General features: G+C 72.4%; 91 protein-coding genes, 11 tRNA genes, 1 other RNA gene, 6 pseudogenes and 1 riboswitch (1 of these 110 only partly in view). Of the genes and pseudogenes, 62 read left to right on the forward strand and 47 right to left on the reverse strand.

Translation table 11 applies throughout. The features are described 5' to 3' along the window. The 5 genes from ACFW6P_RS03585 to ACFW6P_RS03605 form a co-directional block, all read right to left on the reverse strand. Positions 1-116 carry the 5' portion of a hypothetical protein gene (locus tag ACFW6P_RS03585; RefSeq protein WP_386348955.1) on the reverse strand. The gene continues 61 nt to the left of window position 1, outside the view, so only the first 116 of its 177 coding nucleotides appear in the window; its start codon is at positions 114-116; the stop codon falls past the left edge of the window. 122 nt (positions 117-238) lie between these two features. Next, positions 239-323, reverse strand: a tRNA-Ser gene (locus tag ACFW6P_RS03590). Between the two features lie 45 nt (positions 324-368). Next, positions 369-800, reverse strand: a complete 432-nt coding sequence (gene tadA, locus ACFW6P_RS03595; protein WP_386348953.1) for a tRNA adenosine(34) deaminase TadA — start codon at positions 798-800, stop codon at positions 369-371. Positions 801-856: 56 nt separating this feature from the next. Further along, complete coding sequence (locus ACFW6P_RS03600; RefSeq protein WP_386348950.1) at positions 857-1,393, reverse strand: hypothetical protein; 537 nt, start codon at positions 1,391-1,393, stop codon at positions 857-859. Between the two features lie 276 nt (positions 1,394-1,669). Beyond that, a complete protein-coding gene (locus tag ACFW6P_RS03605) occupies positions 1,670-1,951 on the reverse strand; it encodes a hypothetical protein (protein WP_386349349.1) in 282 nt (93 codons plus the stop codon). Positions 1,952-2,082: 131 nt separating this feature from the next. On the opposite strand from ACFW6P_RS03605, the gene upp reads away from it, so the two are divergent. Then, entirely contained in the window at positions 2,083-2,718 is a 636-nt protein-coding gene (upp, locus tag ACFW6P_RS03610) for a uracil phosphoribosyltransferase (protein ID WP_386348947.1), read from the forward strand. A 350-nt stretch (positions 2,719-3,068) separates the two neighbouring features. Here the strand turns inward: upp and ACFW6P_RS03615 are convergent, their stop codons facing one another. From ACFW6P_RS03615 to ACFW6P_RS03630, 4 genes are all read right to left on the reverse strand, one after another. Continuing rightward, on the reverse strand, positions 3,069-3,683 hold the full coding sequence (locus ACFW6P_RS03615) for a LytR C-terminal domain-containing protein (RefSeq protein WP_386349346.1): 615 nt from the start codon (positions 3,681-3,683) through the stop codon (positions 3,069-3,071). Between the two features lie 121 nt (positions 3,684-3,804). Further along, positions 3,805-4,101, reverse strand: coding sequence for a type II toxin-antitoxin system VapB family antitoxin (locus ACFW6P_RS03620; protein ID WP_003986294.1), 297 nt, complete (start codon positions 4,099-4,101; stop codon positions 3,805-3,807). Positions 4,102-4,618: 517 nt separating this feature from the next. Then, complete coding sequence (locus ACFW6P_RS03625) at positions 4,619-4,975, reverse strand: hypothetical protein (RefSeq protein WP_386348942.1); 357 nt, start codon at positions 4,973-4,975, stop codon at positions 4,619-4,621. A 610-nt stretch (positions 4,976-5,585) separates the two neighbouring features. After that, a complete protein-coding gene (locus ACFW6P_RS03630) occupies positions 5,586-6,179 on the reverse strand; it encodes an HhH-GPD-type base excision DNA repair protein (RefSeq protein WP_386422882.1) in 594 nt (197 codons plus the stop codon). 389 nt (positions 6,180-6,568) lie between these two features. Between ACFW6P_RS03630 and ACFW6P_RS03635 the strand changes: the two genes are divergently transcribed. From ACFW6P_RS03635 to ACFW6P_RS03650, 4 genes and pseudogenes are all read left to right on the forward strand, one after another. Next, positions 6,569-8,893 carry a penicillin acylase family protein gene (locus tag ACFW6P_RS03635; RefSeq protein ID WP_386422822.1) on the forward strand — a complete coding sequence of 775 codons (2,325 nt, stop codon included), beginning with the start codon at positions 6,569-6,571 and terminating at the stop codon, positions 8,891-8,893. Continuing rightward, complete coding sequence (locus ACFW6P_RS03640; protein ID WP_386348934.1) at positions 8,886-9,494, forward strand: GNAT family N-acetyltransferase; 609 nt, start codon at positions 8,886-8,888, stop codon at positions 9,492-9,494. The genes ACFW6P_RS03635 and ACFW6P_RS03640 overlap by 8 nt, the downstream gene beginning before the upstream one ends. Beyond that, positions 9,491-9,984: pseudogene (locus ACFW6P_RS03645) on the forward strand (cupin domain-containing protein). The gene ACFW6P_RS03640 and the pseudogene ACFW6P_RS03645 overlap by 4 nt, the downstream one beginning before the upstream one ends. Positions 9,985-10,185: 201 nt before the next feature. Continuing rightward, a complete protein-coding gene (locus ACFW6P_RS03650; RefSeq protein ID WP_386422884.1) occupies positions 10,186-12,153 on the forward strand; it encodes a copper resistance protein CopC in 1,968 nt (655 codons plus the stop codon). Here ACFW6P_RS03650 and ACFW6P_RS03655 read toward each other — a convergent pair. Further along, entirely contained in the window at positions 12,150-12,905 is a 756-nt protein-coding gene (locus ACFW6P_RS03655) for a DUF72 domain-containing protein (protein WP_386422824.1), read from the reverse strand. The genes ACFW6P_RS03650 and ACFW6P_RS03655 overlap by 4 nt on opposite strands. Positions 12,906-13,172: 267 nt before the next feature. Here ACFW6P_RS03655 and ACFW6P_RS03660 point away from each other — a divergent pair, with 267 nt between their 5' ends. Next, positions 13,173-15,650, forward strand: a complete 2,478-nt coding sequence (locus ACFW6P_RS03660) for a SpoIIE family protein phosphatase (RefSeq protein WP_386422826.1) — start codon at positions 13,173-13,175, stop codon at positions 15,648-15,650. A gap of 106 nt (positions 15,651-15,756) precedes the next feature. Here ACFW6P_RS03660 and ACFW6P_RS03665 read toward each other — a convergent pair. The 3 genes and pseudogenes from ACFW6P_RS03665 to ACFW6P_RS03675 all read right to left on the reverse strand — a co-directional run. After that, positions 15,757-15,891 (reverse strand): annotated as a pseudogene (locus tag ACFW6P_RS03665) (FAD-dependent oxidoreductase); the annotation flags it as partial. A gap of 67 nt (positions 15,892-15,958) precedes the next feature. Next, positions 15,959-17,062 carry an ACR3 family arsenite efflux transporter gene (gene arsB / locus ACFW6P_RS03670; protein WP_386422827.1) on the reverse strand — a complete coding sequence of 368 codons (1,104 nt, stop codon included), beginning with the start codon at positions 17,060-17,062 and terminating at the stop codon, positions 15,959-15,961. Further along, on the reverse strand, positions 17,059-17,367 hold the full coding sequence (locus ACFW6P_RS03675) for an ArsR/SmtB family transcription factor (protein WP_386348921.1): 309 nt from the start codon (positions 17,365-17,367) through the stop codon (positions 17,059-17,061). The genes arsB and ACFW6P_RS03675 overlap by 4 nt, the downstream gene beginning before the upstream one ends. A gap of 220 nt (positions 17,368-17,587) precedes the next feature. Between ACFW6P_RS03675 and ACFW6P_RS03680 the strand changes: the two genes are divergently transcribed. Continuing rightward, positions 17,588-18,010 (forward strand): arsenate reductase ArsC, encoded by a 423-nt coding sequence (locus ACFW6P_RS03680; protein ID WP_386348917.1) that lies wholly within the window; start codon positions 17,588-17,590, stop codon positions 18,008-18,010. A 602-nt stretch (positions 18,011-18,612) separates the two neighbouring features. Then, complete coding sequence (locus ACFW6P_RS03685) at positions 18,613-19,317, forward strand: restriction endonuclease (protein WP_386348914.1); 705 nt, start codon at positions 18,613-18,615, stop codon at positions 19,315-19,317. A gap of 187 nt (positions 19,318-19,504) precedes the next feature. Here the strand turns inward: ACFW6P_RS03685 and ACFW6P_RS03690 are convergent. Next, positions 19,505-19,592, reverse strand: a tRNA-Ser gene (locus ACFW6P_RS03690). Positions 19,593-19,664: 72 nt separating this feature from the next. Here ACFW6P_RS03690 and ffs point away from each other — a divergent pair. The 6 genes from ffs to ACFW6P_RS03720 all read left to right on the forward strand — a co-directional run bounded on the left by ffs (position 19,665) and on the right by ACFW6P_RS03720 (position 28,879). Further along, positions 19,665-19,761, forward strand: an RNA gene (gene ffs, locus ACFW6P_RS03695) — signal recognition particle sRNA small type. Between the two features lie 59 nt (positions 19,762-19,820). Then, complete coding sequence (locus ACFW6P_RS03700; protein WP_386422829.1) at positions 19,821-22,322, forward strand: DNA polymerase III subunit gamma and tau; 2,502 nt, start codon at positions 19,821-19,823, stop codon at positions 22,320-22,322. 129 nt (positions 22,323-22,451) lie between these two features. Next, positions 22,452-23,711 (forward strand): phosphoribosylamine--glycine ligase, encoded by a 1,260-nt coding sequence (gene purD, locus ACFW6P_RS03705; RefSeq protein ID WP_386348883.1) that lies wholly within the window; start codon positions 22,452-22,454, stop codon positions 23,709-23,711. A 340-nt stretch (positions 23,712-24,051) separates the two neighbouring features. Next, positions 24,052-26,022 carry a hypothetical protein gene (locus tag ACFW6P_RS03710; RefSeq protein WP_386422886.1) on the forward strand — a complete coding sequence of 657 codons (1,971 nt, stop codon included), beginning with the start codon at positions 24,052-24,054 and terminating at the stop codon, positions 26,020-26,022. 364 nt (positions 26,023-26,386) lie between these two features. Further along, positions 26,387-27,859: a N,N-dimethylformamidase beta subunit family domain-containing protein gene (locus ACFW6P_RS03715; protein ID WP_386422831.1), complete on the forward strand. Its 1,473-nt coding sequence runs from the start codon at positions 26,387-26,389 to the stop codon at positions 27,857-27,859. A 120-nt stretch (positions 27,860-27,979) separates the two neighbouring features. Then, positions 27,980-28,879, forward strand: coding sequence for a phosphoribosylaminoimidazolesuccinocarboxamide synthase (locus ACFW6P_RS03720; protein ID WP_386348877.1), 900 nt, complete (start codon positions 27,980-27,982; stop codon positions 28,877-28,879). A gap of 67 nt (positions 28,880-28,946) precedes the next feature. Here ACFW6P_RS03720 and ACFW6P_RS03725 read toward each other — a convergent pair. The 8 genes from ACFW6P_RS03725 to ACFW6P_RS03760 all read right to left on the reverse strand — a co-directional run bounded on the left by ACFW6P_RS03725 (position 28,947) and on the right by ACFW6P_RS03760 (position 33,550). Continuing rightward, positions 28,947-29,022 (reverse strand) — tRNA-Gly (locus tag ACFW6P_RS03725). 22 nt (positions 29,023-29,044) lie between these two features. Then, the gene (locus ACFW6P_RS03730) at positions 29,045-29,665 is read right to left on the reverse strand and encodes a response regulator (RefSeq protein WP_386348874.1); all 621 of its coding nucleotides are present in this window, start codon (positions 29,663-29,665) and stop codon (positions 29,045-29,047) included. Next, positions 29,662-30,957: a sensor histidine kinase gene (locus tag ACFW6P_RS03735; protein WP_386348871.1), complete on the reverse strand. Its 1,296-nt coding sequence runs from the start codon at positions 30,955-30,957 to the stop codon at positions 29,662-29,664. Before ACFW6P_RS03735 ends, ACFW6P_RS03730 begins: the two co-directional genes overlap by 4 nt. Positions 30,958-30,980: 23 nt before the next feature. Further along, positions 30,981-31,781: an ABC transporter permease gene (locus ACFW6P_RS03740; RefSeq protein ID WP_386348868.1), complete on the reverse strand. Its 801-nt coding sequence runs from the start codon at positions 31,779-31,781 to the stop codon at positions 30,981-30,983. Beyond that, on the reverse strand, positions 31,778-32,743 hold the full coding sequence (locus tag ACFW6P_RS03745; protein ID WP_386348866.1) for an ABC transporter ATP-binding protein: 966 nt from the start codon (positions 32,741-32,743) through the stop codon (positions 31,778-31,780). The genes ACFW6P_RS03740 and ACFW6P_RS03745 overlap by 4 nt, the downstream gene beginning before the upstream one ends. A gap of 131 nt (positions 32,744-32,874) precedes the next feature. Further along, positions 32,875-32,947: transfer RNA gene (locus ACFW6P_RS03750), tRNA-Gly, on the reverse strand. Positions 32,948-33,027: 80 nt separating this feature from the next. Continuing rightward, positions 33,028-33,099: transfer RNA gene (locus tag ACFW6P_RS03755), tRNA-Gly, on the reverse strand. A gap of 133 nt (positions 33,100-33,232) precedes the next feature. Beyond that, positions 33,233-33,550 carry an Lsr2 family protein gene (locus ACFW6P_RS03760; RefSeq protein WP_386348863.1) on the reverse strand — a complete coding sequence of 106 codons (318 nt, stop codon included), beginning with the start codon at positions 33,548-33,550 and terminating at the stop codon, positions 33,233-33,235. A gap of 322 nt (positions 33,551-33,872) precedes the next feature. On the opposite strand from ACFW6P_RS03760, the gene purS reads away from it, so the two are divergent. The 9 genes and pseudogenes from purS (at position 33,873) to purM (ending at position 42,901) form a co-directional block, all read left to right on the forward strand. Next, entirely contained in the window at positions 33,873-34,136 is a 264-nt protein-coding gene (gene purS / locus ACFW6P_RS03765; RefSeq protein ID WP_030251612.1) for a phosphoribosylformylglycinamidine synthase subunit PurS, read from the forward strand. Further along, entirely contained in the window at positions 34,133-34,813 is a 681-nt protein-coding gene (gene purQ, locus ACFW6P_RS03770; RefSeq protein ID WP_386348859.1) for a phosphoribosylformylglycinamidine synthase subunit PurQ, read from the forward strand. Before purS ends, purQ begins: the two co-directional genes overlap by 4 nt. Beyond that, a complete protein-coding gene (gene purL / locus ACFW6P_RS03775; protein WP_386348856.1) occupies positions 34,810-37,068 on the forward strand; it encodes a phosphoribosylformylglycinamidine synthase subunit PurL in 2,259 nt (752 codons plus the stop codon). The genes purQ and purL overlap by 4 nt, the downstream gene beginning before the upstream one ends. Before the next feature lie 118 nt (positions 37,069-37,186). Beyond that, positions 37,187-37,691: pseudogene (locus ACFW6P_RS03780) on the forward strand (ArsR/SmtB family transcription factor); the annotation flags it as partial. 23 nt (positions 37,692-37,714) lie between these two features. Beyond that, positions 37,715-38,545 (forward strand): peptidoglycan DD-metalloendopeptidase family protein, encoded by an 831-nt coding sequence (locus ACFW6P_RS03785; RefSeq protein WP_386422832.1) that lies wholly within the window; start codon positions 37,715-37,717, stop codon positions 38,543-38,545. A gap of 10 nt (positions 38,546-38,555) precedes the next feature. After that, complete coding sequence (locus ACFW6P_RS03790; protein WP_386422834.1) at positions 38,556-39,353, forward strand: sterol carrier family protein; 798 nt, start codon at positions 38,556-38,558, stop codon at positions 39,351-39,353. Positions 39,354-39,410: 57 nt separating this feature from the next. After that, positions 39,411-40,184, forward strand: coding sequence for an META domain-containing protein (locus tag ACFW6P_RS03795; RefSeq protein ID WP_386422835.1), 774 nt, complete (start codon positions 39,411-39,413; stop codon positions 40,182-40,184). A gap of 63 nt (positions 40,185-40,247) precedes the next feature. Continuing rightward, complete coding sequence (gene purF, locus ACFW6P_RS03800; protein WP_386348844.1) at positions 40,248-41,777, forward strand: amidophosphoribosyltransferase; 1,530 nt, start codon at positions 40,248-40,250, stop codon at positions 41,775-41,777. Positions 41,778-41,821: 44 nt separating this feature from the next. Then, positions 41,822-42,901, forward strand: a complete 1,080-nt coding sequence (purM, locus tag ACFW6P_RS03805) for a phosphoribosylformylglycinamidine cyclo-ligase (RefSeq protein WP_386422836.1) — start codon at positions 41,822-41,824, stop codon at positions 42,899-42,901. Positions 42,902-42,985: 84 nt separating this feature from the next. Here purM and ACFW6P_RS03810 read toward each other — a convergent pair whose 3' ends face one another. Both ACFW6P_RS03810 and ACFW6P_RS03815 read right to left on the reverse strand, forming a co-directional pair. Further along, positions 42,986-43,237: a DUF3073 domain-containing protein gene (locus tag ACFW6P_RS03810; RefSeq protein ID WP_386348838.1), complete on the reverse strand. Its 252-nt coding sequence runs from the start codon at positions 43,235-43,237 to the stop codon at positions 42,986-42,988. Positions 43,238-43,542: 305 nt separating this feature from the next. Beyond that, positions 43,543-44,649: a Leu/Phe/Val dehydrogenase gene (locus ACFW6P_RS03815; protein WP_386348836.1), complete on the reverse strand. Its 1,107-nt coding sequence runs from the start codon at positions 44,647-44,649 to the stop codon at positions 43,543-43,545. Between the two features lie 221 nt (positions 44,650-44,870). Between ACFW6P_RS03815 and ACFW6P_RS03820 the strand changes: the two genes are divergently transcribed. Beyond that, complete coding sequence (locus ACFW6P_RS03820; protein ID WP_386348833.1) at positions 44,871-45,716, forward strand: hypothetical protein; 846 nt, start codon at positions 44,871-44,873, stop codon at positions 45,714-45,716. Between the two features lie 600 nt (positions 45,717-46,316). Then, positions 46,317-46,523, forward strand: coding sequence for a developmental transcriptional regulator BldC (gene bldC / locus ACFW6P_RS03825; RefSeq protein ID WP_003949541.1), 207 nt, complete (start codon positions 46,317-46,319; stop codon positions 46,521-46,523). Positions 46,524-46,985: 462 nt separating this feature from the next. On the opposite strand, the gene ACFW6P_RS03830 is transcribed toward bldC, so the two are convergent. From ACFW6P_RS03830 to ACFW6P_RS03850, 5 genes are all read right to left on the reverse strand, one after another. Continuing rightward, positions 46,986-47,186, reverse strand: a complete 201-nt coding sequence (locus ACFW6P_RS03830) for a DUF6274 family protein (protein ID WP_386348830.1) — start codon at positions 47,184-47,186, stop codon at positions 46,986-46,988. A 276-nt stretch (positions 47,187-47,462) separates the two neighbouring features. Beyond that, positions 47,463-47,537, reverse strand: a tRNA-Asp gene (locus ACFW6P_RS03835). A gap of 93 nt (positions 47,538-47,630) precedes the next feature. Beyond that, positions 47,631-51,575 carry an ATP-dependent RNA helicase HrpA gene (hrpA, locus tag ACFW6P_RS03840; protein WP_386422837.1) on the reverse strand — a complete coding sequence of 1,315 codons (3,945 nt, stop codon included), beginning with the start codon at positions 51,573-51,575 and terminating at the stop codon, positions 47,631-47,633. Between the two features lie 301 nt (positions 51,576-51,876). Next, on the reverse strand, positions 51,877-52,446 hold the full coding sequence (locus ACFW6P_RS03845; RefSeq protein ID WP_386422839.1) for a GNAT family N-acetyltransferase: 570 nt from the start codon (positions 52,444-52,446) through the stop codon (positions 51,877-51,879). Next, positions 52,443-53,210 (reverse strand): GntR family transcriptional regulator, encoded by a 768-nt coding sequence (locus ACFW6P_RS03850; protein WP_386422841.1) that lies wholly within the window; start codon positions 53,208-53,210, stop codon positions 52,443-52,445. Before ACFW6P_RS03850 ends, ACFW6P_RS03845 begins: the two co-directional genes overlap by 4 nt. A gap of 398 nt (positions 53,211-53,608) precedes the next feature. Between ACFW6P_RS03850 and ACFW6P_RS03855 the strand changes: the two genes are divergently transcribed. From ACFW6P_RS03855 to xerC, 17 genes are all read left to right on the forward strand, one after another. Continuing rightward, positions 53,609-53,788 (forward strand): hypothetical protein, encoded by a 180-nt coding sequence (locus ACFW6P_RS03855; RefSeq protein ID WP_386422843.1) that lies wholly within the window; start codon positions 53,609-53,611, stop codon positions 53,786-53,788. A gap of 99 nt (positions 53,789-53,887) precedes the next feature. Then, positions 53,888-54,157 (forward strand): DUF6284 family protein, encoded by a 270-nt coding sequence (locus ACFW6P_RS03860; protein WP_386422845.1) that lies wholly within the window; start codon positions 53,888-53,890, stop codon positions 54,155-54,157. Beyond that, positions 54,154-54,600: a Pycsar system effector family protein gene (locus ACFW6P_RS03865; RefSeq protein WP_386422846.1), complete on the forward strand. Its 447-nt coding sequence runs from the start codon at positions 54,154-54,156 to the stop codon at positions 54,598-54,600. Before ACFW6P_RS03860 ends, ACFW6P_RS03865 begins: the two co-directional genes overlap by 4 nt. Before the next feature lie 56 nt (positions 54,601-54,656). Beyond that, positions 54,657-55,718, forward strand: coding sequence for a conjugal transfer protein (locus ACFW6P_RS03870; protein WP_386422887.1), 1,062 nt, complete (start codon positions 54,657-54,659; stop codon positions 55,716-55,718). Then, positions 55,718-56,065: an RRQRL motif-containing zinc-binding protein gene (locus ACFW6P_RS03875; protein WP_386422848.1), complete on the forward strand. Its 348-nt coding sequence runs from the start codon at positions 55,718-55,720 to the stop codon at positions 56,063-56,065. Before ACFW6P_RS03870 ends, ACFW6P_RS03875 begins: the two co-directional genes overlap by 1 nt. 1 nt (position 56,066) lies before the next feature. Next, positions 56,067-56,384, forward strand: a complete 318-nt coding sequence (locus ACFW6P_RS03880; RefSeq protein WP_386422850.1) for a hypothetical protein — start codon at positions 56,067-56,069, stop codon at positions 56,382-56,384. Between the two features lie 2 nt (positions 56,385-56,386). After that, positions 56,387-56,557 (forward strand): pRL2-8, encoded by a 171-nt coding sequence (locus tag ACFW6P_RS03885; protein ID WP_386422852.1) that lies wholly within the window; start codon positions 56,387-56,389, stop codon positions 56,555-56,557. Between the two features lie 2 nt (positions 56,558-56,559). Next, a complete protein-coding gene (locus ACFW6P_RS03890; protein WP_386422854.1) occupies positions 56,560-56,754 on the forward strand; it encodes a hypothetical protein in 195 nt (64 codons plus the stop codon). 85 nt (positions 56,755-56,839) lie between these two features. Then, positions 56,840-58,969 carry an FtsK/SpoIIIE domain-containing protein gene (locus ACFW6P_RS03895; protein WP_386422856.1) on the forward strand — a complete coding sequence of 710 codons (2,130 nt, stop codon included), beginning with the start codon at positions 56,840-56,842 and terminating at the stop codon, positions 58,967-58,969. A gap of 203 nt (positions 58,970-59,172) precedes the next feature. Beyond that, entirely contained in the window at positions 59,173-59,637 is a 465-nt protein-coding gene (locus tag ACFW6P_RS03900) for a hypothetical protein (RefSeq protein WP_386422858.1), read from the forward strand. A gap of 21 nt (positions 59,638-59,658) precedes the next feature. Then, positions 59,659-60,084 carry an NUDIX domain-containing protein gene (locus ACFW6P_RS03905; protein WP_386422860.1) on the forward strand — a complete coding sequence of 142 codons (426 nt, stop codon included), beginning with the start codon at positions 59,659-59,661 and terminating at the stop codon, positions 60,082-60,084. A 90-nt stretch (positions 60,085-60,174) separates the two neighbouring features. Then, the gene (locus tag ACFW6P_RS03910) at positions 60,175-61,038 is read left to right on the forward strand and encodes a hypothetical protein (RefSeq protein ID WP_386422861.1); all 864 of its coding nucleotides are present in this window, start codon (positions 60,175-60,177) and stop codon (positions 61,036-61,038) included. Further along, positions 61,035-61,955, forward strand: coding sequence for a bifunctional DNA primase/polymerase (locus ACFW6P_RS03915; RefSeq protein WP_386422863.1), 921 nt, complete (start codon positions 61,035-61,037; stop codon positions 61,953-61,955). Before ACFW6P_RS03910 ends, ACFW6P_RS03915 begins: the two co-directional genes overlap by 4 nt. Further along, entirely contained in the window at positions 61,952-62,308 is a 357-nt protein-coding gene (locus ACFW6P_RS03920; protein WP_386422864.1) for a hypothetical protein, read from the forward strand. Before ACFW6P_RS03915 ends, ACFW6P_RS03920 begins: the two co-directional genes overlap by 4 nt. After that, positions 62,305-63,450, forward strand: a complete 1,146-nt coding sequence (locus ACFW6P_RS03925; RefSeq protein ID WP_386422866.1) for a DUF3631 domain-containing protein — start codon at positions 62,305-62,307, stop codon at positions 63,448-63,450. The genes ACFW6P_RS03920 and ACFW6P_RS03925 overlap by 4 nt, the downstream gene beginning before the upstream one ends. A 179-nt stretch (positions 63,451-63,629) precedes the next feature. After that, positions 63,630-63,827: a helix-turn-helix domain-containing protein gene (locus tag ACFW6P_RS03930; RefSeq protein WP_190052674.1), complete on the forward strand. Its 198-nt coding sequence runs from the start codon at positions 63,630-63,632 to the stop codon at positions 63,825-63,827. After that, positions 63,827-65,029, forward strand: a complete 1,203-nt coding sequence (gene xerC / locus ACFW6P_RS03935) for a tyrosine recombinase XerC (protein ID WP_386422868.1) — start codon at positions 63,827-63,829, stop codon at positions 65,027-65,029. The genes ACFW6P_RS03930 and xerC overlap by 1 nt, the downstream gene beginning before the upstream one ends. 91 nt (positions 65,030-65,120) lie before the next feature. Here the strand turns inward: xerC and ACFW6P_RS03940 are convergent. From ACFW6P_RS03940 to ACFW6P_RS03955, 4 genes are all read right to left on the reverse strand, one after another. After that, a tRNA-Phe gene (locus tag ACFW6P_RS03940) sits at positions 65,121-65,194 on the reverse strand. 24 nt (positions 65,195-65,218) lie between these two features. Then, a tRNA-Asp gene (locus tag ACFW6P_RS03945) sits at positions 65,219-65,293 on the reverse strand. A gap of 35 nt (positions 65,294-65,328) precedes the next feature. Then, positions 65,329-65,401: transfer RNA gene (locus tag ACFW6P_RS03950), tRNA-Glu, on the reverse strand. 80 nt (positions 65,402-65,481) lie between these two features. Continuing rightward, positions 65,482-67,101: a metallophosphoesterase gene (locus ACFW6P_RS03955; RefSeq protein ID WP_386422869.1), complete on the reverse strand. Its 1,620-nt coding sequence runs from the start codon at positions 67,099-67,101 to the stop codon at positions 65,482-65,484. Positions 67,102-67,184: 83 nt separating this feature from the next. Here ACFW6P_RS03955 and ACFW6P_RS03960 point away from each other — a divergent pair, with 83 nt between their 5' ends. From ACFW6P_RS03960 to ACFW6P_RS03975, 4 genes are all read left to right on the forward strand, one after another. Continuing rightward, a complete protein-coding gene (locus ACFW6P_RS03960; protein WP_386349337.1) occupies positions 67,185-67,535 on the forward strand; it encodes a metallopeptidase family protein in 351 nt (116 codons plus the stop codon). Between the two features lie 87 nt (positions 67,536-67,622). Further along, positions 67,623-68,165 carry a hypothetical protein gene (locus ACFW6P_RS03965; protein ID WP_386348823.1) on the forward strand — a complete coding sequence of 181 codons (543 nt, stop codon included), beginning with the start codon at positions 67,623-67,625 and terminating at the stop codon, positions 68,163-68,165. Between the two features lie 316 nt (positions 68,166-68,481). Further along, entirely contained in the window at positions 68,482-70,707 is a 2,226-nt protein-coding gene (locus tag ACFW6P_RS03970) for a DEAD/DEAH box helicase (protein WP_386348821.1), read from the forward strand. Between the two features lie 208 nt (positions 70,708-70,915). After that, positions 70,916-70,988, forward strand: a tRNA-Lys gene (locus ACFW6P_RS03975). 266 nt (positions 70,989-71,254) lie between these two features. Here the strand turns inward: ACFW6P_RS03975 and ACFW6P_RS03980 are convergent. Together ACFW6P_RS03980 and ACFW6P_RS03985 are read right to left on the reverse strand one after the other, a co-directional pair. Then, positions 71,255-71,560: pseudogene (locus ACFW6P_RS03980) on the reverse strand (tyrosine-type recombinase/integrase); the annotation flags it as partial. Further along, positions 71,482-71,790 carry a tyrosine-type recombinase/integrase gene (locus ACFW6P_RS03985; protein WP_386422889.1) on the reverse strand — a complete coding sequence of 103 codons (309 nt, stop codon included), beginning with the start codon at positions 71,788-71,790 and terminating at the stop codon, positions 71,482-71,484. The gene ACFW6P_RS03985 and the pseudogene ACFW6P_RS03980, both read right to left, overlap by 79 nt. A 455-nt stretch (positions 71,791-72,245) precedes the next feature. Here ACFW6P_RS03985 and ACFW6P_RS03990 point away from each other — a divergent pair, with 455 nt between their 5' ends. The 3 genes from ACFW6P_RS03990 to ACFW6P_RS04000 are packed head-to-tail and all read left to right on the forward strand — an operon-like array spanning position 72,246 to position 73,914. Next, a complete protein-coding gene (locus ACFW6P_RS03990; RefSeq protein ID WP_386348818.1) occupies positions 72,246-72,389 on the forward strand; it encodes a hypothetical protein in 144 nt (47 codons plus the stop codon). Then, the gene (locus tag ACFW6P_RS03995) at positions 72,386-73,765 is read left to right on the forward strand and encodes an AAA family ATPase (protein WP_386422871.1); all 1,380 of its coding nucleotides are present in this window, start codon (positions 72,386-72,388) and stop codon (positions 73,763-73,765) included. The genes ACFW6P_RS03990 and ACFW6P_RS03995 overlap by 4 nt, the downstream gene beginning before the upstream one ends. Next, a complete protein-coding gene (locus ACFW6P_RS04000) occupies positions 73,729-73,914 on the forward strand; it encodes a hypothetical protein (protein ID WP_386422872.1) in 186 nt (61 codons plus the stop codon). The genes ACFW6P_RS03995 and ACFW6P_RS04000 overlap by 37 nt, the downstream gene beginning before the upstream one ends. 1,113 nt (positions 73,915-75,027) lie before the next feature. On the opposite strand, the gene ACFW6P_RS04005 is transcribed toward ACFW6P_RS04000, so the two are convergent. Together ACFW6P_RS04005 and ACFW6P_RS04010 are read right to left on the reverse strand one after the other, a co-directional pair. Further along, positions 75,028-75,876 carry an RNA polymerase sigma factor SigF gene (locus ACFW6P_RS04005; RefSeq protein ID WP_386422891.1) on the reverse strand — a complete coding sequence of 283 codons (849 nt, stop codon included), beginning with the start codon at positions 75,874-75,876 and terminating at the stop codon, positions 75,028-75,030. A 343-nt stretch (positions 75,877-76,219) separates the two neighbouring features. After that, on the reverse strand, positions 76,220-76,714 hold the full coding sequence (locus tag ACFW6P_RS04010; protein WP_386348813.1) for a MarR family transcriptional regulator: 495 nt from the start codon (positions 76,712-76,714) through the stop codon (positions 76,220-76,222). 254 nt (positions 76,715-76,968) lie between these two features. Here ACFW6P_RS04010 and ACFW6P_RS04015 point away from each other — a divergent pair, with 254 nt between their 5' ends. From ACFW6P_RS04015 to ACFW6P_RS04035, 5 genes are all read left to right on the forward strand, one after another. Then, on the forward strand, positions 76,969-78,138 hold the full coding sequence (locus ACFW6P_RS04015) for a PP2C family protein-serine/threonine phosphatase (RefSeq protein WP_386349329.1): 1,170 nt from the start codon (positions 76,969-76,971) through the stop codon (positions 78,136-78,138). Positions 78,139-78,275: 137 nt separating this feature from the next. After that, the gene (locus tag ACFW6P_RS04020; protein ID WP_386422874.1) at positions 78,276-79,193 is read left to right on the forward strand and encodes an STAS domain-containing protein; all 918 of its coding nucleotides are present in this window, start codon (positions 78,276-78,278) and stop codon (positions 79,191-79,193) included. A 113-nt stretch (positions 79,194-79,306) separates the two neighbouring features. After that, positions 79,307-79,666 (forward strand): STAS domain-containing protein, encoded by a 360-nt coding sequence (locus tag ACFW6P_RS04025; RefSeq protein ID WP_386349326.1) that lies wholly within the window; start codon positions 79,307-79,309, stop codon positions 79,664-79,666. Beyond that, the gene (locus ACFW6P_RS04030) at positions 79,666-80,109 is read left to right on the forward strand and encodes an anti-sigma regulatory factor (protein WP_386348807.1); all 444 of its coding nucleotides are present in this window, start codon (positions 79,666-79,668) and stop codon (positions 80,107-80,109) included. Before ACFW6P_RS04025 ends, ACFW6P_RS04030 begins: the two co-directional genes overlap by 1 nt. After that, complete coding sequence (locus ACFW6P_RS04035; RefSeq protein ID WP_386348804.1) at positions 80,109-81,161, forward strand: SpoIIE family protein phosphatase; 1,053 nt, start codon at positions 80,109-80,111, stop codon at positions 81,159-81,161. Before ACFW6P_RS04030 ends, ACFW6P_RS04035 begins: the two co-directional genes overlap by 1 nt. Before the next feature lie 362 nt (positions 81,162-81,523). Here the strand turns inward: ACFW6P_RS04035 and ACFW6P_RS04040 are convergent, their stop codons facing one another. The 3 genes and pseudogenes from ACFW6P_RS04040 to ACFW6P_RS04050 all read right to left on the reverse strand — a co-directional run bounded on the left by ACFW6P_RS04040 (position 81,524) and on the right by ACFW6P_RS04050 (position 83,662). Beyond that, positions 81,524-82,030 carry a MarR family winged helix-turn-helix transcriptional regulator gene (locus ACFW6P_RS04040; RefSeq protein ID WP_386422876.1) on the reverse strand — a complete coding sequence of 169 codons (507 nt, stop codon included), beginning with the start codon at positions 82,028-82,030 and terminating at the stop codon, positions 81,524-81,526. A gap of 96 nt (positions 82,031-82,126) precedes the next feature. Further along, a pseudogene (gene ribA, locus ACFW6P_RS04045) lies at positions 82,127-82,764 on the reverse strand (GTP cyclohydrolase II). Positions 82,765-83,146: 382 nt separating this feature from the next. Beyond that, complete coding sequence (locus tag ACFW6P_RS04050; protein WP_386422877.1) at positions 83,147-83,662, reverse strand: MarR family winged helix-turn-helix transcriptional regulator; 516 nt, start codon at positions 83,660-83,662, stop codon at positions 83,147-83,149. A 76-nt stretch (positions 83,663-83,738) separates the two neighbouring features. On the opposite strand from ACFW6P_RS04050, the gene ACFW6P_RS04055 reads away from it, so the two are divergent. From ACFW6P_RS04055 to ACFW6P_RS04070, 4 genes are all read left to right on the forward strand, one after another. Beyond that, the gene (locus ACFW6P_RS04055; RefSeq protein WP_386422879.1) at positions 83,739-84,869 is read left to right on the forward strand and encodes a dihydrofolate reductase family protein; all 1,131 of its coding nucleotides are present in this window, start codon (positions 83,739-83,741) and stop codon (positions 84,867-84,869) included. Between the two features lie 67 nt (positions 84,870-84,936). Continuing rightward, positions 84,937-85,010, forward strand: a tRNA-Met gene (locus ACFW6P_RS04060). Positions 85,011-85,309: 299 nt separating this feature from the next. Beyond that, positions 85,310-85,466: riboswitch (cyclic di-AMP (ydaO/yuaA leader) on the forward strand. A gap of 11 nt (positions 85,467-85,477) precedes the next feature. Continuing rightward, positions 85,478-86,515, forward strand: a complete 1,038-nt coding sequence (locus tag ACFW6P_RS04065) for a M23 family metallopeptidase (RefSeq protein ID WP_386422881.1) — start codon at positions 85,478-85,480, stop codon at positions 86,513-86,515. Between the two features lie 114 nt (positions 86,516-86,629). Further along, the gene (locus ACFW6P_RS04070; protein ID WP_386348793.1) at positions 86,630-86,803 is read left to right on the forward strand and encodes a hypothetical protein; all 174 of its coding nucleotides are present in this window, start codon (positions 86,630-86,632) and stop codon (positions 86,801-86,803) included. A 4-nt stretch (positions 86,804-86,807) separates the two neighbouring features. On the opposite strand, the gene ACFW6P_RS04075 is transcribed toward ACFW6P_RS04070, so the two are convergent. The 4 genes and pseudogenes from ACFW6P_RS04075 to ACFW6P_RS04090 form a co-directional block, all read right to left on the reverse strand. Continuing rightward, the gene (locus tag ACFW6P_RS04075) at positions 86,808-88,142 is read right to left on the reverse strand and encodes a PrsW family intramembrane metalloprotease (RefSeq protein ID WP_386348790.1); all 1,335 of its coding nucleotides are present in this window, start codon (positions 88,140-88,142) and stop codon (positions 86,808-86,810) included. Between the two features lie 65 nt (positions 88,143-88,207). Beyond that, positions 88,208-89,050 carry a tRNA (guanosine(46)-N7)-methyltransferase TrmB gene (gene trmB, locus ACFW6P_RS04080; RefSeq protein ID WP_386348787.1) on the reverse strand — a complete coding sequence of 281 codons (843 nt, stop codon included), beginning with the start codon at positions 89,048-89,050 and terminating at the stop codon, positions 88,208-88,210. A gap of 253 nt (positions 89,051-89,303) precedes the next feature. After that, positions 89,304-90,508 (reverse strand): annotated as a pseudogene (gene lhgO, locus ACFW6P_RS04085) (L-2-hydroxyglutarate oxidase). An 80-nt stretch (positions 90,509-90,588) separates the two neighbouring features. Further along, complete coding sequence (locus ACFW6P_RS04090) at positions 90,589-92,013, reverse strand: MFS transporter (protein WP_386348782.1); 1,425 nt, start codon at positions 92,011-92,013, stop codon at positions 90,589-90,591. Positions 92,014-92,950: 937 nt separating this feature from the next. On the opposite strand from ACFW6P_RS04090, the gene ACFW6P_RS04095 reads away from it, so the two are divergent. Beyond that, positions 92,951-95,065 (forward strand): asparagine synthase-related protein, encoded by a 2,115-nt coding sequence (locus ACFW6P_RS04095; protein ID WP_386348779.1) that lies wholly within the window; start codon positions 92,951-92,953, stop codon positions 95,063-95,065. Between the two features lie 350 nt (positions 95,066-95,415). Here ACFW6P_RS04095 and ACFW6P_RS04100 read toward each other — a convergent pair whose 3' ends face one another. Together ACFW6P_RS04100 and ACFW6P_RS04105 are read right to left on the reverse strand one after the other, a co-directional pair. After that, positions 95,416-96,117, reverse strand: coding sequence for an RNA polymerase sigma factor (locus ACFW6P_RS04100; RefSeq protein ID WP_386348776.1), 702 nt, complete (start codon positions 96,115-96,117; stop codon positions 95,416-95,418). 573 nt (positions 96,118-96,690) lie between these two features. Beyond that, on the reverse strand, positions 96,691-97,455 hold the full coding sequence (locus ACFW6P_RS04105; RefSeq protein ID WP_386348773.1) for a TetR/AcrR family transcriptional regulator: 765 nt from the start codon (positions 97,453-97,455) through the stop codon (positions 96,691-96,693). Between the two features lie 370 nt (positions 97,456-97,825). On the opposite strand from ACFW6P_RS04105, the gene ACFW6P_RS04110 reads away from it, so the two are divergent. Continuing rightward, positions 97,826-99,205 carry an NAD(P)/FAD-dependent oxidoreductase gene (locus ACFW6P_RS04110; protein ID WP_386348770.1) on the forward strand — a complete coding sequence of 460 codons (1,380 nt, stop codon included), beginning with the start codon at positions 97,826-97,828 and terminating at the stop codon, positions 99,203-99,205. 173 nt (positions 99,206-99,378) lie between these two features. After that, on the forward strand, positions 99,379-101,046 hold the full coding sequence (locus ACFW6P_RS04115) for a SpoIIE family protein phosphatase (RefSeq protein WP_386348767.1): 1,668 nt from the start codon (positions 99,379-99,381) through the stop codon (positions 101,044-101,046). Positions 101,047-101,061: 15 nt separating this feature from the next. Here ACFW6P_RS04115 and ACFW6P_RS04120 read toward each other — a convergent pair whose 3' ends face one another. Beyond that, positions 101,062-102,327, reverse strand: coding sequence for an MFS transporter (locus tag ACFW6P_RS04120; RefSeq protein WP_386349323.1), 1,266 nt, complete (start codon positions 102,325-102,327; stop codon positions 101,062-101,064). Between the two features lie 122 nt (positions 102,328-102,449). Between ACFW6P_RS04120 and ACFW6P_RS04125 the strand changes: the two genes are divergently transcribed. Further along, positions 102,450-102,998 (forward strand): MarR family winged helix-turn-helix transcriptional regulator, encoded by a 549-nt coding sequence (locus ACFW6P_RS04125; protein WP_386348764.1) that lies wholly within the window; start codon positions 102,450-102,452, stop codon positions 102,996-102,998. Positions 102,999-103,580 lie beyond the last annotated feature (582 nt).

A 103,580-nucleotide genomic window follows, 5' to 3' on the forward strand; every position in this document is an offset into this window, starting at 1 on the left:
ATGCCCTGGAAACCTATCTGCACGTAGCCGGTGGCCTTGTCCGGGTCCGTGATGATCACATACAGCGCGAAGACCACAAGGACGTAGACGGCGACCTTCTTCGCGTTCACCGCCATCGCGGCCTCCCCAGTCACTGGTGTCCCATGCAGCGCACATGATCGCACGAAGGAACGATCACACGAAGGGGCGGACCACGGACGCAGGAAGGGCCCCGTCTCGCGACGGGGCCCTTCTGGAGCGGTAGCGGAGGGATTTGAACCCTCGGTGACTTGCGCCACACTCGCTTTCGAGGCGAGCTCCTTCGGCCGCTCGGACACGCTACCGGGGGAGACCTTACAGCAAGGAGCCGCGTGCTTTGAAATCGGTGTTCAGCGGTGCCGGAAGAAGTCGGTGAGCAGCACGGCGCACTCCTCGGCGAGCACGCCCTCGATCACCTCGGGCCGGTGGTTGAGCCGCCGGTCCCGGACGAGGTCCCACAGGGAGCCGGCCGCGCCGGCCTTCTCGTCGCGGGCGCCGTAGACCAGCCGGTCGACGCGGGACTGCTGGATCGCGCCCGCGCACATCGTGCAGGGCTCCAGGGTCACCACGAGGGTGCAGTCGGCGAGGCGCCACTGCCCCAGCGCCGCCGCGGCGCGGCGCAGGGCGAGGACCTCCGCGTGGGCCGTCGGATCGCCGCCGGCCTCGCGCTCGTTGTGCCCGGACGCGAGCACCGTCGTGCCGTCCTGTGCCAGGACCACGGCGCCCACGGGGACGTCCCCGCCCCGGGCGGCCGCGGCGGCCTCGTCCAGGGCGAGTCGCATCGCGGGCCGCCAGGGGTCCCGGACCGGGTCCGGCGGTTCGGGGGTGGTGCGAGCGGTCAGCGGACGGTCTCCAGGGTCTCCGAGGCGCCGAGCGACTCCGCGATCCCGGTGACGGCGTCCGTCGACATGGTGAGCAGTTCCTTCTCGCTCACGCCGAGGTCGTCGAGGATCAGGGCGTCGCCGACCGGGCCGTGCGGCACGGCATCGGCGGAGGCCGCGGGACCGTCCCCGTCGTCGCTCTCGTCGTCGCCGGACTCGCCGTCCTCGGTGCCGTCGAGGTCGAGGGCGTCCAGGTCGTCCCCGTCGTCCGGATCCCGGCCGAGCAGCTCGTCGGTGAGCAGGATCTCGCCGTAGCTGCTGCGGGCAGCGGCGGCGGCGTCCGAGACGTAGATGCGAGGATCGTCCTCGCCGTCCACGCGGACGACGCCGAACCAGGCGTCCTCCTGCTCGATCAGCACGAGCACCGTGTCCTCGTCGGGGGAGGCTTCACGGGCCAGGTCGGCCAGATCCGACAGGGTTTCCACATCGTCGAGCTCTGTGTCGCTCGCTTCCCACCCGTCTTCGGTGCGCGCGAGCAGTGCGGCGAAGTACACCGTGACTCTCCCACTGGTCTGAGGCGTGCCGGTCGGGGGGTCCCCCCGGCGGAGGTTGCGGGCGGGGACTGCTCTCCGAGCCCCGCCCACTCGGAATCGTGGCAGAAACAAGGCGTTCAGGGGACGTCTTCGGCTCCCTGTGTCTGCACTCGTGCGGGCACGCTCGTTGCCGCCACCTGCGGATCGTACGCGGCTTTGCCCCGCACCACGCACGGTCACCCGCGAAGAACTCCTCCGCGGTTCGTGATCTTCTCCGGGGGTTTCCCCACCCGTTTCCTACCAGCGGAAGGTGCGCATGCGCATCGCGTGGCGCAGCCGGGCCGTCTTGGCGCGTCGCGGCTGGACGCGGTCGCGCAGCTCGCGGGCCTCGGCAAGGTCGCGCAGGAAGCGGGCGCGGCGCCTGCGGCGCTCGGCGTCGGACTCGTCCGCGCCCGCTGTGCCGTCGGCCGTACCGGCCGGCCTGTCGCGCGCGGCCGTCGGGGCCGTCTGGTCGTCGTCCGGGTCCGCCCCCGGCCGTACGCGCGGCGACGGATCGTCTCGGGTCTCCCGGTCGGGCATCAGGTTCACCACCCCCAGTCCGTCCCTCACACCTTCCCCCGGACGAGCGGTTTGACGCCAGCGAATGGCCGACGGCGAGGCGAGGGGATTGCCGTGCGGACGGGTCATCCGGCCCGGTTACTGTTGTGGACATGCGTCTCCACGTCGTCGACCACCCCCTGGTCGCCCACAAGCTCACCACGCTGCGCGACCAGCGCACCGACTCCGCGACCTTCCGTCGTCTCGCCGACGAGCTGGTCACCCTGCTCGCCTACGAGGCCACGCGCGACGTGCGCACCGAACAGGTCGACATCCGGACGCCGGTGGCCACGACCACCGGCGTCAAGCTGTCCCACCCGCGTCCGCTGGTGGTGCCGATCCTGCGGGCCGGCCTCGGCATGCTGGACGGCATGGTCCGGCTGCTGCCGACCGCTGAGGTGGGCTTCCTGGGCATGATCCGCAACGAGGAGACGCTGCAGGCCTCCACGTACGCCACGCGCATGCCGGAGGACCTGTCGGGCCGTCAGGTGTACGTGCTCGACCCCATGCTCGCCACCGGCGGCACGCTGGTCGCGGCGATCCGGGAGCTGATCCGGCGCGGCGCCGACGACGTGACCGCCGTGGTGCTGCTGGCCGCGCCGGAGGGCGTCGAGGTCATGGAGCGCGACCTGGCGGGCACACCGGTGACGGTCGTCACGGCCTCGGTCGACGAGCGCCTGAACGAGCTCGGCTACATCGTCCCCGGCCTGGGCGACGCGGGCGACCGGATGTACGGGGCAGCCGAGTAGGTTCCCTCCCCGTGGCCCGGCACCGGACTGGCGGGCTCCCGGACCCACGGACCACCCGACCACCGAGCTCCCGGATTCACCGGATTCACCGGATTCACCGGATTCACCGGACCACCGGGCCGTCGACCCACCGGGCCGTCGACCCACCGGGCCGTCGACCCACCGGGCCGTCGACCCACCGGGCCGTCGACCCACCGGGCCGTCGACCCACCGGGCCCCGGGCCCGTCGGGTTCCCGCAGGGGGTCCGCGCAGTACTGAGCTCTGGAGGCGCCGGAGGCCCCAGCCCCGGACGACCTGGCCCGGGAGGACCCGGCCCGGGAGGACCCGGCCCGGGAGGACCGGGGTCCGGTCAGCAGCTCTTCTTCGTCGCCGGCGTCGGCTCGGGCTGGGCCAGTCGGGTCAGGGCCCGGTCGGCGTCCGGCTTCTTCGCCAGGTCCTTGAAGCCGTCGCCGATGACGAGGTCCACCGCGGCGCCCTTGCGGGTGGCCTCGGTGCGTCGTTCCGCGCCCGGGAGCTGCGTGCCGAGCACGGGCAGCGTGGTGTCGAGGGCGGCGCCGGGGCCGAGCAGGAGGCCCGGGCCCTTGACCTTCTTGTCGTACTCCTTGGTCGCGTTGCCCACGTCACCGATCTTGAAGCCGCGCTTCTTCAGCTCGTCGGCGGTCTTCTTCGCCAGTCCGCTGCGGGTGGTGGCGTTGAGGACGTTCACCGTGATGGCGCGCGGCTCGGGCACGGGTCTGGCGCTGGGCGAGGGGCTCGCCTTCGTCCGGGGGGCGCATTCCTTGCCGCCGGCCGCCGAGGCCTTGCTCTCACCACCGGTGAAGACGTCGACGAGCTGCAGCGTGCCCCAGCCGGCCACGCCGAGCGCCAGGACGGAGGCGGCGGCCAGGACGACGAGCCTGCCGTGCCGCCGGGGCCGGCGCATCCGGGGGTACTTGTTGCCCGTGATGCGGTATTTGCCGCCCATGCCGGGGGGAGTCAGCATGCTCATGAGCGCAGCGTAGTGCGCCTGAGCGATGATGCCTACTAGATGATCATTCGACATCGCCCAGTGGAACCCGAAAGGGTCAACCCATGATCGGCGGGGGTCAGCCGAGCTCGAGTACGCGCGCGTGCAGCACCTGGCGCTGCTGGAGCGCCGCCCGCACCGCGCGGTGCAGGCCGTCCTCCAGGTAGAGGTCGCCCTGCCACTTCACGACGTGCGCGAAGAGGTCGCCGTAGAACGTCGAGTCCTCGGCCAGGAGCGTCTCCAGGTCGAGCTGCTGCTTCGTCGTCACGAGCTGATCGAGGCGGACCGGGCGCGGCGCGACGTCCGCCCACTGCCGGGTGCTTTCCCGGCCGTGGTCGGGGTACGGCCGGCCGTTTCCGATGCGCTTGAAGATCACACGGAAAGCCTACCGGTCAAGACCTTCCGGGCGCAGCCATGGCGGCGTAGTACGACGCCGGAAAAATCCCGCGGGGTGGTACGAACCGGGTACGGGGGCGTGAACGTGCCGGGCCGCGAGACCGTGTCGTGAGCCCCCGCTGCCGAGGTGTGAGCACGCGTTCCCTCCTTCTCCCGGCGGGTGCCGGGGGGCACCTCCGGGACGGTTCCGGAGCCGGTCGCGGAACCCGTGCGCCCGATTCCCCCGAAAGGGGTAGGCGTCGTCCCCGGCACGCGGCGGCGGGGGCGGCGGAGGCGCTGGTCCGGTCCCGTCGCCTCCGCCGCGTGCGGGTCGGTCGCGTGCGCGTTTCCCGACGGGCCGCTTCCCGTGCGGGTCCGGCTCGGCCGGGAGGGCTCTTGGGGGTGGTGCGGGCGGCTTCGGCGCGCGGCAGGGCGCGCAGGACCACGTAGGGGTCTTGCAGCATGGCGGTGTCGCTCTTCTGGTTCCGTGCGGGACTGGGCGACCGGCGAGGGAAGGCTCAGTGGCGCAGGATCTCCGAACGCACTGGGGCGTCGCGCGGCGGTACGGGCGGTACGGGCAGGGGTGCACGGAGCCGTGCGGTGGGCTCCGGCCAGGGGCCCGGGGCGGGGTGCAGCGGGACCGCCGCGCGGCCGGTGCCGCGGGCCGGTGGGCGCAGGACGGTGTCGAAGGCGTCGTACTCGGCGGTCTGGCTCTCACCGGAAACGGCGGGCGCCGGCCCGGTCTGCGCCGCGGCGTGCGCGCCGGGCGCGAGCAGGACGAGCAGCAGGACCAGCAGCAGGACGAGCAGCCGCGGCCGAACGTTCCGGCGCGGGGCGCGGGGGACCGGCTGCGGTGCGCGGTTCGCGGGAGTCACTCCCCGCCGCGGGCGGGCCGTCCTTCCCGTTCGCGCGCGGATCCGCCCGCTCGGCGTACGCCGGCTCGGGAGTGCGGGGACCGGGGAGGCCGGGAGGCTATGACGGGTCCGGCCGGTGGTCGTTCGAGGGCCGGTTCGGGGTGCCGGGCGTGGGCGGGGCCGGGCTCTGCGGGTCCGGGGGGCCAGGTGTCACGCGGGCCGGGCGGTCGCGTGCGGTCGTACCCCGGGCCCCGGCCCGGGGCCCGGAGGCCAGCGGCCCTCTTGCAGGACCGCCGGAAACATGACCGTGAGAGTTGTTCTGCGGCCCGGGACGGGTTGCTGCCAGGCTCGGCGCTCGTGATCCGGCATGACTCGAGACACAACTGGCGTCGGGGCGGGTGACCGTGCCGTTCGTGGGTGCGCGGACCGCCCGGGCCGGGGCCCTGGCGGACGGGGGGTTCCAGGCCCTGGGGATCGCGCCCGCTGTCGGTGTCGCGCTCCCGGTCCCGGGGGGAGCCGCTCGGTGGCTCGGCCATGGTTCATGCTGGGACCGGGCCGGAAGGACTCACCGTTCGGGGCGGTCCAGGGGGCTGAAGTGCAGGGCTTGTCGCGGGCGGTGGGCGGACCCGGTCTACCGGCCGGAGGCCTTCGCCGCCTTCGCCGCGGCCTTCGTCTCCTGTTTGTGCGCGCGGACCTTGGCCAGGGATTCGGGGCCGGTGATGTCGGCGACCGAGCGGAAGGATTCCGGCTCGCCGTAGGAGCCGGCGGCCTCGCGCCAGCCCTCCGGCTGTACGCCGAGCTGCTTGCCGAGCAGCGCGAGGAAGATCTGCGCCTTCTGCTTGCCGAAGCCCGGCAGTTCGGACAGCCGCTTCAGCAGTTCCTTGCCGGTGCCGGTGTCCTTCCAGACGGCCTCGGCGTCACCGTCGTAGTGCTCGACGAGGTACTGGCACAGCTGCTGGATGCGCTGGGCCATGGAGCCCGGGTAGCGGTGCACGGCCGGCTTCTGAGCGAGCAGCGCGGCGAAGGCCTCCGGCTCGTGCGCGGCGATCTCTTGGGCGTCCAGGTCGTCGGTGCCCAGGCGCCGCGCGATCGTCGCCGGGCCCTTGAACGCCCACTCCATGGGGACCTGCTGGTCGAGCAGCATGCCGACCAGCGCGGCGAGCGGACTGCGCCCGAGCAGCGCGTCGGCCTCGGGGTCCTGGGCGAGGTGCAGGGTGACGTCCATGCCCCGATCATCCCTCGCGGCGGGCACGGCCGCGTCCGGAGCCGGCCGGGGCCGGTGCGGAAGGGTGTCCGTCGCCGCCCTCGCATCAGACGGGGCGGGGGCGGGAGCCGGTGCGGCGGGCAGGGGGTCGAGGGCGGGCAGGGAGGTGGGGTGCGTGGCGGTCGCCGCGAGGAGGCCGTCGTCGGTGGAGGGCAGCCGCAGGCCCACGCCGGTGGTCCGGGGTCACGTCCTCGGTATCCGGGACGGTGCCCTCGAAGCCCTTCGCCCGCGGAGGGCCGAGGAACGCGCTCTCCCCACCTCGGCCCCGCCTCGTCGCGCCCGCACCCGTCCCGTACGATGTCGCCCCGATTGACTTAGGAAAGGCTAACCTAAAAGAAAGTGGGGCACGCGTGGCCACCGAGATCCACCGTGACGCCTGGGGCATCCCGCATCTGCGCGCGGACAGCGCCACGGAACTCGCCCGCGCGCAGGGCCTCGTCACCGCCCGCGACCGGGCCTGGCAGCTGGAGGTCGAGCGCCACCGGGCGCAGGGCACCTCGGCGGCCTTCCTGGGCGGAAGCGCCCTGGACTGGGACGTCCTCGTGAGACGGGCCCGGCTCGACGACACGGCCGAACGGTGCTTCGCGCGGCTGGAGGGAGAGGACCCCGAGACGGCGCGCTGGGTGTCGGCGTACGTCGACGGGGTGAACGCCGGACTCGCGGAGGCGGCCGGCACCGCCCCCGAGTTCGCCCGCGCCCGGCTCACCCCCGGCCGGTGGCGGCCCTGGACCCCGCTCGGCGTCTGGCTCGCCACGCACCTGCTGTTCGCCGGGTTCCCGGCCAAGCTGTGGCGCGAGCAGGTCGCCGCCCACCTCGGCGCGGACGCGATCGGCCTGTTCGCCACCGACGGTCCCGGCACCTCCGGAAGCAACGGCTGGCTGGTCGGCGGGGAGCGGACCGTCACCGGACAGGCGGTCATCGCCGGCGACCCCCACCGCTGGATCGAGGACCCCGGCGTCTACCAGCAGATCCACCTGTCCTGCCCCGAGTTCGACGTCGTCGGCCTCGCCGTCCCCGGCGTTCCCGGCATCGCCCACTTCGGGCACACCGGCACGGTCGCCTGGGCCATCACCAACGCCATGGCCGACTACCAGGACCTGTACCGGGAGCGGCTGCGCCGCAGCGGCGCCGGGATCGAGGCGCTGGACCCGGACGGGGTGTGGCGCCGGGCGGCGCGGCACACCGAGGTCGTCGAGGTGTCGGGCGAGGAGCCGGTCGAGGTCGAGGTGATCGAGACAGCCAGGGGGCCCGTGGTCATCGGCGGGCCGGAGGGGATCGACGGTGATCCGGTAGACGGGGGTAGCCCCGGTAGCCCCGGCAGCCCCGGTAGCCCCGGCAGCGGTAGCCCCGGCAGCCCCGGCAGCCCCGGCAACGGTAGCCCCGGCAGCGGTAGCCCCGGCAACGGTAGCCCCGGCAGCGGTAGCCCCGGTAGCCCCGGCAGCGGTAGCCCCGGTAGCCCCGGTAGCCCCGGCAACCCCGATAGCCCTGGCCCCGGCAACCCCGCTAGCCCCGCTAGCCCCGGCGGCCTCGTCTGCCCGCCGCTCGCGATCAGCCTCCGCTACCCCCCGCGCACCACCGCCGACCTCGGTTTCGGCGCCCTGTTGCCGCTGCTGCGGTCCCGCCGGGTCCACGACGTGGACCGGGCCCTCGACCGCTGGGCGGAGCCGGTCAACGTCGTCCTGGCCGCGGACACCGAGGGCGGCGTCCTGCACCGCGTGGCCGGGCGGGTGCCGCTGCGGGCCGAGGCCGGCCGGCTGCGCGTGGTGCCCGCGTGGGAGCCCGGGCACGACTGGCGCGGGTGGCACGGGGCTCCGCGCGCCGGGCTCACCCACGGTGTGGCCGTCATGGCCAACCAGCGCGGCCCGGCCGAGCCGCTCGGCGTCGAGTTCGCCCCGCCCCACCGCCACGACCGCATCGCCGCGCTGCTCGCCGGGCGGGAGCGCTGGTCCGCCGCCGACCTGCCCGCCCTCCACACCGACACCCACCTCGCCTCCGCGTCCGCCCTGCTGGACCACGTCCGCGCCCTCACCGGCCTGAGCGCCGATGCGGCCGCACTCCGGGACCGCCTCCTCGGCTGGGACCGCCGCATGGACGCGGACAGCGCCGACGCGGCCCTCTACGCGGCGGTGCGCGGCGCGGTCGTACGGCGGCTGGCGGCGCACCCGGCGTTCGACGCGCTGCGCACCCCGCCGGCGTACCCCGGGGTGTTCCAGCCCTGGCTCGCCCTCCTCCCGCGCGTGGGCTTCGCCCTCGAACACCTGCTGCGGGCCGAGGAACTGTTCGGCGTCGACCGCCCGGCGGCCGTCCGGGCCGCGGTCGAGGAGGTGGCCCTGCGGCCTCCCGCCGGGGTCTGGGGCGACACCCACCGGCTCGCCCCCTGGCGCGCGCTCCCCCCGGAGACGCCGTACGGCGAACCGGGTCTGGCGGGGGACCACGACTGCGTGCTGTGCACCTCGGCCGTGCCCGGCCTGACCGACCAGGCCTCCCGCGGTCCCGCCGCCCGCTACGTCTGGGACCTGGCCCGGCGCGAGGACAGCCGCTGGGTGGTCCCGTTCGGCGCCTCGGGCGTCCCGGGCACACCCCACCACCGCGACCAGCTCCCCCTGTGGCTCGGGGGAGAACTCGTCCCGGTCGTCACCGACTGGGCCCTGCTGACGAAGGAAGCCGATGTCTGACCCGTACGCCTCCCGCACCGCCGTCCACGAGCAGGCCGTCGACGCCTTCGGGACCGTGCGCGTCCTGCCGCTGGACCCCCGCGCCGACGCCGGGCCCGTCCACCGCTGGGTGAGCGAGGAGCGGGCCGTGTTCTGGGGCATGACCGGCCTCACCGAGCGGCAGGTCGCCGAGATCTACGCCCACATGGACCCCCTCACCACCCACAACGCCTTCCTGCTCGTCCGCGACGGCGAGCCGGCCGGGCTCCTGCAGACCTACGAGCCGGAGGCCGACCGCGTGAGCGAGTGCTACCCGGTCCGCCCCGGTGACCTCGGCGTCCACCTGCTGCTCGCCCCCGCCGGGCCCGGCGGCGCGCGGCACGGCTGGACGGCGCGCCTGGTGGCGGTCGTCGCCGAGTACGTCCTGGTCACCCTCGGCCGCCGCCGGGTCGTGGTCGACCCGGACGTCCGCAACGAGAAGGCGGTCACCCGCTTCCTCTCCCTGGGCTTCGAGGCCGGGCCGGTGGTCGTCCTGCCGGAGATCGACCTGCCGGACGTGTACCTCCCGGAGAAGACGGCCCAGCTCGCCTTCCTGGAGCGGGAGATACCCTTCCCCGCGTGACGCCGGAGGACCTCATCGCGCACTACGGCCTGGAGCCGATCCCCAGCGAGGGCGGGCTGTTCCGCCGGACCTGGGCCGGGCCCGGGCGCCCGGACGGCAGACCGGAGGGCACGGCGATCGTCGCCCTGCTGACCGCGGACGACTTCTCCGCCCTCCACCGCCTGCCCACCGACGAGATCTGGCACTTCTACCTGGGCGACCCCCTGGAGCTGCTCCTGCTCGCCCCGGACGGCAGCGCGCGGACGGTGATCCTGGGACCCGGCGTTCTGCGGGGCCAGCACGTCCAGTTCACCGTCCCGGCGGGTACGTGGATGGGCGCCCGGGTGAGCGAGGGCGGCTCCTGGACCCTGTTCGGCCGCACGATGGCCCCCGGCTTCACCTTCGAGGGCTACGAGCACGGGGACGCGACCGCCCTGGCCGCCGCCACCCGACGGAGGCGGACCGCATCGCGGCGCTGTCCCGGCCCGCCCCGCCGCCGGTGTCGGGCTGAGAGCCGGACGGGCTGGGGGCGACCTCGCCCGCACCCGGCCCCGACACCCCGCCGGTCCGCCTCCGCCCGAATCCGGCTGAGCACCGCACGCATCCCGTCCGTACATAACCCGGAGCCGTACAGCCGACCCCGGAGAACCACGTGGACCAACGGCGGAACGAGGATCGTGATGGCGGACGGCCCCGGCGCGTCCGGGCCCTGGTGCTGCTCGGTGCCGTGCTGGTCCTGCTCCTCGGCGGAGCCGGTCCCGCCTCGGCCCATGCCGCCCTGCGTTCCACCGACCCCGGCGACGGGTCCGTCGTCCAGCGGGCCCCCCGGCACGTCACCCTGACCTTCACCGAGTCCGTCGGCCTGCTCGACGACTCCTTCCGGGTGTTCGGCCCGGACCAGCGCCGGGTCCGCACCGGTGAGGCCGCGCACGCGGACGGCCGGTCCGACACGGCCAGGGTCGGACTGCCCGGGAAACTCGCCCGGGGCACCTACACCGTGGCCTGGCGGGTGGTGTCGGCCGACAGCCACCCCGTCTCGGGCGCCTTCACCTTCTCCGTGGGCGAGCGGTCCGCGACCACGGCCCAGGTCGGCACGGGCCCGGCCGAGGACCCCCTGACCGACGGCCTGCACAGCGCCGCCCGTTACCTCGCCTACCTCGCCGCCACCCTGCTCGTCGGCGTGGGCGCGTTCGTCCTGCTGTGCCGGCCCGCCGACACCTCGCCTCTGCGCAGGCCGCTGGTGTGGGCCTGGTGGACGCTGCTCGGGTCCACGGTCGCCCTGCTCCTGCTGCGCGCCCCCTACGAGGCGGGCGCCGGGCCGGCTGCGGCCTTCGACCCCGCCGCCCTCGGCCGCACCCTGGGCAGCCGTCCGGGCCGGGCCCTGCTGGCACGGCTGGTGATCCTGCCGCCGCTCGCCGTCTTCCTGGTCCGGCTGCGGAGGCACCCCGGCCCCCGGCGTCCCGTCGCGCTCTTGGCCGGCACCGCCCTGGCCGTCGCCCTCTCCCTGACCTGGGCGGCGGCCGAGCACGCCTCCGCCGGGATCCAGGTGCCGCTGGCGATGACGTCCTCCGTGGTGCACCTGCTGGCGACGGGGGTCTGGCTCGGCGGGCTCGTGGCCCTGCTGGCGACCCTGCGCGCGGCGTCCGCCGACTCCCTGGCGGAGATCGTGCCCCGCTTCTCGCAGATCGCCTTCACGGCGGTGACCGTCCTGGCCGTCACCGGCTTCTACCAGTCCTGGCGCGGGCTCGGCTCCCTCGACGCCCTGACCGGCACGTCGTACGGCAGGCTGCTGCTGGCCAAACTCGCCGCAGTGACCGTACTGCTGCTCGCGGCCGGGTACTCCCGCCGCTGGACCGCACGGATCGCGGCACCGGCGGCCTCCGCCGTCCGGACCGCCGCGCCCGAACGGGTCCCGCAGCCGGTCGGTGTGTCCGTCGGGGAGGGCGGTGTGTCCGTCGGGGAGGTCGGTGTGTCCGTCGGGGAGGGTGGCGTGTCCGTCGGGGAGGTCGGTGTGTCCGTCGGGCAGGGTGGCGTGTCCGTCGGGGAAGTCGGCGTGTCCGGCGGCGAGGGGGCGGGCCCCGGCGCCGCCGTGGCCGGGGCCGCCGGCCGGCACGGGCCGCCCGAGGCCACCGTCGAGCGCGGCGGCCCCGGCCGGACTCCTCCGGCCGCGGAGCCGGCCGCGGACGCCCGGCGGCGGGGCCTGCGCCGCTCCGTCCTCGTCGAGGTCGCCGTCGCCGCGGTCGTGCTGCTGATCACGACCGTGCTCACCGGCACCCTGCCAGGCCGCGCACAGGCCGAGGCGGCCCAGCAGGCCCCCGCGGGCGCGCTGCCGCCCACCACCCAGGTCACGGTGCCCTTCGACACGGGCGCCGGTTCCCTCGCCGGACGCGGCACGGTGCACGTCACCGTCGACCCGGCCCGTGTCGGCGACAACGGCGTCCAGGCCGTGGTCTACGGCTCCGACACCGGCCTCGTCGTCGTCCCCGAGGTCCGCGTCACCTTCAGCCTGCCCTCCCGGGACGTCGGCCCGGTCGACGCCGGGCTGAAGGACGTCGGCGGCTACTGGAGCACCAACGCCGTCAACCTGCCGCTGGCCGGGAACTGGACGATGAGGACGACCGTGCGGGTGTCGGACGTGGACCAGGTGACGGTGGAGAAGCGGGTGCGGATCGCACCCTAGCCAGGCAGCCGCACGGCGGGGGCGGCGGGAGCGGCGGCGTCGAGGAGCCGCGCCATGTGCTCGGCGGCGCTCACGGAGGCGTCCCCGTAGCAGTTGTTGGACAGCACGTGCACCTGCTCCGTCCGCTCGGCCCGCCCGCGCACCCGGGGCAGCCACTCGGCGAGTTCGTCGTCGCCGTACACGTGCCGGAAGCGCTCCTCCTTGCTGCCGGTGCCCCAGGCGGCGCTGCGGCCGTGGAACCGCACGACGGACAGCCGGGGCGAGGTCACCGGCGTCACGGGCGGCATCGAGGACGGCGGCGCCGGGTGCATGTCGGCGACGGCGGCCATGCCGTACCCGGCGAGCAGCGCGCGGGTCGCGTCGGCCCGGTCCGGTTCCCACCACGACGGATGCCGGAACTCCACGGCGAGGGTCCAGCCGCGGGGGCGCTCGGCGCAGGCGTGCAGCAACTCCGCCGCCCGCTGCCCGGGCCGGAACCACGGCGGGAACTGGAACAGCACGCTCCCGAGCCGCCCGGGCGCGCCGCAGCGGCTCGACGCCCGCGGCGAACCGGGCCACACCTCGTCCGGCACGGCCGGGTCCCGGGAGTCGGCGGGCAGCCCGTCCGGCAGCGCCGCCTGCCGCGTGGGGCGCCCGGTCAGCAGCGAGAACGCCTTCACGTCGAACACGAACCCGTCCGGTGTCCGCTCGGACCACAGCCGGCCTGCCCGCTCGCTCGGCAGCGCGTGGAACGAGGCGTCGACCTCGACCACCGAACAGCTCCGCGTAGTGCCGTAACCGCCCCTCGGCGTCCCGCCGCCCCGGCGGGTACCAGCCGCTGCCGACCAGGGCCCGGTCGGTCCAGGAACACGTGCCCACGAGGATCTCGCCCATGGAGGAGCGGGTGCCCGGGCCGGGCGGGGGCAGGCTTCGCTTCTCGACCCGGTGCGGTAATACCAGGTTGAATAAGGGTAAGCAGGTGTTAGTCGTATATTCCGGGACATGTGGCCAAGATCCCGGTGAGAGCGAGATGACCGATCATGGACCCACCCGTCACGGTCGGCCGTGCCGGCCGGTCGCCCGGAGCGGCACCCGACGCCGCTCTCGAGGCCGTCGTCGGCGAAGCCCTCACCGCCCGCGTCACGCTCGACGAGCGGGGCACGGTGACCGGCTGGAACGCGGGCGCCGAACAGCTCCTCGGCTACCCGGCCGAGGAGATGACCGGCCGCCCCGCCGCGGAACTGCTGGCCGAGCCGATCCCGGTGCGCCCGCCCGCCCCGGCCGGGCTGCCCCGGTGGAGCGGCGAGGTCGCGCTCTGCCACCGGGACGGCCACCGGGTGACGGTCCGCGTCCTCGCCCACCACCGGAAAGGCGGCACCGGCGCCGACGCCTGGCTGGTCGTCTCCGCGCTGACCCGCCGGCAGCCCCCCGACCTCGACGAGTCCCTCGTGAGCTTGAGCTTCGCCCAGTCACCGTGCTGCGCCCTGGCGATCTACGACACCCGGCTCCGGCTGTGCCGGGCCAACGCCGACATGGAACGCGCCGCCGCGCTCACCGAGGAGGAGATGCGGGGCCTGCGCGTGTCCGAGATCGACGACGAGGAGACCGGCCGGCGGGCGGAGCGCGACATGGCCCGTGTGCTGCGGACCGGCGAGCCGCAGTACCAGGAGAACTACGTGCGCGCCCCGGGCGAGGAGCACGAGCACGCCTGGTCGGTCCTCATGTGGCCGCTGCGCGACCGCGAGGGCACCGTCCGCGGCGTCTGCCTGACCGCGCACGACATGACGGAGGAGTACGTGGCCCGCGAACGCCTGCAGCTGATCGCCGAGGCCGGCCGGCGCATCGGCAGCACGCTCGACGTCACACGCACGGCACAGGAGCTGGTCGACGTGACTGTGCCGGCCCTGGCCGACTTCGTCAGCGTCGATCTGCTGACCTCGCTGGAGGACGTACCCGAACCGCCCGCTCCCGCCCAGGCCGTGCCGGCGGAGGGGCCGGTGCTGCTGCGCCGGGTCGCACTGCGGTCGGTCATCCCGGACGCGCCGGAGTCGGCCGTGGGGGTCGGGCAGACGGACTCCTACCCGGCGGGCTCGACGCACTTCGAGAGCCTGCGCACCGGGCAGCCGACGGTGTACAAGGCGGACGACCCGATGTTCACCGCGTGGCTCGCCCGCGACCCGGCCCGCGCCGCCCTCTTCCGGGCCTACGACGTCCACTCGTTGATGTCCGTGCCGCTTGCCGCGCGCGGGACGACCCTGGGTGTCGTCTTCCTCTTCCGCCACTGCAACCCGGCGCCCTTCCGCCACGACGACCTGGTCGTCGCGCGGGAACTGGCCGCCCGGGCCGCCATCAGCATCGACAACGCCCGCCGCTACACCCGCGAGCGCACCACCGCGGTCACGCTCCAGCGCAGCCTGCTGCCGCAGCGGCTGCCGCGGCAGGCGGCGGTCGAGGTGGCGTCCCGCTACCTCCCGGCCGGCGGGCACGCCGGGGTCGGCGGGGACTGGTTCGACGTCATCCCCCTCTCCGGGGCCCGGGTGGCGCTGGTCGTCGGTGACGTCGTCGGGCACGGCCTGCAGGCCTCGGCGACCATGGGCCGGCTGCGCACGGCCGTACGCACCCTCGCCGACATCGACCTGCCGAGCGACGAGCTGCTGACGCACCTGGACGACCTGGTGGCGCGGCTGAACACGGAGGAGGTGGGCGGCGCCGAGATGGGACCCGCCGAGGTCGAGGGGGCCGGCGATGTCGGCGCGACCTGCCTCTACGCCGTCTACGACCCGGTCTCCCGGCGCTGTAGCTTCTCCCGGGCCGGGCACCCCGTGCCGGCCGTGGTGAGCCCCGACGGCACCGTGGACCTGGTGGGCATCCCGGTCGCGCCGCCCCTCGGCGTCGGCCGCCTGCCCTACGAGGCCACCGAGATCGAACTGCCGGAGGGCAGCCTGATCGCCCTCTACACCAACGGCCTGATCGAGACCCGCGACCACGACCTCGACGCCGGCGTCAGCCGGCTGCGCGAGGCCCTCGCCCGCCCTGCGCCCTCCCTGGACGCCCTGTGCGACCGGGTCCTCACCGACCTGCTGCCGCAGCGCCCGGCCGACGACGTGGCCCTGCTCATCGCCCGCACCCGCGCGCTCGACGCCGACCGGGTCGCCACCTGGTCGGTGCGGGACGACCCCTCGGTGGTCTCCCAGGCCCGCAAGGACGTGGTGACGCAGCTGCAGCGGTGGGGGCTGTCCGACGCCGTGTTCGTCACGGAACTGGTCGTCAGCGAGCTCGTCACCAACGCGATCCGGCACGCTCAGCCGCCCATTCAGCTCCGCCTGATCCACGACACGACCCTCATCTGCGAGGTGTCCGACGGCGCCAACACCGCTCCCCACCTGCGGCGCGCCCGCAGTTTCGACGAGGGCGGCCGCGGTCTGCTCCTCGTGGCGCAGCTGACCGAGCGGTGGGGCACCCGGCAGAGCGCCACCGGCAAGACCATCTGGGCGGAACAGCCGCTGCCCCTGCCGTGAGGACCCGTCGCCCCTGCCCCTCCTGGCCCTCGAGCGACCCGTCCGCGTGCCCGTCCGGCGGGCGGCGCTGCTGGTGGGAGCCGTCCTCCTGCTGACCGGCGTGCTACCAGGCGCCGCCCGGTTCCGTCCGGGCGTCGAGGACGACGAAGTCCAGGCCGAGGCGGCGCAGGTGGTACCCGGCGGCGAGCCCTGCCTGGCCGCCGCCGACCACCACCACCCCCGTGCGCGGCACGGCCGTCATGAGCGCGCCCCGGCGGGCGCCGCGCCCACCGGCGCCGCCCGGCGGCCGTCCGGGCGGCGCATCAGCCCTACCGCGGCGCCGCCGTCACCTGGCGGACGGGCATGAACCTCCGCCGCCAGGCCAGCGAGACGTAGACGAGCGCCACCAGCACCGGCACCTCGATCAGCGGTCCGACGACCCCGGACAGGGCCTGGCCCGACGTGACGCCGAACGTGGCGATGGCGACCGCGATGGCCAGTTCGAAGTTGTTGCCGGCCGCCGTGAAGGCGAGCGTGGCGGTGCGGTCGTAGGCCAGGCCGATGGCCTTGCCCAGGGCGAAGGTGCCGAACCACATCACCGCGAAGTACACCAGCAGCGGAAGCGCGATGCGGGCCACGTCCCAGGGCTGCGAGGTGATGGTCCTCCCCTGCAGGGCGAACAGCAGGACGATCGTGAACAGCAGCCCGTACAGCGCCCACGGCCCGATCCTCGGCAGGAACCTCTCCTCGTAGTCGGAGCGGCCGAGCCTGCGCTCACCGACGCGACGGGTCAGGAACCCGGCCAGCAGCGGGACGCCGAGGAAGACGACGACGTTCAGGGCGATCTTCCACAGGGAGACGTCGAGGCGCTCGCCGTCGCCCAGGTCCAGCCAGCCGGGCAGCAGGTCGAGGTAGAACCAGCCGAGCAGGCCGAAGGCCAGGACCTGGAACACCGAGTTCAGCGCCACCAGCACGGCGGCGGCCTCCCGGTCGCCGCACGCGAGGTCGTTCCAGATGATGACCATGGCGATGCAGCGCGCCAGGCCGACGATGATCAGTCCGGTGCGGTACTCGGGCAGGTCCGGCAGGAACGTCCAGGCCAGCGCGAACATCACCGCCGGCCCGACCAGCCAGTTCACGACCAGCGACGACACCATCAGCTTCCGGTCGCCCGTGACGGCGTCGAGCCTGTCGTAGCGGACCTTGGCCAGTACCGGGTACATCATGACGAGCAGTCCGACGGCGATGGGCAGCGAGACGCCGCCGATCTCCACCGTCGCCAGAGCGTCGTCCAGACCGGGGACGACACGGCCCAGCCCCAGGCCCAGGGCCATGGCGAGCAGGATCCAGACGGCGAGGAAGCGGTCGAGCGTAGACAGCCTCGCGGTGATCGAGGACTCCTCGGCGGCCGCGGGCGCTTCGGTGCGGGTCACGGGCAGGCCCTCTTTGTGCCGGCGGCGGTGCGGGCGGACTCGGCCAGGTCGGCGAACTGCCCGGCGAGCGAGGCGATGACCTCAGGGCGCAGCCTGTAGTACGTGTACCGGCCGCACGGCTCGGTCTCGACGACCCCGGCCTCGCGCAGCACCCTCAGATGGTTGGAGAGGTTGGTCTGCTTCGCGCCCGTCTCCTCCACCAGGTGGGTGGTGCACAGCGTCTCGGCGGCGAGCAGGGTCACGATCCGCAGCCTGAGCGGGTCGGCCAGCACCCGGATCAGGTCAGTGTCGACTGACGTCATCATGGACTGATACTGTCACATCATTCCGTACTGATACCAACCGGGGGCGGGCCGCCGAAGGACCGGCGGCCCGGGACGAACCCCGTGGGCCGACCTCCCGCCGCACCCCGTGCGCGCCCACAAGTGATGCACACGCGCAAGTAGTGCCCATCCGTAAGTAGTGCCCACCCGCAAGTGGAGCGCACCCGCAAGTGGAGCGCACCCGCAAGTGAAGGAAGAACGCATGCCCTCCAGCCCGCTCGCCTCCGTGCTGTTCGTCTGCGTCCACAACGCGGGCCGCTCGCAGATGGCCGCCGGATTCCTCGACCACCTCGCGGGCGACAGGATCGAGGTCCGCTCGGCCGGCTCCCTCCCCGCCGGCCAGGTCAACCCGGCGGCGGTCGAGGCGATGCGGGAGGTCGGCATCGACATCGCGGCCCAGCGGCCCAAGCTCCTCACGACCGAGGCCGTCCAGGCGTCCGACTACGTCATCACCATGGGCTGCGGCGACGCCTGCCCGGTCTTCCCCGGCAGGAAGTACCTGGACTGGCCCCTGACGGACCCGGCGGGCAAGGGCGTCGAGGCGGTCCGCCCGATCCGCGACGAGATCAGGTCCCGCATCGAGGCGCTGATCGACGAGATCGACACGGAGCGACGGCCTGGGTGACCTGGCCTGGCTGACCTGGCCCGGCGACCTGGCCGCGGGAGGGCCACGGAGGCCGGCCGGGCCGGACGAGCACCGGTGGCACACGTGCGACCTTCCCGCTGATCTCCTCGAAGGCCGAATGGCCGGCCGCCCACTCGTCGCCACGACGGCCCGGCTCGCTCAAGGAGAACCGCGCCGGGAGGGGTGGGTTCCGCGCTCGGCAACTCCTCTCGGCGTCGTCAAGCGGAGCGCGAGGCACAACCGCGGCGGGTGCTGGACGGTGCGGGGAGAGGTGACCATCACCTTGCGGAGGCTGTTCTTCACTCGTCCGGTGGCTGAGCTCGACCTCGACCGGAGGGCACTCGGCACGATCGATCTCCTGGCCCCGGACGTGTTCCCGACGAGTTTCGTCAACACCCGCGGGCGACACGGATGACGGCAGTGACCAGGAACGAGCGGAAGCCGGCGTGCCCGTCGCGTTATCGGTCCCTGTTACCGGGCGGATGAGCGGTCCCTCACAGGCGGGATGAGCGGAGCACCGGTTGTCGGCCATTGGCTGATCGGCGCCCTTACGGTTCGCTGCCTCCTCCTTGATCCTGCTGTGCCGGACTACAGGGGGGGTCATGGCGGCGGCACGGAAGCGGCGGGTACCGGCTGCGCGCAAGCGTCGCCAGCAGCGGCTCACGATCGGATCCCTCGCCGGGGGCGTGAGCGTTGTCGTGCTGGTGGCCTTCCGGGGCGAGGTCTGGCCCCATCTGCTGGGTGCGCTCGTGCTGGGCGGCGCCGTCAGCGGCGGGTGGTGGCTGTGGCGCACCGATCGGTTCATCAGGGGCGGCGATCGGCAATGGAGGCATGACGAGGCCGTGAAGGCGGGTCATCGGACGCTCGCCGAAGTCGACGCGATGACGGGAGCGGAGTTCGAGGACTTCGTCGTGGAGCTGTGTCGGCGGGATGGGTGCAGCGACGTGCGGAGGGTCGGTGGCTCGCACGACAACGGAGCCGACGTTCTGGGAGTCCTTCCCGATGGGCGGAGCATGGTGATCCAGTGCAAGCGGTACACGCCCAAGAGCAAGATCCCCAGTCGGGAGGTCCGGGACCTGCTCGGCGCGAGGGTGCATTTCAAGGTCGACGTGGCGATCTTCGTGGCCACGACGTACTTCAGCGGTCCGGCTGAGAAGTTCGCCACGGAGAACGACGTCCTCGCCGTGCATCGAGATCACCTCGGGCTGTGGAACAACGGGGCCTCGCTGTTGTCGCTCGGTGCGGTGAACGGCCATGGGCAGGGGAACCGGCGGCACCAGGTGCGCTGGAAGGAGACGTACGAATAGCGGGTTCTCCGACGGGCGTAGTGGCTGGGGGCCAGCCGATCTCGACTCGCGCGGCAAGCCGGAGACGCGCTCTGTGAGCCACCGGGCACGGCCGGAAAATCCGACGGAGACGGAAACTGAGACGGACAACGCCGAAGGGCCCCACCGCAAGCGGTGGGGCCCTTCGACATCGTGCCCGGTGAGGCACTGGCGGAGGATACGAGATTCGAACTCGTGAGGGGTTGCCCCCAACACGCTTTCCAAGCGTGCGCCCTAGGCCTCTAGGCGAATCCTCCGCCGGGAACATTACATGACCGAGAAGGGTGCTCGCGAACTCGTTCCCCGCCCCGGACATCAGGTAGCCTTGGCGCAGCCCCTCACGCGGCGCTATCTGACTGAACTCCCCCAGGGCCGGAAGGCAGCAAGGGTAGGTTGGCTCTGGCGGGTGCGTGGGGGGCGTCTGCGTTCCCGGGCCGGGGCATCGGCGGGGCCCGATGTCACTGGGCGCCTATAACCTCGTAAGCGTGTCGTCTCTCGCTCTGTACCGCCGCTATCGCCCGGAGACCTTCGCCGAGGTCATCGGGCAGGAGCATGTCACTGCCCCGTTGCAGCAGGCGCTGCGCAACAACCGGGTCAACCACGCGTACCTGTTCAGCGGACCGCGCGGCTGCGGCAAGACGACCAGCGCACGCATCCTCGCCCGTTGTCTGAACTGCGAGCAGGGACCCACGCCCACCCCGTGCGGCGAGTGCGAGTCGTGCCGCGACCTCGCCCGGAACGGGCCGGGTTCCATCGACGTCATCGAGATCGACGCCGCGTCCCACGGCGGTGTGGACGACGCCCGTGACCTGCGTGAAAAGGCCTTCTTCGGCCCCGCGCGCAGCCGGTACAAGATCTACATCATCGACGAGGCCCACATGGTCACGTCGGCCGGTTTCAACGCGCTGCTGAAGGTCGTCGAGGAGCCCCCCGAGCACCTCAAGTTCATCTTCGCGACGACCGAGCCCGAGAAGGTCATCGGCACCATCCGGTCGCGGACCCACCACTACCCCTTCCGGCTCGTCCCGCCCGGCACCCTGCGGGACTACCTCTTCGAGGTGTGCCAGAAGGAGCAGATCCCGGTCGACGACGGCGTGGTGCCGCTCGTCGTCCGCGCCGGCGCCGGTTCCGTGCGTGACTCCATGTCCGTCATGGACCAGTTGCTCGCCGGTGCCACCGCGGACGGTGTGACGTACGCGATGGCCACCTCCCTGCTCGGGTACACCGACGGTTCCCTCCTGGACTCCGTCGTCGAGGCCTTCGCCACCGGTGACGGGGCCGCCGCCTTCGAGGTCGTCGACCGCGTGATCGAAGGAGGGAACGACCCACGCCGTTTCGTCGCGGACCTGCTGGAGCGGCTGCGGGACCTGGTGATCCTCGCCGCCGTTCCGGACGCCGTGGAGAAGGGGCTCATCGACGCCCCCGCCGACGTCCTGGAGCGTATGCAGGCACAGGCCGGCACCTTCGGCCCCGCCGAGCTGAGCCGCGCCGCCGACCTCGTCAACGAGGGCCTGACGGAGATGCGCGGCGCCCATTCGCCCCGCCTCCAGCTGGAACTGATCTGCGCCCGCGTCCTGCTCCCGGCCGCCTACGGCGACGAGCGGTCCGTCATGGCCCGCCTGGACCGCATCGAACGCGGAGTGAACTTCAGCGCCGCGGCTCCGGCCGGCATGCCGCCCATGGGGTACGTGCCCGGGCCGGAGAGCCATCACGAGGTGCACGGGGGGGCGGCAGCCTCCGCTCCACCTGTGCCGCCCGGCAGCGGTCCGGCCGCGGCCCGTGCGGCGGTCCGGGCCACAGGGGCACCCAGCACTGCTGGTGGTAGTGGCGGCGGCCCGGGCGGTGCCGGTGGCCCAGGTGGTCCCGGTGGACCCGGTGGTGCCGGAGGCAGTACGGCGGCGCCTGCCGCCGCACCGGGCTCCGGAGCCGGCCACGGTGTCCCGCAGTCCACGCCGGGCAGGCCCGGCACTCACAGGGGTCATGCCCCGGCCACCCAGGAAGCCCCTGCCGACGCCCCTGCTCCGGCAGCACAGGCCCCCACGGCATCCCAGACCTCCGAGGCATCCCAGCCCCCCGCCCCCGCCCCCGGCGCCTGGCCCACCGCCGCCTCCGCGGGCAGCGGCGGCCGTCGCCCCGGTGGCTGGCCCACGGCCGCTCCCGCCTCCCCCGGCGTCGGTGGTTCGGCCGCAGCCGCCGCCCCGAGCCACGGCAGCGGCACCGGCCCCGGCCCCGCCTCCAGCGCTCCTCCGCCCGCCGCCACTTCCCCCAGCGCCACCCAGGGCCCCCCGGCCCAGGCGGCCCCCGCCCCGGGCGGCGGCCTTGACCCCCGCATGATCTGGCCGAACATCCTCGAAGCGGTCAAGAACCGCCGCCGCTTCACCTGGATCCTGCTCAGTCAGAACGCCCAGGTGACCGGCTTCGACGGCACGACCCTCCAAATCGGCTTCGTCAACGCCGGCGCCCGGGACAACTTCCTGAGCAGCGGCAGTGAGGACGTGCTGCGGCAGGCCCTGGGCGAGCAGTTCAACGTGCAGTGGAAGATCGAGGCGATCGTCGACCCCTCCGGCGGCTCCGCGCCCCCCGCGCCCGGCGGCCCCTCCGGCTTCGGGGGCGGCGGCAGCGGCGGTGGCGGCGGTGGCGGGACCGGCTACGGCGCAGGAGGACACAACGCCGCCGGACACGGCTCCGGCGGATACGGCTCCGGCGGCGGCACGGCGACCGCCCAGCGCCCCGCCACGGCCCAGTCGGCGGCTCCGACCGCACCCACCCGGCAGTCGAGCGGCCGCCCCGCGGCCTCCGCCCCCGCACCCTCGCCCTCCCCCGCCGTCCCGCAGCCCGCCGCCCCGGCGCCCCGGCACGTCTCCGTCGAGGACGACATCCCCGAGGACGACGACCCCGACCTCGACGAGTCGGCCCTCTCCGGGCAGGACCTGATCGTCAAGGAACTGGGCGCGACGGTGGTCGAGGAGTTCTCGAACGAGCCGTAGGCGGCGGGGCACGCCGCTGCACCCGGCACGGCCGTGCCGGTGTTCTCGTAGAAACCTCCAACGTGGCCGCCCCGCCCCGTTCAGCAGCCCGCACAAGGCAACCCGGGCCCTTCCCGTTAGGCTGAGCCCGTGAAGGTCCTCGTCATCGGCAGCGGCGCCCGCGAACACGCCCTGTGCCACAGCCTGTCCCTCGACCCCGACGTCACCGCGCTGCACTGCGCCCCCGGCAACGCCGGCATCGCCGATGTCGCCGAGCTGCACCAGGTCGACGCCCTCGATGGCGCGGCCGTCACCGCGCTGGCCGCGCGGCTCGGTGCGGAGCTCGTGGTCGTCGGCCCGGAGGCCCCCCTGGTCGCCGGCGTCGCCGACGCCGTGCGCGAGGCCGGCATCCCGGTCTTCGGCCCGTCCGGCCAGGCCGCGCAGCTGGAGGGCTCCAAGGCCTTCGCCAAGGACGTGATGGCGGCGGCCGACGTGCCCACGGCACGGTCGTACGTCTGCACGACACCGGAGGAGGTCGACGCGGCCCTCGACGCCTTCGGCGCTCCGTACGTCGTGAAGGACGACGGGCTCGCCGCCGGCAAGGGCGTCGTCGTCACCGACGACCTGGAAACGGCCCGGGCCCATGCCGCGGCGTGCGAGCGCGTGGTGATCGAGGAGTACCTGGACGGCCCCGAGGTCTCCCTGTTCGCCGTCACCGACGGCGAGACGGTCGTGCCGCTCCAGCCCGCCCAGGACTTCAAGCGCGCGCTGAACGGCGACGAGGGTCCGAACACCGGCGGCATGGGCGCGTACTCCCCGCTGCCCTGGGCCGCCCCGAAGCTGGTCGACGAGGTGCTGCAGACCGTGCTGCAGCCGACCGTGGACGAGATGAGCCGCCGCGGCACGCCGTTCTCCGGCCTCCTCTACGCCGGTCTCGCGATCACGTCACGCGGTGTGCGTGTGATCGAGTTCAACGCCCGGTTCGGCGACCCGGAGACCCAGGTCGTGCTGGCCCGTCTCAAGACGCCGCTGGCCGGTCTCCTGATGGCCGCGGCGACCGGCAACCTCGCCCACCTGGAGCCGCTGCGCTGGAGCGACGAGGCCGCCGTGACCGTCGTCGTCGCCTCGCACAACTACCCCGGCACCCCGCGCACCGGCGACCCGATCACCGGGCTCGACGAGGTCGCCGTCCAGGACGCCCCGCACGCCTACGTGCTGCACGCCGGCACCAGGCGCGAGGGCGACACCGTCGTCAGCGCGGGCGGCCGCGTCCTGTCCGTCACGGCCACCGGCAAGGACCTCACCGAGGCCCGGGACCGCGCGTACACCGCCGTCGCCCGCATCCACCTCGACGGCTCCCACCACCGCACGGACATCGCCGCTGAGGCGGCGGCCTCGGCGGGCGCGTAACCACTGCCCCGCCCACCCAGGGGAAAGCGCCCCTCGTCGATGAACCCCCCCAGGCCCCGGATCCGTCTCAGGATCCGGGGCCTGGGTGTTCGGCCGGAATCGCCCGTTGGCCGGGGGTTGTTCCTCGCTGTTCGTCATCCACCTCTCCCCACAGCCATTCCATCGAGTGACCGATGGCGTATCCGGCTGACGGGGGGCGGAGCCCCAACTATGGTGCCGCGCAAGCGTTCCGGCACTTGGCCCACCGGCATTGCGATGTCGGTGGCGGGTGCCACAGTGGGGGAGTGGGCCAGGAAAGCGTCAGCTCAACGGGGAGGGGGTGAGGTCGGTCGTGACCGGAGTGGGTGTGGAGGCAGGTGCGCGGATCGCGCGGGCCCGGGCGCTGGTCGTGCTGCGCGTGCGCAGCCGCGCGCTGGCCGTCGCCCTGCTGCCCGCCGCCGTCGCCGTGATCCTGCTCGCGGGCGCCGCCGGGGACCGCCTCGAAGGTCCCGTCTGGGACGCCGCCCGCTGGGTTCTGACGCCGGTCGCGGTCCTGGTGCTGCTCGCCGCCGGCGGGGTCGCCCTGGTCGTGGACCGGGCCCGCCCCGCCGTGAGCCCGACGGTCCCGATCGCGGAGGACGCGGCCCCCGATCTGTACCGGATGGTGCGCGACCTCGCCGACCGCCTCGACGTCCCCGCGCCCTCCGCGATAGCGCTCACCCCCGACTGCGACAGCTGGCTGGAGGACCGCACCCACCGCACCCACCGCACCCACCGGGCCCACGGCCTGCCCCCGGCCGACGAGCACGACGACATAGCGGGCGGCGGGAAGGCCGGGCACCGCCGGCATCCCGTTGCACCGATCCTGGTCATCGGCTCCCCGTTCCTGTGGTGGATGCGGGTCGGTGAGCTGCGCGCGGTCCTCGCACCGGTCGTCGCCGGTACGGGCCCCTCCGCCCACCCGGACATAGCCGCCGCCCGGCGCTTCGTGCGCGGTCTGGACGCGGCGGTGGCCGTGTCCTCCGAGCCGCGTCGCGACCCGGTGTCACGGGCCGTGCTCGCCGGTGTCGGCTGGGTGGCCCGGCTGCTGCTGCGCGGCTGCCGGCAGCACGCCGCCGAGATGGAGCGGGGCGTGGCCGCCGCGGCCGCGGAGCGTGCACAGGCTGTGGACTACGGGCTGCGGATCGTCGCCCAGGAGCAGGTCGGCCTCGCCTACGCGGGCTGGGACCGGCTGCTGACCCGGGTCGCGCTGCCCGCATGGCGGATGGGCCGCTGGCCGTCCAGGCTGGACGCGGGCGTGGTGGCGGCGCTCACGGAGCTGTCCCGGCGCGACCGCCTGGCCGAGGGCTTCGCCTCCCGCCTCGGCGAGCGGCCCGCCTGTGACCTGCTGGAGGAGCCGGGCGCGGTCGACGAGGCCGCCTCCCTGCTCGCCGCCCGCCTCTTCCACGGCGGCCCCACCGGGGCCGGGCCCGACTGGTCGCCGGTGGACTGGAGCGAGTACCCGAAGGAGGTCGTGGACCGCAAGTGGCGCCTCGACGCGGCCCGCCTCCACCGCGTCCTGGACACGATGGGGGTCCGCCCCGTCCCCGGACCCGCGTCCCCGGCCACCGCAGCCCCCACCCTGTCCCGCGTGCTGGACCACCTGACGGAGACGGCCGCCCTGCCCGGCGCGTCCCCCCTGCCGGACACCCCCTGGCCCACCGCCCACACCGGCCCCGAAGGAAACACCCCCGCCCCGGCCTCACCTCCCGCCTGGAGAACCGGCACCGGCGGCACTGGCGGCACTGGCACGACCGGCACGACCGGCGCCACCGGCACGACCGGCACGACCGGCGCCACCGGCGCCACCGGCACGACCGCCGCCACCGCCGCCACCGGCACCACCGCCGCCACCGCCCACGACGAGGACCTCGCCGGTACGACGGCCCGCAGCGCCGCCCTCGCCGCCCACCTCAGCGCCGAACTGGCCCGCGAGGAGGCCGCCCCGGCCCCGGCGCTTCCCCAGCCCACCCCCGCCGGGCCCGACCCGACGGCGGCCCTCTGGGACGACCGGGCCCTCCCCCTCTTCCCGCTCCAGCCCCCGCGCACGGGCCGGGAACTGCTCGCCGACCACCTCACGGCGATGCTCTGCTGCGCCGCGATGGACACCGCGGGGGCGACGCCCGGCCTGGACTGGCTGGACGGCCCGACGCTCCTCGTCTCCGGCGGTGAACGCGCCGCCGACCTGGCGCCCAAGGTCCTCGCCCTGATCGAGGACGGCGACCCCGCCCCGCTGCGCGCATGGCTGGCCGAGCTGGGGATACGGCCGGAGAAGCCGGTCCGGCTCGCCTGATCCCCACCCGGGCCGTCCCGCCCCCCGCCGGATCTTCGACTTCCGCTCCTGGCCGATTCGCGACGAACAGTGACGGAGTGCGCGCTACATGTGATGTGCTGAGACCGTTCATGTGCAGGGCAAGGGCGCATGACATACGACACGCACATAAGCCCGAAGCCGCCGCAGCGGCACAGCGCACCGCCGTAAGCACAGCGCACCGTCTGCACCGCACCGCACACAAGAACACCACCGCACCGCACACAAGAACACCACCGCACCGCACACAAGAACACCACCGCACCGCACACAAGAACAGCCCGCACACCACCGCGCACACCACACCGACGGGCACCACCACGGGGGCAAGGGGAGGGGAAGCAGCATGGGTTCGGAGCAGATCCCGCGCTGGGAGTCGGGAGCGCTCGCGCACGCCGTGACGGATCCCTTCGGGCAGGGCCCCGTACCGTGGCTGCGCGGCAACGTGACGTACTTCGACGACACCGGCCGGATCGTCCCCTGGTACGTCGACCAGGACGCGCTCCACCCCTCGAAGGGCTGCCGCTCCGGCGGGCCCCGCGCGGCCGACGACGTGAACCGCCAGATCAAGGGCTTCACCTCCACCGGCGCGGTCGCCCCGGGCGAGGCCATCGACTTCCGCGTCACGGTCGACCCGCCGCAGGAGTTCGCCGTCGACGTCTACCGCATCGGCCACTACGGCGGTGACGGCGCCGCGAAGATCACCACCAGCCCGCGCCTGTCCGGCATCGTCCAGCCCCCGCCCCTCACCGCGGACCGCACGGTCTCCTGCCACCACTGGTGGCTGTCCTGGCGGCTGCAGATCCCGACGTACTGGACCGTCGGCGCGTACGTCGCCGTCCTCACCACTGCCGACGGCTACCGCTCCCACGTCCCGTTCACCGTCCGCCACGACCAGCCGGCGGACCTGCTGCTCGTGCTGCCCGACATCACCTGGCAGGCGTACAACCTCTACCCGGAGGACGGCCGGACGGGCGCGAGCCTCTACCACGCCTGGGACGAGGAGGGCCGGCTGCTGGGCGAGGCGGACGCCGCCACGACCGTGTCGTTCGACCGCCCCTACGCGGGCGTCGGCCTCCCGCTGCACGTCGGCCACGCCTACGACGTCATCCGCTGGGCCGAGCGCTACGGCTACGACCTCGCCTACGCCGACGCCGCCGACCTGCACGCGGGCCGTGTCGACCCCACCCGCTACCGGGGCCTGGTCTTCCCGGGCCACGACGAGTACTGGTCGGCCGACATGCGCCGGACCGTCGAGACCGCCCGCGACGCCGGCACCTCGCTCGTCTTCCTCTCCGCCAACTCCATGTACTGGCAGGTGGAACTGGGCCCTTCCCCGTCCGGCGTCCCCCACCGGCTGCTGACCTGCCGCAAACGCAAGGGCCCCGGACGGCCCGTGCTGTGGCGGGAGATCGACCGGGCGGAGCAGCAGCTCATCGGCATCCAGTACGCGGGCCAGGTGCCCGAGCCGCAGCCGCTGCTCGTGCGCAACGCCGGGCACTGGCTGTGGGAGGCGACCGGGGCCCACGAGGGCGACGAGATCGAGAACCTGGTGGCGGGCGAGGCCGACCGCTACTTCCCGCGCACCCCGCTGCCCGGCCACGAGGAGCGCGTGCTGCTCGCCCACTCCCCGTACACCGACAAGCGGGGCGTCCCGCGTCACCAGGAGACGTCCCTCTACCGCGCTCCGTCGGGTGCCTGGGTCTTCGCAGCCGGAACGTTCGCCTGGTCCCCGGCCCTGGACCGCCCGGGCCACGTGGACCCGCGCATCCAGCGCGCCACCGCCAATCTCCTGGACCGCATCTGCAAACGCGACTGACCCGCTGTCCGTGAGGTGGCTCGCATACGGGAGAATCGAGCCGTAGGCCCGCCCGTCTCCCGCCACCACCCTGAGGGAGCCCTGCGGGCACGCCTCTTGTTTCAACCACGGGGAGGAACCGTGTCCGGATTCGTAGAAGAGCCCGAGCCGATCCAGGTTCCGGGCCTGGTGCATCTGCACACGGGCAAGGTGCGCGAGCTGTACCGGAACGAGGCGGGCGACCTCGTGATGGTCGCCAGCGACCGCATCTCCGCGTACGACTGGGTGCTGCCGACCGAGATCCCCGACAAGGGCCGTATCCTCACGCAGCTCTCCCTGTGGTGGTTCGACCGGCTGGCCGACCTGGTCCCGAACCACGTCCTGAGCACGGAGCTGCCGGAGGGCGCGCCGGCCGAGTGGGAGGGCCGCACGCTGGTCTGCAAGTCGCTGCGGATGGTGCCCGTGGAGTGCGTGGCCCGCGGCTACCTGACCGGCTCGGGCCTGGCCGAGTACCGCGAGACCCGCACGGTCTGCGGCCTCGCCCTGCCGGAGGGCCTGACGGACGGCAGCGAACTGCCGGCCCCGATCTTCACCCCGGCCACCAAGGCCGAGGTCGGCGAGCACGACGAGAACGTCTCCTACGAGGAGGTCGCCCGGCAGGTCGGCGCGGACACCGCGGCCCACCTGCGCCAGGCGACCCTCGCGGTCTACTCCAGGGGCCGGGACATCGCCCGGGAGCGGGGCATCATCCTCGCGGACACCAAGTTCGAGTTCGGCTTCGACGGCGACACCCTGGTCCTCGCGGACGAGGTCCTCACCGCGGACTCCTCCCGGTTCTGGCCGGCCGACCAGTGGGAGCCGGGCCGCGCGCAGCCGTCGTACGACAAGCAGTTCGTGCGGGACTGGCTGACGTCGCCGGAGTCCGGCTGGGACCGCGCGGGCGAGCAGCCGCCGCCGGTCCTGCCGCAGCGGGTCGTCGACGCCACCCGCGCCAAGTACGCAGAGGCCTACGAGCGCCTCACGGGCACGAGCTGGTCGTAGGCCTGCTCGTAAGGCGGCGAGAAGCGGACACGAAGAAGCCCCCCGGCGGGACCGGGGGGCTTCTCACTGGAGCGAACGACGAGGTTCGAACTCGCGACCTCAACCTTGGCAAGGTTGCGCTCTACCAACTGAGCTACGTTCGCACGCGCCGTGGCGCGGGACCCACTATACCCAACCCCGCTCCCGCGCGAGGCGCACCGCCGCGTGCCGGTTCTCGGCGCCCAGCTTCGAGACGGCCGACGACAGGTAGTTCCGCACGGTCCCCTGCGACAGCGCGGCCCGCTCGGCGATCTCCGCGACGGGCGCCCCGTCGGCCGCCAGCTCCAGCACCTCGGCCTCCCGCGGGGTCAGCGGCGAGTCCCCGGCGGCGATCGCGTCGGCGGCCAACTCCGGGTCGACGTAACGGTTCCCGGCGTGCACGGTCCGGATGAGCTCCGCGAGCCGCTGGGCGCTCACCGTCTTCGGCACGAACCCCCGCACCCCGGCCTCCAGGGCCCGCCTCAGATGCCCGGGCCGCCCGTGGCTGGTGACGATGAGCACCTTGCAGCCGGGCAGTTCGGTCCGCAGCGATGTGGCGACCTTCACACCGTCGGCGCCGGGCATCTGCAGATCCAGTACGGCGACGTCGGGCCGGTGCGCCCGCGCCATCGCCAGCGCCTCCGGACCGGTGGCCGCCTCGGCGACGACCGTCAGGTCGTCCTCCATCGACAGCAGCGCCGCGAGCGCCCCACGGATGAGGTGCTCGTCGTCGGCGAGCAGCAGCCGCACGGGCTGCCCGGCCGTCATGGCGTGACCTCAGGCACGGCGTCCAGCTCGGCGGTGGACGGGGCGCGGTGGGCGGGGGACCGGGCCGGCACCGACGGCAGCGGAATCTCCGCCGTCAGCCGGAACATGCCCTTCCCCGCGGGCCCCGCCTCGAGCGTCCCGTCGAGCTCCGCCAGCCGCTCCCGCAGCCCGGCGAGTCCGGAGCCGGCCGGCGCCGACGCTCCCTGCGCCCCGTCCGCGACCCCGGTGACCCCGTCGTTCTCCACGGACAGCACCACACACCCCTCCGTCACCCGCAGCCTCACCGCACACCGCCGTGCGTCCCCGTGCCGCAGCACGTTCGTCGCCGCCTCCCGGACGACCCATCCCAGAGCCGGCCGCACCGCCGCCGGCAGTCCGGCCACCGGCACCGCGTCCACCGTGCACGCGATGCCCGCCGCGGCCAGCACTCCCCGTGCCCCGGCCAGTTCCGACGCCAGGTCGGCCTCCCGGTAGCCGCGGACGACTTCCCTCACTTCCCGCTGCGCCTCCTGCGCGAGCCGCTGCACCTCCACCATCTGCGTCACGGCCTCGGGCCGCTCCCGCTGGGCGAGCTGCACGGCGAGTTCGCTCTTGAGGGCGATCACCGCGAGGTTGCGGCCCATGACGTCGTGCAGGTCCCGCCCGAACCGCAGCCGCTCCTCGGCGACGGCGAGCCGGGCCCGGGTGTCGCGGGCCTCGGCGAGTTCGTAGACGGCGTTGAGCAGCCACACGGAGAAGACGGCCGTGAAGGCGATGAACCCCCCGCCCGCCAGCACGATCAGCGCCGTGAGGAGCGCGGCGGACGCGGGGGCGCCGAACGCTGACGCCACGAGCCAGGCGCCCAGGGCGAAGCCGCCCGGGATGCCGAACGCGCGCCGCCGGTCGCGGACGCCGAGCGCGAGGATGCCCGGTCCGAAGACGAGGACGACGCCGAAGACGCCGCCCGCGGCGGTGTCGACGTCGTCGCCGCGCGGCCCGTGCTCGACGATGCCGAGGGCGGCGACGGAGAGCACGGCGGTGACGGTGGCCAGGGTCCACAGCAGTCCGACGGGCTGGGGCCTGCGTCCCCGCGTCCAGTCCAGCGCCCGGGAGACGGTGGCGAAGCAGACCACGGCGTGCACGCCCACCATCAGCAGCACCAGGCCGCCCAGCCGCGGCCCCAGCGGCGCGACGGACGTGAGCCCGACGGAGCAGAACTCCATCACCGCGAAGAAGTGGAACGACCACCGCGTGTACGTCTCGACCTTCGCCGGCGTCGTCTTGCGCCGCCACCATCCGCCCGGCCCGCGCATCAGCCCGTCACTCCCCCCTCGGCTCAGCGCCGCGGTTCCCAGTGGAACCGCCGCCGTACAGCAAACACGGCGACGGCGATCCAGGCCAGCGCGGTCGCGACGGCGCCCAGTGCCTCGGGGGCGGGCAGCTCGCCGGTCCAGCCCCCGCGCACCAGGGTCATGACGGGCGTCAGCGGCAGCAGTGCGCACACGGAGGCCACCTTGTCGGGCAGCAGCTCCAGCGGGACGAACATCCCGGAGCCGACCATCGAGACCATCAGCAGCGGCATCGGCGTGACCTGGGCGCTCTCCCCGGTCCGGGTGAAGCTCGCGGTGGCGGCGGCCAGGGCGGCGCACAGCACCAGCCCCGACAGCAGCCCCAGGACGGCGTAGTGGGGCGCGGCCGGCGCGGCCACGTCCAGCAGCACCGTGCACCCCGCGGCGAGCAGCAGGCTCTGGGCGAGCCCGGTGACGACGGCCGGCAGGGCCGCGCCGGCCAGGATCTCGGCGTCCCGCAGCTCACCGGTGCGCAGCCGTTTCAGGACGAGCTCCTCGCGCCGGACGACGAAGGTGCCGACGAGCACCGAGTAGACGGCGAACAGCAGGGAGAAGCCGATCGCGGCGGGCAGCACGAAGGTGCCGGTGTCGAGCCCGGCCTCGGCGAGGTCCATCTCGCGGGCCGCCTGCGAGGCGCTGACCGGCAGCACCAGCGGCACGAACAGCGCGGCCACGAGGGCGCCCCGGGTCCGTCCGAGCAGGGTCAGTTCGGCGCGGGCCAGAGCCGTCATCCGGCTCAGCGGCGTGGTCGCCGCTGCCGGGCGGGACTCGGGGTGGGTGGCGCTCATGCCGCGTACTCCTTGCTCGTGGTGGCCCGCTCCGGGGAGACCTCCCGGGCGATGTGGAGGAACGCCTCCTCCAGGGACGCCGACCGCACGTCCAGCCGGCGCAGTTCGACCCCGGCCCGCGCGGCCCAGGTCAGCAGCCCGGTGGCGGCCCGCTGCAGTTCGTGGGTGCGCAGCCGGACGGTCCGGCCGTCGGTCTCGTGGCCGCTCACCCCCAGCTCGCCGAGCGGCGGGAGGTCGCCGACGAAGTAGCCCTCGGGCAGCTCGAAGGTGATCCGGGACGGCTGGGAGGCGGTGACCTCGGCCGGGGTGCCGGTGGTGGCGATGCGGCCCTCGTGCATGATCGCCAGCCGGTCGGCGAGCTCCTCGGCCTCCTCCAGGTAGTGCGTGGTCAGCAGGACCGTCGTCCCGCCGTCGCGCAGAGCGCTCACCAACTCCCAGGTGTCGCGGCGGCCTTCGGCGTCCAGGCCGGTGCTCGGCTCGTCCAGGAACAGCACCTCGGGGTCGCCGAGGAGCGCGAGCGCCAGGTCCAGCCGCCGCCGCTGGCCGCCGGAGAGCTGCTTGACCCGGGTACCGGCCTTCGACGCCAGTCCGACCAGCGCCAGCACCTCCGCCGGCGGCCTGGCCCCGCTGACGCACCCGGCCCACATCCGCGCGGTCTCGGCGACGGTCAGCTCGGACGGGAAGCCGCCTTCCTGGAGCATCACGCCGGTGCGGGGCCGTACGGCGGCGCGCTCGGTGTGCGGGTCGTGCCCGAGGACGCGCACCCGGCCGCCGGCCGGAGCCGCCAGTCCCTCCAGCACCTCGACGGTCGAGGTCTTGCCCGCTCCGTTGGTGCCCAGCAGCGCGAAGATCTCCCCGCGCCGGACGGAGAAGCTGATGCCGCGGACCGCCTCGAACCCGCCCCCGTACACACGCCGCAGGTCAGTGACCTCAATCACGTGTTCGTGTCCGTTTGTTTCCATGCCTTCAGCGTCCCGTCGGCACGATCCCGGGGGCAGTGCGCGCTGTCATCACTCGGCATGACAAATGTCAGTGGGACGCCCTGCGCACACGAAGAAGACCCCGGTCCTGAAGGACCGGGGCCTCTTTCCCGAGCGGACGACGAGGTTCGAACTCGCGACCTCAACCTTGGCAAGGTTGCGCTCTACCAACTGAGCTACGTCCGCATTGCTCCCGACCAGCTCTCACTGACCGGTGCGCGCACCAGCCTACCTGATCCACCACAGTGGCCGGTACGGCGATGCAGAGCGGGTGACAGGAATCGCACACTGCGCCTTCCCCCTGGAAGGGGGATGTTCTACTACTGAACTACACCCGCACGTCTGAGTGGGCCGGGCCTTTCGGCCTCGCCCCTCGGCGTGCTCCAGACTCTAGCTGATCAGCAGGGGTGCTGCGCAAGTCGGTTGCCGCGAGGGGCGGTGACCGGACCTCGGACCGCGCCCGACGGGCCGTCACCGGGCGGCGCTGAACGCCTCGTAGACCCTCTTGGGGATGCGCCCGCGCGCGGGGACCTCCATCTTGTTGGCCTGGGCCCAGGCCCGTACCGCGGACGGGTCGGGGGCGACCTCCGTCTGCCGGTAGGCCTTGCCCGAGCGGGACCGCTTGCGGCCGGCCTCCACGTACGGCGCGAGGGCCTTCCGCAGTTCTCCGGCATGGACCTCGCTCAGGTCGATCTCGTACGACTTCCCGTCCAGTCCGAAGGCGATCGTTTCCGCCGCTTCCGAGCCGTCGATGTCGTCGAAGAGAGTGACCACGACCTTCTGCGCCACGAATATCGGCCCCTTCCTGCGGCACTTGCCAATTCATTTGTACAGCGCCCGGCAATGCAATGTGAAACCCGACTAAATCCTTCCGCGTGTCAAAAATCAAGGGGGGAGCGAAGCGACGTCGATTGAGGGTGGGGGCGGGAGACGGGCGGGCGCAATAGGTTCCGGGTGTCGATCGGGAATCTTTCCCGGAAATTTTCACCGGTGGCGCGGTCGATGCGGGATCGTGATGACGGTCACGTAGCTTCCTACAAGTCGACGCGCGTAGAAATTTTGTGCGGGTAGTCTGAACGGACCTGCTCAGCACCACACACCGGGAGTGCCAGTGGCACGCGTCGTAGTCGACGTCATGCTCAAGCCGGAGATCCTCGACCCCCAGGGCCAGGCGGTGCAGCGCGCACTGCCGCGGCTGGGTTTCGACGGGATCTCGGACGTCCGCCAGGGAAAGCGTTTCGAACTGGAAGTTGACGGGCCGGTCGACGAGGCCGCCCTCGCCCGCATTCACGATCTTGCGGAGTCCTTCCTCGCGAACACCGTGATCGAGGACTTCACCGTCCGCGTCGAGGAAGTCGCGGAGGCCGTGAAGTGACCGCTCGTATCGGCGTCGTCACTTTCCCGGGCAGTCTGGACGACCGTGACACCCGGCGCGCGATCCGTGTCGCGGGGGCCGAGCCGGTCGCCCTGTGGCACAAGGACAAGGACCTCAAGCAGGTCGACGCCGTGGTGCTGTGCGGTGGTTTCTCCTACGGCGACTATCTGCGCGCCGGGGCCATCGCCCGTTTCTCGCCGGTGATGGAGCCTCTGCTGGAGCAGGCGAAGGCCGGTCTGCCGGTGCTCGGCATCTGCAACGGCTTCCAGATCCTCACCGAGGCCCACCTGCTGCCGGGCACGATGCTGCGCAACGACCACCTGCACTTCATCTGCCGCGACCAGAAGCTGCGCGTGGAGAACGCCGGGACCGCCTGGACCACCGACTACACGGCCGGCCAGGAGATCCACATCCCGCTGAAGAACAACGACGGGCAGTACGTCGCCGACGCGTACACGCTCGACCAGTTGGAGGCCGAGGGCCGCGTCGCCTTCCGCTACCTGGACTTCAACCCCAACGGCTCCCAGCGGGACATCGCCGGCGTCACCAACGAGGCCGGGAACGTGGTCGGTCTCATGCCGCACCCCGAGCACGCCGTCGAGCCGCTGATCGGCACCGGCCGCACCGACGGCCTCCCGTTCTTCACCTCGATCCTCAAGAAGCTGGTCAACGCATGAGCCGGACGCCTCTGGACACGGTCGAGCACGCGGCCGCGACCCCCGACGTCGAGCTGCCCTGGGCCGAACTGGGCCTGAAGAAGGACGAGTACGAGCGCGTGGTCGAGATCCTCGGCCGCCGGCCCACCGGGGCCGAGCTCGCCATGTACTCGGTGATGTGGTCGGAGCACTGCTCGTACAAGAGCAGCAAGGTGCACCTGCGCCAGTTCGGCGAGAAGGCCCCCGAGTCCGACGCCATGCTCGTCGGCATCGGCGAGAACGCCGGTGTGGTGGACGTCGGCCAGGGCTACGCGGTCACCTTCAAGGTCGAGTCGCACAACCACCCGTCGTACGTCGAGCCCTACCAGGGCGCGGCCACCGGTGTCGGCGGCATCGTCCGCGACATCATCGCGATGGGCGCCCGCCCGGTCGCGGTCGTCGACCCGCTGCGCTTCGGCGCGGCCGACCACCCCGACACCAAGCGCGTGCTGCCCGGTGTCGTCGCCGGCATCGGCGGCTACGGCAACTGCCTGGGCCTGCCCAACATCGGCGGCGAGGTCGTCTTCGACTCCTGCTACCAGGGCAACCCGCTGGTCAACGCCGGTGCCATCGGCGTCATGCGGCACGAGGACATCCACCTCGCGAAAGCCTCGGGCGCGGGCAACAAGGTCATCCTCTACGGGGCCCGGACCGGCGGCGACGGCATCGGCGGCGCTTCGATCCTGGCCTCCGAGACCTTCGACGACGCCAAGCCCTCCAAGCGCCCCGCCGTCCAGGTCGGCGACCCCTTCCAGGAGAAGCTCCTCATCGAGTGCACCCTGGAGGCCTTCAAGGAGAAGCTGGTCGTCGGCATCCAGGACCTCGGCGCGGCCGGCCTGTCCTGCGCCACCTCCGAGCTCGCCTCCAACGGCTCCGGCGGCATGCGCGTCACCCTGGACGACGTCCCGCTGCGCGACTCCACGCTCTCGCCCGAGGAGATCCTCATGAGCGAGTCGCAGGAGCGCATGTGCGCCGTCGTCGAGCCGGAGAAGGTCGACCGCTTCCTGGAGATCTGCGGGAAGTGGGACGTCATCGCCACCGTCATCGGTGAGGTGACCGACGGCGACCGTCTGGAGATCTACTGGCACGGCGGCAAGATCGTCGACGTCGACCCGCGCACGGTCGCCCACGAGGGCCCGGTCTACGAGCGCCCCTACGCCCGCCCGTCCTGGCAGGACGAGCTGCAGGCCGACGACGCGAACAAGCTGCCCCGTCCGCAGACGTCCGAGGAGCTGAAGGACCAGGTCCTGAAGCTGGTCGGCTCCCCGAACCAGGCCTCCAAGTCCTGGATCACCAGCCAGTACGACCGGTTCGTGCAGGGCAACACCGTCCTCGCCCAGCCCGAGGACTCCGGCATGATCCGCATCGACGAGGAGACCGGCCTCGGCGTGGCCATCGCCACCGACGGCAACGGCCGGTACGCCAAGCTCGACCCGTACCACGGCGCGCAGCTGGCCCTGGCGGAGGCGTACCGCAACGTCGCCACCACCGGCGCCAAGCCGCTGGCCGTCTCCGACTGCCTGAACTTCGGCTCGCCCGAGGACCCGGCGGTGATGTGGCAGTTCGCGGAGGCCGTGCGCGGTCTGGCGGACGCCTGCCGGCAGCTCGGCACGCCGGTCACGGGCGGCAACGTCTCCCTCTACAACCAGACGGGCGAGGCGGCCATCCACCCGACCCCGGTCGTCGCGGTCCTGGGCGTCATCGACGACGTCGCCCGCCGCACCCCGGTCGCCTTCCGGGAGGAGGGCCAGCTGCTCTACCTCCTCGGCGACACCCACGAGGAGTTCGGCGGCTCGGCCTGGTCGCAGGTCGTGCACGACCACCTCGGCGGTCTGCCGCCCAGGGTCGACCTGGAGCGGGAGCGGCTGCTCGCCGAGATCCTGATCTCCGCCTCCCGCGACGGCATGATCGACTCCGCGCACGACCTGTCCGACGGCGGTCTGGTCCAGGCCGTGGTCGAGTCGGCGCTGCTCGGCGGGAAGGGCGCGCGCCTGATCGTCCCGGACGGGCTGGACGCGTTCACCTTCCTGTTCTCCGAGTCGGCGGGCCGCGCGGTCGTGGCCGTACCGCGCTCCGAGGAGCTCCGCTTCAACGACATGTGCGGTGCACGGGGCCTGCCGGCCACCCGCATCGGCGTCGTGGACGGTGACACGATCGACGTGCAGGGAGAGTTCACCCTCTCCCTGTCCGAGCTGCGCGAGACGCACGAGAGCACGATCCCGGCCCTGCTGGCGTAAGCCGGCCGTACGTCACGAGGCCCCCACCCGGTCCGCCGGGCGGGGGCCTCGGCGTCTTCGCACTCCCTTCGCCCGGTGCCTCTTCCACGAGATCACGTACTTCCGCAATCTCGACGGAGTGGACCTCGAAGCACGTGTCGCCGACCTCGAACGCCGTCTTGCGGCCCTGGGAAGGCGCCCGGCGCACCGGCCCCCCTCGACGAGGGCGACTTCCGGGCCCTGAACGGCCTGAAGGAGGAGCTGTCCGAGCTGGACGCGGCCGGCGGCGGTGTCCCCTGCACCGGCTCGGTCCGCCTGCCGGCGGGCGAGTCGTACGCCTGGCAGCCGGGAGCCCTCACGGAAGGGACGCTGGAGGACGACGGGACCGCGGCGGCGGAGTCCTTCGCGGCCCTCGGCCCCCCGGTCCGGCTCCGGCTCCTGCGCGAGATCCTCGGCGGCCGCCGCACGCCGTCGCGCTCGCCGAGCTGGACGAGCTGGACGAGGTCGGCACGACCGGCCAGATCTACCGCCACCTGCGCCAGCTCACCGGTGCCGGCTGGCTGCAGACGACGGGCCGCGGCCGCTACGAGGTCCCGGCGGCCCGGGTCGTCCCGCTGCTGGTGGCCCTGTCGATCGCCCGCTCGTGGACGCGGCAAGGGGGAACGGGATGCCCGTACGCAAGGCCGGCACGGTGGCCTTCCACGCGCTCCGACTGGTCTTCGTCGCCATGGTGGCGGCCCGCGTCGGCTTCGGCCGGGGCTACGCGGTGGGGCGGGACCTCCTGCCGCTGGTGCCGGCGGCCGTGGTCACCGTGACCAGCCGCTGGCGCGGCGCCCCGGACAGCCCGCGGGTCGCCCCGGAGCCCCTCGCGGTCGCCGCGCCCGTCACCGGCCGCTGGTCCGCGCTGAACAGCCCGGCCGACCGCACCCCGAGCCACGGCATCCACGCCCACGGGCAGACGTGCGCCATCGACGTCCTCGCCGAGCCCGGACCGGGCGCCCGACCCGGCTTCGGCCGGGTCGGGCCGATCGCCCGGCCGCCCCGGGACTTCCCGTCCTTCGGCGCCCCGGTCCTCTCCGCCGCCGACGCCACGGTCGTCCGGGCCGCCGACGAGCGGCGCGACCACCTCAGCCGCCACTCCCCGCCGGGGCTGGTGCACCTGATGCCCGTCGAGGGCGTGGTGCGCGAACTGACCGGCACCGGCCGCATCCTGGGCAACCACGGCGTCCTCGACCTCGGCAACGGCACCTACGCCGCCTACGCCCACCTGAGGCGCGGTTCCCTCACCGTCCGCGAGGGCGACCGGGTCCGGGCCGGCCGGCCGATCGCCCGCTGCGGCGACTCCGGCAACTCCACCGAACCCCGCCTGCACTTCCAGCTGATGGACGCCCCGGACCCGGACGCGGCCCGGGGCGTCCCCTTCACCTGGAACGGCATCGGCGTACCCCGCGACAAGGAGACCTTCGAGGCACCCCCGGCAGTCCTGCACAGCACCTAGGCTGGCCCCCATGCCCCCGGCCAGGAAACGCACCCGCAGCTACGACCCCGCCAAGATCCGGGCAGCCGTCCTCGCCCAGTTCGGGAACGTACGGGCGGCGGCCGCCGGACTCACCCCGGACCAGCTCGCACTGCCCACCCGGCTGGGCGACTGGACGGTCGGCGACCTGGTGGCGCACGTCGGGATGACCCTCGGGGCGGTCTCCCGGCTGGTCGCCCTGCCCGAACCGCCCCGGCAGGACGGCACGCTGCTCGACTGGCCGTCCGCCATCGCCGCCGAGGCACCGGACATCGCCGCGTACGCCCGTGAACTGGCGGAGCGTCACCCGGACCCGGTCGCCCACCTCGCCGACACCGAGGAACGCTTCACCGCCGACCTCGCCGCCCACCCCGGCACCCGGCTCCTCCCCACCAGCGCCGGAGCCCTCCCCCTCGCCGACTACCTGGTCACCCGCACCGTAGAACTCGTCGTCCACACCGACGACCTCAACGCCGCCCTCCCCGGCCTGGACATCCCCTACGACCGTCAGGCCCTGGCCGCCTGCACCCGGCTGCTGGCCGACACGCTGGCCGCCAGGGCACCGGGCGGCTCGACGGAGGTGCGGGTGCCGCCGTACGCGGTGGTGCAGTGCGGGGCGGGGCCGAGGCACACCCGGGGCACCCCGCCCAACGTCGTCGAGACGGACCCGCTGACCTGGATCCGGCTGGCGACCGGGCGACTGGCCTGGCCGGACGCCCTGCGCGAGGCCGAGGTCAGCGCCAGTGGGGAGCGGGCCGACCTGTCGGCCCACCTGCCGCTCCTGGCATAGGAGTCACGCGCAGGCCGCAAGGGGAACCGATCCCCCCGGGTCCTCCGTCGAAGTGACATGGACAGGCAGAAGCAGCGCATGACCCTGACGGCCGCCGCCTTGCTCGTCCCGCTCATGGCGGCCTGCGGCAGCGAGAAGACCGACAGCGGCAGCGGCTCCGTGGGCGCCGGCGAGCCCGTGACCGGTGTGCGGTGGAGGGTGGACAGCGTCACCGCGGACGGCAGGACGCACCGGGCCCCCGCCGGCGCGCACGTCGCCATCGAGGACGGCCGCGCCGAGGGCAGCCTCGGCTGCAACAGCTTCAGCGCCGAGGCCGAGGTGGAGGGCGACCGCATCCGGCTCGGCAGGGCCATGGCCACCGAAATGGCCTGCGTGAACCAGCCGACGGCCTTCGAGGAGACCCTCGCGCGCGCCCTCTCGGGCCAGGACCTGAAGGCCCGGGCGCACAGCGACCGCCTCACCCTCACCACCGGCCGGGGGGACACCGTTCGCCTGACCAAGGCGGAGAACGCCCCGCTGGCGGGCACCCGGTGGACGATCACCAGCCCCGACACCCAGGGCCGCGCCCACCTCACCTTCGACGCGAGGAAGGGCACCGTCGCCGGCAGCCTCGGCTGCAACAAGGTGAACGCCGAGGCCACGGTCGGCGACGGCCGTATCACCCTCGGCCCTCCGGCCACGACCCGAATGATGTGCGAAGACTCACTCATGGCCGGCGAGAAGAAGCTGCTGCGGCTTTTCGACGGGAAGCCGGCCTACGCGGTCGATCACGAAACCCTCACCCTGACCAGCGAAGACGGCACGCGCGTGCGCGCTGTCGCCGACCGGTGACCCCCCGGAAAGTCCGGTATCCCCAATTCGGACCAGTGGTCGACCTCGCCTACACTCGGTGGCGTGCCACGTGGTGACGGACGACTCAACCACGACCTGCTCCCCGGCGAGAAGGGCCCCCAGGACGCTTGCGGCGTCTTCGGTGTCTGGGCTCCGGGCGAAGAGGTCGCCAAGCTCACGTACTTCGGGCTCTACGCCCTCCAGCATCGAGGCCAGGAATCCGCGGGAATCGCGGTCAGCAACGGCTCGCAGATCCTCGTCTTCAAGGACATGGGCCTGGTCTCCCAGGTCTTCGACGAGACGTCCCTCGGCTCGCTCCAGGGACACATCGCGGTCGGACACGCCCGCTACTCGACCACCGGCGCGTCCGTCTGGGAGAACGCCCAGCCGACGTTCCGCGCCACCGGGCACGGATCCATCGCCCTCGGCCACAACGGCAACCTCGTCAACACCGCCCAGCTCGCGGAGATGGTCGCCGACCTGCCCAAGCAGGAAGGCGGCCGCACCCCGCGCGTCGCGGCGACCAACGACACCGACCTGCTCACCGCGCTCCTCGCCGCCCAGGTCGACGAGGACGGCAAGCCGCTGACCATCGAGGAGGCCGCGCACAGCATCCTCCCGCAGGTCCGGGGCGCCTTCTCCCTCGTCTTCATGGACGAGCACACCCTCTACGCGGCCCGCGACCCGCAGGGCATCCGTCCGCTGGTCCTCGGCCGGCTGGAGCGCGGCTGGGTCGTCGCCTCCGAGTCCGCGGCCCTCGACATCTGCGGCGCCAGCTTCGTGCGCGAGATCGAGCCGGGCGAGTTCGTCGCCATCGACGAGAACGGCCTGCGCACCTCTCGATTCGCGGAAGCGAAGCCCAAGGGCTGCGTTTTCGAGTACGTCTACCTGGCCCGCCCGGACACGGACATCGCCGGGCGGAACGTCTACCTCTCCCGCGTGGAGATGGGCCGCCGCCTGGCCAAGGAGTCCCCGGTCGAGGCCGACCTCGTCATAGCGACCCCGGAGTCCGGCACCCCCGCCGCCATCGGCTACGCGGAGGCCTCCGGCATCCCCTTCGGCGCGGGCCTGGTCAAGAACGCCTACGTCGGCCGGACCTTCATCCAGCCCTCGCAGACCATCCGCCAGCTGGGCATCCGCCTGAAGCTGAACCCCCTCAAGGAAGTCATCAAGGGCAAGCGCCTGGTCGTCGTCGACGACTCCATCGTGCGCGGCAACACCCAGCGGGCCCTGGTCCGCATGCTCCGCGAGGCGGGCGCCGCCGAGGTCCACATCCGGATCTCCTCGCCGCCCGTGAAGTGGCCCTGCTTCTTCGGCATCGACTTCGCCACCCGCGCCGAGCTCATCGCCAACGGCATGACGATCGAGGAGATCGGCACCTCGCTGGGCGCCGACTCCCTGGCGTACATCTCCATCGACGGCATGATCGAGGCGACCACCATCGCCAAGCCGAACCTGTGCCGTGCCTGCTTCGACGGCGAGTACCCGATGGACCTCCCGGACCCGGAGCTGCTCGGCAAGCAGCTGCTGGAGACGGAGCTGGCCGCCGGCCCGGCCGCCACGGCCGCCGCCGACGCCATCCGCCGCCCGTAGCCGGCCCGTTTCACCTGCCGTACGACACGAAGGTTCTCCTAGCCATGTCCGAGACACCCATCGCCGAGGGCGGCGCCAGCTACGCAGCCGCAGGCGTCGACATCGAGGCGGGCGACCGCGCCGTCGAACTGATGAAGGAGTGGGTGAAGAAGGCCCAGCGCCCCGAGGTCCTCGGCGGTCTCGGCGGCTTCGCCGGCCTCTTCGACGCCTCCGCCCTGAAGAACTACGAGCGCCCCCTGCTCGCCTCCGCCACGGACGGCGTCGGCACCAAGGTCGACATCGCCCGCCAGCTGGGCGTCTACGACACCATCGGCCACGACCTGGTCGCCATGGTCATGGACGACATCGTGGTGTGCGGCGCCGAGCCGCTGTTCATGACCGACTACATCTGCGTCGGCAAGGTCCACCCCGAGCGCGTCGCCGCCATCGTCAAGGGCATCGCCGCGGGCTGTGTGCTGGCCGGCTGCGCCCTGGTCGGCGGCGAGACGGCCGAGCACCCGGGCCTGCTGGGCGAGGACGACTTCGACGTCGCCGGCGCCGGTACGGGCGTGGTGGAGGCCGACCGCCTGCTCGGCGCGGACCGCATCCGGACGGGCGACGCGGTGATCGCCATGGCGTCCTCCGGACTTCACTCGAACGGGTACTCCCTCGTCCGGCACGTCCTGCTGAACCAGTCCGGCCTCGCGCTGGACGCCCACATCGACGAGCTCGGCCGCACCCTCGGCGAGGAGCTGCTGGAGCCGACCAAGATCTACTCGCTGGACTGCCTGGCCCTGATGCGCACCACCGAGGTGCACGCCTTCAGCCACGTCACCGGCGGGGGACTCGCGGCCAACCTCGCCCGGGTCGTCCCCGGCGACCTGCACGCGATCGTCGACCGCTCCACCTGGACCCCGGCCCCGATCTTCGACCTCGTCGGCCGGACGGGGCAGGTCGAGCGCCTGGAGCTGGAGAAGACCCTGAACATGGGCGTCGGCATGATCGCCGTCGTCCCCCAGGAGTCCGTGGACGTCGCCCTGACGACCCTCGCCGACCGCGGCGTGGACGCCTGGGTGGCAGGCGAGATCACGGACCGGGGCGAGCACCCCACGGGTGCCGCCCTGGTCGGTGACTACGCGAGCTGAGACACGCGGAGTCGTAACCCTGCGCGCAGCACAGAACCCGGCCGGTGACCGGAGTCACCGACCGGGTGAGTGCTCAGTGCAGGGTCAAGCGCCGCGACGATGCCGCGAAGACTGGTCGTCCTCGTCCTCGTCGTCGTCCTCGTAGAGGTCGGCGTACCGTGCGTACAGGTCGTCGTCTTGCTCATCGTCCTCGAACCGCTCACCGTTCGGCGGTGGCGGATTCGACGTCGATGCGCCCAGCTCCTCGGCCAGGCGTGAGAGATCAGTCCCACCGCTGTTGTACTTCAGCTGGCGGGCGACCTTCGTCTGCTTGGCCTTGGCCCGGCCGCGCCCCATGGCTCGACCCCCTCAACGACGGGGCTCGACGGCCCCAGAGTCTTGACACGCGTTCATGGTCCGGCACGGACTCTCCGCGGAGAGACCGGTCCGTAGGGCTTCCACGGTACCTGAGCCCGCGCCCATACGGTACGTCGCCCGCATGACGTGCCCGCGCCCAGGACCTTCGAGGCGCCCCGTCCTCGCTGGTCAACCGCGATTTTAACCACTTCTCGGAGGTCGACCCGCCGGGAGAAGTGAGAGTTCTCTCCAACTGCCCGCCGGCGGGTACCGGCCAAACGTGCGAGGCCGCGGTGCGGGCCGGGTCAGCCCGCCCGGCGCGCCGCGACCGCGTCGTGCATCCGCTGCTCCGCGATCCGGTCGGCCGCGGCGGCCGGCGGGATGCCGTCCTCCTTCGCACGTGCGAAGATCGCCAGGGTGGTGTCGTAGATCCTCGCCGCCTTCGCCCGGCACCGCTCGAAGTCGAAGCCGTGCAGCTCGTCGGCCACCTGGATCACGCCGCCCGCGTTCACCACGTAGTCCGGCGCGTAGAGGATCCCGCGGTCCGCGAGGTCCTTCTCCACACCCGGGTGGGCGAGCTGGTTGTTGGCCGCGCCGCAGACCACCCGGGCGGTCAGGGCCGGCACGGTGTCGTCGTCCAGGGCGCCGCCGAGCGCGCACGGGGCGTAGATGTCCAGGCCCTCGACGCGGATCAGGGTGGCGGTGTCGGCGACGGCCGTCACGCCCTCGGGGTGCGCGGCGAGGATCCGCCCCACGGCGTCCTCGCGCACGTCGGTGATGACCACCTCGGCGCCCTCCGCGCGCAGGTGCTCCACCAGGTGGTGGCCGACCTTGCCGACGCCGGCGATGCCCACCTTGCGCCCGCGCAGGATGGGGTCACCCCACAGGTGCTGCGCGGAGGCCCGCATGCCCTGGTAGACGCCGTAGGCGGTCAGGACGGAGGAGTCGCCGGCGCCGCCGTTCTCCGGGGAGCGGCCGGTCGTCCAGCGGCACTCGCGGGCCACGACGTCCATGTCGGCCACGTACGTGCCGACGTCGCAGGCGGTGACGTAGCGCCCGCCGAGGGAGGCCACGCACCGGCCGTAGGCCAGCAGCAGCTCCTCGGTCTTGATCTTCTCCGGGTCGCCGATGATCACGGCCTTGCCGCCGCCGTGGTCGAGACCGGCCATGGCGTTCTTGTACGACATGCCGCGGGCGAGGTTCAGCGCGTCGGCGACGGCCTCGGCCTCGGTCGCGTACGGGTAGAAGCGCGTACCGCCGAGCGCAGGGCCCAGGGCGGTGGAGTGCAGGGCGATGACGGCCTTGAGGCCGCTCGCGCGGTCCTGGCAGAGCACGACTTGCTCATGTCCTCCCTGGTCCGAGCGGAACAGGGTGTGCAGAACATCAGCAGGTGCGCCGGTTACGTCGGTCACTGTGGTGACTCCTGAGTAAGTTGCGGCGGGTGGAGAGCAGCTCCCGTGCGGGTGGCGGGGACTGTTGAGCATGAGATTAGAGCCTGGCGGCCCCGCCGGCCGCACCGTGCACAGGATCACCTCCGACCGGAGTACGCCCGTGCGACGATTCTCATAGTTCCCGTGCGTCTGTGAGTGGGGCCGGAAGGTTTTCGTGTCGGCGCGCGGGGGAGGGAGCAGGCGTGCCCAAGGTGTCCTCGGTGATCGTCCCGTACGCGAGCTACTTGCGCGTGTACGAACCGCTGGCCGCCTTCCCCGAACCGGAGCGCGGCCACTGGGCCCGCTACGCCCGCAGGACGGACCGCCCCTCGTACCAGGACGAACTCCGCAGCGCCCTGGCCGACTTGGTCCCCACCCCGCCGGTCCTGGTGCCGGTGCACGAGAGCGAGGACGCCTTCGTCCTCGAGGTCGACGGCGTCGTCTGCGTCTGCCCGTGGCGCACCCGGCTGCGCGGCTGGCAGGCCCTGGAGGAGCTCTCCGGGGAACTTCCGCCGCCCGTCCTGGACGCGGTCCTGCCGCCGGTCCTGCGCCGCCAGGCGGCCCAGGACTACGAGCGCTGGCAGGCGGAGAACCCGGACGCCCGGCCGTGGATCCGCACGGCCACCTGGCAGGTACCGATCAACTGGTTCGTGCTGGTCGCCGACGAGGAGCGCGAGTACGGCACCGGGGACAGCGAGGACGGCCCGCCGGTGCTGCGCTACCGCACGCCCATGGTCCAGGCCCGGCGGCGGGTGGCCCGGGGCCTGAGGGCCCTGAGGGAGGCCATGGACGAGGGGCCGCTGATCGACGGCCTGGTGGACGTGGGGCGCTGGCTGGAGGAGTTCCACCCGCGCTCGCTCGTGGAGCTGGACTACGGCGGCCTGGTGCACGCCCTGCCGGCCGGGATACTGGAGGAGGACCACTCCGCGGCCGACGTGGCCGAGGGCATCGCCGCGCTGCGCCGGGGCGACGGCGCCGCCGCGGGGGAGGCGTACGCCCGACTCGTGGAGCGGTGGCGTTCCGTACGGGATCTCCGGTCGGCCAACTGACCCCTGACCTCGGGACCGGTACGCACCGCTCCCGGTCGGTCACGCACTGACGTTTGACGAACCGCCCGATGTGGGGTTTCGTCCTCGCACCGAGTCCCTGAAGCGGGCCGTTCGGTTCCTGAGGCTTCGTCAACAAGGGACGTAGGACCCGATCCGGGCGTACCTCTCAAGCAGGCCAAGCGTGACGGACTGCACGTTACCTGGCCCTTGCGCCCCTTGCCCCCCCTCATGCCAAAATAGGACAAGGAGTCCGGGGAGGACTCCTTCCGTCCCGTAGTGCTGCACTATGAGCGGAATCTCCGCATTACATGCTTTGGGGGGTCCCGTGACTCCTGATCGCCACTGTGACTGATCGTCACAGTGGCGTGACTGTCCGCTATGGCATGGTCCATCGGTTTCCGTCGCTGATGGACGCCTGGAGGGGCAATTCCATCGGTTTGGCCGACGCGGCTGGACAGATGGTGTAGTTGTAGTGCCGAGGACAAGCCGTTCGTCCTATAACCGACTCGACTCGCGTCCGTCATTTCGGGCAACGCGGGTCAAGGTGCAGAATTTAGAGGAAAGAACCGAGAAGGTTCGGTTCTCCCGAGGAGGCCGCTCATGACCGCTCGCACCCCTGATGCCGAGCCGCTGCTGACCCCGGCTGAGGTCGCCACCATGTTCCGTGTCGACCCCAAGACGGTCACGCGGTGGGCGAAGGCCGGCAAGCTCACGTCGATCCGCACGCTCGGCGGGCACCGGCGCTACCGCGAGGCAGAGGTCCGCGCTCTGCTCGCGGGCATTCCGCAGCAGCGCAGCGAGGCCTGAACAACTGAATAGCCGGGCATGTCGGACCGTCCCCCAACGGGCCGAGACGTCCGGTGCCACAGCTCCAAGCGACGCGGGGTGCTGCCCCAACAGGCCCCACGCCCAAGCCAGAAAGAGCTTTCCGGGCACGTAACAGGGTGCGTCGTCGGTCGCGCTGGACTCCGCCGGGTCCAGCGCGATCCTTTTTGTGTGCCCACCGTCCGCCCACGGCCCCGCTGCGAGCGGGCTTGTCGGTCTCTGGGGAGGGGTGTCGGAACGGCTGTGCGCGGTGCCCCGGTCAGGGTGCAATGGCACATATTAAATTGACCCTTTGTAGGAGACGGGTAAGTACCGTTCTCTCCGGAACTCATGCGGTGACACCCGTCACATACCAAGCGGCTTGTTGGTTCCGCGGCCGGTGCGGTAAGGGACCCTCCGGCTCCAGCACCCCACCGTGTCAAGGGTGTTGGGCCGGCCGGGGCGTCACGCGGACGCGGGACTCTCGTCCTCCACCGGCTCCTCCGGGACCGCCGGCTCCTCGCCGGAGCGGGGCGCGGACTCCATCGCGAGCAGCAGCAGACGACGGCAGATCGGGCAGTGCCGGGTGAGATGCCGGTACGACGACGCGGCCGCCAGGTGCGCGCGCAGCAGGGCCCGCGTCTCGTGCCTCGCCGATGCCGCCATACGCCACCTCCACGGGGCCGTACGGGGAACGGCCCTGGTTCCGGGGTACCGAGGGAATGACGGGCCGTCAAGATGGCGCGAGGGCACCCGGAGAGTGTCTGCGCAGGCCGGGCGGCGGGGCCCACACGAAGAAGAGCCCGGATCCGAGGATCCGGGCTCTTGCGATGCGGTCCTGACGGGATGTGCTGTGTCCGACGGCGGCTCCGCCGCGGGCACGGCCTCCCTGAGGCACGACGAAGCCCGCATCCCTGAGGATGCGGGCTTCGTCCTTCACTGCGGTCCTGACGGGATTTGAACCCGCGGCCTCCACCTTGACAGGGTGGCGAGCACTCCAAACTGCTCCACAGGACCAGGTTTCGCAGTGCGATTGCTGCGTTGCGCTGCGAGAAGAGACTCTACAGGAGGGTGGGCGCCTGGTCGAACTCACCCTCCGTGCGCGGACGCTCACGGCACCAACGCGTCGATCGCCTTCACGATCCGCTTGTCGGAGACCGGGTACGCCGTGCCCAGCGCGTGGGCGAAGTAGCTGACCCGGAGCTCCTCGATCATCCAGCGGACGTCCAGCACCTGCTGCGGCACCGGCCGGCCCTGCGGCATCTGCTCCAGGAGCCAGGCGTACTCGTCCTGCATCTCGTGGACCTTCTCCATGCGGGTCGTGTCCCGCTGGACGTTCGCCGGCATCTGCTGGAGCCGGCGGTCCGCCGCGACCAGGTAGCGCATCAGGTCCGGTATCCGGCGCAGCCCCGCCTCCGTCACGAAACCGGGCTTCACGAGGGCGTCCAGCTGCTTGCGCACGTCCTGGAGGTTCGGGAGCAGCGCCGGACTGCGGACGGCCTTCAGGCGGCGCTCACAGGCCTGCCAGGCCGCCAGGACCTGCTGCACCTGGCCCACCGTGCGGACGGTGGTGTCGACGATCTCGGCGCGCACCTTGTCGTGGAGCTTGCGGTACGACTCCTCGTCCCACGCCGGCCCCCCGAAGTCCCCGATCAGCTGGTCGGCCGCGGCCATGGCGCAGTCGTCGAACAGGGCCTGGATCGACCCGTGCGGGTTCGCGGACAGCGCGAGCTTCTGGGCGTTCGTCAGGCGGTCACTGGCGAACTTCGCCGCGTTGACCGGGATGGTGCGCAGGATCAGCCGGCGCGTGCCCTTCCACATGGCCCGGGCCTGCTCGGCCTCCGTGTCGAAGAGGCGCACCGCGACCGTGTCGCCGTCGTCGACCAGCGCCGGGTACGCCTTCACCGGCTGTCCGGCCCGGCGGGTCTCGAAGACGCGCGTGAGCGAGCCGATCGTCCAGTCGGTGAGGCCCCTGCGCTCCAGGGACTCGCCGCCCTGCCGCTCGGCCGTCGCCGCGGCGGCCTGCGACAGGGCCTTGCGCGCCTTCGGCTTCAGCTTGACCCGCAGCGCCTCCAGGTCCTTGTCCTCGGCCAGCCTGCGGCGCCGCTCGTCGACGATCCGGAACGTGATCCGCAGATGGTCCGGGACCTTCGACCAGTCGAAGTCCTCCGCGTCGAACGGGACTCCGACCATGAGCCTCAGCTCGCGGGCCATGGTCGTCGTGAGGGGCTCCTGGAGGGGCACCGCCCTGTCCAGGAACGCCTTCGCGTAGTTGGGCGCCGGGACGTAGTTGCGGCGGATCGGCTTGGGCAGGGAGCGGATCAGCTCCGTGACCAGTTCCTCCCGCAGCCCGGGGATCTGCCAGTCGAAGCCCTCGTCCGTGACCTGGTTGAGGACCTGCAGCGGAATGTGCACGGTCACGCCGTCGGCGTCCGCACCCGGCTCGAACTGGTACGTCACCCGGAACTTCAGGTTCCCCTGGCGCCAGGCGTCGGGGTAGTCGGCCTTGGAGACCTCGCCCGCCTTCTCGTTGATGAGCATCTCGCGCTCGAAGTCGAGGAAGTCGGGCTGCTCGTGCCGCTTGCGCTTCCACCAGGAGTCGAAGTGGGCGCCGGACACCACGTGTTCGGGGATGCGCCGGTCGTAGAAGTCGAACAGCGTCTCGTCGTCGACCAGGATGTCCCGGCGCCGGGCGCGGTGCTCCAGCTCCTCGACCTCGGTGAGCAGCCGGCGGTTGTCCGAGAAGAACTTGTGGTGCGTGCGCCAGTCGCCCTCGACGAGCGCGTTCCGGATGAACAGCTCACGGCTGGCCTCCGGATCGATCCGCCCGTAGCTGACCTTCCGCTGCGCCACGATCGGCACGCCGTACAGCGTGACCTTCTCGTACGCCATCACGGCCGCCTGGTCCTTCTCCCAGTGCGGCTCGCTGTACGTGCGCTTGACGAGGTGCGCGGCGAGCGGCTCGACCCACTCCGGCTCGATCTTCGCGTTGACGCGGGCCCAGAGGCGGGACGTCTCGACCAGCTCGGCGGACATCACGAACCGCGGGGGCTTCTTGAACAGGGCGGAGCCGGGGAAGACCGCGAACTTGGCGTTCCGCGCCCCCAGGTACTCGTTCTTCGCGCCCTCCTTCACGTCCTTCATGCCGACGTGGGACAGCAGGCCCGCGAGCAGGGAGACGTGGATGCGGTCGGCGGGGGCGTCGTGCTCGTCGAGGTGGATGCCCATCTGCTTCGCGACCGTGCGCAACTGCGAGTAGATGTCCTGCCATTCGCGGATGCGAAGGAAGTTAAGGTACTCCTGCTTGCACATCCGGCGGAAGGACGACGAGCCCCGCTCCTTCTGCTGCTCCCGGAGGTAGCGCCAGAGATTGAGGTACGCCAGGAAGTCGCTGCTCTCGTCCCTGAAACGGGCGTGCTGCTGATCGGCCTGGGTCTGCTTGTCGGCGGGGCGCTCGCGCGGGTCTTGGATGGACAGCGCGGCGGCTATGACCATGACCTCGCGCACGCAGCCGTTCCTGTCGGCCTCCAGGACCATCCGGGCCAGCCGGGGGTCGACGGGCAGCTGAGCCAGCTTGCGGCCGGTCTCGGTGAGCCGCTTGCGGGGGTCCTTCTGCGCCGGGTCGAGGGCGCCGAGCTCCTGCAGGAGCTGCACGCCGTCACGGATGTTGCGGTGGTCCGGCGGGTCGATGAACGGGAACTTCTCGATGTCACCGAGGCCGGCCGCGGTCATCTGCAGGATGACGGAGGCCAGGTTCGTCCGGAGGATCTCCGCGTCCGTGAACTCCGGCCGGGCCTCGAAGTCGTCCTCGCTGTAGAGCCGGATGCAGATGCCGTCCGACGTACGGCCGCAGCGGCCCTTGCGCTGGTTGGCGCTGGCCTGCGAGACCGGCTCGATCGGCAGGCGCTGGACCTTCGTGCGGTGGCTGTAGCGCGAGATCCGCGCGAAGCCCGGGTCGATGACGTACTTGATGCCCGGGACGGTCAGGGACGTCTCGGCGACGTTCGTGGCCAGCACGATCCTGCGGCCCGTGTGCGGCTGGAAGACGCGATGCTGCTCCGCGTGGGAGAGCCGGGCGTACAGCGGAAGGATCTCGGTGAACCGGTAGTTCTTCTTGCTCAGGGCGTCGGCCGTGTCGCGGATCTCCCGCTCGCCGGAGAGGAAGACCAGGATGTCGCCCTGCCCCTCCTTCTGGAGCTCCTCCACGGCGTCGGTGATCGCGGTGATCTGGTCCCGGTCGGAGTCGTCGCCGTCCTCCTCCAGGAGCGGGCGGTAGCGGACCTCCACGGGATAGGTCCGGCCGCTGACCTCGATGATCGGGGCGTCGCCGAAGTGCCGCGAGAAACGCTCGGGATCGATCGTCGCCGAGGTGATGACGACCTTCAGGTCGGGGCGCTTGGGCAGCAGCTGGGCGAGGTAGCCCAGCAGGAAGTCGATGTTGAGGGACCGCTCGTGGGCCTCGTCGATGATGATCGTGTCGTAGGCGCGCAGTTCGCGGTCGGTCTGGATCTCCGCGAGCAGGATGCCGTCCGTCATGAGCTTGACGAACGTGGCGTCCGGGTCGACCTGGTCGGTGAAGCGGACCTTCCAGCCGATGGCCTCGCCGAGGGGTGTGTTCAGCTCCTCCGCGACACGCTCCGCGACCGTTCGGGCGGCGATCCTGCGCGGCTGCGTGTGCCCGATCATGCCGCGCACGCCCCGGCCGAGCTCCATGCAGATCTTCGGGATCTGCGTCGTCTTTCCGGAACCCGTCTCACCGGCGACGATCACGACCTGGTGGTCGCGGACGGCCGCGGCGATGTCGTCCTTCTTCTGGCTGACCGGCAGCTGCTCGGGATAGGTGATCCCGGGCAGACGGGAGCGCCGGACGGCCATCCGCTCCTCGGCCTTGGTGACCTCCGCCTCGATCTCGGCCAGCACGGCGGCCCGCGCCTCCGGTTTGCGGATCTTGCGCGCACCTTCGAGCCTGCGCCCGAGCCGGTGCGCATCGCGCAGGGACAGCTCGGTCAGGCGGGGGGCGAGGGCGCCGAGGGCGGGGGCGGGGTGCGTAGACATACGCGGTCCAGGATCTCATCCCCGGGAAATGCGTGGCGAGCGCTTTTGTCCCGGCTGTGCCGGACGCCTCGGCGAGGAGTCGGCGCACCGGCGCGCGGGCGGCACGGAAGAGCCCCTCTCCGCTGATACCGGAGAGGGGCTCACGCCCTGGTCAGGGCTGCGGTGGCTGGGGCCGGGGTCGAACCGGCGACCTTCCGCTTTTCAGGCCGTGTCTGGGAGGCCGCGCGCCCGGTGGGGCGTGCTGTGGGGCACCGCCCTCGGTTGTGCTTGTACGCCACTGTTGGCGTACGGGTTGGCGTACTCACGCGGCGGGGCGAAGCCGTACGGGAGCCGGTGTGCGGTCGGAGAAGCCGTGATCCGCTGGCCGCGCTGCTCGCTGCGCGAGCCACCCCGAAACTCGCGGCCCACCGTTCACCGCGTTGCCTTCTCGGACCGTGCGGATGTAGGTGAAGCCCTGGGCGAGGTAGTACCGCTGAAGACCCTCGTTCGTCGTCCAGGCGTCCAGCCGGAGCCACCGGGCCCCCGCACGGTGTGCGCGGTCTCCGGCCCAATCGAGCAACCGCCCGCCAAGGTTCTGACCCGCGTACTCACGGGCAATGGTGAGCTTGTTCACGAACATCGACGGTTCGGCCAGTTCATCGGCTGTCCACAGCCCTTCCTCCGCGTCCGGAGTGAGCGTGATGGTGCCAACCGTCGTGTGTCCGTCGCGGAGCATGAAGACGGTGCCCGCTTCGATGGTCTCCAGCAGCTTGTCCGCCGGATAGGGGCGACTCCACTGGTCAGAGCCGATTTCACGCAGCCAAGCTGCTGCTTCCTCGCGGAAGGATAGAAGCTTGGCCAGGTCGTGCGGCTCTGCGGGGGCGATGATCACTTGTTCTCGTCTCTGCCGGAGAGGTCACCGATCTCGTAGTTCATCTGGTTCAAGTCGCCCCGGAAGGTGGTGACGGTGCATCGGATGGGGCGATCCACCGAGTAGCCCGTACGCGTCCAGAGCAGTACGGGCACGCCGGCACCCACCTCCAACAGGCGCGACTCGTCCGGCGTTGGCATGCGTGTCGAGATCTCGTCGAAGTACCCGATCTGCTCGATGCCGCGAGCGGTCAGGTATCGGGTGGTCCCTTCTTCGATGTCTCCGGGTTCTGCCAGACGGGGAGACTCTTCGATCAGCCAGGCTGGGTAGTACGTCGCTTGCGTCGACCAGGGCACGTCATCCACATACCGGTGACAGAACCGCAGAACCGTCTTGCTGCCCGCTTCGATCTTCAGATGTTCTGCGATCTCGGCCGGCGCGGGCAGCATCTCGACCCTGAACGTCTGATGGGGCCTACGACCAGCGTTTGTGACGTCGGTGTTGTAGGCGTCGCCGTTCTGGGGGAAGTCCAGGTTCTCGAACCGTGAGGCGTTGAGCTTGAACACCTCATGGGAGCGAACCTCGTACCCCAGGCCCTGACTGGACGTGATCAGACCCTCGCTGACCAGGAGTGCGAGCCCGGAACGAACGGTGTTGCGGGAGGCGTCGAACCGGGCTGACAGCTCACTCTCCGAGGGCAACCGGCGGTCCTGGTCGAACGCGCCGTTCACGATCTCGCGACGTAGAGCGTCGGCCACCTGTCGGTACTTCGGTTGCTTGCTCATGCGCCCATCATGACGCACTCGCTCAACTTGTTGGTACATGTGGGCCCCAATCCCTTGACGACTCACTGCTTGCGGGTGCAGCATCACTGCATCAGCTTGTACCAACAAGTTGAGCAGGTGGTGCAGCACCATTAAGTGTGCCTCCTGTGCCTGCAAGTCATGCCCGGAGGAAAGCCCAGCTCAGGCGGGGTGAGTACGAAGGAAGCGGTCGTTGGTTGAGAACTCAATAAGCGGGCCCCGTCTCCCCGAGTCGAAAAGACGGACCGCGCGGCTACACCGCGCATCGATCTCTCCACAGCTCACCGCTGTGGCCGGTTGCCTCCGCTGCTCGTCGCGCACGAGCAGCGCTGAGGGGAGCCGCGATGGCTTCACCCGTTCATCCATCGAGAGGACTGTTCATGGACCGCCTGAAGGCGCAGGCCTCGAAGAACCGTGACGCGGCGAAGGTGCTGCGTCACCGGGGCAAGGACGACGCCGCGCAGCGGCTGGAGGCTCGCGCCGACGAGCTGGAGTCGGGCCGCGTCACCGACTGCACCGACGCCGTCAGCAGCCTCATCTCCTGGGCGTTTCGCCGCTGACCTCAATCCCGCCTGGCCCATCAACGGCGCGCGGCTCCCGGGGGTGCATCCCGGGAGCCGCTGTCGGGCCGTTCACCTGTGAGAGGACTACACGACCCAATGGACCACATCGTTACTGTTCAGGACGCTGTTACGGCGTTCGCCGACTTCATGGAGCCGACGGCCGCTGAGCTGGAGGCGATCGAGCGGGAGATGCCCGTCATCCTGGCGGACGTCGACCTGTTGGACGCGCAGATCATCACCCTGGACCGGATCCCGAGTGAGCTGGACAACCGGCGTATCCGCCGAGCCCGCCGCCGCGCGCTCGCCGCGCGCATCGCCCTGGCCAACCGCACGGCCGGTGCGAGCCTTCCCGGGGGTGCCGCATGAGCGCCACCCACCCGAACCTGGCCGCCGCGCACGCGGAGGTGAAGGCGGAGATCGCTCGGACCGACACCAAGACCGGTCTGCTGCTGGCGTTCGTCGGCGCGGTCCTGGCCGGCGCCTGGACCGTCGCCCGTGACCTGCCCCTCACCCCCCTCGCCTGCCTGGTCGGTGGTGCGGGGATGGTGCTGCTGGTCGCGGCCGCCGGGGTGCTGCTGCGCTCGACGCGGCCGAACCTGAGCGGGCGGCACGGTTTCCCGCTGTGGGCCACGCTCACCGCCGAGGAGATCACCACCGCCGTCCAGCGCGACCTTGCGGCCGACATCGCCGGGCTGTCCCGGCTCGCGGTCGCCAAGTTCACGTCCCTGCGCCGCGCCGTGGACCTGACCTTGACCGGCGGGGCGATGCTCGTCCTCGCCGCGCTGCTCACGCTGGGGGGTGTCCGGTGAACCGGACCAAGCTCACCCGCGTGCAGGTCGGGGTGCTGTCGGCCGCGTTCGTGCCGATGCTCGCCACGGGCGTGTTCGGCGGGATCGGCACCTACAGCAACATCGGCCACGCCTACGGCAAGGGAACCGCGCTCGGTGCGCTCGCCGCCGGTGAGGGTGCCACGGCCGTGCTCGCCCTGGTCCTGCTCGGCCTGACCATGCTGGGGCAGTCCTCCCCGCGGATCGTGCGCGCCGGACTGTGGGCGCTTCCCGCTGCTGCCGCCGCCATGGGCGCGATGGCCGCGCCCGATCCGGGCCGTACCGTCATCTACGCCCTGACCCCCATGGGCATGTCGGTGTCGGCAGAGGGCATGGCGTTCCTGGCCCGCCGGATCGTGGTGCACACCGACGGCCGTGACGCGGAGAACGAGCGCCGCACGGCCGATCTGGTGCAGGCGCTCGCCTACCACCGCGCCCGCGCCACCCAGCACCCCAGCAACCGGGTCAGGACGTGGTCGGAGCGCAAGTCGTGGCGCCTGGCCCGCAAGGTCGGCGTCGGTGACACCGCGCTCGGATCGAGGCTGCTCGACGTTCAGCGCGACCGGGTGACCGCCGGTGCCGATGCCGCCCTTGCCTCGATGTTCGGCAGCACCACCACCGCCCCCGCCCTCGACCAAGCACCGCCTGCGAATGCGGAGGAATCAACCGAGACCAACATGAAACGGTCTACGGCTGAGCAGGGGGAATCGACCCCGGGCCCGGTGGTGACGCTGACCCGGCTGACGGTGCCGGATCCGGTCGCGGTCGACCTGGGCAAGTCGATCTCTCCGCTCAAGCCCCTGCCCGCGATCCCCGCCCCGATCGACCCGGCACCCGCCAAGCCGGTGCGGCGGTCCGTGGCGGCGGAATCGACCCCGCCACGCCGCCGCGCGACCGGTCGACTCCCCGAGGTGGCCCGTACGCCGCGCCCCAAGCGCACCCCGGAACAACTCCTCGACGAGGCGCGGTCGGCTACGGCTAATTGGCCGGACGCGAAGGTGACCGCCGAGGGCATCCGCCGCGCGATCCACACATCGCCCGCGAACGCCCGCAGGCTGCGTGACGCCCTGCTCGCCGAACGCGCGACCACAGCCGCCTGATGGGGGCGCTGCCGGTGTTCCGGTGGCACCTCGCCCCGGACGGATTCGCCACCCGCCGCCAACTCCGCGCACAAGGGTTGCGCCCGGGTGGTCAGGGCGTGGCCGCGACCCTTGAACGCCCCCGCCGTCGGCGGGGGCCGCTGGTCGCCTACCTCTACCGCATCGACCAGGCCAAGCCCGTTCGGCCGATGACCCCGGCCCGGTGGGCGGCCCTGGCCAAAGCCAATCGTGCCCGCCGTATCTGCCCCACCTGCCGCCGCGATGCGGGCTACGTCATCCCGCCCTCACTCGGCATGTGCACCCCCTGTGCCTTCCCCGAACCCTCCCAAGCTGTGAGGAGTGCCTGACATGGGCAAGCCCGACACCCGCCGCCTGGACCGCGAGATCCAGCAGACGACCCGCAAGCTCGAAGCGGTCCAGCAGCGCGAGATGTGGCCGCTGAACGGCGCCGAACGCCGCGCCGTGGTCGGCGCCCTGGCCGGCGGCTCCTACCGCGTCGTGAGGGGCCGCAGCACCGACCGCGCCGAACGCCGACTGGAGACGGCGTGGAATGCGGCACAGACCCGGCTCATCGCGGAGCTGACCGCGTTGCAGACCGAGCGTCAGCGGATCGTCAACGAGCACGCCCAGGCCCGGGCGGCGAAGAAGTCCTCGGGGTGGTGGTGACCATGGCCGTCCCCGAGACGCCTCCCGGCGAGTGCCCGCAGTGCTGGCAGCACGCTCACGACCGCAGCGCGCACCGTCACTTGAAGCCGCGTGAGGACTGCCCGCAGTGCGTTGACCACATGGTCAACGGCCACCCCTACATCGTGCCCAAGACGTCGTCGGGGTGGTGGTGAGCATGCCGCGCACCGCACACACGACCGCTCCGAATTCGCACTTTCACTGCCCGGACTGCGGGCCGCTGGTCTTCGGCGTGACCCGGGCCATCTGCGGCCACGTCATCCCCGCCCCGGTTGTCGGCGACGGCCCCGAGCGCAAGTGCCCGGCCTGCAAGGCGGTCCTGCGCGCCCACAAGGCCAGCCACCGCCGCTAACCCCTTCGGGCGCCGGACTTCTGCCGCGCCGGCGCCCGTCTCTCGTCTTCTCGCCCCGTTCGGGGCAGTCAGGAGTCTTCCCGTCATGGGTGACAACGTCGTTCACCTGCACAAGCACACCGACCCGCCCGCCGACACCGCGTCCGTGACCACGCTGACCGTGGTCCCGGACCCCGCCCCGCCCGCACCCGTGCCGCTGTGGGTGCGCTCCGGGCGGGCCATCAAGACCGCCGCCACCCACGAGAACACCAAGACCGTCATGCGCGGGGTGGCCCGCCACAGCCTCTACACGTTCAACGGGGGCCGGATCGTGGCCCGCCGTACCTGGGACGGCCGCACCGGCTCCCGCTACGAGCGGTACATGCGCGCGGCGGAAGCCGCGGGGAACATGGAGCTGGCCGCCGAGTGGGAGGAGCGGTTGCAGCGCTTCCGCGACGCCCGGCACCGCCGCCGCATGGACCTGCTGCACTCGCCCATGGACGCGGCCAAAGCGGTCGGGGTCGGCGCCGGAATGAGCGTTGGCCTGCTGGTCGCCCTGGGCGTGGTGATGGCGCTCAACACCAAGCAGGTCGGGGATGTCATCACCCCGCTCAGCGCCACCATCGAGTTCATCGGCACCCTCATGCGGATCGTGCAGATCGTCTGGGGCCCGGCCATCACCATCGGCCCGTTCCTCGCCCTGCTCGCCCTGTGGGCGGTGGGCCGCAAGCAGCAGGCCGCACCCCAGTGGGCCCTTCCCGCGAACGTCCGCTCGGGTGAGGGGGAGCCGATCACGCCGTCCATCGTGGTCAAGGCCCTGCGCGACCTGGGCATCGCTTCGCTGAAGAACGCCATCAAGGAGATGGGCGACGCCGGTGCCTCGATGCTCGGCCCCATCCGCATCGCTGGCTGCGGGGTGGAAGTCGACGTGACCCTTCCCTCGGGTGTGGCGACCAACGAGGTACAGAAGCGGCGCCGCAAGCTCGCCGAGAACCTCACCCGCCACGAACACGAGCTGTTCATCACCATCCCGGAAGCGGCCCGGACGGTGCGGCTGTGGATCGCCGATTCCGGGGCGCTGGACGAGCCGATCGGCCCGTCCCCGCTGGTCACCGACGAGACCCTGACCGCGAACTACAAGACCGGTAAGGCTCCGTGGGGGCAGGACCTGCGCGGCGACGCGGCCATGATCAGCCTGTATCAGCGCCACCTGCTGGTTACGGGGCTGTCGAACCAGGGCAAGACCGCCGCCGTGCGCGCGCTCGCCCTGTGGCTGGCCCTCGACCGCACGGTGAAGTTCTGGATCGCCGACCTCAAGGGCGTGGGCGACTGGGCCATGTTCGACGGCATCGCCGAAGTCCTGATCGAGGGCCCCTCCGACAGCCACTGCATTCAGGCGACCGAGATGGTCGAGGACGCGGTGGAGGAGATGAACCGGCGGATCGAGGCGCGCCGCAAGGACCCTTCCCTCTTGTTCCCGCCGCTGATTGTGCTGGTGGACGAGGCGCAGAAGGCGTTCATGTGCCCGGCAAAGGGTGAGGACGGCCGCCCCTACGGCGGGTCCAAGGCCACGTCCCGGTACTTCATGGCCGTGCGCGAGATCCACAACCAGGGCCGTGCGGTCGACGTGCTGATGTGGCAGGGCACGCAGGACCCCACCGACCAGAACCTTCCCAAGCTGGTCCGCGAGGGCGCCCACACCCGCGCCTCCCTCGTGGTGGGCACCGAATCGCAGGCAGCAATGGCGCTCGGCGACAAGGCCGTCAACGCCGGTGCCGCTCCGCACCTGCTGCGCCAGGGCCTGGACAAGGGCACCCTCGTGGTCGCTTCCGACGGCATCACCATCCCCGCCGGCCAGCCCTCCATCACCGTGCGAACCCACTTCATCGACGACGACCCGGCCAAGGAGGTCGCGGGCCGGGCCAAGGCCCTGCGCGACGGGGTCACCACCCTGCGCGTGGTCGACCAGGGCGAGGAGCGTGACGCGCTCGCCGACGTCGCGGCCGTCATCGGCGATGAGGCCCGGCTGCGCACCAATGAAGTCCTCAAGCGGCTGCACGCCCTGGACCCGAAGGTCTACGGCGACCAGTGGACCAACGACCGGCTCAAGGCACTGCTGGAGGAGCACGGCGAGGAGCCGAAGAAGTCGCACGGCGTCATGGTCGTCCACCGTGACCACGTCGCGCGGGCGCTCGCCAACCGCGACACCGACGGTTCCGCTTCCGCCGCCCAGTAGCGGGGAGGCAAGGCCGTCCGGCCCGGGGAGGCGGGGAGAACTCCCCAACCCCCTCCCCACGCCGCCTCCCCCGCGTTGATCAGCGAAAACACCGTGTCGGGGAGGCGGGGAGCCTACCTGCGCAGACCCCCGAAACACCCCCTACAGCGCACCCCGAAGGGTGTGCCGTTGCCTCCCCCAACACCCTGTCGAAGGGATTCCGCATGCACCCCGACCACACCCACGGCGCGCTCGCACAGCGGGCCGTGGAAGTTCACCACCCGACCCCGCTCCCGCCCGCCGTGGCCGTGCCGGCGCCGGTCGTCCCGGTCCAGCCGGGCAGCGCTCCGGCCGTTGCGAGCGTCGTCCTGCCCGACGGCCGGGTCGTCACCGGCTACGCCATCAACCCCGCCCAGCCCGAGCCGGTCACCGCCAAGCCGCCCGTCTCCCGTGCGGCGGTGAACGTCGCCCTCGGCGGCGTCGGGTTCCTCGCGGTGTGCGGCGGGCTGATCCTGCTCACCTCGTTCATCGCCGCGCTCACTGCGTTCGTCACCCAACTGATCACCCTGGCCGCCGTCATCTTCGGCGGATGGATCGCCGTGCAGATCTTCAGCGCGAACGGCCACCAGGGCGGAACCACCGTGAACATCCGCAAGGCCACGTTCAAGCGCAACTACTTCCACGGCTGAGCCGAGAAACGAGAGCCGAACATGTTCGAGACCTTCGAGACCATCCGCTACACCGCTGACGTGGTGTGCATCCGGGGCGGCGCCGTCCTGCTCATCGAGCGGGGATGGCCGCCGCACAAGGGACAGCTCGCCCTGCCGGGCGGGCACGTCGACCCCGGCGAGACCTCTCGCGCCGCCGCCGCGCGCGAGCTGCTGGAGGAGACCGGCGTCCACGTCGACCCCTGGGACCTGAGCCTGATCGGCATCTACGACGCCCCCGACCGCGACCCGCGCGGCCGGTACGTCACCGCCGCCTACCTGGTCGTCGTCCCCGACGACACCACCGCACAGGCAGGAGACGACGCCGCCGCCGTCCGCTGGATCCCGCTCGACAGCGCCCGGGGCCTCGCGTTCGACCACACGGACATCGTCACCACCGCGCGGCTCCGGCAGAACTGCCCCTTCTAGCTACGCCAAGGGCGGCCCCCACCTCACGCCAATGAACGCGGGGCCGCCCTTGTCTCCAGTCCTCAACAGACCTGTTGGAGGTCTCCCAGCATGACGCAGCCCACCACCCTCCTGCGAGCCTTACCGGCGGGAGCTCCCGCCGCGGGCGGGATGCGGTTCTACCTGACCACCCACAAACGGCACTGGGTCAAGCTCACCAACGTGCCGCTGTTCCTGAAGTCCGAGCACTTTGCCGCCGCGGCCAAGCTGTACCCGGCACGCGGCCGGTACGCGGTCGACTCCGGCGGCTTCTCGGAACTCCAGCGCCACGGCCGCTGGACCCGCAGCCCGCGCCAGTACGTGGACGACCTGCGGCGCATCTGGGAATACGTCGGCCCCTACGACTGGGCTGCCGGTCAGGACTGGATGTGTGAGGACCTCATCATCCACGGCGGCACGGCAGGCCCTCTGAAGTTCGCCGGGACTCACCTGAGTGTGCCGGAGCACCAGCGGCGCACCGTGCACAACTTCCTCGACCTGCGCTCCCTCGCACCGACCCTGCGGATCATCCCCACCCTTCAGGGCCGCACCGTGGCGGAGTACCACGCGTGCGCGGACCTGTACGAGAGCTACGGCGTCGACCTGCGCCAGGAACCCACCGTCGGGCTGGGCTCCGTGTGCCGACTTCAGTCCACCAAACAAGGGGCTGCGATCGTCACCGCGATGGCCGCCCGCGGCTACCGCCTGCACGGCTTCGGCTTCAAAATCCTCGGCCTGGAACGCGTCGGGCACCTGCTCGCCTCCGCAGACTCCGCGGCCTGGAGCTACCACGCCCGCAAGCGGCCCCCGCTGCCCGGCCACCCGCACAAGAACTGTGCCAACTGCATCGACTACGCCCTGATGTGGCGCACGCGAGTGATCAGCGCCATCCCCACCCACCGGCAAACGCTGCTCACCGACCGGAGCGCAGCATGAACCAGCCCCTGACCGTAGATCTGTCGTGCCTGCCGCTGCTCGCCTCAGCCCTCACCGCGGCGGAACGCGGCTGGCCCGTCATCCCCCTGCACCCGCAGGCAAAGCGGCCCGCCGGGCACCCAGAACGGGCCTGCGCCCGCACCGGCCGCTGCACCAATGGGCACCGCAAGCCCGAGCAGCGCGCCACCACCAACCCCGACCTCATCCACGCCACATGGGCGTCCCGCCCGTACAACGTGGGCATCGCGACCGGCCCGGCCGGGCTGCTCGTCCTCGACCTGGACGTGTGTAAGCCCGAAGAACCAGAAGGAGCGCCTGACGGCGCCACTTCGTTTGCGGCGCTCTGCGAGCGCACCGGCAAGGTCGTCCCCACTACCTACCGGGTGCGGACCGCGCGCGGTGGGGAGCATCTGTACTTCGCCGCCCCGACCGGGGTGCGGTTGAAGTGCAGCGCGGGCCGTCTCGGGCCGCACATCGACACCCGCGCGTGGGGCGGCTACGTCGTCGCCCCCGGCAGCACCACCCCCCACGGCCCCTACGAGGTCACCTGTGATGCTCCCGTAGCCGAACTGCCCGCTTGGTTGGCCGCGTTGCTCACGGAGCCTCAGAGGGCCGCTCAGGTGCCGGTGCGGGTCCATGACGGCACCCTCGCCGCCCGGACCGCCCTGGAACGTGAGTGCGCGGTCATCGCCGCCGCCACCGAGGGCGGGCCGGACGGCAGGAACAACACGCTGCACCGCAGCGCCTGCAAGGTGGCACGGTTCGTGGCCTGGGGCGACATCCCCCGGCACGTGGTGGAGCAGGCAATCCAGGGGGCGGGGGAGGCTACCGGCCTGCCGCCGGCCGAGTGCCGCACCACCATCCGCAGCGCGCTCGACTGGGTCATCGCCCACGCCACCCCACGGGAGGCGGCATGACGACCCCCACTCCCCCCGCCCTGGATTGCCCCACCCACACCCCGGACCGGCCGCACTCCGCCCCACAGCCTGTGGACACGGTGGCCGTGGGCGAGCCGAAAGGCGCCGCCCGCAAGGGCGTCGTCTCTGCCCTTCGTTCTGACCCGCACCGCGACGACGGCCGCCGCCCCGTCGCGTGGCTGCACATCACCGCACCGCGTGGCGCCATCCCCACCGCCACCTCCACGTGCGCGTGCGGACGCGACCGCTCAGCCATCGGCAAGCCGCGGGTGCTCGCCCTGATCGACGACCACACCGCACACCGGAACACCTGCCCGCTCCGGAGCTCCCAGGAAGGAAGGGCCGCCGCATGACCGACCCCATCGACGGCGCCGCGCTGCTCGACGAAGTGGAAGCCTTCCACCGCCGCTTCAACGTCTTCCCCACTGACGCCGCATTCGTCGCGGTCGCCCTGTGGGACGCGCACGCCCACCTGCTCGACTGCTTCGACTCCACCCCCCGCATCGCGTTCCTGTCACCGGAACCGGGGTCGGGAAAGACACGGGCGCTGGAGATCGTAGAAACGCTCGTGCCGCAGCCCATGACGGCCGTCAACGCGTCCGCCGCTGCCCTGTTCCGGTCCGTCTCCAGCGGCAACGGCAAGCCCACCATCCTGTTCGACGAGATCGACACCGTCTTCGGACCCAAGGCAGGGGACAACGAGGAGCTACGCGGCTTCCTCAACGCCGGACACCGGCGCACCGGGGTCACCTACCGGTGCATCGGCGACGGCGGGCAGCAGACCGTGCAGGCCTTCCCCTCGTACTGCGCGGTCGCGGTCGCCGGTCTCGGCTCCCTGCCCGACACGATCCTGAGCCGTTCCGTCGTCATCCGCATGCGTCGCCGTGCGAGGAACGAGAAGGTGGAGCCGTTCCGGGCCCGCATTCACGAGGCACAGGGCCACAAGCTCCGTGACCGGCTCGCCACGTGGGCAGAGCAGGCACGCGAGTACGTCATGGGAGCCTGGCCGGACATGCCCGACGGGGTCAGCGACCGGCCGGCGGACGTGTGGGAACCCCTGCTCGCCGTTGCTGACGCGGCCGGCGGCGCCTGGCCCGAGCGGGCACGCGCGGCCTGCGTGACGCTGGTGACCGCCTCCAAGGCCAACGACAAAGGCAGTCTCGGAGTCCGGCTGCTGACCGACCTGCGCGACCACGTCATGGTCGGCATCGACCGCCTGCCCACCGTCGCCATCCTCGACCGGCTCAACGCCCTCGACGATGCCCCGTGGGCGGACTTGCACGGCAAGCCTCTCGATAACCGGCGGCTGTCGCGGATGCTCGCGGAGTACATGACGGCTGACAACGAGCCCATCACGTCCCGGAACATCAAGGCCGCCGGGAGCGTGCTCAAGGGCTACTACGCCGCCGATCTGTGGGACGCGTGGGCCCGCTACTGCCCCCCACCCGCGGAAAGTCCGCTACCTCCGCTACCGGGCACTGAAAACGCTGCCTGACCAGCACTAACGCGGTAGCGGCAACCGGCCATGGTTGCCGCTACCGCGCCGCTACCCATCCGCTACCGCTACCCCTTCCCGCTACCGCAATCAGGCCCCTGACCTGCGCGGTAGCGGCGGTAGCGGAAGTAGCGGCCCTCAGAGAGACCCCCGACGGACTGTCCCGGAGGAGTCACTGCATGAGCCCTGCCCTGCCCACCACCCACCAGGCGCTGACGGTCCCTGAGGTCATGACGGCTCTCCGCCTGAGCCGCTTCAAGGTCTACGACCTGATCCGCTCCAAGCAGCTCCCGAGCTTCACCGTCGGCCGGGCCCGCCGGGTCCCCGCCGACGCGGTCCAAGCCTTCATGCAAAACCGACTGGAGGAGGCCGCCTGATGGCCAAGCGCGCCAACGGCGAAGGCAGCATCACGATCCGCAAGGACGGCACGTACCACGGCCGCGTGTACGTGACGACGACCAGCGGCATCCGCAAGCGCGTCTCGGTCTATGGCAAGACCCGCGACGAAGTGCGCCAGAAGATCACCGAACTCCAGGCGCAGGAGAACCAGGGCATCCCGGTGCCCGACACGAACATGAACCTGGAGGACTACCTGACCTACTGGCTCGCGACCGTGGTGAAGGTCCACCGCCGCCCCAAGACCTACCAGGGCTACGAGAGCGTGGCCCGTGTCCACCTGGTCCCCGGGCTGGGCCGCAAGAAGATCCGTACCCTGCGGGCCGCCGAGGTCCGGACGTGGCTGGCCCGCGTTGCCTCCGAGTGCCAGTGCTGCAAGCACGGCTGGGACAAGGAACGGCCCGAGCCGCAGTGCTGCGCGGCGGGGGAGTGCTGCAAGGCTCTGCTGTCCCGTCGCATGGTGCAGTCCATCCACGCCGTACTTCGCAATGCGCTCCAGAACGCCGTACGAGAGGAACTGATCGTGCGGAATGTCGCCCAGCTCGTGCAGGTCCCCACGCCCTCATATGACACCGGGAAGGGACTCAGCGTCGCTGACGCCAGGCTTCTCATTCGGGAGTCGGCCGAGGACCGGTTGCATGCGCTGTACGTGCTTGCCCTGGTCCTGGGGATGCGCCGGGGCGAGCTGCTCGGGCTGCGCTGGGACGCGGTCGACCTGGACCGCGAAACGCTGATCGTGGAGCGGGCGCTACAGCGCGTCGACGGTGAGCTGAGGCTGGTCAAGCCCAAGACTCCCGCTTCAGTCCGTACCGTGCCTCTCCCGCCCGTTGTCGTGAAGGCGCTCACCGACCACCGCGAGCGACAGGCGCAGGAGCGGGCCGCCGCCGGCATGGAGTGGAAGGAACACGGGCTGATCTTCACGTCCCGCATCGGCACCCCTTTGGAGCCGGACAACCTGCGGCGGAGCTGGCACCCGCTGCGCGCACGGCTGGGGCTGGAGATCCGGTTTCACGACCTCCGGCACTCCGCCGTCTCACTCCTGCTCGACCTCGGGGTGCCGCCGCACATCGTCCGCCAGATCGTCGGCCACAGCGATATCGGAGTGACCATGAAGGTCTACGCCCACGCGTCGCTGGACGAACAGCGGAAGGCGCTCCGGAAGCTCGGGGACACCCTCTCGTGAGGGCGTTGGCGTACCGGTTGGCGTAGACGGCACGAAAGAGCCCCTCTCCGGTTGTGACGGAGAGGGGCTCACGCCCTGGTCAGGGCTGCGGTGGCTGGGGCCGGGGTCGAACCGGCGACCTTCCGCTTTTCAGGCGGACGCTCGTACCAACTGAGCTACCCAGCCACGAGGTTTCACGTGAAACCTCAGCGGTCCTGACGGGATTTGAACCCGCGGCCTCCACCTTGACAGGGTGGCGAGCACTCCAAACTGCTCCACAGGACCAAGCTTCGTACGACAGTGTCGCACAGGGTGGTGCGTGCCCCCAACGGGATTCGAACCCGTGCTACCGCCTTGAAAGGGCGGCGTCCTAGGCCGCTAGACGATGAGGGCTATCGGCCCGCCTGGGCGCTTCTCAGCGCGTCGGGGACGTGAGAAGCATATGGGATGGCGGGAGCTATCGCCAAAACGGTTTAGGGGGAGGGGCGCGCGGGAGAGGGGGTGGCCTCCCTGGAGGTGCCGGGGGAGGGGCTCGGGGAGTTGCTCGGGGAGTTGCTCGGGGAGGGGGTCGCGCCCGGCTGGTTCTCCTCCGCCAGGTGGCGGCTGACCTCGGCTGTCGTGAGGCCGAGACCGCCCAGTTCGATCTCGTCCCAGGCCTGCAGGCGGCGGGTGTCGCGGTCGAAGTAGAGGATCGACGCCTCGATGGGGTCCGGGTGCTCGCCCTCGATCGCGCGCAGTCCGCTGCCGCCCGTGGAGCCCTCGATCCGGAGCCGTGTGCCGTAGGTCAGGATCTCCATCTCGTCGTGGTGGATGTGCCCGGCCAGGACCAGGGGCACGGTCCCGTCGACCTCGCGGGCCGCCGACGGTTCGTGGGCGATGGCCACGTCGACCGGGGTGCCGGCGGCGCTCTGGTCGCGCAGGGCCGTCGCCAGGCGGGCTCCGGCCAGCTCCTGGGACCGGTCGCCACCGGCCTGCTGGGAGCGGTCCGGGGTGAACTGGGGGTCGCCGATCCCGGCGAAGCGCAGCCCCTTGATCGTCTTCGCCCGGCCGCCGTCCAGGACGTGGACGTTCTCCAGGCCCTCCAGATAGCGCTGGGTGATCATCGAGTCGTGGTTGCCGCGCACCCAGACGTAGGGGGCTCCGAGGTGCTCCACGGGGTCGAGGAAGCCGTTCTCGGCGGCGGTCCCGTGGTCCATCGTGTCGCCCGAGTCGACGATCACGTCCACCTTGTACTGCTCCACCAGCGAGGCGATGATCTTCCAGCTCGCCGGGTTGAGGTGGATGTCGGAGACGTGCAGCACCCGGAGGGTGGAGGGGTCGGGCGCGTAGGCGGGGAGGGTGGAGGTGGCGTCGTAGAGCTTGGTCACGTTGGTGACCAGGCGGGCGAGCTCCTTCTGGTAGACGTCGAACTCCGTGACGATGCTGCGCGCGTTGCCGACCAGTGACGGGGCCGAGGTGAGCAGTCCGGAGAACCTGGGTTCCAGGACGGAGTCGGGGCGCCAGGTGGCGTACGCCGTGCCGCCCGAGGCGGCGAGCAGGGCGAGGGCGAGTCCGCCGGCGGCCACGGCGCGGCGGGGCCGGCGGTAGACCACGAGGCCCAGGGCGGTGGCTCCCGCGACGACCGCGACGCCCGAGCGTACGGCCAGGTCGAGGGTGCCGCGACCGACGTCGTCGGTGACCTCGTCCGGGAGGCCGGAGAGGCGTTCGGGGTGGTCGACCAGGGCCTGGGAGCGGTCCGGGTCGAGCTGGTCGACGTTGACGTCCAGGCGGACGGGGGCGACGTGGCTGTCCAGCTCCAGCGCGCCCAGGGGGGAGATGTTGATCTTCGTGCCGCCGGTGAGGGAGGGGCGCAGGGTCATGGTCGTGTTCATGGGGCCGACCGGGACCCGGACGTTGCCGACGACCAGCAGGCCGAGCCACGCGCCGCACAGGACGACGGCCACGAGACCCGCCGCGCGGGCCCAGGGGTGCGGCTGCGGCACGAGCGCGATCGTGGCGGGTGCCTGGCGCGAGCGGTAGCGGCGGGCCAGGGCGCGCGGGACTCTGCGGATCGGGTTCAGGACACTCCGGACAGCGGCGGGGACGCGGGCCATTGGTCCCGTATGCCCATGTCCCGGGGCGGGTATGCGGCGCCGGGAGGCTCTCGTACGGAGGTGTCGTGGCTGACAATGGGCCTGTGCTGGAGATGACGCGCGAGGAGTTCGAGGAACTGGTCGCCGAGGCGCTGGACCGGATCCCGCCCGAGCTGACGCGCCTGATGGACAACGTCGCGGTGTTCGTGGAGGACGAGCCGCCGGCGGACGATCCCGAGCTGCTCGGGCTGTACGAGGGGACTCCGCTGACCGACCGGGGTGAGTGGTACGCCGGTGTGCTGCCGGACCGGATCACCGTCTACCGGAATCCGACGCTGCGGATGTGCGCGTCGCGTGAGGACGTCGTCGCCGAGACGGAGATCACCGTGGTGCATGAGATCGCGCACCACTTCGGCATCGACGACGAGCGTCTTCACGCGCTGGGATACGGCTGAGCGGGTTGTGAATGCGGGGCGCGTGTCCTCTTGTGGGCGGCGGGAGTTGGAGGTGTTGACTCCATCACCCTTCCCGGAGGTGGCCCCGTGCGCCCCTTGTACGTAACCGTCCGCCTGGCCGCCACGGTCGTGGCCGTCGCCGCTGCCGCCGGTTGTATGAGCGTCGGCGACGACGACGCGGGCGGGAGCGCCAAGCCGTCGCGCTCCGCCGCGCAGCGGGCCGGCGAGGGGGTGGACGGCGGGTCGGTGGTGTCGGGCGGGGCCGGCGGGCGCGGTCCGGCGGCCGACGGCAGGCACGGGCGCGGCAAGGGCGAGAAGGGCACGAAGGGGAAGAAGGGCGAGCGCGGGCGAAAGGAGTCGGCGTCGCCCGACGCGTCGCCCGCCCCCGAGGCGAGCGCGTCCATGACGGGTGGCCAGAAGCCGGGGAAGCCGGCCGGACCGACGCCGAAACCGCCAGCTCCGCCCGTCCCCACGCGGACGCCCGAGCCGGAGCCCACACCGACGCCGCAGGAACCGACGGCGTCACCGGAGCCGACGGCGAAGCCCGAGCCTTCGTCGTCGGCGCACGAGCCGCCGGTGCCGCAGCTGGTCCAGCGGGAGCCGGCGCCCGAGGCGGGATGGCCGGCGTAGGGGTGGAGGCGAGTTGCGTAGGTCACATCGGATGGCGGGAAGTTGTCCGTGGGACGGGGGGTCGAGAGGTGCCGGGACGTGCCCCCGTGCGTTCCCGCTGTTGCCGTCCGCGCCGTGGGTTTGCCTTGTGGGGCCCGGACTGCGTATGGTGGCAGATCGTTTGATCCCATCTTGCCCGGCGCCACCGCAGAGCGCGCCGTGTGGCGCGTACTCTCCCTTGCCGTGGTGGACCGCATTGAGGCGGTCGTATTGCGAATCGCGAATCACGGAGTTGACGGGCGCGTGCCGACGAGACTCCGGAAGGTTTCGCATTCGCATGTCCATTGCCAGTACTGATCACGTCGTCGTGCCCGAGAACGAGGCCGTCGAGGACGCTCCCGAGGCCACGTTCGCGGACCTCGGTCTTCCCGAGGGCGTCGTGCGCAAGCTCGCGCAGAACGGCGTGACCACCCCCTTCCCGATCCAGGCCGCGACCATCCCGGACGCCCTGGTCGGCAAGGACATCCTCGGCCGGGGCCGCACCGGCTCCGGCAAGACCCTCTCCTTCGGTCTGCCGACCCTGGCCACGCTGGCCGGCGGCCGGACCGAGAAGCACAAGCCGCGTGCCGTCATCCTCACGCCGACCCGCGAGCTCGCCATGCAGGTCGCCGACGCGCTCCAGCCGTACGGCGACGTCCTCGGCCTGAAGATGAAGGTCGTCTGCGGCGGTACGTCGATGGGCAACCAGATCTACGCCCTGGAGAAGGGCGTCGACATCCTGGTCGCCACCCCGGGCCGGCTGCGCGACATCATCAACCGCGGCGCCTGCTCGCTGGAGAACGTGCAGATCGCCGTGCTCGACGAGGCCGACCAGATGTCCGACCTGGGCTTCATGCCCGAGGTGACGGAGCTGCTGGACCAGATCCCGGCGGGCGGTCAGCGGATGCTCTTCTCCGCGACCATGGAGAACGAGATCAAGACCCTCGTCGACCGCTACCTGAACAACCCGGTCAGCCACGAGGTCGACGCCGCGCAGGGTGCCGTGACGACCATGTCGCACCACATCCTGATCGTGAAGCCCAAGGACAAGGCGCCGGTCACCTCCGCGATCGCCTCCCGCAAGGGACGGACGATCATCTTCGTGCGGACGCAGCTGGGCGCCGACCGCGTCGCCGAGCAGCTGCGGGACGCCGGTGTGAAGGCCGACGCGCTGCACGGCGGCATGACCCAGGGCGCGCGGACGCGGACCCTGGCCGACTTCAAGGACGGGTACGTCAACGTCCTCGTCGCCACGGACGTCGCCGCGCGCGGTATCCACGTCGACGGCATCGACCTGGTGCTGAACGTGGACCCGGCCGGCGACCACAAGGACTACCTGCACCGCGCGGGCCGCACGGCGCGCGCCGGCCGGACCGGCACGGTCGTCTCCCTGTCGCTGCCGCACCAGCGGCGCCAGATCTTCCGGCTGATGGAGGACGCGGGCGTCGACGCCGGGCGCCACATCATCCAGGGCGCCGGCGCCTTCGACCCGGAGGTCGCCGAGATCACCGGCGCCCGGTCCATGACCGAGGTCCAGGCCGAGTCGGTGGGCAGCGCCGCGCAGCAGGCCGAGCGCGAGGTGGCCCAGCTCACCAAGGAGCTGGAGCGGGCGCAGCGGCGGGCGGGCGAGCTGCGGGACGAGGCCGACCGGCTGCTCGCGCGGGTCGCGCGTGAGCGGGGCGAGGAGCCGGCGGCGGCCGTCGCCGAGTCCGGTGACGTCCCGGCCGGTGTCGAGGTGTCGGTGCCGGAGCAGCCGACCGCGAAGGACGTCGAGCGCGAGGAGCGGGCCGAGGCGCCCACGTCGTCCGTGCCGTCTTCCGCGTCTTCCGCGTCCTCCGCGTCCTCCGCGTCCTCTGCGTCCTCTGCGTCCGCTCCGTACGAGCGGCGGGAGCGTCGTGACGACCGCGGCGGGTACGGGCGTGACCGCGAGCGGTCCTTCGACCGTGACCGGGGCGAGCGTGGCGACCGGGGAGACCGGGGCGGCCGGTCCTACGACCGTGACCGTGGCGCGCGTTCGTTCGAGCGTCGTGACGACCGGGGCGGTTTCAACCGGGACCGCGACCGTGACCGTGGCGCGCGTTCCTTCGACCGCGACCGCGGGGGTTTCCGCCGCGACGACCGTGCCGACCGGGGCGAGCGGAGCGACCGCGGGGGTTTCCGCCGCGACGACCGTGCCGACCGCGGCGAGCGGAGCGACCGGCCGGGCTTCCGCCGCGACGACCGGGGCGACCGCGCCGGCCGTGGCTCCTTCGACCGTGACCGTGGCGGCCGTTCGTTCGAGCGTCGTGACGACCGGGGCGGTGTCAACCGGGACCGCGACCGCGACCGCGGCGGCTTCCGCCGGGACGAGCGCGGCGGGCACCGCGGCAGCGACCGTCCTTTCAACCGCGACCGCCGGGACGACCGTCCGGGCTTCCGCTCCGGCGGGCACGACCGTCCGTACGGCCGTCGTGACGACCACCGCGGTGGCACCGGTTCCTTCCAGCGCCGCGAGGACAAGCCGCGCTGGAAGCGCAACGGCTGACACACAGGTGTGAGGAGCGCCGTGGCCGCACCCGCGAGGGCGGCCACGGCGCTTCGCCGTTCCGGGGGGCGGTGGACGCGCCGACCCGCCCGAACCGGCGGATCCCCGCCCCTCGTCGGCCTGTTTCCCCCTCCGGCAGGGCCGTGAGGCCGATACCCGATCGGAGACGCGGCGTCGTCCGGCTATGCTCGTGGGGGCAACATCGCCTGGGCCCTTAGCTCAATTGGCAGAGCAGTGGACTTTTAATCCATTGGTTGTGGGTTCGAGTCCCACAGGGCCTACCGGACTCCTCGGGGTCGGGACCTCCGCTGACCTGGTCAGACGGGGGTTCCGTCGTTTCCGGGGCCTGATCGTCGCTGGAATCCGTAGGCGAAGTGGTCACCAAGTGGTCACGCTGGCCCGCTGCTGGCCCGACCGGCGCTGCCTTCCTGGCGCGCGGGACGAGCGCCGAAGCACGGTCCGCAGCGTCCCGCCCGACACCGCCCAGCAGATGGCTGTAGGTGTCCGACGTGATCGTGATCGTGGAGTGCCCGAGGCGCTTGGACACGATCGCCATGTCCACCCCGGCCGCGAGCATCAGCGACGCCTGACCGTGCCGCAGGTCGTGCAGCCGTACCCGGCGAATGCCGGCCGCGTCGACCAGGGCGCCGAGCAGCTTGGTGACGTCGTCCGGGCGCAGAGGGTTGCCGTCCTCCCGGGCGAACACCAACCCGTGGTCGGCGTACGCGTCGCCCCATGCCTCCCGCTCGGCGTCCTGGCGCAACTTGTGCGCGATCAGGGCGCCCACGGTGTTCTCGTCCAGGTCGATGACCCGGTCCTCACCAGACGCGGTCTTCGGCTTGCCGAAGGACACCCCGAGGCGTCCGGCCGCGCAGCACGGGCACGGGGTGCCGGCGCCTGCTGGTTCTTCTTCCGGCCGGACTCCTGGACGAGCTGCTGCCGGACCACGATCACCCGGCGCGTCAGGTCGATGTCGTCCCAGCGCAGGCCCACGGCCTCACCGCGGCGCGTCCCGGTACCGGCGATCGTCTCGAACAGGGCGCCGAGCCGGTGTGAGCCGATCGAGTCCAGGAACTGGCCCAGCTCTGCGGCCTCCCACGGGGCGCGCCTTGCGCCGCTGAGCCTTGGGCAGCTCCACGTCCTTCGCCGCGTTGAACGTCACCGGACGCTGCCGTACGGCCGTGGACAGGGCGCTGCGCAGCGTCGCATGGACCCGGCGCACGGTCGCCGCCTTCCGCTTCCGGTCGTCCAGCGCGGCCAGCATCCGGTCAGCGTGCTGCGGGCGCAGGTCCCGTAGCCCGGCGGCACGGTCGACGCCGGTTCACCGAGCTGTGGTTCCACCGCGGCACGTCGACCGGCACGGTGTCCCCGGCGAAGGCCCGGGAGATCGCGCGGGAGATGCGCGCCTTTGCGGCCCGGCTGGACGCGCTGAGCGATGTGGCCGACGAGATCGCCGCGGACGACTACGAGGCCGGCGCGTGACTGCCTGCTCCGCTCGCCGAAGCCCTGGCGCCCACCGCGGCGCCGGGGCCTCCGGCATGCGTGACGCACTCCTGAACAACCCGTACGGGCTCACCCTCCGCGAGGTGAAAGCCGAGATCCGCCACCTGTCCGCCCGTGGCTGGCAGACGTGGGAGATCCGGCGCCGCTTCGCCAGCACCCGCAAGGACACCACCGAGTGACCGAGCACGACAGCGCACCCCCATGGGGCGCGCGGGACGACGAGCGCACCAGCCTGGAGAGGGCCGTGGTCGGCACGGCGCTGCTCAACCCGCAGCAGTTCACCGACCTCGCCGAAATCATCGACCCGGGCATGCTGCGCCACGCTCCCGCGCGCCTCATCTGGGACCTACTCTCCCAGCGCATCGCCGCCGGCGAGCCCACCGACTATGTGGCCCTCCAACTGGCCATGCCCGAGGAGGACCTGAAGCGGATCGGCGGTCCGCCCGTCTTCAGCACCCTCGGACAGCACTCCGTTGGCGACGCACGATGGCACGCCGAACAGCTCCAACAGCTCCACGTACGCGAGCAGCTGGCCGCACAACTCCGCGGCGCCCTCGCCCGAGTGGAGCGGGACAAGGACATCGACGGCGCCCTGAGCGTGGTCAGCGACCTGGACTCGTACGTCACCGGCTCCAGCACAGCGCCCACCGACTGGGAAGACGTCGACCTCGGCCCCGTCCTCGACGGCTCCCACAAGCCGCTCAACGCCACGGTCGGCGCACGTGATGACGGAATCGGGCTCTTCTACCCGGGCCGCGTCAACGGCATCCAGGGCGAGAGCGAAGCCGGGAAGTCCTGGGTGGCACTGATCTGCTGCCTGATCGAGATCAACCGCGGCAACCACGTCTTCTACCTCGACTTCGAGGACTCAGAGGACGGCGTGGTCGACCGCCTGCGGCTGATCGGCGCAGCACCCGAAACGATCCGGGCCCGGTTCCACTACATCCGCCCAGGCAGCGCCCCCACACCCGGGGTCGTAGGTGCGGTCGCACGCCGCGTAGAGCAGTACCGGGCCACGCTCGTCGTCGTCGACGGCGTCACCGAGGCCATGACCCTGCTCGGTCTGGAGCTGAAGGAGAACTCCGAGATCGCCGCCTTCGGTCGCAAGTTCCTGCGGCCCCTCGCCGACACCGGGGCTGCGGTCGTCTCCCTGGACCACGTGGTCAAGAGCAGCGAGTCCCGGGGCCGGTACGCCCTCGGAGGTGTCCACAAGCTGAACGCCGTCAACGGCGTCCAGTACATGCTCGAGGCCGTGCGGCCCTTCGGTGTCGGCACCGAAGGCCGTAGCCGCCTCCGCATTGCCAAGGATCGGCCGGCGCAGGTCCGTAAGAACGCGCTCCCCGGTGGCAGAAACCCCCTGCACTGGTTCGCAGACCTCGTGCTCAGGTCCGAGAGCGACGACTTCGCCGAGGCCCACCTGTACCCGCCGATCCAGCGTCCCGACGACCCCGCCGAGATGACCGCTGAGGAGGAGAAGAACGCCAAGGAGGAGGCCGACTCAGGGACCGGAGAGAGGCTGTGCTGGGCGCACTGGCCGCCGCCACCGAGCCGCTGAGCAAGACCGCCATCGAAGCGCTGGTGTCGGGCCGTACGAGCGTCACCCGCCGAGCGCTCACCCAGCTCGTGCACGAAGGCCGTGTGGAGGTCACGACCGGTCCGCGGAACGCGACGCTTCACAGCCTGCCGCCGAAGAGCAAGCCATGATCCCTGACCCCGTCCCGTGGTTGGTCGCCATGTTCCGGCAGAACGGTATCTCCGCAGTTCACAGCGTTGCCGACCCCGTCCCGGCGAATCCGTCCCGCCGAACGATGCCTGACGGAACATCACGGGACGGGGTCACTTGCGTACCGACCTGCACAAACGGTTCCTAGCGCGACCCCGTCCCACCCCGTCCCGACTCCGTCCCGGACGCGGTCAAGCGACCCCGTCCCCCGTCCCCCTCTCTTTAGGGGACGGGGACGGAGTCGCGACGTCACATCCGCCACAACCACCGATCGGAGCACCTCGTGACCGAACCCACGTCCCACGTCGAGCAGCAGGTACAAGCCCGCATCGCCGCCGCCCGCATCCGCGTCCAGGCCGCCAAGAAGCGACGCGACGAACTCGCCGCAGCACGCCGCCGAGGACTCGCCGCACGCCACGCACAGAAACTCCGCCGCTTCCTCGCGCTTACATCCGCTTCGACGCGGACTGGACCCCTCACCTGCTCGGGCTGGACCCGACCACGGTCCGCGGCTGGACGCACGAGGGCCGCTCGCGCCGGATGAGCCGCGAGCAGCTGGTGCAGGATGAGCCGCGAGCAGCTGGTGCCGTTCATGGAGATCGTCTTCCGCGAGCTGCTGGCGGCGGAGGAGGCGGCGGACGCGGCCGACGCCGGCCGGTGCATGACCGTGGCCGACCTGGAGTCGGCGGCGCGGGCCGCGCGGTCCGACGGTGCGCAGGACATGACCCCGCTCACGGTGCGGATGTCCGGGACGGGGCGGTTCCTCGCCGTCGGGGCGGGCGGCGGTACGGCGGCGGGCGCCGGTGGAGGCCGGCCGCGCAGGCCGGCGAGCAGCCGCCCTTCACGCTCGACCCGCCGCCGCTGTACGGGGAGGACATCCTGCGCGAGCGGAGGGAGAAGGGCGCCGTGGACGAGAACACACTGCGCGTGGAGTTGGCCCCGGGGCCCGTCTGAAGGCCGTGCGCCACCAGGCGTCGGCGCGGACGGACGGGCCGACTCCCGCTCTGACGGAGGGGAGCAGAGCGGGGACCGACGAGCCTCTCACCCACTGACGTGTGCGGCGCCGGGTCTCCCGGCGCCGCGGGGCCGTGGCCTCACCCGGTGGCGAGCATCCCCGACCGCAGGCGGGCCACCGTGCGGGACAGCAGCCGGGAGACGTGCATCTGGGAGATGCCGAGGCGGGCGCCGATGTCGGCCTGGGTGAGCTCCTCCACGAAGCGCAGGTGGAGGATGAGGCGCTGGCGCTCGTCGAGTTCGGCGACGAGGGGGGCCAGGGCGTGGAAGTTCTCGACGAGTTCGAGGGCCGGGTCCTCCTCGCCGATGAACGCCGAGAGGGTCGCGTCGCTCTCGTCCGCGTCGCTGCTGACGGTGGCGTCGAGCGAGGAGGACGTGTAGCCGTTGGACGCGATCTGGGCCTCGACGACCTCTTCCTCGGAGAGGTTCATCAGCGCGGCGAGCTCGGCGACCTTGGGGGAGCGGCCGAGGCGGGAGGCGAGTTCCTCCGTGGCCTTGGCCAGTTCCGTACGGGCCTCCTGCAGCCGGCGCGGCACGTGCACCGCCCAGGACGTGTCACGGAAGAAGCGCTTGATCTCGCCGATGATGTACGGCACCGCGAAGCTGGTGAACTGCACCTCGCGGGAGACCTCGAAACGGTCGATCGCCTTGATCAGGCCGATGACGCCGACCTGGACGACGTCCTCCATCGACTGGCCGCCGGCCCGGAAGCGGCGCGCCGCGAACCGCACCAGCGACATGTTCATCTCAATGAGCGTGTTGCGGGCGTACTGGTATGCGGGCGTGCCCTCCTCCAGTACGGCCAGCCGCTCCAGGAACTGGCCCGTCAGCTCGCGCGCGTCTTGTGGGGCGAGCTTCTGGGGCTCCGCGATCTGCGGCAGCTCCTCACCGGTCTCGGTGGCGGAATCCGTCGTCGTGCCGATGCGCATGGTCGCGGTCACGGGCCCTCCCTCTGTTTCCGGCCCGCTTTCCTACCCCCACAGGCCACCTCAAGCGCCGTTACCCGCTACCGGGCCGCCCATGCCCCGCATACGCCCCGCCGAGAGGTAGGCCACAGGCGGCGCAGGTCGCGGCGGTGTCGGGGTACCCGCACAGGTGCGATGCAGGCGAGAGCGGAAGGGCAGGGCGGTGCGGCGTGGCAGAGGAGGCCCGGGAGGCGGCCGAGCGGACAGTTGTCGTTTGACAACTATAGCCATGGGGCAACAAAGTAACCCTGCTGAGCGGGTGCCGGGAAGGATCCGGAAAGGACGAACCGGTGGCGCGACGAACAGTTCAGGCAGTCCGGGTGCCGGACGCGCGGGAATCGCCGGAGTCGTCGTGTATCTGTGCCGCCGCCGCGTCGCAGAACGCCTCCAGTCCCTGCAGCAGCGCGGCCCGCTTGTCGGCGGGCATCTGGTCGAGCACCGCGCGCAGCGCCTCTTCCCGGCGCAGCCGCAGATCGACCAGGAAGGCCCGGCCCCGGTTGCTGAGCCGCAGCCGCACCTCGCGCCGGTCGGCCGGGCTCGTCACACGCTCGACGAACCCGGACGCCTGCAGCCGGTCGCAGAGCCGGCTCGTCGAGGGCGGCGTGGAGGCGAGGGAGTCGGCGAGGGTGCGCAGGTTGATGCCCTCGTGGTGCTCGAGGATGAGCAGCACGCGCAGCTGGGACGCCGAGGCGGGCGCCGTGGAGGCCCTGCCCCACAGGACTTCCAGCAACTCCGCGGCCGTCGAGGTCACACGGGCGACCTCGGTGGGCTCAGGGCGGGGTCGGAGGGAAGTCACAGTCACTCTCTCGCAGGCACTGGGATGGCCGTCAGCGTACTAGGCGGGCGGAAACCGGGCGGTACCACTGCCCGGAGGCGCAGGCCGGGGCCTCGGCAGCGCGGCCGGCCGCCGAGCCGGCCTCCCGAGGGCCGCACGCCCCGCCGTCGCTCTCGCTCCCCCCCGGCCCGTGTCCGAGCGGCCGCCGTTCGCCGGTCCGCTCCCCCCGAACCGTTCACGTCCGATGAAGGAATGGTGACTCGACCACCGTGACCACGACCATGCGGAGATTCGTCGCCGCCGAGCGCGCCCTGCGCACGGCGGCGCCCCACCAACTGCTGGAAGCGGTCCACCGTGTACTGGCCGATCAGTACGCGGCGGACTCCGTCGAGCTGTTCCTGGCCGACTACGGCATGACCGTGCTGCAGCCCGTCTCCGAGCTGCCGCACACCCTCGAACCGCTGCCCGTCCACAACAGCCCGGCGGGCCGGGCCTTCGGCGCCCAGGAGCCCTACGTCGAAGCCCTCCCGGGCCGCCCGGACGGCCCGGTGCGCGCGCACCTGCCGGTCTCCGTGCGCGGCGACCGGCTCGGCGTGCTGTCGGTGACCCTGCCGGGCCGCGCGCACGCCGAGGGCTGCCTCGGTGAACTGGCCGAGATCGCCGAGGTGCTGGCGCACGAGGTGGTCGTGGCCGAGCGGGACACCGACCTGTACCTCCAGGCCCGCCGCAGGGACCGGCTCACGCTCGCCGCCGAGATGCAGTGGCAGCTGCTGCCGGGCCGCTCCTGCGCCCGCCCCGAGTACGAGCTGGGCGCCCAGCTGGAACCGGCGTACGCGATCTTCGGCGACAACTTCGACTGGTCCGCCACGGGCGACACCCTCAGCCTCTACGTCACCAACGGCATGGGCGAGGGCATAGAGGCCTCCCTGCTGACCAACCTCGCGATCAACGCGCTGCGCAACGCGCGCCGGGCCGGGCTCTGCCTCGCCGACCAGGCGGCCCTGGCCGACCAGGCGGTGTACGCCCACTACCAGGGTCGCTGTTACCTGTCCGTGCTCATGCTCGACCTCGACCTGCCCACCGGGCGGGTCCGGGCCGTCGACGCCGGGTCGCCGCGACTGCTGCGACTGCGCGCCGGGACGGTGGAGCGGGTGGCGTTCGACGCCCAGCTGCCGCTCGGCATGTTCGAGGAGACCGACTACGTGGCGCAGGAGTTCACCGTCGAGCCCGGCGACCGGCTCGTCTTCGTCAGCGACGGCGTCTACGACGTCGCCTCCCCGGGCGGCGAGACCTACGGCGACGCCGCCCTGGCCCGGGCGATCCAGGCCACCCGGCTGCTCCCGGCCGCCGAGGTGCCCCGGGCGGTGCTCCGCGAGCTGACCGGCCACCGCGGCCCGTCCGTCGCGGACGACGACGCGCTGGTGGTGTGCCTGGACTGGCGTGGGCGCTGAGGGACGGGGCAGGCGCAGTTCGAGGAGTCGTCGGAGAACTGTTTGGTGGTGTCGTACGTCGGCACTAATGTTTGTCATACGGCAAGTAATGGCCGAGGTGCCGAGCGCGACCTCGGTCCGGTCCGTGCAAGGGAGCGATGCAAGTGTCGGTGTCGGAAGAGAACGCTGAACGGGAGCCGGCCGCGCACCGGGTGAGCGCCTTCCTCGAACGGCGCCGGGAGCAGATCGCCCAACGCTGGGCGGACACCGCGCTGTTCCGCACCGTCTTCACTGTGTCACGTGACGAGGCGGTGGAGGCCGGCAGGGCCGTGGCCGCCGCGCTGGCGGCGGTGGCGGCCGGCGGGCGGCTGGAGGACATCCGGGCGTCCGGATTCGAGGCGGTGCGCGACCAGTTGGGCCGGATGGCGGCCTCCCGCGCGCGTACGGGCCTGGACCTGGACGGGGTCGCCATCGAGGTGGCCGCCCTGCGCGAACCCGCGGCCGAACTGCTGCGCGCCGAGTTCGAGGACCCGCACTCGGCCGAGGCGCAGGAGTGCGTCGTGGCGCTGACCGTGCTGATGGGCACCCTGCGCCTGGTCGTGATGGAGACCACGATCAGCGCGGGCGAGGAGCTCATCGCCCGCCAGCGCGAGCAGCTGCACGAGGTCGCCACCCCGGTCATCAAGCTCTGGGAGGGCACCGTCGCCGTACCGCTGATCGGCACGCTGGACAGCGCGCGCAGCCAGGTGGTCATGGAGAGCCTGCTGAACGCGATCGTCGCCGAGCGCGCCCGGTACGCCATCCTCGACATCACCGGCGTGCCCACGGTCGACTCGCTGGTCGCCCAGCACCTGATGAAGACGGTGGCCGCGGCGCGGCTGATGGGCGCCGAGTGCATCGTCTCCGGCATCCGGCCGGCGATCGCGCAGACCATCGTGCACCTGGGCATCGACCTCGGCACGGTCCTCACGCGCTCGAGCCTGGCGGACGCCCTGGCCTACGCGCTGAGCGAGCAGGGCGTCGAGATCGCGCCCCTGCGGGCCGCCGGCCGGGCCACGGACGCGGGGGCGCGGTGACCGGGGCCGCGGGGCCCGTGGCGTCCGGATCCGCGGACCACGGGGCCGCGGACCACGGGGCCGCGGGGTACGGGTTCCCGGTCGGCGGGTCCGCGGCCGGGCACGCCTTCACGGTGCCGGTCCTGCGGCTGGGAGACATCCTGCTCGTCACCCTGCAGGGCGAGTTGCACGACGGGATGGCCGAGCAGCTCCAGCAGGACATCACGGACCGCATCTCGCAGACCCGGGTGAACGGGGTCGTCATCGACATCTCCGGTGTGGAGATCGTCGACTCCTTCCTGGGCCGGGTCCTCGCGGAGATCGCCTCCGGGGCGAAGCTCCTGGCGGCCCGTACGGTGCTGGCCGGGATGCGCCCGGCGGTGGCGATCACGCTGGTCGAGCTGGGGCTGACGCTGCCCGGGCTCAGCACCGCCCTGGACGTCGAACGCGCGATGGAGCTCCTCGCCGAGGCCGAGTGCGAGGGGAGCCCGTGATGCAGGCCTCCCACCAGGCGGCCACGGCCACCCTGCCGATCGCGTCGGACGCCGACCTGGCCTGGGTACGGCAACAGGTCCGTCAGACCGCCGCCGAGCTCGGCTTCGGCCTCGTGCAGCAGACCAAACTCGTCACCGCGGCAAGCGAACTGGCCCGCAACACCCTGGTCCACGGCGGCGGCGGCCATGTGCGGATCACCCCGCTGGTGAGCGGCCAGGCGAAGGGGCTGAGGCTGGCCTTCGTCGACACCGGGCCCGGCATCCGCGACCTGGACCAGGCCATGACCGACGGCTACACCAGCGGCGGCGGCCTGGGGCTCGGCATGAGCGGGTCCAAGCGGCTGGTCCACGAGTTCGAGGTGGAGAGCAGGCCCGGTGAGGGGACCACCGTCACGGTCGCGGCCTGGGCCACCGCCGTACCGCCCTCCCGGCCGGGGTCGTGATGAGCAGGGTCTGGGACGTCCCGGTGGACGACTCGACCCGGGTGCGGGACGTCCGGGTGGCGACCGAGGAGGCCAGCGCCTGCGCCGGGCTCGCACCCCACCGCACCGCGGCCGCCGCGCTGGTGGCGACGGAGCTGGCCACGAACCTGTCGCGGCACGCCGACGGCGGGCGCGTGCTCATCAACCTCGTCGAGCGCGGCCCCGACGCCGGCCGGCGCATGTCCGTGCAGATCGTGTCGATGGACCACGGCCCCGGCATCCCGGACGTGGCGGCGGCGATGCGCGACGGCTACACCACGACCGTCGCCTCGCTCGGCGCGGGGCTCGGCACCTGCAAGCGCATAGCGAACGACTTCGACCTGCACAGCGCCCCGGGCCGGGGCACGGTGGCCGTGGCCCGCGTCGACCACGACCCCGTCGTCCGGGGGGTGCGCCCGCCGTTTCCGCGGGTCGGCGGCGTCAACGTCCCCCTGGGCCGGGCCGGGCAGTCCGGCGACGCGTGGGCCAGGGTGTGCGCGGGCGAGCGCCTGACCCTGCTGCTCGCCGACGGCCTCGGCCACGGCGCCAAGGCCGCCGACGCCTCCATGACGGCCGTGCGGGACCTGCCTGGTGTGGCGCACCTGTCGCCCTCCGAGATCCTGCGGCAGCTGGGCACGTCCCTGCGCCCCACCCGGGGTGCGGCCGTCGCGGTCGCCCAACTCGACCTGGGTTCAGGACAGTTGCACTTCGCCGGCATCGGCAACGTCGGTGCCCGGCTGCGCACCGGGAGCACCTGGCGGCCGCTGCTGTCCCAGCCGGGCATCGTCGGCGCCCGGGCCCCGGTGTCCGTGCCCGTGCAGCATCAGCCCTGGCACGACGACAGCCTGCTGGTCCTCCACAGCGACGGCCTGCCCGCGCGCTGGTCCCCGCCCGACGACGCCGTGCTCCTCGGACGCGACCCGGGGCTGGTGGCCGCGGTGGTGCTCAGGGACGCGGGCAGCGCGGCCCGGCCGGTGGGGGACGACACCTGTGTGGTGGTACTCGGCGGTGATCCCGACGGCTCCCGAGCCTGACCTCGGGGTGTGTGCGGGTTCGGGGGGGTCTGGCCTTGGGTTGTGTGCGGGTTCGGGAGGCCTGATCTCGGGTGCGCCGGTTCGGGGACCTTGACCTCGGGCTGTGGGCGGGTTCGGCGTGCCACCGCGGTTCACCGTCAGGTCCGGCCGGGTCTGACCGCGATTCACCGTCGGGTCAGGTGGGCTTGACCGGTTCATCGCGGAGGTGGGCCTGACCGCGACTCACCGTCGGGCCAGGCGAGCCTGACCGGTTCATCGCGGAGGTGGGCCTGACCGCGACTGACCGTCGGGTCAGGTGGGCTTGACCGGTTCATCGCGGAGGTGGGCCTGACCGCGGTTCAGCGCCGGACCCGGGGCGCCTCCTACGGCGAGCCCGGCCCGTCCGGGCGGGGCTGCACCGCCTTCTGAGCGGCCAGGAACCTCCGCAAACCGTGGCGCAGCGCCGCCCGTTCGGCCGGTTCCATGGCCGCCAGGGTGGCGGCCAGGGCCTGGACCCTGCGGCCGGCGACGTCCCTCAGCACGTGATGGCCGGTCTGGGTGAGCCGCAGCTGGACCTCGCGGCGGGTGTCGGGGTGCGGGGCGCGTTCCAGCAGGCCGGCCGCCGCCAGACGGTCGCAGAGGCGGCTGGCGGTGGGCAGCCCGATGCCGAGGCGGTCCGCCAGGGCGGTGAGGTTCAGGCCGGGGGTCGCCTGCAGCGTGCGCAGGGCCCGCAACTGGTGCAGGGACAGCCGCAGGGCCGCGTTCTGGGCGGCGAACGACCACAGTGCCGCGAGGCTCTCCACGGCATCGGCGATCTGTGACGCGACGGCTTCCGGGCCATCGCCCGGTCTCCTCGCCCGGTCGTCACCGGGACTGCCGAGATCGGTCACGAAACGATCACTTTCCATAAGCTCCGGGTACTGCTGAGGTCGCCCTCATTCAAAGGCTGTACCCGGGGAATGGAGGTGCAAGCAGCCGGCGCCGGGTCAGCCCGCGTTCAGCTCCGCCAGTGCGGCGAGCGGCAGCGTGTGCCGGGTCTGCAGGACCTTGGCGCGCAGGTAGCGGACGTTGTGCGCGGTGGTGAAGACCCCGGTGGGGACGCGCTCGCGGACGTCGACGCCAAGGGTGCGCAACTGGGCGGCCTTGTCGGGGTTGTTGGAGAGCAGGTCCAGTGCGCCGATGCCGAGGGCCCGGAGCATCTGGGCCGCCGCCGTGTAGTCGCGGGCGTCCTCGGGCAGCCCCAGGGCCGTGTTCGCCTGGTAGGTGTCCAGGCCCTCTGCAGCGCGTAGGCGTCGAGCTTCTTGTAGAGGCCGATGCCGCGGCCCTCCTGGCGGAGGTGGAGGAGGACGCCGCCGCGCTCGGCGATGCGCTCCACCGCCTCGGGCAGCTGCGGACCGCAGTCGCAGCGGGCCGAGCCGAACAGGTTTCCGGTCAGGCACTCGGAGTGCAGCCGCACCAGCGGCACCGGGCCCGGCTCGCCCAGGACGACCGCCACGTGCTCCCGGCCGTCGGCCAGGCCGTGGAAGGTGACGAGCTCGGCGTCGGCCTCGTAGCCGTCGTGGAAGCGCAGGGGGACCCGGACGCGGGAGTGCTCGGTGGCGAGGATTGCGGGCGTGTCCGGCATGCGGGGCCTCCGGGTTCCGTTTCCTGTTCGGCTGCACGGCCGTACTGCTTCAGTTTTGAAGCAGATTCACGAGCAGAACCCCTCACTGTGCTTGAAACTTGAGGCAACGGCCTTTTGGCGACGAGCACCCCCCGGTGGACCTTGCCGTCGAAGCCGTGGTGGTTGATCTCGACGCGGCGTCGCCCTGGGTCCGGGCAGGTTCCGCTTCGCCCCACCCGGCCGATTCCTGACGGGTGACGCCGCCGATCCGCCCACCTCCGCCGACGCGGCGGTCCGCACGATGCCCGCCGGGCAGTGGCAGAAGATCAAGGACGCCGGGATGGTGCGCAAGGGCTGCCCGGTGACCTCGCCCGACCAACTGCCCGCTCCCATACGAGGCGCGTCACGCGCAGCCGGACGACGACCTCCGCCGCCACGGCACGCCGTCCGGGGCCGGCCGCGCCCCGTCCTCCTGGAGCCCGTGGGCGATCGCCGCGGAGATCTGCTCCAACTGCCCCACCTGCTCCTCGCTGAGCCGGTCGAACAGGCTGTTCCGCACGGTCTCGACATGCCCCGGCGCCGCCCGCTCCAGGAGGGCGAACCCCTCGTCGGTCAGTGCGGCGACGCTGCCCCGCTTGTCGTGGGGGCAGGGCTCGCGCCGCAGCATCCCGTCCCTCTCCAGCCGTGTCACCGCGTACGTCAGCCGGCTGCGCGTGATCTTCAGTTGCTCGGCGAGGTCGGTCATGCGCAGCCGCCGTTCCCCGGACTCCGACAGGACCGACAGGATGGAGTAGTACAGGTGCGGCATGCCGGCGTCCTGCTGGAGCTGCCGGTCGAGCGCGTCCTCCAGGAGCAGCGAGGCGGCGATGAAGGCGCGCCAGGCGCGCTGCTCCTCGGGGGTGAGCCAGCGAGTCGTCATGCCACCAGTGCAGGTTTGTTTCAAACTTGAACCAAGAATGTCCGGTCCCGCCTTCCCGACCAGCCGCGGAGCGTCGATGCCCCACCCGTACGTCCTGCTGTCCGCCGCCGTCTCCCTCGACGGCTACCTGGACGACACCGGCCCCGAACGCCTGCTGCTGTCCAGCCCGGCCGACTTCGACCGGGTCGACGAGGTCCGGGCATCCGTCGACGCGATCCTGGTCGGCGCCGGCACCATCCGTGCCGACAACCCGCGGCTCCTGGTGAACTCCCCGGAACGTCGCGCCGCCCGCACGGCCGCCGGGAAGCCGGCCTATCCGCTCAAGGTCACCGTCAGCGGCACCGGCGACCTCGACCCGGAGGCCCGCTTCTGGCACACCGGCGGCGAGAAGGTCCTCTACACGACCGACCGCGGCGCCGACCGCGCCCGCGCCCTCCGTCTGGCCGCCGACGTCGTCCCCCTCGGCGCCGGCCTCGACTGGCGGCGGCTCCTGACCCACCTGCACGACGTGCGCGGCGTACGGCGGCTCATGGTCGAGGGCGGCGGCCTGATCCACACCCAGCTGCTCACCCAGGGCCTCGCCGACGAACTCCAGCTGGTCCTCGCCCCGCTCTTCGTCGGTGATCCGGAGGCGCCCCGCCTCTTCGGCCCGGGCGGCTACCAGGCCGGGCGGCTGCGGCTGCTGGAGACCCGGCGGATCGAGGACGTCGTCCTCACGCGCTACGAGCCGACCGCCCCGGGCACCGGCTCCCTCCCGGCCGCCGCCGACCACCACTGGCTGGCCCTGGCCTGCGACCTGGCCGAGCGGTGCCCGCCGTCTCGGACGGCGTTCAGCGTGGGCGCGGTGGTGGTCGCGGCCGACGGCACCGAACTGGCCCGCGGCCACTCGCGCGAGAACGGCGACCCGGTCGTGCACGCCGAGGAGGCGGCCCTGGCCAAACTCGACCCGGCCGACCCCAGGCTCCCCGGCGCCACGGTCTACAGCAGCCTGGAGCCCTGTGCCCGCCGCGCCTCCCGTCCCGCACCCTGTGCCCGGCTCATCCTCGACGCCGGTGTCCGGCGCGTCGTCACGGCCTGGCGCGAGCCGGACACGTTCGTCACGGAGGCCGACGGCAGCGGCGTGCTGGCGGCCGGAGGGGCGCAGGTCGTCGTCCTCCCCGAGCACGAGGGACGGGCCAAGGCGCCCAACCGGCACCTGCCGGGCTGACGGGCTGACGGGAGGACCCGGTGTGCGCGAGCTGTCCTGCGCATGGCGTATGCTGGTCTCACAACGACGCGGGGTGGAGCAGCTCGGTAGCTCGCTGGGCTCATAACCCAGAGGTCGCAGGTTCAAATCCTGTCCCCGCTACTGAAGGCCGAGGGCCGGAATCCGAAAGGGTTCCGGCCCTCGGTGCTTTCGCCGGCGGTCACCCCCCTTCCCTCACGCTCGGTGAGCGAACGGCCCCGCTCTGCGTAACAACTGACACACCGTCAAAAACCAGTTGCCGCAATGAAGGCGGTCAACTCGCCCGAATTTGCCCATGCGTGACGGGTAAGTCCGCGCGAAAAAAGGTTGATGATCAAGGGGAACCGCTGGAATGCGCACCGCGCGTCCATTAACGTTCGATAACGCAGCGCGGTCGTCCCAGCCGTCACAGAAGGCGGCTCCGTGCGCACGCGCCGAATCCCGCAAGGGAACCGGGGAACCACCACTTGGGGTGAATCGGGCGGATGCCGCCGTGGGAACACGGCCGGTATACGCGCGTAGGAGACCTTCCTGCTCCGAACCCGTCAGCTAACCCGGTAGGCGAGAAGGAAGGAAAGGAGTACGCCCACGTGGCGTCCAACCGGCCTGCCCCCATGGCCCCGTTCGCGACGGACCAGCGCGAGACCGAGACCTTCGGCCACAGCGCCCCCCGCACCGACGAGGGCCCGTTCCAGGAGTGGAACCCCACCGCGGAGTCCATCCGTCCCGTCCGTGGCCGGCATCGTGTCAGCAAGCAGCGCGGCGGGGGACTCGCCCGCAGCTCCACCGTCCTGGGCGTCGGCGTCATAGCCGCCGTGGGTGCGGGTGGCATGGCCACCGCCCAGACCGGCAAGCCGCCGGTGTCGATCTCCGTTCCGGACCTTCCCTCGGTGGGTTCCCTCATCTCGGACGACGAGACCTCCGAAGACGACGGCTCCACCACCCCGCTCAGCAGCCTCGGCACGACCGTCGCGGGCGGCGAGCAGGGCACCAGCGGCGCCGGCGAGGCCCTGCGCGCCCGGATCATGGCCCAGGTCGAGCACCAGCAGGACCAGATCGACACCAAGGCCGCCGAAGAGGCCGCGGCCGCCGCCGACGAGGCCGCCCGGGCCGCGGCAGCCAAGGCGGAGAAGGAGGCCGAGGCCAAGGCCGCCGAGGCCAAGCGGAAGGCCGAGGAGGAGGCCCGCGAGAAGGCCGAGGCCGAGCGGCTCGCCGCCCTCGCCAAGCAGTACACGCTGCCGACCTCCTCGTACACCATCACCTCGTCCTTCGGCCAGGCCGGCGCCTACTGGTCCTCCGGCTACCACACCGGCCTGGACTTCGCCGCCCCCACCGGCACGCCGATCAAGGCGGTGCACACCGGCACCATCACCGAGGCGGGCTGGAGCGGCTCCTACGGCTACAAGACCGTCCTCACCCTCGACGACGGCACCGAGATCTGGTACGCGCACCAGTCGTCCATCGGCGTCAGCGTCGGCCAGAAGGTCAGCACGGGCGATGTGATCGGCCGCGTCGGCGCCACCGGCAACGTCACCGGCGCACACCTCCACCTGGAGGTGCACTCCGGGGGTTCCGCGACCGGCCTCGATCCCATGGCATGGCTGCAGGGCAAGGGCCTCAACCCGTAAGCGGAGCACGCCGTTCGAAGCACCGGCAGCCCTGACGACGCCCCCCCGACGTCAGGGCTGCCGGTTTCGCCGTTCCCTGAAGGGGCCCTTCCGCCCACGGCGTCGACGTGGACCATGACGTCTCCACGCGAGCTCGGCTCCTGCGGCGCCTGGCTCGCCGACCGGCCGACGGTCGTGGCCCCGATCGCCTCCGTCCGGAGGGTGCAGCGGCCGCCCGCACTGCTGGGGGTGGGCGAGGTCGTCCCGGCCGACGCGGAGACCGAGCGGCTCACCACGGCATCGGCCTGAGGCGTCAGGAACGGTAGGGGTTGTAGGGCTGGGCGGGGTACGGCGTCTGCGGATGGCCGTACCCGTACACCCCGGGCACCGGCCAGGGCGGGGCCGGCACCGGGACCGGAGGGGCCGTGACCCGGGCCGCGTGGTCCAGGGCCGGGCGGGCCACCTCGCGGCGCCGCCACAGCTCGTGCAGCAGTTCCCGTTCCCGTACGACGAAGCCGGCACCGGCGCGGCCCAGGCGGCCCCGGTGCCGCAGGAACGCGAGGGACGTCGCGTAGGCCTCGTACCGCGCGACCTGCCGGGCCGCCGCCCGCCCGGCGTGGCGGCGGGCGTACTGGCGGGCGATGCGGCGCGCCCGCATCGAGCCGAGCGCGTACGGCTCGGCCGGGGTCAGCCAGCCCGCCACCGCGTACGCCGGCAGCTCCGTGCGCACGGTCCTCAGCTCGCGCTGCCGCGTCCAGATCACCAGCCATGTCAGCAGCCCGAAGACGGGCACCATGAACGCCCCGTACACCGCGAAGAACCCGTACTCGCCGAACGCCGACGAGCCGTTCCACATCGCGTGCATGCCCATCGCCAGCAGCAGCCCGCCCAGCGGGAAGGCGACCCGGCGCAGGTGCCGGCGGTGCGCCGAGAGCGCGGCGATGCCGAAGCCGATGCCGGTCAGCACGGTGAAGAGGGGGTGCGCGAACGGCGACATGACGATGCGCACGAAGAACGTCGCCGCCGTGACGGAGGCGATGCCGGTGCCGCCGGTCAGCTGATCGGTGCCGAAGGCGGTGCCCAGGTAGAGGATGTTCTCCGTGAACGCGAAGCCGGTGGCGGTGACACCGGCTATCACCACCCCGTCTACGATGCCGGTGAAGTCGCGGCGCCGGAAGAGGAACACCAGCAGGACGGCCGCCGCCTTGGCCGACTCCTCGACCACCGGGGCTATCACGGTCGCGCCCAGGGTGTCGGCGCCGGCCGGGTCCGCGGTCGCCGTCGCTATCCATCTCGTCGCGAAGCTGTTGGCGACGATGGCTATCAGCGCCGCCGCGCAGGCGCCCCAGGCGAACGAGAACACCAGGTTGCGCCAGGGGCCCGGCTCCACCCGGTCCAGCCAGCGGAACGCGGCGATGAGCAGCGGCACCGGCAGCAGCGCCAGTCCGAGCCCGACGAGGAACCCTTCCGTGCCGGTCTCCTCACGGACCAGGGCGAGGATCACCAGCCCGGATATCGCGAGGAGCGTGGTGAGCCCGCCGTAGCGCACCCAGGGGCGATCCCACCAGTGGGCGTGCCGCAGCGCGCCGCCGGCGGGGACGCCGTCGGCGGGAGCGCCGGGGTAGGGCTGTGGGGGGCAGGTGGCCACGGCATTGACCCTAACGACGGAGGGGCGCTGTCCGCAGGCGGGACGTGCCAGGGCGTGCGGTGCGGTCAGACGCCGGTGCAGGGCTGGTCCGCGCGTGGTACGCGACGGAAGAGGAGGTCGTTCACGACATGTCCCTTGTCCAGTCCCTGGCCCTCGAAACGAGTCAGCGGGCGGAAGTCGGGGCGCGGCGCGAAACCACCGTCCGCCTGCGTGTTCTCGAAGTGGGGGTGTGCGGTGAGGACCTCGAGCATCTGCACGGCGTACGGCTCCCAGTCCGTGGCGCAGTGCACGAGCGCCCCGGGGCGCAGCCGGGTGGCGGCCAGGGACAGGAACTCGGGCTGGATCAGTCGGCGCTTGTGGTGCCGCTTCTTGGGCCAGGGGTCCGGGAAGTAGACGCGGAGGCCGTCGAGGGCGTCCGGGGTGAGCATCTCGCGGAGCAGGATGATCGCGTCGCCGTTGCCGACCCGGATGTGGGACAGGCCGCCCTGGTCGGCGAGGTTGAGCAGGTTGCCCTGGCCGGGGGTGTGGACGTCGACGGCGAGGATGTTGGTGGCGGGGTCGGCGGCGGCCATCAGGGCCGTGGCCTCGCCCATGCCGAAGCCGATCTCCAGGACGACGGGGTTGTCGTTGCCGAAGAGGTCGGTGAGGTCGAGGGGACCGTGCCCGTCGATGTCGAGGCCCCACTTGGGCCAGAGACGCTGCAGCGCGTCCGCCTGTCCGGAGGTCACCCTGCTCCGCCGGGGCTGGAAACTCCGGATCCGCCGCTCGAAGTGCGACCCGGCGGGATCGGGCTTCGGCCCGTCGGGGAAGCGCGGCTCGCCCTTGGCCCGGGTGTGCCGGAGGGACACGCCGGGGGTGGGGTCGGGGGCGTGCTCGTGGGAGTCGGAGGTGTTCGCGGAGTCAGACACAGTGCCCTCGATTTTACGGCCGGGGAGGGGGCGCCGGGTGCCGGTGGGTGGGCGGTGGCTGTGCGAGGGTGTGGGTGGTCGGGGGGCGAGGGAAGAGGGGTGCCGGGCCGTTCCGGCCGGCTGCTGCGGGGGAGTCGTCCCCGCCGGGGCGCGTGGGCGCCGGTGCGCGAGCCCCGCGACCGGGTCGGCGGCGCTCGCCGATGCCGGGCCGCGGGCCCTTCGCCGCCTCGGCGGCCTCGGACGCGGGGCTCCGTCACAGTGCGCTCAGCGCCCGCCTCGCCACCTCGCGCCCGATCGGCAGGGACGCCGTGGCGGCGGGCGACGGGGCGTTGAGGACGTGCACCGCCCGAGGCCCCTCGCGGATCAGGAAGTCGTCGACCAGGGTGCCGTCCCTCAGCACGGCCTGGGCCCGCACCCCGGCGGCCGTCGCCACCAGGTCGTCCTCGGACACCTCGGGCAGCAGCCGCCGCACCGCCTCCGTGAACGCGCCCTTGGACAGCGACCGCCGCATCTCTCCGGCCCCGTACCGCCAGTGCCGCCGCGCGATCCGCCAGGAGCCCGGCCAGGCCAGCGTCGCCCCGAGCTCGCGCGGCCGGACCGTGCCCCACCCGTAGCCCTCGCGGGCCAGGGCGGGTACGGCGTTGGGCCCGATGTGGACGCTCCCGTCGATGCCGCGCGTGAGGTGCACCCCGAGGAAGGGGAACGCCGGGTCCGGCACGGGGTAGACCAGCCCCCGGACCAGCTCGGGCCGGGCCAGCTCGTAGTACTCGCCGCGGAACGGCACGATCCGGGCGTCGGGCTCGTCCCCGGTCAGCCGGGCGATCTCGTCGCAGTACAGGCCCGCGCAGTTCACGAGGACCCGCCCCCGTACGACGTCCCCGGCGGCCGTCAGCACGGCGACGCCCCGGTCGGGCCGGCGGTCGACGCGGACGATCCTCGTGCCGTAGCGGATCTCCGCCCCCGAGCCGTGGGCCAGCTGCCGGGCGACCGCGACGAAGTCGCACACGCCGGTCGTGCCGACGTGGAGGGCGGCGAGGCCGCGCACCTTCGGCTCGTACTCCGGAATCTGGGATCCGCCCAGCTCACGCACCGGGATCCCGTTCTCCCGGCCGCGCTGCACGAGTGCGTGCAGACGCGGCAGCTCCGCACGGTCGATGCGACGATCAGTTTGCCGGTGACCGCGTGCGGGATGCCGTACTCGGCGCAGAACTCGACCATCTCCGCGGCGCCCCGCACCGCGTAGCGCGCCTTGAGGGAGCCGGGCCGGTAGTAGACGCCGCTGTGGACGACGCCGCTGTTGCGGCCCGTCTGGTGCCGGGCCGGGCCGGGCTCCTTCTCCAGGACGACGACCCGTGTGCCCGGTGCGGCACGCGTGATCGCGTAGGCCGTGGACAGGCCGACGATCCCCGCGCCGATCACCAGTACGTCACCGTCGTGTGCGGTCCGCACGAGCACCACCTCCCACCTGGATAGTGCACTGCGCCACTGACATCGCCACCCGGCGCGGCCACGGGCGGCTCACCCCGGGGGACCCACGCCTACGCCGGAGTCACCAGCAGGGGCCGCGCGCGCTCGCGGAGCTCCACCACCCGCGGCTCGTCGCCGTAGGGCTCGAGGCGGTGGAGGAGATCCTTCACGTACTCCGTGGTGCGGGCCGAGGAGATGCGGCCTGCGACCTCGACCGCCCGTACCCCCTGCTCGCACGCCGCGTCCAGGTTCCCCGACTCCAGTTCGGCGACGGCCGAGACGACGAGCCGCAGGCCGTGCGAGCGCACGAACTCCTCCGTCGGCTGCGACAGCGCCTGCTCGGTGAAGCGGCGGACCTGGCGGGGTGCCTTGAGGTCGCGGTAGCACTCGGCGGCGTCGGCGCAGAAACGGTCGTAGGAGTAGAAGCCGAGCCAGCTCGGGTCGTGGTCGCCGGGGCGGGCCCGCTCCAGCCAGCTCTCGGCCGCCTTGAGGGCGCCGCCGGCGGCCTGGGCGTCACCCGCGCGCGCGTGGGCGCGTGCCTCGACGAGGCGGAAGAAGCTCATGGTGCGGGCCGTGGCCAGCCCGCGGTTGCGTTCCAGGGCGGCCTGGGCGAGGTCCACGCCCTCGTCCCCGAAGCCGCGGTAGGTGGCCTGCAGGGACATGGAGGCGAGCACGTAGCCGCCGAGGGGGACGTCCGCCGCCGCGCGGGCCAGGCGCAGGGCCTGGATGTAGTAGCGCTGGGCGGCTTCCTGCTGGCCCGTGTCGAAGGCCATCCAGCCCGCGAGCCGGGTGAGTTCGGCCGAGGCGCCGAACAGGGCGCGGCCGACCTCGTCGGAGTAGGAGCCGAGGAGCAGGGGAGCGGCCTCCACCCGCAGGCACTCGGGGACCATCGACGAACGCCAGTCCCCACCGCCGTACTTGGAGTCCCAGCGCCGCGCGTCCTCGGCGGCCTCCCGTAGTTTCTGCACATCGCTGTGGCCGACTTTGAGCGGTGCGCCCGAGCCCTCGCCGGAGCTCACGTCGCGCGCCACCGAACTGTCGGCCGGGGATATCAGCCAGCGTGAGACGGGTGTCGCGTACGCGCTCACCGCGAACGATCCGGCCAGGGACTGCCAGATGCCACCGGATCCGGCGCGCCGGCCGGCGAGGTCGAGGCGGTACAGCTCCGTCGCGGACCGCACCGCCTGGCCGACGTCGCGCGGGAAGGCGAGGCCGACTTCGGGTGCCGGGTCCGCGTCCGCCAGGCCGATCTCGTGGAGCGGCACCGGGCGGCCGAGCTTCTGGCCGATGGCGGCGGCGATGAGGTGCGGCGCCGCACCCTGCGGCACCATGCCCTTCGACACCCAGCGCGCCACCGACGTCTTGTCGTAGCGAAGTGTCAGACCGCGCTGGGCGCCAAGATCGTTGACGCGCCGCGCGAGGCCTGCGTTGGAGATTCCCGCGAGGGCGAGAACGGCGCCGAGTTTCTCGTTCGGCCCGCGTTGCTCCCTGGACATGCGCCACCCCTCGACACAGACGGCTGCCGCGCTGGCATAACCACGCGGCATTCGTAAACCCAGCGTAGTTCGCCGCATCCCAAGCGTTAAGGGGCATTGTTCCGGTTGGCGGGATTGTGGTCCGTACTGAAGTACTCGTCAGATACGGGCAGTTGCGGCGTGCTCCCGGTATGTGGCCGTGCGCCCGTGCGTGCGCTCTTACCCGGCCATCACGCGAGGGGTTCCATGGTCGTCGCGTGGGTCGGCCCGCTGTACTGGATCCAGTGGGCTGGGGGATGCCGCCGCCCCCATCCCCGCGGGCGGCGGAACGGTCCGGGAGGCGTGCCGCGTCTCCCGGACCGCGCGAGTGGGTGGCAGCGTCCACGGCCTGTACGGAGCGTGTTCGACGCCGTTCGCCTGTCGCAGATTTGGCCGAAAATCGACCCTGTCTTTCGCGGGCTTTTCGGGCTCTCACCACGGTAGTTGAGGGCGCGCCGGTGGTGTTTGGGGCGTGTTTCGGGGGCGCATTCGCGTCGCAGTCGTACCGGTGATCTGTCGCCGACGTGCCGTGATTCCTGGCCGGGTTCTTCCACGCCTCGGGAGCGGACGAGGAGGCCTGGGGCTTCGCGGACTCCTCGGCCGTGGTGCGCGCCGCGCCGTTGCCCCGTCGTTGTTGCCCCGTCGTTGTCTTCATCCCGTCCGGCTGATCGTGACCCCGGCTGATCGTGATCCCGTCGGGGCTGATCGTTCTCTTGCGGTCGGCCTGGTCACCCTTTCCGCCGTACGCGCTCTATGGCGTACGGGAGTTCGGGGAAGCCCGGACGGCACGGGCGGCTCCGCCGGGGCGCATTGGGCGGAGCACAAGCGGCGCGGGCACGCTCTCGCGCGCGTCCTTCATGGCAGCATGGTGAACCGGTTCGTGCGGTGCACTGGTTGTCCACGGCCTGTGGAGGCGGCGATGCGGTGGTTGGTGGGGTGGAGCAGCACCGCCGCGGGAGCCGTCGCTGCCGGTTCCGCGGGGGCCACCGGGCCCGACGGTGAGACCCTGCACCCGGTGGGGGCCCAACTCCTGTGGGGCGACCCCGATCCGCTGTGGGCCGTGGGCGACTGGCGGCCCGACGAGGTGCGGGTCGTGAAGGCCGACGAGCGCACCCGCATCGCCGTCCTCGGCATCTGCGGCGCCACCGACGAGCAGCTGCGCGCCGCGCTGTTCGCCGCGCGTGGCGGGGCACTTCGGCACCTGACCGCCTGGCCGGGCAGCTACACCGCGATCGTGCAGGTCGACAGGAGGATCACCGTCTGCGGCGATCTCGCGGGCGCGCGGCCGGTGTTCCACACGCCCTGGGCCGGCGGCACGGCGTACGCGACGGCCGCTCTGCCGCTCGCCGACCTCATCGAGGCCAACCTCGACTTCGGGCACCTCGCCGCGCTGCTGGCCGCCCCCGACGTGCCCGCCGCGCTGCACGACTCCACGCCGTACGACGGCGTGAAGCGTGTTGCGCCGGGGCATGCGCTCATCCTGCGCGCCGGGGCGCGGGAGATCGCCGGGTACGAGCCGGTCGCCTCGCTGGCGGTCGCCGCTCCTGCGGCCGATCCCGACCGTGCCGTGGACGCCCTGCGCGACGCCCTCGTCGAGTCCGTGCGGACGCGGCTGTCCGCGCCGCGGCACGTCCCCGGGGCGGACATCGACCCCGGGCCCGTGCCCGGGATGGGGCCCGCCGAGCGGCGGGCCGCGCGGGGGACGCCCGTCCCCGGCATCGGGGCGGACCTGTCCGGCGGCCCCGCCTCCGGGACGCTGGCGCTGCTCGCCGCCGGGCTGCCCGGGATGCCGGGCACCGTCCTGGGGCACGGCACGGGTGCGGGGGAGCGGCTGCTGGCCGTCACCTTCAACGACCTCGCCGTCCGCGGGCGGGAGGCCGAGCTGGAGCGGGCGGGCGCGCTGGCCGCGAATCCCCGGCTGCACCACGTCGTCGTGACCGGCGGCGAGGAGACCCTTCCCTACGCCGACCTGGACGGTCCGCTCACGGACGAACCGGGGTCGTGCCTGGTGACGGCCGCCCGGCATCGGGCCCGGCTGGCGGCCGGCAGCGCGGACCACTTCACCGGGTACGGCGCGCGCCAGGTGCTGGACGCCCACCCCGCGCGGCTGGCCGATCTGCTGATGGACCGCAAGCGGCGTCATCTGGTGCGGCCCGTCGCCGCGTTGGCGAAGGCGGACGGGTCCGTGTTCGTCCCCGCGCGCGTGTACGCGGCGGCGCGGCGGCTGTCCCGTACGTCGTACCGGTCCGGTCTGGAGTCCCTGGCCGAGCGCCTTCTCGACCCGCGGACCGACGACGGTCTCGACGCGCCCGGCGGGGCGATGGACGCCTCTCTCGCCGCGCTCACCTGGGGCAGAGCCGGGCCGGCGGCGCGCTGGCTGACCGGTGAGGCGCTCGCCGAAGTATCGGTTCGCCTTCAGACGGCCACGCACCGGTCGGAGACGGTGGGGCCGGGACAGCGCCCGGGCGACTTCCGCGCGCGGGCGGTGCTGGCGCGGCGGGCAGCCGATCTGAGGGTGCTGGAGCAGGCCGCGGAGATCCGCTTCCAGCGGCTGCACGCGCCGTTCCTCGACAACCAGGTCGTACGGGCCGCGCGGGCGCTTCCGGAGGCGCTGCGGGTGCGGCCGGGGGCGCGGGCGGCGATCCTGCGCACGGTGCTGGAGGGGGCCGGGGTGCGGGAGCTGCCGCCGGGGTGGGGCGTGCCGGTCCCGGGGACGGCGGCGGCGGTCGCCCGTACGGGGCTGAGGGCGGCGGTGGACTCGCTGGTCACCTTGTTCGACACGCCGCTGCTGGCGGAGGCGGGGCTGGTGGAGGCCCGTGTGGTCCGCAAGGCGCTGCGCGGCGCGGCGGCGGGTGAGCCGCTCCCACTGGACGGCCTCGCGGACCTGGTCTCCCTGGAACTGTGGCTCCGCCGCCTGCTGGCTCGCCGGGGCACCTGCTGGACGGGGACGCCGGCCCGCCAGCGAGCGGTACCGGCGGGGATCGCGCCGCAGCGGGGGGCGTTGGGGGCGGGGGCCGGGGGGCGGCGGGGGTAGCGCCTGCGGCGGCCTGTGCGGCGTGTGTGTGGGGGTGCGGGTTGCGCTTTTTCGTGTGGGGTGGGTCGGGGCCGTGCCGGGGGGTGTCCGTCCTCGGATCGGCGCGATGGGGTTGCGTCACGGCTGACTGTTCGTCGACGCGCCGACCGCTGCGGGCGGGCACCGCCCGACACGTCCCCTTCCGTGCGCGCGCGGGTGCCCGTCCTGCCCAGCTGCGGGCAGTCGTGCCGTCGGGGGCGATGGGGGTCGGCCAGCGCCAGCACCATCGCGGCCACGGCCCCCCGGCGTTGATCCCGGTCGCGATGCCGGGCTTCACCGGCGCGCCGACTCGCTCCGAGGCGGCCGTGCTCTCACCGGACGAGCCACCGCCCGTGCCGGACAGCGCGGCCGCTCCCGCGCCCCCGGCGTTGATCCCGGTCGCCTGGCGTACCGGGCGGCACCGAATCAGCCGACGACGGCGACCGGCACGGCGGCCGGGATGCCGCCGGCCACCTCTTCGATCTGCAGCGCGGCCAGCCGGCACCCCGCGCACTCCTCCAGGTGCTTGCGCAGCCCCCGCTCGGCACGGGTGCGCAGCCGCCGCGGACGTAGGTGCCGGGCTGGTCGGCGTAGCGCGCGCACGCCTCGTCGCCGGTGAGGGTGGCCCTGACGTGGGCCTGGAGGTACGCCTGCTTGAGGCCTTCACGGCCCCGGCCGGCGAGGACGCGGGTGCCGTTGGCGTCCAGTCCCAAGAGGGTGGCGACCTCGCTGGGCGACTCGTCCTCGACCTCGGTGTGCCACAGCACGGCCTGCAACCGCTCGGGCAGCGACCGGAAGGCCCGCATGGCCATGGCCTGCTCGGCCTCGTGCATCGCGCGGACGTCCGCGCCCAGTTCGAGCGTGTCGTCGTCGAAGCCGCGGGTGGACTCGGCGGCGAACACCGCGAAGTCGTCGACGAGCTGTTCGCGCCGCGCCGACCTCGTCCAGGAGGCGGCGACCCGGCGCATGGAGGTGAGCAGGTAGGCGCGGACGGCGTGGCTGGGGCCGGAGCCGCCGCGCACCGCCTGGAGCATGCGGGCGAAGACCTCCGCGGTCAGGTCCTCCGCGGTGTGGTCGTCCCGGTAGCAGGAGCGCGTACCGGCGTACGGCCGGCCCGCGCGTGGCGCCGGTACAGCTCCTCGTACGCCCTGTCGTCGCCGGAGCGCATCCGGCCAACGAGGTCGGCGTCGGACGGGGGCCCCTCGCGGGGTGGCGGCAGGACACCGTCCTCGTGCCACTCGCGCCGGGCCGGGACCGGTCCGGCGGCCGGGTGCGCGTCCGCGGGAACGCTTCCGCGCCCGCCCTGGTGCGGTAGCTGCGGGGGTACGCCGCCGGCTGTGGCATCGCCCCTGCCGCTCGACTCGTCCCGCCCGTCAGCGCTCATCGCGGATGGCCCCCGCCGGCTTCCCAACCCGTCCGAACCACCAGGCGAGCGTGCCACAAGGGTTTCCGGCGAGAACCCTGGCCAGCAGATGATCACTCATCTGCGGGGATCTGTCGCACTTGAGTACTGGCCGTCACTCGATCAAGGAAGGTTTCGGCATCAGCCCGGCCCCGGCCCCGCGTCCGGGCCCCGACGGCTCACTCGGCGCGGCAGGCCCGCCCACTCACGCGGGCCGGGAACGCAGCCCTTCCAGCAGGATGTCCAGCAGCCGGGCCGACGCCGCCGCCTGCTGGGCGGCGTCCGGCAGCGAAGGTGCGGCCGTCGCGATGACCAGCAGGACGTCCGACACGGACACGTCCGCCCGCAGCTCGCCCGCCGCCCGGGCCCGCTCCACGAGCCGGCCGACGACGTCGAGCAGCGCCGTCGTCCCGGCGTCGTCCTCCGGAGCCGGGACGGAGGCGACCGCCACCGGCTCCTCGGGCACCAGCCGCAGCTCGGACCCGCCCGGCTGGGTGCGCTGCTGCGGCACCCGCGGAGCGCCGGTGCCGTCCTCGACGGAGACCCGCAGCACCTGCGGCGGCAGCAGCCGCCCGGCGCCGGAGGCCACCGACGTGCGCAGGAAGCGCGACAGCGCCGACCACGGTTCGTCCTCCTGCCCGAGCGCCGCACGGGCCTGGTCGGTCAGCCGGGCGGTCTCCTCCGCGGCTATCCGCCGTACCAGGATGTCCTTGCTCGGGAACCGCCGGTACACCGTGCCCACGCCGACCCGTGCGCGCCGTGCCACGTCCTCCATCGGCGCGCCGTAGCCCAGCTCGCCGAAGACCTCGCGGGCCGCACGCAACACGTGCTCCAGGTTGCGCTGGGCGTCCACGCGCAGCGGCGTCGTGCGCGGACCGTCCCCGCGTCCGTGGCCCGCCCCCGCGCTCATCGTCACGCCACCCGCCGCGAGAGCGGAAGCGGACGACCAATGAGAATCCTGAACATGCATACGCATTCCCCCGGTAACAACGTCTCCCCCCGGAGACTCTCCCCGCCATTCGATGCCGGGACGAGGGAACAGGCCCCGCGGCCCGCCCGTCGCGGACCCGGTGAGCGCGTCCCCCCACACCCCGTCGACACACGAACATAGTTGAGAGGGAGTCAATTCAGAAGGGGCAGGTTCCGCACGGAGCGCCCACCGATCGGAGCACGGGCCGTATACGTCCTGATTGTTCCCCCGCGCGCCTCCGGCACCACCCACGCTGAGCTGCGGGAACTCGGTGCACCCCGTCATTCCGGCCAACCCCGCGCGCTCGCCCGCTCCGGTCACACAATCGGTCGAGGCTGTGGACAAACGCAAGCGGCGGGTGCGTCATGGGATGGTGAAGGAACGTGCGCGCATTCTCGTTGTCGGCGGCGGCTACGTCGGGATGTACACGGCCCTGCGCCTGCAGCGCAGACTGAAACGGGAACTGGACCGGGACGAGGCCGAGATCACGGTCGTCACCCCCGACCCGTACATGACCTACCAGCCGTTCCTCCCCGAGGCCGCCGCGGGCGCCATCTCGCCCCGCCACGTCGTGGTACCGCTGCGCCGCGTCCTCGGCCGGTGCCACATCGTCATCGGCGAGGTCACCGCCGTCGACCACGCCGCACGCACCGCCACGGTCACCACCCTGGCCACCGAGGAGGAGGCCACCGGCGCCCGGCGGCTGTCCTACGACGAGCTCGTCCTCGCCCCCGGTTCCGTCTCGCGCGCCCTGCCGATCCCCGGCCTCGCCGACCACGGCATCGGCTTCAAGACCATCGAGGAGGCCATCGGCCTGCGCAACCACGTCCTCGAACAGATGGACATCGCCTCCTCCACCCGCGACCCCGCGATCCGCGACGCCGCCCTCACCTTCGTCTTCGTCGGCGGCGGCTACGCCGGAGTGGAGGCCCTCGGCGAACTGGAGGACATGGCCCGCTACGCCGCGCGCTACCACCACAACGTCCAGCCCGAGGACATGAAGTGGATCCTCGTCGAGGCCTCGGACCGCATCCTGCCCGAGGTCGGCGAGGAGATGGGCCGCTACACCGTCACCGAGCTGCGCCGCCGCAACATCGACGTACGCCTGCGGACCCGCCTGGAGTCCTGCGCCGACCGGGTCGCCGTCCTCAGCGACGGTGCCCGCTTCCCCACCAGGACGGTCGTCTGGACGGCCGGCGTCAAACCCCACCCGGTGCTCGCCGCCACCGACCTGCCCCGCGACGACCGCGGCCGCCTGATCTGCACACCGGAGCTGTCCGTCCGGGGCACCCCGCACGCGTGGGCCGCCGGAGACGCCGCCGCCGTCCCCGACGTCACCGCCGCGGAACCGGGACGCGAGTGCGCCCCCAACGCCCAGCACGCCGTCCGCCAGGCCGAGGTCCTCGCCGACAACATCGTCCACAGCCTGCGCGGCGAACCCCTGACGACGTACGCACACTCCTACGCCGGCTCCGTCGCCTCGCTCGGTCTGCACAAGGGCGTGGCCCACGTCTACGGACGCAGGCTCAAGGGCTACCCGGCCTGGTTCATGCACCGCGCCTACCACCTCAGCCGCGTGCCCACCTTCAACCGCAAGGCGCGCGTGCTGGCCGAATGGGCCCTGGCCGGACTGTTCAAACGGGAGATCGTCTCGCTGGGTTCACTCGAACACCCCAGGGCCGAGTTCGAACTCGCGGCCGGTGGAAAGCCTTCTCACGATCCCCCGCACAACCCGAAGGGGTCGTCCTGACCCGACCCAGGAACTCCATCGGCCGGCCCGGCGTCTGAGGGATGTCGGTCCGGTCACGCACTGCCAGACTGGTCCACCACCACGGGTGTGCCACGGCTCGCCCCGGTGTGCGGGCCCCCGGGCCCCGGCCGGTTCCGGTGCCGGCCGCCGACCACTACACGAGGCAAGGATTCGTGAACTTCACGCGCTGGAGCGCCCGGCTCCCCGGAACGCAGCGCCGCGCCGCAGCGCGGACCGAGCGGACGGCCTCCCCGGACCGGCGGGGGGACGGCTCCGTCCCCGCCGCCCGTGCCGAACAACTGACCGACGAAGCCCCCTCCGTCCCCGCCGTCGACGACCTGCGGGTGCGCGAGGTCCTCGACCGCGTCCCCTCCCTCGTCGCCCTGGTCCACGGCCCCGACCACCGCATCGCCTACGTCAACGCCGCCTACACCGCCGCCTTCGGCGTACGTCCCCCGGGCGAACGCGCCCGCGAGGCCCTCCCCGAGCTGGACGCCCTCGGGCTGTTCCCCCTTCTGGACCAGGTCCAGCGCAGCGGCAGACCCCGCACGGTGAAGTCCCGCAAGGCCCCCGACGGCCGCTCGTACACCTTCACCTGCACCCCGGTCGCCGAACGCGACGGCACGAGCGGCGGCGAGGGCCGCGGCGTCCTCGTCTTCGCCACCGACGTCACCGACCACGCCGAGGCCGCCGAACGCCTGCGTGCCAGCGAACGCCGCCAGCGCGAGACGGCGGTCACCCTCCAGCGCTCCCTGCTCCCCCAGGAGCTCGAACAGCCGGACGACCTGCGCATCGCCGCCACGTACCACCCCGGCGGCACGGAGGCAGCGGTCGGCGGCGACTGGTACGACGTCATCACCCTGGGCGGCGGCCGCACCGCCCTCGTCATCGGCGACGTCATGGGCCGAGGCGTCCGCGCGGCGGCGGTCATGGGCCAGCTCCGCACGGCCGTGCGCGCCTACGCCCGCCTCGACCTGCCCCCGCACGAGGTCCTCCAGCTCCTCGACGGCCTGGCCGCCGAGATCGACGCCAACCAGATCGCGACCTGCGCGTACGCCGTCCACGACCCGAACGAGGGCAAGCTGGTCTACGCCTCGGCCGGTCACCTCCCCATCCTCGTCCGGGACGAGAACGGCACGGTCCTGCGCGCCGCCGAACCCATCGGCCCCCCGCTCGGCACGGGCGGCTGGGTGCACGCCTCCGGCTCGATCGCCCTGGGCCCCGGCTCCACGGCCGTCCTCTACACGGACGGCCTGGTCGAGCGCCGTGACGCCGACCTCGACGAGGGCATCGAAGCCCTTGAACGCGCCCTGGCCGGAGCCACCGGCACCCCCCAGGTCGTCTGCGACCGCCTGGTCCGCTCCGCCGGGGTGACACCCGACCACGACGACGACGTGGCCGTCCTGGTCCTCCAGCACCCCGCCCGCACCGGCGCCGTGAGCGAGCTCTTCCGCAACGCCGCCCTCGACCTGCTCGGCGGGGTGGAAGCGGCCCCCCGCGCGCGTGCCTTCGCCTCCGGCGTCCTGACCAGCTGGCGCTTCCCCGCCGGCCTGCACGACCTGGGCGTCCTGGCCGCCAGCGAACTGGTCGCCAACTCCCTCCAGCACGGCACCCCGCCGATGCGCCTGCGTCTGCGCCGCACCGACCGCCGCCTGATCATCGAGGTGACCGACGGCGACGACCACCTCCCCCGACGACGCCGCGCCGAACCGGCCGACGAGTCGGGCCGGGGCATCGCCATCGTCGCCACGATCGCCTCCAACTGGGGCTGCCGCCGCACCCCGGGCGGCGGCAAGGCGGTCTGGTGCGAGTTCGCCCTGCCGCGCCTTCCTCTGCCCTAGCAGGCCGGTGCGGGGTCAGACGTCCGCGGACACGGGCGCCCCGCCCCGGGCCACGACCCGGCTCCTCGCCACCCACGGCTGGTCCTGCGCCTCGGTCAGCTGCCGCCCCAACCGCACCGCCAGGACACTGATTCCCAGGGAGAACACGAAGAACGCCACGACGTACGGCGCGTGCAGGGAGGCCCCCAGCGGCCCGCCCACCGCCGGCCCGACGGCCAGCGCGAGCTGCTTGACCAGGGCGAACGCGGAGTTGTACTGCCCGGCCATGCCCTCCGGCGCGAGGTCCGCGACCAGCGGGGCCACGGTCGGCGACAGCATCGCCTCACCCAGCCCGAACAGCGCGTACGTCGAGACGAACGCGGCCGTCGCCATCTCCTGGCTCCCGTGCCCCAGCCCCGCGTACCCGGCGACGGCCCACGCCACGGCCCAGATCAGCCCCACGGCCGCGATCACCCGCGAGCGCCGGCGCCGCTCCACGAACCGCAGCACGGCGAACTGCGCCACGACGATCACCAGCGTGTTCGCGGCCAGAGCCGTCCCCAGCGCCGACGTGGATATCCCGGCGGCCTCCACGCCGTACGCGCTCAGCCCCGACTCGAACTGCCCGTAGCAGGCGAAGAACAGCACGAAGCCCAGCACGCACAGCTGCACCATGGCCCGGTTGCCCAGCAGCTGCTTCCAGCTGCCCCGGCCCGCCGCCACCGGCGCCCCCTCGATCCGAGGCGCGTGCGGCGTCCGCACCGTCGCCATCACCACGACCAGCAGCAGGAACATCGCCGCCTCGATCGCGAAGAGCAGGGTGAAGGAGGCGGTACTGCTCGTGTCGACCAGATGGCCACCGATCAGCCCGCCCACCCCGAGCCCGAGGTTCTGCAGGAAGAACTGCAGGGCGAACGCACGCGACCGCGACTCCGCCGGCGAGCAGTCCACGATCATCGTCGCCAGCGCCGGCTGCATCACGGCCTGCCCGGCCCCGAGCAGCGACGCCGACACCAGCACGGCCGCCGCACTGCCCGACACCCCCAGCGACAGCGCACCGACGGCGGCGGTGACCAGGGCGGCGAGCAGCACCGGCAGAGGGCCGCGCCGGACGATGGCCCGCCCGGCGAACGGCAGCACGATCAGCGCGGCCACAGCGAAGACGGCGAGCACGAGACCCGCCGTCATGGCTCCCAGCCCCCGCACCTGCGCCACGTAGACGTACAGATACGGGACCGTGAAGCCGAGCCCGAACGCGCTGAGTGCGTTGCCCACGTGGATCCGGCGCATCGCTGCGCCCATCGCCCTGGTCACGTTCACCTCTCTCAGAAGTTAGGAGTGAAGACTTAGAAGCTAAAGTTAGAAACTAAAGAGTACAGATCAAAGGACTTCAAGGCAAAGAGGGAGCGTGCCATACTGCGCCCATGGGCGACACCTCCGGCCCCAGTGAGCCGACCCTCGAAGAGCAGATCGCCGCGTACCAGCGCGAGTTCCAGGACCTGGACCCCCAGGTCGAGCAGATCGTCTCGGCCCTCTCCCGCCTGAACCGCCGCATGAACGTCGCCTACGGCCGCCATACCTCGGCCCTCGGCATCAGCAACGCCGAGTGGGAGGTCCTGAAGGCCCTCGTTCTCTCCGGTGCCCCCTACCGCCTGGGCCCCAGCGACCTCGCCAAGCGCCTCGGCCTGACCCCCGCGGCCATGACGCACCGGATCGACCGCATGGTCGGCGAAGGACTGGTGACCCGTGAGCGGGACGAGTCCAACCGCGTCCGCGTCATCGTGGAGCTGACATCGGAGGGGCGAGAGAAGTGGCTGGAGGCGATGCGCCTGGCGTCGGTCTTCGAGGAAGACCTGCTCCAGGACCTCTCCCCGGGAGAGCGCTCGGTGCTGGGCGAGGTGCTCACCCGCCTGCTGCGTCGGGTCGAGGATGCCCAGCCCGACGCCGGCGGACGCCTCACTGACCTGGACTGACGCCCGAACGAAAAGATCTTGACAGGGAGTGCTTGACACCTCCCGGGCCGATCCGTACAGTTCTTCGGGTTGCCGCGGAGCCTTAACGGCTCTTCGACAGCACTTCCGCCGCTTCAGCGGCACCAACCATCAGCAAGATCGATCCCAGCGGGGTCGAATTCTGTGTGCCCGAATTCCATGCGAATGGGGACTCGACGTCCTGATCGACTGCCGGTCGGCAGCGATTTTGGAATTGCCGAGAGACCGCGCTAAGGTTGGACACGTCGGAACGGCCCACCAGCCGCGAGGACAAGCCCCTCTGACTGGGAATCAGGACCGAAAGGGTCTGATAGAGTCGGAACCGCCGGAAAGGGAAACGCGGAAGCGGGGACCTGGAAAGCGCCGAGGAAATCGGATCGGAAAGATCTGATAGAGTCGGAGACGCAAGACCGAAGGGAAGCGCCCGGAGGAAAGCCCGAGAGGGTGAGTACAAAGGAAGCGACCGTTCCTTGAGAACTCAACAGCGTGCCAAAAGTCAACGCCAGATATGTTGATACCCCGTCCATCGGGTGACCGATGGTCGAGGTTCCTTTGAAAAAACAC

It is taken from the genome of Streptomyces sp. NPDC058741 (assembly GCF_042746715.1).
GTDB lineage: Bacteria > Actinomycetota > Actinomycetes > Streptomycetales > Streptomycetaceae > Streptomyces.

Excerpts from the sequence above, each read along its gene's own strand:
- ACFW6P_RS03785 (WP_386422832.1), top strand. The coding sequence starts at position 37,715 with ATGCCCGTACGCAAGGCCGGCACGGTGGCCTTCCACGCGCTCCGACTG.
- ACFW6P_RS03895 (WP_386422856.1), top strand. The coding sequence starts at position 56,840 with ATGGGTGACAACGTCGTTCACCTGCACAAGCACACCGACCCGCCCGCC.
- ACFW6P_RS03685 (WP_386348914.1), top strand. The coding sequence starts at position 18,613 with ATGGCGGCGGCACGGAAGCGGCGGGTACCGGCTGCGCGCAAGCGTCGC.
- xerC (WP_386422868.1), top strand. The coding sequence starts at position 63,827 with ATGGCCAAGCGCGCCAACGGCGAAGGCAGCATCACGATCCGCAAGGAC.
- ACFW6P_RS04125 (WP_386348764.1), top strand. The coding sequence starts at position 102,450 with ATGGGCGACACCTCCGGCCCCAGTGAGCCGACCCTCGAAGAGCAGATC.
- ACFW6P_RS03640 (WP_386348934.1), top strand. The coding sequence starts at position 8,886 with ATGTCTGACCCGTACGCCTCCCGCACCGCCGTCCACGAGCAGGCCGTC.
- ACFW6P_RS03905 (WP_386422860.1), top strand. The coding sequence starts at position 59,659 with ATGTTCGAGACCTTCGAGACCATCCGCTACACCGCTGACGTGGTGTGC.
- ACFW6P_RS04095 (WP_386348779.1), top strand. The coding sequence starts at position 92,951 with ATGCGGTGGTTGGTGGGGTGGAGCAGCACCGCCGCGGGAGCCGTCGCT.
- purL (WP_386348856.1), top strand. The coding sequence starts at position 34,810 with ATGAGCCGGACGCCTCTGGACACGGTCGAGCACGCGGCCGCGACCCCC.
- ACFW6P_RS03930 (WP_190052674.1), top strand. The coding sequence starts at position 63,630 with ATGAGCCCTGCCCTGCCCACCACCCACCAGGCGCTGACGGTCCCTGAG.
- ACFW6P_RS03740 (WP_386348868.1), bottom strand. The coding sequence starts at position 31,781 with ATGAGCGCCACCCACCCCGAGTCCCGCCCGGCAGCGGCGACCACGCCG.
- ACFW6P_RS04055 (WP_386422879.1), top strand. The coding sequence starts at position 83,739 with ATGCCCCACCCGTACGTCCTGCTGTCCGCCGCCGTCTCCCTCGACGGC.
- bldC (WP_003949541.1), top strand. The coding sequence starts at position 46,317 with ATGACCGCTCGCACCCCTGATGCCGAGCCGCTGCTGACCCCGGCTGAG.
- tadA (WP_386348953.1), bottom strand. The coding sequence starts at position 800 with ATGCGACTCGCCCTGGACGAGGCCGCCGCGGCCGCCCGGGGCGGGGAC.
- ACFW6P_RS03860 (WP_386422845.1), top strand. The coding sequence starts at position 53,888 with ATGGACCACATCGTTACTGTTCAGGACGCTGTTACGGCGTTCGCCGAC.
- ACFW6P_RS04090 (WP_386348782.1), bottom strand. The coding sequence starts at position 92,013 with ATGTCCAGGGAGCAACGCGGGCCGAACGAGAAACTCGGCGCCGTTCTC.
- ACFW6P_RS03915 (WP_386422863.1), top strand. The coding sequence starts at position 61,035 with ATGAACCAGCCCCTGACCGTAGATCTGTCGTGCCTGCCGCTGCTCGCC.
- ACFW6P_RS03830 (WP_386348830.1), bottom strand. The coding sequence starts at position 47,186 with ATGGCGGCATCGGCGAGGCACGAGACGCGGGCCCTGCTGCGCGCGCAC.
- ACFW6P_RS03630 (WP_386422882.1), bottom strand. The coding sequence starts at position 6,179 with ATGGACGTCACCCTGCACCTCGCCCAGGACCCCGAGGCCGACGCGCTG.
- ACFW6P_RS04100 (WP_386348776.1), bottom strand. The coding sequence starts at position 96,117 with ATGCTCCAGGCGGTGCGCGGCGGCTCCGGCCCCAGCCACGCCGTCCGC.
- ACFW6P_RS03865 (WP_386422846.1), top strand. The coding sequence starts at position 54,154 with ATGAGCGCCACCCACCCGAACCTGGCCGCCGCGCACGCGGAGGTGAAG.
- ACFW6P_RS03875 (WP_386422848.1), top strand. The coding sequence starts at position 55,718 with ATGGGGGCGCTGCCGGTGTTCCGGTGGCACCTCGCCCCGGACGGATTC.
- ACFW6P_RS03920 (WP_386422864.1), top strand. The coding sequence starts at position 61,952 with ATGACGACCCCCACTCCCCCCGCCCTGGATTGCCCCACCCACACCCCG.
- ACFW6P_RS03850 (WP_386422841.1), bottom strand. The coding sequence starts at position 53,210 with ATGAGCAAGCAACCGAAGTACCGACAGGTGGCCGACGCTCTACGTCGC.
- ACFW6P_RS03745 (WP_386348866.1), bottom strand. The coding sequence starts at position 32,743 with ATGGAAACAAACGGACACGAACACGTGATTGAGGTCACTGACCTGCGG.
- ACFW6P_RS03715 (WP_386422831.1), top strand. The coding sequence starts at position 26,387 with ATGGGTTCGGAGCAGATCCCGCGCTGGGAGTCGGGAGCGCTCGCGCAC.
- ACFW6P_RS03885 (WP_386422852.1), top strand. The coding sequence starts at position 56,387 with ATGGCCGTCCCCGAGACGCCTCCCGGCGAGTGCCCGCAGTGCTGGCAG.
- hrpA (WP_386422837.1), bottom strand. The coding sequence starts at position 51,575 with ATGTCTACGCACCCCGCCCCCGCCCTCGGCGCCCTCGCCCCCCGCCTG.
- ACFW6P_RS03680 (WP_386348917.1), top strand. The coding sequence starts at position 17,588 with ATGCCCTCCAGCCCGCTCGCCTCCGTGCTGTTCGTCTGCGTCCACAAC.
- ACFW6P_RS03870 (WP_386422887.1), top strand. The coding sequence starts at position 54,657 with ATGCTCGCCACGGGCGTGTTCGGCGGGATCGGCACCTACAGCAACATC.
- ACFW6P_RS03955 (WP_386422869.1), bottom strand. The coding sequence starts at position 67,101 with ATGGCCCGCGTCCCCGCCGCTGTCCGGAGTGTCCTGAACCCGATCCGC.
- ACFW6P_RS03660 (WP_386422826.1), top strand. The coding sequence starts at position 13,173 with ATGGACCCACCCGTCACGGTCGGCCGTGCCGGCCGGTCGCCCGGAGCG.
- ACFW6P_RS03880 (WP_386422850.1), top strand. The coding sequence starts at position 56,067 with ATGGGCAAGCCCGACACCCGCCGCCTGGACCGCGAGATCCAGCAGACG.
- ACFW6P_RS03790 (WP_386422834.1), top strand. The coding sequence starts at position 38,556 with ATGCCCCCGGCCAGGAAACGCACCCGCAGCTACGACCCCGCCAAGATC.
- ACFW6P_RS03970 (WP_386348821.1), top strand. The coding sequence starts at position 68,482 with ATGTCCATTGCCAGTACTGATCACGTCGTCGTGCCCGAGAACGAGGCC.
- ACFW6P_RS04005 (WP_386422891.1), bottom strand. The coding sequence starts at position 75,876 with ATGCGCATCGGCACGACGACGGATTCCGCCACCGAGACCGGTGAGGAG.
- upp (WP_386348947.1), top strand. The coding sequence starts at position 2,083 with ATGCGTCTCCACGTCGTCGACCACCCCCTGGTCGCCCACAAGCTCACC.
- ACFW6P_RS04070 (WP_386348793.1), top strand. The coding sequence starts at position 86,630 with ATGACGTCTCCACGCGAGCTCGGCTCCTGCGGCGCCTGGCTCGCCGAC.
- ACFW6P_RS03990 (WP_386348818.1), top strand. The coding sequence starts at position 72,246 with ATGCGTGACGCACTCCTGAACAACCCGTACGGGCTCACCCTCCGCGAG.
- ACFW6P_RS03855 (WP_386422843.1), top strand. The coding sequence starts at position 53,609 with ATGGACCGCCTGAAGGCGCAGGCCTCGAAGAACCGTGACGCGGCGAAG.
- ACFW6P_RS04020 (WP_386422874.1), top strand. The coding sequence starts at position 78,276 with ATGCAAGTGTCGGTGTCGGAAGAGAACGCTGAACGGGAGCCGGCCGCG.
- ACFW6P_RS03810 (WP_386348838.1), bottom strand. The coding sequence starts at position 43,237 with ATGGGGCGCGGCCGGGCCAAGGCCAAGCAGACGAAGGTCGCCCGCCAG.
- ACFW6P_RS03605 (WP_386349349.1), bottom strand. The coding sequence starts at position 1,951 with ATGCCCGACCGGGAGACCCGAGACGATCCGTCGCCGCGCGTACGGCCG.
- ACFW6P_RS03730 (WP_386348874.1), bottom strand. The coding sequence starts at position 29,665 with ATGACGGCCGGGCAGCCCGTGCGGCTGCTGCTCGCCGACGACGAGCAC.
- ACFW6P_RS04110 (WP_386348770.1), top strand. The coding sequence starts at position 97,826 with ATGGTGAAGGAACGTGCGCGCATTCTCGTTGTCGGCGGCGGCTACGTC.
- ACFW6P_RS03675 (WP_386348921.1), bottom strand. The coding sequence starts at position 17,367 with ATGATGACGTCAGTCGACACTGACCTGATCCGGGTGCTGGCCGACCCG.
- ACFW6P_RS04120 (WP_386349323.1), bottom strand. The coding sequence starts at position 102,327 with ATGGGCGCAGCGATGCGCCGGATCCACGTGGGCAACGCACTCAGCGCG.
- ACFW6P_RS04035 (WP_386348804.1), top strand. The coding sequence starts at position 80,109 with ATGAGCAGGGTCTGGGACGTCCCGGTGGACGACTCGACCCGGGTGCGG.
- purM (WP_386422836.1), top strand. The coding sequence starts at position 41,822 with ATGTCCGAGACACCCATCGCCGAGGGCGGCGCCAGCTACGCAGCCGCA.
- ACFW6P_RS03900 (WP_386422858.1), top strand. The coding sequence starts at position 59,173 with ATGCACCCCGACCACACCCACGGCGCGCTCGCACAGCGGGCCGTGGAA.
- ACFW6P_RS03910 (WP_386422861.1), top strand. The coding sequence starts at position 60,175 with ATGACGCAGCCCACCACCCTCCTGCGAGCCTTACCGGCGGGAGCTCCC.
- ACFW6P_RS03795 (WP_386422835.1), top strand. The coding sequence starts at position 39,411 with ATGGACAGGCAGAAGCAGCGCATGACCCTGACGGCCGCCGCCTTGCTC.
- ACFW6P_RS03890 (WP_386422854.1), top strand. The coding sequence starts at position 56,560 with ATGCCGCGCACCGCACACACGACCGCTCCGAATTCGCACTTTCACTGC.
- ACFW6P_RS03735 (WP_386348871.1), bottom strand. The coding sequence starts at position 30,957 with ATGCGCGGGCCGGGCGGATGGTGGCGGCGCAAGACGACGCCGGCGAAG.
- ACFW6P_RS04050 (WP_386422877.1), bottom strand. The coding sequence starts at position 83,662 with ATGACGACTCGCTGGCTCACCCCCGAGGAGCAGCGCGCCTGGCGCGCC.
- ACFW6P_RS04015 (WP_386349329.1), top strand. The coding sequence starts at position 76,969 with ATGCGGAGATTCGTCGCCGCCGAGCGCGCCCTGCGCACGGCGGCGCCC.
- ACFW6P_RS04030 (WP_386348807.1), top strand. The coding sequence starts at position 79,666 with ATGCAGGCCTCCCACCAGGCGGCCACGGCCACCCTGCCGATCGCGTCG.
- ACFW6P_RS03925 (WP_386422866.1), top strand. The coding sequence starts at position 62,305 with ATGACCGACCCCATCGACGGCGCCGCGCTGCTCGACGAAGTGGAAGCC.
- ACFW6P_RS03615 (WP_386349346.1), bottom strand. The coding sequence starts at position 3,683 with ATGGGCGGCAAATACCGCATCACGGGCAACAAGTACCCCCGGATGCGC.
- ACFW6P_RS04105 (WP_386348773.1), bottom strand. The coding sequence starts at position 97,455 with ATGCATGTTCAGGATTCTCATTGGTCGTCCGCTTCCGCTCTCGCGGCG.